Source organism: Aeromonas sp. FDAARGOS 1410, from assembly GCF_019048745.1.
GTDB classification, from domain to species: Bacteria; Pseudomonadota; Gammaproteobacteria; order Enterobacterales; family Aeromonadaceae; genus Aeromonas; species Aeromonas jandaei.
The window spans coordinates 3,203,442-3,313,826 of sequence record NZ_CP077401.1 but is presented as its reverse complement, the minus strand read 5'-3'; the positions used below and the strand labels follow the sequence as shown (position 1 = coordinate 3,313,826).

The window sequence follows — 110,385 nt, the reverse complement described above, 5'->3', positions numbered from 1 at the left end:
GCTGGCACTGGTGGCCATCGGCTTCCTCATCTATGGCCCTGTCATGCTGATTGGCCTCTATGCCCTTGAGCTGGCACCGAAGAAGGCGGCCGGTACTGCGGCTGGTTTCACCGGTCTGTTTGGTTATCTGGGTGGCGCCGTGGCGGCCAACGCCATGCTGGGCTACACCGTTGACCACTTCGGTTGGGACGGCGGCTTTATGGTGCTGACCGTATCCTGCGTGCTCTCCATTATCCTGCTGGCGATGACCCTCAAGCACGAGAACCTCGCCGTGGCAGCCAGAGCCGAGGTTCATAAGGCATAAAACGTGATCCTCAGCTTATTGATCCCCAAGGGGATCGGGTAAACTGCCAAAAGGCCCCGCACCTGCCGGGGCCTTTTTTCGTCTCATCATCGGAGTGCAAGCGTGAAGCAAACCCAACGACATCTGGAGATCCTGGACGTCCTGACGCGGCAGGGATTTGTCTCGACCGACGATCTGGTGACCCATTTTGATGTCAGTCCCCAGACCATTCGCCGGGATCTGAACGATCTCGCCGAGCAGAACAAGATCCGGCGCCATCATGGCGGTGCCTCCCTGCATTCGAGTACCGTCAATACCGCCTACAGCGCCCGTAAAGTGATGCAGCTCAAGGAGAAAGAGCGTATCGCTCGCGAGGTAGCTGCCAATATTCCCGATGGTTCGTCCCTCTTTATCGATATTGGCACCACTACCGAAGCCATTGCCCGCGCCCTGCTTGATCACCGCGAGCTGCGCATTGTCACCAACAACCTCAACGTGGCCAGCATTCTGACTGCCAAGGATGACTTCACTGTCATCATCGCCGGTGGCGAGATCCGCAACCGGGATGGCGGCATCGTGGGGGAGGCAACCCGCGACTTTATCGGCCAGTTCCGCATGGACTATGGCGTCATCGGCATTTCGGGCATCGACAACGACGGCTCCCTGCTCGATTTCGACTATCACGAGGTGAAGATTGCCCAGGCCATCATCGCCCACTCCCGCCAGGTCTTTCTGGCCGCTGACCACACCAAGTTTGGTCGCAACGCCATGGTCAACCTCGGCAACATCAATCAGGTTCACGCGCTCTTTACCGATCAGGAGCCGCCCGAGAAGTTGACAAGGTTGATGGCCCAGCATCAGGTTGCCTGCCATATCTGCTGATATAGCGCCTGTGTTGTGGAGTTCAGGTCGCCCTGTCGGGCGGCCTCCCTTTCGTTATTCCCCCCCTTTGGGGTATTGCCTTCCTGCTCTTCTCCCCTTTGTTTTTTGAATGTCATTGCCATGGTATTGGCAACCCCTCCTTTCATTGCCCAACGCGAAGCGCCAAGCCTGTTTGGCTGCACATTGTGATCACACTTTTACAACTAAATGTTCGTTTGATGTTTTTTTATGTTCTAAAATGAGCGAAATCAAACATTGCTGTTATAGCAATCATAAAAATGAAAGTAGGTGAACATGAGCGAACATTATGATCTGGTCGTCGTTGGTGGCGGCATCAACGGGGTAGGCATTGCAGCTGATGCGGCAGGACGGGGTTTGAAAGTAGCCCTGTTCGAGGCGCAGGATCTCGCCTCAGCCACCTCTTCCAACTCCAGCAAGCTGATCCACGGTGGTCTGCGCTATCTCGAACATTACGAATTCCGGTTGGTGAAAGAGGCGCTGGCGGAGCGGGAGGTGCTGCTCGGCATGGCGCCCCATATCGCCCGCCCGATGCGTTTTCGTCTGCCGCACCGCCCGCATCTGCGTCCGGCCTGGATGATCCGCGCTGGCCTCTTCCTTTATGACAATCTGGCCAAGCGCGACAAGCTCAAGGGCAGCTGTGGCGTGCGCTTCCTGCCGCAAGATGGCCTCACCGCCGGTATCAACAAGGGGTTCGAGTATTCGGACGCCTGGGTCGACGATGCCCGGCTGGTGGTGCTCAATGCCATGATGGCGCGCGACAAGGGTGCCGACGTGCAAACCCGCACCAGCTGCGTCAAGGCGGAGCGCGGCTCAAAGCACTGGACCTTGACTCTGGAGCGGGAAGGGGGCGAGCAGTTCAATGTCACCTGCCGCGGTCTGGTCAATGCGGCCGGCCCCTGGGTCAAGACCTTCTATGACGAGAGCCTGCACGAGAAATCCCCGCGCGGCATTCGCCTTATTAAAGGCAGCCACATGATAGTGCCGCGCATCCATGAGCGCGAAGAGGCCTACATCCTGCAAAACGAGGACAACCGCATCGTCTTCGTTATCCCTTATCAGCAGGACTACTCCCTCATCGGCACTACGGATGTGGAGCACAAGGGCAGTCCGCGCGAGGCGAAGATCAGCGACGCCGAGATCAACTACCTGTGCAAGGTGGTCAACGCCCACTTCACCCGCCAGATCGCCCCCAAAGACGTGATCTGGACCTATGCCGGGGTGCGCCCGCTGTGCGACGACGAATCCGACTCGCCACAGGCGGTGACCCGCGACTATACCCTCGAACTTTCCGGTGAATCCGATGGTGCGCCGCTGCTCTCGGTATTTGGTGGCAAGCTCACTACTTACCGCAAGCTGGCGCAGGCTGCCTGCAACAAGCTCAAACCCTGGTTCAGCCAGATGGGGGATGACTGGACCGCCAGCAGCCGGCTGCCCGGTGGCGAGTTCGACTGCTCGGTTCGCGAGCTGGCACGCGCCTTTGCGCTGGAGTTTGACTGGCTCGATGATCGCAGCGCCCTGCGTATCGCCGAAGCCTATGGCGCCCATGCCCGGCTCTGGCTCAAGGAGCCCCGTGGCCAGCACTTTGGTGCCGGACTATACGAATCTGAGGTGCGCTACCTTATCGAGCGGGAGTGGGCCTGCACTCTGGAAGATATCCTCTGGCGTCGCAGCAAGCTGGGGCTGCGCCTGTCCGATTCCGAGCAACAGCAACTGGGTGAGTGGCTGGCACACCATCACCACTGCCTGCGCAAAGCAAGCTGAGTCCTCTGAAGGGCGGCCCTGCGTCGCCCTTCCCATAACTGCAATAAACCTCTGATATAACAACTACCTACACACAATAATAAAGAGTGTCACATATGAAAAAACTCACCGTCTCCCTCATTGCGCTAAGCCTTGGGGCATCCCTCTCATTACCTGTTCTGGCCGTCGATGAAGGCAAGATAGTGATTGCTCACCGGGGCGCTTCCGGCTACCTGCCCGAGCACACCCTGGAGTCCAAGGCATTGGCCTACGGCATGGGTGCCGATTATCTGGAGCAGGATCTGGTGATGACCAAGGATGACCAGCTGGTAGTGATGCACGATCACTTCCTCGATGGCATCACCGATGTGGCCGAGCGCTTCCCCGGCCGGGCTCGCCCGGATGGGCGCTACTATGTGGTGGATTTCACCCTGGACGAGGTGCGCTCCCTGCGCATGACCGAGCCGTTCCAGCTGGTGGATGGCAAGCAGGTGCCTGTCTATCCGGCGCGCTTCCCGCTGTGGAAGTCCAGCTTCAAGATCCACACCTTCCAGGAAGAGATCGAGATGATCCAGGGGCTCAACAAGAGCACCGGCAAGAACATCGGTATCTACCCGGAGATAAAAGCGCCCTGGCTGTTCCGCCACGAGGGCAAGGACATCTCCAAGGCGGTACTCAAGGTATTGAAGCAGTACGGCTACACCAGCAAGAACGACAAGGTCTATCTGCAGTGTTTCGATACCAACGAGCTCAAGCGCATCAACAGCGAGCTGATGCCGGCCATGGGCATGGATCTCAAACTAGTGCAGCTGATGGCCGAGACCGACTGGAACGAGACCATGGTCTATGACGCCAAGGGCAAGGCAACCCCCTACAGCTATGACTGGATGTTCAAGCCGGGCGCCATGAAGGAGATCGCCAGCTACGCCGAGGGGATCGGCCCGTGGAAGCCGATGATAGTGCCGGAGCCGGGCACCCTGGGCAAACCGACCTTCACCGGCATGGTAAAAGAGGCCCACGCGGCCGGCCTCAAGGTGCATCCTTACACCTTCCGTCAGGATGATGGACAGATCCCGGCCTATGCCAAGGACTTTACCGATCTGCTCAACATCTTCCTCTATCAGGCGGATGTGGACGGGGTGTTCAGTGACTTCCCCGACAAGGCGGTTGCCGTTATCCAAGCCCATGAAGGGACACGGAAATAGTTGGCAAAGTGCCATTTGAATTCAGAGCGGGGCCAGATGGCCTCGCTTTTTATTTAGCGGGAGCCGCAAGGGAGTGTGCGCGGTGTCAGAAAATAGCCAAATCACGTCATCGCGTGCCGGATCTGCATCATTTTACGTACTTTTTACGTTGCAGAGCGCTGGCATGAAATCGGCAGAGCGGTTAGTCTAGCGGCGTTGAACCAACCCCAAGAGGTACAGATGAAAACCGTATTGCGTTTTAGCCTGCTGGGCGCCTTGTTGCTGGGTGGCCATGCCTTCGCCGCCGAGCCGAAAAAATTTGATATCAGCATGTTCCCAGCCGCTGACGTGAATCAGGAACGTGTGGTGATCCGCCTGCCTGAAGTCGAGAACGAAGCCGACATGATGGTCGAGCTGCAGGTCGGCAAGAAGATGATGGTTGACTGCAACGTGCCGCGTTTTGCGGGCAACCTGGAACAGCACAGCGTCAAGGGCTGGGGCTACAACTATCTGCAACTGGGTCAGGTCTCCGACCCCATCAGCACTCTGATGGCTTGCCCGGATGGTCAGAAGAAAGAGACCTTCGTCCAGATCTATGGTCAGGGTTTCTTCGTGAACTACAACTCCAAGCTGCCGTTCGTGATCTATGTGCCGCAGGAGTACGAAGTACGCTACCGTTTGTGGCGTGCCGACAACCTGGCACAGCCGGCCATGATCGAGTAACGATCTTTGCACCAAAAGTTCAGCTGGTTCACCTGACGAAACAAATAAAGCGCCGTATGGCGCTTTATTTTTTGCCCGATTTATCTGAAAACAGCCCAGCTATGTTTACGAAATTTTACATAAGCCTGTTATTTATCAACGATTTTTGTGTGCTTACCCGCAAAATTGGTCCTGTCTGACGGATAATGCAGCTTCGATGAAAGATATTTATTAACATAGTAAGAAAATTGATTTTGCACTCGGCGATGGCCTGATGATACTTGCCCGCAAAGGTCAAACTAACCAGAAAAAAGAGCATTATGAGCTTCGAATCAGACAAGCGTTTCAACGACTTCAAACATTTTCCCCGTGGCCTGCGTCGCAGTGGCGAATTCACTGTGGCCGAAGCGGATAGTCTGGAAAAATACGGCACCGCCATGCTGTCACTCTATCAGGGCACCCTTGCCCCCCGTGACGATGTAGAGGCAGCCTTCATCGAGCAGGTTAAATCCGGTGCTGCCGGTGCCAACCCCCACGCCAAGGTATGGTTCAAGTACCTCAAGGTGATCGGGCCCAAGCGTGTTCACCGTCTCTGCACCGTCGTTGGCGGCGCCAGCGAAGAGAGCAGCGGTGGCGGCAGCTTTGATGTCGGCGGTGGCAGCGGCGGTGGCAGTGACGAGTCCATCGATTAATGGATACCGAGCTGCTTCGGACCTTTATCGAGGTGAGCAAGACCCGGCACTTTGGCCGGGCTGCTGAAAATCTCTATCTGACCCAGTCGGCGGTGAGTTTCAGGATCCGCCAGCTTGAACAGCAACTCGGGGTCAGTCTGTTTGCCCGTCATCGCAACAACATCCGTTTGACAGCCTCCGGTGAGCGTCTGCTGCCCTATGCAGACGCCATCCTCCATACCCTTGGTCGTGCCAAACAGGATGTGGCGCTCTCGCCAGGTTTCAGCCAGCAGCTGGCCATCGGTGCTCCCGCCGTCTTCTGGGAGCTCGATTTCAATGACTGGCTCAACCACATTTATGCGCTGGCGCCCGGCTTGGCTGTGCGGCTGGAAACGGCTTCCCGCGAGCACCTCTGCCGTCAGTTGCTGGAGCGCTCCCTCGATCTGGCCCTGCTCTCCGAGCCGACCAAGATCGACGAGATCGCCCTGCACCCCATCGGGGAGCTGGTGTTCGAGCTGGTGAGCCGGGATCCGGCGGCCAATGCCGACAACCTGATGCAGATGCCCCACATCCATCTCGACTGGGGCACCAGCTTCGAGCCGCAGCCGAGCAGGCTGCAGAGCCTGCAAAAGACCCCGGTGCTGCACTCCAGCTCTGCCAGCATGGCGCTGCAATTCGTGCTGGCCAACGGCGGTGCCGCCTATCTGCCGCGGCGCATGGTCAGCCCCTTCCTCGAGAAAGGGGCGTTGCATCTGGTAGAAGGGGGGCAGCCGCTGAGCCGTCCGCTCTATCTCGCCTATCTTGAGAAATCAGATCGCCGCGAACTGATCGATCAGCTGCTGATGCTGCCGCTCGGTTGGCACGACGCCGAACTGCGGCTCGCCGCCGAATAGCTTCTGCTTTATCTTCCGTTACAGCCCACCTCCCGGTGGGCTGTCTATTTCTGGCGCAAAGGCGGGGGAGAGGTCACGTAATTGACGCAGAAGGGTTGGCGTCATCTGCCGGTAATTGTACCTTTTCAGGCTCTTTGTCTGTCAGCCAGTTACAGGGATGCGATTTACAGGGATGAAGTGCACATGATCGACTTTAGTCACCCCGAATGGCGGGCGTTGGCGCAACAGCTGCTCGAGTGTTCGCCAGCGGTGATCCGGGGCCGGCAATGGCAACCGCTGATTGGTCTGCTCAAGGATAACCAGCTGCTGCTTGCCCACGGCAACCACAGCTATGAATTGACCCCGGCCGGGCGCCGCTATCTGACTCGCGAGCTGATGCTGGCGGAGATCGCCACGGCGCCGCCTGCGCCGGAGGAGTGGCTGCACGGACAGGGGTGGCAGCTGGGGGAGCTGGTCAATGAACGGGTGCTCGCCGCGCTCTATCGCAAGAGCGAGGTGAACTTCACCCCCAACGAACAGATCGACTTCGAAGACAAGGGGATCCGGCTCTGCGCCGATCAGTTGTTGCGCCTGCGCGCAGCCCAGCCGTTCAGCCTCTTTTTCAGCGGTGGCACCCTGCTCGATGCCGCTCCCTGGCTGCAGGTCCTCGGTGAGATAGCGCTCCCCGAGCGTACCCTGGCCAGCCTTGGCAAGATCCTGTGGGGGGAGGGGGAGCTGTTGCAGGTGATCACCACCGACAGCGTCGGTGCCTTTGCCGAGCTACAACTGCCTGCCGGTACTCTGCTGGTGTGCGCGCCCGCGACTGCCCAGCTGGCGCTGCAGCAGGTGATCGCTGCCCTGCCGCCCAATGTGCAGTGGAGCCACCTGACCTCGCTCGATCCCGCTGGGGTCGACAGGGTGGTGGCGCTGGCCCAGCGCTTGAGCCGTCCGCCGAGCTGGTGGCTGCCCAGAACACTGGTTCCCATTATTACCACCTACGCAACCCCGCTCGGGGAAGCTCGCCACTGGGAACCGAGCCGGATCCCCAAATCATTGTTGGCAATTTGTAACGGTTTGGTTGAGTCCAATGGTGCCTTATCGGCCGAGGTGTGCGCCCTTGCACCCGAGTGGCATGCCGTTGGTTGAAATCCCCGCCAGAGCAGGCCAAAAAGCGGTTTTCCCCCACGGAACGCGATGATATAAAGAGTTGACGAAGCGCTCGCGGATGAGCGCTTTTGTTTACCACGCCGCTTTGCCACCCAATGAACTCAACGGAATACAGGGAATACCATGTTTGAAAAGGTTGTTGCCGCCCCAGCGGATCCGATCCTGGGCCTGACCGAAGCCTTCCGCGCCGACTCTCGCAGCCACAAAATCAATCTGGGGGTCGGGATCTACAAGGATGAGACCGGTGCCACCCCCATTCTTCACTGCGTCAAGCAAGCCGAGCAGAAGCTCCTGACCGACGAGAAGACCAAGAATTACCTCGGTATTGAAGGCAATATCGAATATGGCCGCATCGTGCAGCAGCTGCTGTTCGGGCAGAACTCCGCGCTGGTCGCCAGCGGCCGCGCCAAGACCGCCCAAGCGCCGGGCGGTACCGGTGCCCTGCGTATCGCTGCCGAATTTGTGGTACGCAATGGTCTGGCCAATACCATCTGGATCTCCGATCCCACCTGGGCCAACCACGTCAGCGTGTTCCAGGCTGCCGGTCTGACCGTCAAGTGGTACAAGTACTACGACGCCGCTACCAAGGGGCTCGACTTTGCTGCCATGCAGGCCTCGCTGGCTGAAGTGCAGGCTGGGGATCTGGTACTGCTGCATGGCTGCTGCCACAACCCGACCGGTATCGACCCGACCGCCGAGCAGTGGCGTGCACTGGCCGAGCAGAGTGCTGCTGCCAGCTGGTTGCCGCTGTTTGACTTCGCCTATCAGGGCTTTGCCCGCGGTATCGAAGAGGATGCCGAAGGTCTGCGCATCTTCGCCGAGTGCCACGACGAGCTGCTGGTGGCGAGCTCCTTCTCCAAGAACTTCGGTCTCTACAACGAGCGGGTCGGCGCCTTCACTCTGGTCAGTGCGACCAAAGAGATCGCCGACGTGGCCTTCACCCAGGTCAAGACCGTCATTCGTGCCAACTACTCCAACCCGCCGTCACACGGCGCCGCCGTCGTCACCGCCGTGGTGAGCGATCCGGCCCTCTATGCCGAGTGGGTGGAAGAGGTTGCGGCCATGCGCGTGCGCATTCGCGAGATGCGCGAGCTGCTGGTGGAGAAACTGGCTGCGCGCGGCGTGAACCAGGATTTCAGCTTTATCCGCGAGCAGAACGGCATGTTCTCTTTCTCCGGTCTCTCCAAGGATCAGGTTGAGCGTCTCAAGAGCGAGTTTGCCATCTATATCGTCGGCTCCGGCCGGATCAGTGTGGCCGGTATCACCCGTGCCAACATAGATCCGCTTTGCGATGCCATCGCCAAGGTGCTGTAACGCCAGCCGTTAACCGCACTACTGAAAAAGCCCGTCACGCCAGTGACGGGCTTTTTTGATCCAGCCGGGTGAGCTGTTCAGCGAACGCCTTGCAACCAGCGGCGCAGCTGAAGCACCAGCAAGGTGAGGGCGCCACCCAGCAGTGCGGTGAGCACCGCCAGCAACATGCTGCCGAGCAGGAAGGGGGGAACAAGAGTTGCCGCTTCCTGCTCCAGCCAGTGGAGCGTCCAGGTGAGGTGGAAGGGCTCCGGCGTCTTGTGCAGCACCAGACAGCCGGTGCGATAGGCATAGAGGTACATGAAGGGGAGGGTGAGCGGGTTGTTGAACCAGACCGCCAGCAGCGCCAGCGGCAGGTTGAGGCTGAACGCCAGCGCCAGCCCGACCGCGATGAGCGAATGCATCGGGATGGGGAACCAGCAGGCGAAGATGCCGGCCGCCACGGCGCCGCTCAGGGCGCGGCTGCCCCCTTGCCAGAGGGCGGGCGCGAGCAGTCGCTCACCAAACAGGGCAAACCACTTCTGCTTGCGCAGGGTATCGGGATCGATCTTGAAACGGGAGAACCAGCGACTCAGCATGGGCGTGCCACCTTGCGTTTTTGCCACTGACGCACCGTACTGATGCGCCAGAAGGTGCGGATCACGGCGTAACCTATGAGCGAGCTCAGCAGGGCCAGCACCAGCGAGCCCAGCAGGAGCGGCGGCGCGACGGTTTCAAATACCGATACCAGCCAGGCCCAGGTGAACTGGATGTCGACATGTTGCGAGGTTTGCCCCAGCAACTGGCAACCGACCAGATAGGCGCCATAGAACATGGGGGGAATGGTCAGTGGATTGGAGAGCCAGACCAGCGCCACAGCGAGGGGCAAATTGACCCGGCAGGCGATGGCGAGCCCGGCGGCCAGCAACATCTGGCAGGGGAGCGGCACCCAGGCCATGAACAGCCCCACGGCGAAGGCTCCCGCAGCCGAGCGCCGGTTGAGATGCCAGAGATTGGCATCGAGCAGTAGGCGACCAAAGAGTCGCAAGTGCTTGTGTTCTTTCAGGGTTTGCGGGTCGGGCATCCAGCGTTTGATGAGTCGTTTGGGCATATTGAAACCTTGCTAAATACTTGCACCATGGATCTGCGTCTGTTGTCGTTTGCCCTCGGGGCAAGCTCCTCACTGCTCTGGCCATGGTTACCTTCACTTGCATGGGGGGGCCTGTTGCTGTCCCTGCTGGTTCCCCTTGCCTGTTGCCGTGCGTGGCGGCTGCTGTTTCTGCTGCTTGGCATCCTCTGGATGCAGGCCACTCTCTCGTATCACCTGGCCTGGCTGGAGCTGCTTGACAAAAAAACGAGCCATATCATAACCGCACAGCTGCAAAGTGCAGAGTCCGAAGGGGAGAAATTTGTCCGGCTGATCCTCAGTGTCCATGAACTGGATGGTCGGCAGCTCCGTCCGTCCCCCCTGATCCGGGTCAATGCCTATCAGCAGCTGCCCCCCCTGACGGCGGGGAGTGAACTCACACTGGTGACTACTCTCAAGCCGGCCCACGGCCTTGCCAACGAGGCGGGGATGGATGGTCGTCGCCTGCTGCTCGGCAAGGGCATTACGGCTACCGGCAACCTGCGGCGGGTGATCCATATCGCGCCGGTGGCGCCCGGACTACGCGAGCGCTGGCTGGCGGCGGCCAACGAGAGCTGGCGAACTCTTTCGCAGGCCCCCTTGCTGGCGGCGCTCACCTTCGGTGAACAGAGTGGTATCACCGATGAGCAGTGGAGCCTGTTTCGCGGCAGCGGGCTGACCCACATCATCGCCATCTCTGGCCAGCACATCGCGCTGGTGGCGGTACTCGGCTGGTGGCTTGGCCGTTTGTTCGGGCTGCGCGGAGCGATCTGCGTGTCGCTGCTGTTTGCCGCCACTTACAGCTGGCTGGCGGGGTTTGCTGTGGCGACCGAGCGAGCCCTCATCATGGTTCTGGTCTGGAGTGTGCTGCGCTGGCGACGGCGGGAGTGGCCGGCCTACCGCATCTGGCTCTGGGCTTTTGTGGTGCTGACCCTCTGGGATCCCTTTGCCCTCTACTCGGCCGGTTTCTGGCTCTCGTTTCTGGCGGTCGCTATCTTGCTGCTGGTCGGTTACTTCCATGAAAAACCAACCCTCTGGCAGATCCAGCTCTGGATGCTGCTCGGTTTGCTGCCGCTGCAGTTGGCGCTGTTCGAGGGGATTGCGCCGCTCGCCATGGTGATCAACCTGCTGGCGGTGCCGCTCTTTTGTATCGTCATTATCCCGCTGGCGCTGATCGGCGTGCTGCTGGCACCGCTCTCTGGCGCGCTCGCCTACGGCCTGTTCTGGCTGGCAAATCTCGGTCTGGAGTGGGTGCTCATCCTGCTCGATATGCTCGCCTCCCGAGTCCAGCTCTGGTGGCCACTGCCGGGCTGGTGGCTGCCGGTGAGCACGCTCTTGCTGTTGCTCTGGTTCTGCTGGCAGTGGCGGGTGGCCCGCTGGCTCTTGCTGCCGGGGCTGCTGGCCCTGACGCTTTTTCTCTGGCCGGCGCCGCCGCGCTGGCAGGTGCGGGTGCTCGATGTGGGGCAGGGGTTGGCCGTGCTCATCAGCAAGGGGGAGCGCGCCATCCTCTATGACACCGGCGATCGCTATCCCGGTGGCTACAACATGGCGGATACGGTGATCCTGCCCACCTTGAGCCACCTTGGCATCAGGGTCATCGATCGCCTCATCATCAGCCACAAGGATCGGGATCATGCGGGCAACCGCAAGCGGCTGCTCAGCGCCCTGACGGTGCGCAGCGAGCTCTCCTCCTACCCTTTCACCCCGTCAACCACCCTCTGTCAGCGCGGTCAGGCGTGGTCATGGCAAGAGCTGCAGTTTCGCGTGCTCTGGCCAGAACAACCCGGGGCAGGGCACAACAACGATGGTTGCGTGGTACGCATCAGTGATGGCGAGCGCAGCGTGCTGCTGAGCGCCGATATCGAGCGGCAGGCGGAGCAGCATCTGGTGGCACTCGAGGGGGGCAGGCTTGCCAGCACCCTGCTGGTGAGCCCGCACCACGGCAGTCGCACCTCCTCCACCCCGCCTTTTGTCGCCGCCGTGGCGCCTCGTTACGTGGTGCACAGCGCCGGCTTCATGAACCAGTGGGGCTTTCCTCGTCCCGAGGTAGTCGCACGTTATCAGGGATCGATCCAGTGGGTGACCGGTCTGGGCGGGGAGGTAGTAATTGCGCCGGTCGCAGATGGTATGCAGGTCAAAGCCGAGCGGGATCATGGCCCCTGGTACCGGCAAGCTGGCAACTGGTGGCAGCCGAAAGTATGGGGAGATCGGCCAGACCCATCACTTTGAGCGGAAGTGTTTCTGCCACTCGTTTTTCCCGCTGGCGCCCTCTTGCACCGCCCATATTGTTGCAAATTTATACGGTTTAAATGGAATTCAGTTTTACTGGTGAAACAATCAAGGGTCGGCAAGTTGAGCCTTGTGGGCCAGAGTGACCAATACTGGGTGGCCGAATAGCCCCGCAGTGATATTGCTGGTCGGCCGCGGCCTGTATGGCGCCGGGATGCAGAGGCCGTGAGGATGCCGGGTTGGTGCAAGGGTAGCCCGCGTGCGCCGTGGCACGGCCGGCCGTCATATGAAAGGGCGAATATGCGGGATAATCGGGGCGTGATGAAGGCATCTCATCCCTGATTTGGGGGCCGAATCCCTGCTATCTGTATGGTGGCGCTTGGTGGATGTCTACTGTTTGGCTAGAATACCCCGTCATTTCCATTACCAACGGCTATTCATGCAACAAGAAACTTCACAAGGTAGCTGGCCAGTATTCAAGCGCCTGCTCGGTTATGTCCGTGACCGCAAGCTTGGCCTGATCGGCGGCATCATCGGCATGCTGGGTTATGCCGCTGTCGACACCACCTTCGTCTACTCCATCAAGCCGCTGATCGACCAGGGGATCAACGGCAACGATCCGACCGTGCTCAAGTGGATGCCCTTCTTCGTTCTGGGCATCGTGGCCCTGCGCGGTGTCGCCAACTTCCTCTCCAACTACTGCATGGCCTGGGTCGGCAACCACGTGGTGATGCGTCTGCAACAGCAGGTGTTCAATCACATGGTGGCGATGCCGATGAGCTTCTTCGACCGCCAGAATACCGGCCACCTGCTCTCCAAGGTGACCTATGACGCGAGTCAGGTCTCCTCGGCGGCGAGCACCACCCTGGTGACCCTGGTGCGGGAAGGGGCGACCGTGGTCGGCCTGCTCGGCCTGATGTTCTGGCACTCCTGGCAGTTGTCGGTGATCTTCCTGGTGGTGGGCCCGCTGGTGGGCATTATCATCGGCCTTATCAGCCGTCGCTTCCGCCAGATCAGCCGCCATATCCAGCAGGCGGTAGGTGATATCACCACCTCCACCGAGCAGATGCTCAAGGGGCACAAAGAGGTGCTGATGTTTGGTGGCCAGAAGGTAGAAGAGAAACGCTTCTTCCAGGTCAGCAACAACATGCGCCAGCAGACCATGAAGATGGTCGCGGCTGATGCCATCGGCAGCCCGGTAGTGCAGATGGTTGCCTCCATCGCGCTGGCCGCTTTCCTCTATGTGGCCACTGTCGACAGCGTGCGCAGCACCCTGACTGCCGGTACCTTCACCGTCATGATCACCTCCATGATGATGCTGCTCAAGCCGCTGAAAAGCCTGACCGACGTCAACAACCAGTTCCAGCGTGCCATCACCGCCTGCCACAGCCTGTTTGGCCTGCTCGACACCGAGCCGGAGCAGGATACCGGTACCCGCACTCTGGAGCGTGCCCGTGGCGAGATTGAGTTTCGCAATGTCACTTTCACCTACCCGACCAAGGACACCCCGGCGCTGCACAACGTCAGCTTCAAGGTGGAGGCGGGTAAATCGGTGGCGCTGGTGGGCCGTTCCGGCTCAGGCAAGAGTACCATTGCCAGCCTGTTGACCCGCTTCTACGACATCGATCAGGGGGAGATCCTGCTCGACGGCGTCAACATCCGCGAATACAAGTTGAGCGAGCTGCGCAAGCAGTACGCGCTGGTCTCCCAGCATGTTCACCTGTTCAACGACTCGGTGGCCAACAACATCGCTTACGCCGCGGAAGAGAAATACAGCCTCGACGAGATCAAGCAGGCCGCCCGTATCGCCCATGCCGACGAGTTCGTCAGCAAGATGAGCCACGGTTACGACACTGTGGTTGGCGAGAACGGTGCATCCCTCTCCGGCGGTCAGCGCCAGCGTGTTGCCATCGCCCGCGCCCTGCTGCGCGATGCGCCGGTTCTGCTGCTGGATGAGGCCACTTCGGCCCTCGATACCGAGTCCGAGCGCCACATTCAGGCGGCTATCGATGAGCTTTGCAAGGCGCGTACCTCGCTGGTGATCGCCCACCGCCTCTCCACCATCGAGAAGGCGGACGAGATCCTGGTGATCGACGAAGGCCATATCGTCGAGCGTGGCAACCACGCAGCACTGATGGAGCAGCGCGGCACTTATGCCCAGCTGCGCGCCATTCAGTTTGGCAATGCAGGAAACAAGGCCTGATGCTGGAACGGCTCTGGTATCGCAAAAGTGGCTGGCGCTGGTTGCTGGCCCCTTTTGCCCTGCTGTTTGCCATCATCAGCGGCACCCGCCGCTACGCCTATCGCCACCGCTGGCTAAAGGGGTATCGCTCCTCCTTGCCAGTGATCGTGGTGGGCAATATCTCGGTGGGCGGCAACGGCAAGACCCCGGTAGTGGTCTGGCTGGTGGAGCAGTTGCAGGCACGCGGCTATCGCCCCGGGGTGGTGAGCCGTGGTTATGGCGGCAAGGCGCCCGATTATCCCTATCGGCTCGATGCCGCCAGCACCACGGCGCAGGCCGGTGATGAGCCGGTACTGATTGCCCGGCGCTGCGGCTGTCCGGTGGTGGTTGCCCCGAAACGGGCCGATGCGGTACGACTGCTGGAGCAGAGCGGCGAGGTGGACATCATCATCACCGACGACGGCCTGCAGCACTATGCGCTGGCCCGCGACATCGAGCTGGTGGTGGTGGACGGAGCGCGCCGTTTTGGCAACGCCTGCCTGTTGCCGATGGGGCCGCTGCGCGAGCCGGTCACCCGCCTCAAACGGGTGGACGCCATCATCTGCAACGGCGGCGAACCGGGCAAGGGGGAGTACACCATGCAACTGGTCGCCGACACCCCGCGCCGGGTGCGCGACGATGCACCGCTTGCCGTCCCCTTGTCGGGGCCGGTCGATGCGCTGGCGGGGATTGGTCATCCGCCCCGCTTCTTTGCCACCCTCGAAGGGCTCGGCTATCAGCTGGAGCAGCAGGCCGCCTACGGCGATCATCACCCCTTCGATCGGGATGAGCTGGTGGGGCGCTTTGCCAGCAAGCCGCTGCTGATGACCGAGAAGGATGCGGTCAAGTGCCGCCCGTTTGCCCTCGATAACTGGTGGTATCTACCGGTCAGCGCCGAGTTGCCAGCCTCCCTGCTCGACACCCTGCTGCACAAGCTGGGGACGAAGGGGAAGGGCGCTGCCAGGGCGCAAGATTAATCTCTCTCGCCTCGGCGGGGGAGCAGGGGGTTGATATGCCCCGCATGGAATAGCTGGTTGCTCGACATCCATCGCTGGCGTGATGAATCCGCCAGCGCGACATCGTTGAAGGAGTATCGTTTTGGCTTTGGACATCAAGTTGCTCGACATCATCGCCTGCCCGGTCTGCAAGGGTAAGCTGCACTACAACAAGGCCGTGCATGAGCTGGTCTGCCGCTTTGACAAGCTGGCCTATCCGCTGGAGGAGGGGATCCCGGTGCTGCTGGAGAACCGCGCCCGTCCGCTTAATAGCGACGAGCTGCCGTCATGAGTTTCGTCGTCGTCATTCCGGCCCGCTACGCCTCCACCCGGCTGCCGGGCAAACCGCTGGCTGACATCCATGGTAAGCCCATGGTGCAGCACGTGGTGGAAAAAGCGCTGCAATCCGGTGCCGATCGGGTGATCGTCGCCACCGATGACGAGCGGGTGCAGCAGGCACTGCTGACCACCGGCGTCGAGGTGTGCATGACCTCTCCGGATCACCAGTCCGGCACCGAGCGTCTGGCCGAGGTGTGCCGTCACTACGGTTTTGCTGCCGATACCATCATCGTCAATGTGCAGGGGGATGAGCCGCTCATTCCGCCCGCCATCATCCGTCAGGTGGCGGACAATCTGGCCGCCGCCACGGCGCCGATGGCGACCCTGTCGGTGCCGATCAGGGATGCCGAAGAGGCGTTCAATCCCAATGCGGTCAAGGTGGTGACTGACAAGGATGGCTACGCCCTCTACTTCAGTCGCGCCACCATCCCGTGGGATCGGGATCGCTTTGCCAACAGCCACGAGCAGATTGGCGACCACTACCAGCGCCATATCGGCATCTATGCCTATCGCGCCGGCTTTATCCAGCGTTATGTGGACTGGGCGCCGAGCGTGCTGGAGCAGGTCGAGGCGCTGGAACAGCTGCGGGTGCTCTGGTACGGGGAGAAGATCCACGTGGCGCAGGCGCTCGAAGCGCCACCGGTTGGTGTCGATACCCAGGCCGATCTGGAGAAGGTGCGAGCCTTCCTGGCGGGCTGATCCGGCAGGCTGAAGATAAGAAAAACGGTGTCGCAAGACGCCGTTTTTTGTTTTGAGTATCTCGATAATTATCTGATTACGAACACTATAAATGCGCTTTATCAAACTTTTGGCGTGCATGGTTTGCCAAAGCGGCGAGTTTGGTTATGATGCAAGACGCCCTGTTAACCCTAACCGGGCGGCCAAAACGAGATAAAAAACGGGGTGTTTGGGTGATAAATGTATTCCTGGTCGATGACCATGAGCTGGTGCGTACAGGGATAAGACGCATTCTGGAAGATGTTCGCGGGATCAAGGTGGTAGGCGAAGCACAGAGTGGCGAAAATGCAGTTGCTTTCTGTCGTCAGCACCATCCGGATGTGATCCTGATGGACATGAACATGCCGGGTATTGGTGGTCTGGAAGCGACCCGCAAAATTCTGCGGATCCGCCCCGATGTGCGCATCATAGTGCTGACCATCCACTCAGAAAATCCTTTCCCGACCAAGGTAATGCAGGCTGGCGCCGCCGGTTACCTGACCAAGGGGGCCGGGCCGGACGAGATGATTCAGGCGATCCGGTTGGTGCACTCCGGTCAACGCTACATCTCCCCGGAGATCGCCCAGCAGATGGCCCTGAGCCAGTTTGCCTCGGCGGACGAGAACCCCTTCAAGTCCCTCTCCGAGCGGGAGCTGCAGATCATGATGATGATCACCAAGGGGCAGAAGGTGACCGATATCTCCGAGCAGCTTAACCTGAGCCCGAAAACGGTCAACAGCTACCGTTACCGCCTGTTCAGCAAGCTGGGGATCAACGGTGACGTGGAGCTGACCCATCTGGCTATTCGCTACGGCATGCTGGATGCCGACACCCTGTAAGCGGGGGAGTGTGGTCACCAAGGCGGCATTTGCCGCCTTTTGCTTTTTAGCCCCCTTTTGCATTTTCATGAGTGGGCGCAGTATGCTCTCCCCCGTCTTTTTGCCTTCATCCGTTGAGTCGAGTTGCCGATGACCCTCTCTCCCGAGCCCCTTTTTGACAGCAAAGCTTTTCTCGCCGCCGTGACGCACCAGAGCGGCGTCTACCGCATGTATGACAGCGGCGGCACCGTCATCTACGTGGGCAAGGCCAAGGATCTGAAAAAACGGCTCGCCTCCTACTTTCGGGCCAATGTCGACAGCATCAAGACCCGTACTCTGGTGCGCCAGATCGCCGATATCCAGGTCACCGTCACCCACACCGAGACCGAGGCGCTGATCCTCGAGCACAACCTGATCAAGCAGTACCAGCCCCGCTACAACGTGTTGCTGCGGGACGACAAATCCTACCCCTGGATCATCATCACCGCGCATCAGCATCCGCGCATCGGCGTCCATCGCGGTGCCCGCAAGATCAAGGGGGAGTACTTCGGCCCGTACCCTTCCGGTGGCGCAGTGCGCGAGAGCCTGCACCTGATGCAGAAGATCTTTCCGGTGCGCCAGTGCGAGGATGCAGTCTACGCCAACCGCACCCGTCCCTGCCTGCTCTATCAGCTCAAGCGCTGCGCTGGCCCTTGCGTGCCTGGACTGGTGAGCGAGGCCGAATATGCCCAGCAGGTTGAGCTGGCCAAGCTGTTTCTGGCGGGCAAGAACCAGCAGGTGATCGGCGAATTGGTGGGCAAGATGGAGTCCGCCAGCGGCGATCTGCGTTTTGAAGAGGCGGCCCGCTATCGGGATCAGATCCTGGCGTTGCGCCGGGTCACCGAACAGCAGTCGGTGAGTGGCAACGTGCTGGACGAGCTGGATGTGGTGGGGGTCGCCTTCGAACAGGGGGCGGCTTGCATTCACGTGCTCTTTATCCGTCAGGGCAAGGTGCTCGGCTCGCGCAGCTACTTCCCGAAAGTGCCGGCCGATACCCAGCTCGACGAGGTGGTGCAATCCTTCCTGCTGCAGTTCTATCTGTCGGGGCAGGGGGGACGGCAGATCCCGAGCGAGGTGCTGCTCGACGTGGCGTTGGAAGATGAGAACGTCATCGCCGAGACCCTGAGCCAGACCGCCGGCTACAAGGTGCGGGTGGTGAGCCGTACCCGTGCCGAGCGGGCCCGCTTCATCAAGCTCGCCTCCATCAATGCCGAGACGGCGCTGCGCTCGCGGCTTGCACACAAGAGCACCATCACCGCCCGTTACGACCAGCTGGAAGAGCTGCTGGAGCTGGAGCGCCCCATCGCCCGCATGGAGTGTTTCGATATCTCTCACACCATGGGGGAGCGCACGGTGGCCTCTTGCGTGGTGTTCAACCGGGAGGGACCGCTTAGCTCCGAATATCGCCGCTTCAATATCGACGGCATCACCGGCGGCGATGACTACGCGGCGATGGAGCAGGCGCTGGAGCGGCGCTTTGGCAAGCAGCAGGAGCCGGACAAGGTGCCGGACGTGCTCTTTATCGACGGCGGCCTCGGCCAGCTGCGCCGCGCCGAAGAGATCCTGGCGCGCCAGCTGGAGTTCCTCGGTGGCAAATATCCGCTGCTGGTGGGCATTGCCAAGGGGGTCACCCGTAAGGCGGGGTTGGAAACGCTCATCATGGGGGAGAGCCACGAAGAGTTGCATTTGCCGGCAGATATGCCCGCTTTGCACCTTATTCAACATATTCGCGATGAATCCCACCGTTTTGCCATTACCGGCCACCGGGCACGGCGAGCCAAAGCCCGCACCAGCAGCACGCTGGAGGATATTCCGGGAGTGGGGCCGAAGCGGCGTCAGGCACTGCTCAAATATCTGGGCGGCCTGCAGGAGGTGAAAAAGGCGAGTGTGGATGAACTGGCCAAGGTGCCCGGCATCAGTCAGGAGCTGGCCCAAGCCATCCACGATGGTCTGCATTCGGCCTGAGTGTTGAATGACACTGTTTTTTTCATGAGATGATTAACCGGGAACATTCGCTAACTCCTTGATGCACAAGAGCCGTGACGCAGGGGGGCCGTAAATGCCATAATGGCGCGGTATTGCGAAAGGGTTGATGGATTAAAAAAGACCAAGACGGGCGTCAGTGCGGTTGCATCGCAAATCGGCTTTGGCGCACTATGTAGCGACGTACAAGAAGTGGCTGAAAATAATGACAAACATACCTAACATGCTGACGTTTTTCCGGATTTTGCTCATTCCCGTCTTCGTCATCCTGTTCTATCTGCCTTACCAGTGGTCCTATCTGGCCGCTGCCATCGTCTTTATTCTGGCCGCTGCCACCGACTGGTTTGATGGCTATCTTGCCCGCAAGCTCAATCAATCCACCGCCTTCGGTGCCTTCCTCGACCCGGTCGCCGACAAGATCATGGTGGCCACAGCACTGGTCATCATCGTCGAACACTACAACACCATCTGGGTCACCATTCCCGCCATGACCATGATTGGTCGCGAGATCATCATCTCCGCACTGCGCGAGTGGATGGCTGAGCTCGGCAAGCGCTCTTCGGTGGCCGTGAGCTGGATTGGCAAGTGGAAGACCATGATCCAGATGGTGTCGCTGACCGGTCTTATCTGGCAATACAACGTCTGGATGGTGTGGCTGGCCTACGTGCTGCTCTATGTCGCTACCGTGCTCACCTTCTGGTCGATGTTCCAGTACATGAAGGCAGCCTGGAGCGATCTGACCCATCACTCCAGCTTCTGAGTTATCAGGCAGTAACAGGCCGTTTCTCGCAATTTCAGACAAGAAACGGCCAAAGGCGCTAAAAGTGTGCAAAAAGGGCAAAAAACGCCCGAACGATCAGTTAATTAAATATTTCTGGTTGACTGGGCGGGGAACATCGCTAGAATGCGTCCTCGTAGTCAGGCAGTCAGCCAGACCAATGCGGGAATAGCTCAGTTGGTAGAGCACGACCTTGCCAAGGTCGGGGTCGCGAGTTCGAGTCTCGTTTCCCGCTCCAAATTCAGACAATAGAGAGCCAACTCTCTTTTGCATGGCGCGTTAGCAAAGCGGTTATGCAGCGGATTGCAAATCCGTTTAGTCCGGTTCGACTCCGGAACGTGCCTCCATATTGACAAGCCCGCGGCGCGAGCTTGATACCGATTACGGTGCCCGAGTGGTGAAATCGGTAGACACAAGGGATTTAAAATCCCTCGACGTTCGCGTCGTGCCGGTTCGATTCCGGCCTCGGGCACCATTAAAATCAAAGAGTTACAGAAGGCCACTAGAAATAGTGGCCTTTTTCTTTTGCCTAAGTGGCGACAAAGTGGCGACAGCGTTTTTTTGAGTGGCTCACCTCTTCTTGTAATGGGTAGTGACACGGTCTTCTTGTATGATGCCGCTCTGCCTGATGGCGCACTTCATGCGGCGCCTTTCCCTGGCCATGTCTCGGTGCGTTGTCAGTCAGAATGAGGAAGGCCCCACATTGTGGGGCCTTTTTCGCATCCGGTTGTCACTCCGGTAGCTCTTCCAGCTTCACTTCGAGTTGCAGGCGGTTGGTGTAGCCCTGATCTGTAAGGTCGTGCACCACCTTGGTGAGTAGCCAGTCGGCCTCGTCGATTTGTGGTTTGAAGCCCCTGACGGTGGTGGGTTGTTCCGGGTAGAGTTCGGGGCGGCCTTTGGCCAGGGTGATCTGGAACTCGGCCACGCCACGCTGCAGCTTTTCCCACTCAGCCCTGGCTGCCCGCATAGCGTTGCTCTGGCTGGCGTAAACGTGGCGCAGCTCTTTGACGTTCTCACTGTCGCCAACCAGTAGCTCGTTCTCCTTCTTGTTGACCACCACGCCCGGCGGCAGGGGTCGTTCCTCCTTCGGTTTGGTCTTTCGCTTGCGCTTCACCTCTATTTTCTTTTTCTCGGCGGCTTTGTTGTCTTGCCAGTAGGCGATGACACCGGTGTAGGCATCGCGGTCAGCCACCGAGAACTGGTGCTGATCGCCGTCTTGGCGGGTGATGGTGATAGCAGGGAGTGGCTTGCCACTGGCGGTGGTGCCATTGCCTGCCTTGATGAACATCAGACGGCCAGATTTGACGGTGGCGATGGCATCCTGCTCGGTCGCCAGGCGGGTGAGAAAGGCCAGATCGCTCTCGTTGGTCTGGTCGATGTGGTCGATCACCATCCCCTTGAAGGCGTCGCCGACGCTTGGGGTCAGGCCATAGCGGGCGGCCAGTTGCTCCACGATGGCGCCGATGGTTTCGAAATGCCAGCTGCGCTCGCGCAGTTTGTTCATGCCCCCGCGCAGGTCTGCCGATTTGCCTCTGATGGTAAGCACATCCGGTGCGCCGCCATGCTCCACCTCGTCAATTTTGAAGGTGCCTTTATCGACCAGGGGGCCGCCTTGCCACCCGATGCTGGCTTGCAGGGTGGCCCCACGGCGCGGCATGGCCAGCTTGCCGTCGCTGTCATCGAGGGCGATCTCGATGGTGTCGGCAGAAAAGCCCCGGTTATCGGTGATGGTCATGTGCATCAGGCGCGGGCGCAGGGTGCCCGAGATATCGCTGCCATCGACCCGCACCTGATAGGCGGGCGCCGGATGCTGCTGGCTCAGGGCATCCAGCTGGCTGGTGATACCAAGGTTTTCAGCCAATCGGGTACCGAACTGGTCGAATGCCTCCATCAGAGCATCCCCCCGAGTTTGCCGCCTACGGTGTTCAGCAGCTTGCCGACGCCCAATCTACCGAGCAGGTTGCCCGCGGTGCGGCCGAGCAGGGTATTGCCGAGGGAGCTGTCGTTGTCATCGACCCGCTTGAGCTTGATGCTGAACTCGATTTTTCGGGCACTGCCATCCTGGAAGAACTCGCTGCGGGTGGTGCTGATCCCCTCTATCACGAACGAGCCGCGCATCACGCCATCCCCCTGGATCAGGGGGAAGGCTTGGCCGCTGTCACCCATGCTATTGAGCATGTCGAGGGAGACTGGCCCGCCGGTGAGCTCTGGATAGAGCACACCGCTCAGGGTGCTGAGCTCGTCATCAGGCCCGAGGTACTGATATGAGGGGCGGGCGCCGACCCTGTTATTGCCTGGGTGGCGCCATGATTTTTCGTCTTGTTGGGATTGGGGGGCCACGGTCGAGCGCATAAACACGAACCAGCCCAGGGTCATCATCATGGTGGTTGCTCCTTAGTTGCGGTCGGTCAGGGAGGCACGGCCACTGGCAGCCGCCTGCCGTTCGCGTCGGTCCAGTTCGCGGCGCACCTCTTGCGCCACATCGGTGGCTGATTGTCCCGGCTGCTGGGTGATACTGATCGGGGCGTGGATCTGGGTGGTGCTGTTGCCTCGGGCCACTGGTCGCACCGAGGTGACGATGCGTGGGCCGTATCCCGAACCGCCCGCCATGGCCGGGGTGTTGTAGTTGCCGGTGAGGTAGCCGGACGGATTGACGTTGGCGGTGACCGAGCCGCCCCCCTTCATCCAGTCCGGCAGCAGGTCGGTGAGGGCTTTGATCTTGTTCTTCAAACTCTCCCACTTGGCGCTGATGCCGCCAATCAGGCCGTCGATGATGGCCTTACCCTTGTTCGCGGCCCCTGCTGGCAGGGTATCGAAGAAGGCCCAGATCTCGTTCCAGTGCATGATCAGCATGCCGATGGGGGTCCATGAGAAGAGCTCTTTCAGGAGTTCCCAGAAGGCGAGAGCAGGGGCCTTGCACTGGGTCCATAGGTCGCTGAACCACTTGGTGACCCCATCCCAATGTTTATAGAGCAGGTAGGCCCCGGCCGCGATTGCCACAATCCCCATGATGACCCAGCCGATCGGGGTGGTGAGCATGGCGATCCCGAGCCTGACCATGCCCATGGTCAGTGCCTTGATGAAGGTCAGCAGTGGTCCGCCATAAACCAGCAGGGTAGAAAGCCCCATTTTGATGGCGGCCAGTGGCCCCAGCAGACCCGCCACAATCAGCAGCAGTGACCCGCCAGCGGCAGCCGCTACGGCGGTGACTGCCGCGATACGGGTCAGAGTAGAGGTCAACTCTGGGTTGGTCCGCATCCAGTCGCCCGTGACCTGGATGATCTCGGTGATACGCTGGATAATGCCGCGCAGTGGGCCGTTCTCGGTCTCCATCATCTGGATCCCCACGTCATCCCAGGCGGAGGTGAGGTTGTCCAGATCGCCGATGGCGTTATCGGCCATCACCTTGGCGACCTTGCCCGCTTCCCCTTGGGTTTGCTTCAACGTGGCGATCAGCTCCTGCAGCTTGCCGGAACCGGCCTGCTCGGTTAGCACGGTCAGGGCGGCAAATGCCTCTTCGCCCGCGATGGCCTTGAAGTAGCCCGAGCGGGTGGCGTCCCCCATCTTGCTGGTTTTCTTGTAGAGCTCGTCCAGGATATCTGGCAACGAGCGCAGGTTGCCCGCCGCATCGGAGGTCTTGACGTTGAGGGCGGCCAGCGCATCGTGCGCCGCCTTGGGCGGAGAGGCCAAGCGGCCGAGAATGGCACGGATGGCTGTCCCGCCCATGCTGCCCTGAATCCCTGCATTCCCCAGCTTGCCCGCCATGGCGGAGGCAGTTTCAAGGTCGACTCCGAGCCCTGCGGCTACCGGCCCCACGTATTTCATGGTTTCACCCAGCATCTGCAAGTCCACGTTGGCGCGGGTGAAGGTGCCGACCATCACATCCCCCAAGCGGTTCATCTGGTTGGCCGGCAGCTTGAAGCCGGTCAGAACGTTGGATCCGATGTCAGCGGCGGCAGCAATCTCGATGCCGCCCGCCTTGGCGATATCGAGCACCCCTGGCATGGCGTCACGGATTGCCTTGGGGGTGAAACCGGCCATGGCCAGAAAGCCCTGACCCTGCGCGGCTTCGCCTGCCGTGAAGGCGGTATTGGCGCCGAGCTCCCGAGCCTGGGCCCGCAGGGCGGCCAGTTCGCTGCTCTCTTTGCTCAGCCGGGTGATCGCCTGCACCTTGGACATATCGACATCAAAGCCCATCGCCTTGCCCGCTAGATTGGTGCCCTTGTAGATGGCCGCGACCCCGGTGGCCATCCCTGCAGCGCCATAGCCCGCCAGAGTGCCGCGCATCGACATGGTTTTGTCGTAGTTGGTTTTGATCTGGTTGAGGCGCTTTTGCTGGTCGGCCAGTTGCCCCAGCTTGGCCCGTTGCTGGTCGAGTTGGCTGTTGGCGGAGGCCAGATCGCTCTTGAGCTGGCGCTGGTGCTGGCCCAGCTGTTTGGTGTTGATGCCTGCCTCGCCCATGGCCCGTTTCAGGCTGCCATGACGGGCGACCATTTCCCGCTCTTGTTGGGAGAGGTCGCGCACCTTTTGCTTGGCCTGTTCCATGGCGCGGGTCATGGCCTTGGTCGGTTGCTCGACCTTGGCGAATTGCTGGGCCATCTGCTGGGCGTCGCGCTGGGCTTGGGTCAGCTGGGCGCGGGTTGCGCCAATCTGCTGGCCGAGGGTGCGATAGCCATCAATCTGGCCGCTCTGGGCTTCCAGCTCCTTGATGCGCTTTTTCGTGTCGACCAGGTCTTTGGCGGTGATGCGGCTCTGGCCGCTGGCTGCCTTGAGGGGGGCGGTGAGCTTGTCGATCCCGTTAAGCAGGATTTGAAGTTTGAGAGGGTTCATTGTTGTTCTGCCCCGTTGATGCGGTTGTGAGTCTCAACGAGGCGTTGGTGCCAGCCCATCAGCTCGCTGATCTCCATGACCGCCATCTCGGACGGCGGCCAGTGGGCGATGATGGCCAGATCGGCCATCACCTCGTCTACGCAATGAGGTAGGCCATTCTCTTCGGTACCAAAAAAGCGCTTACCTCGCTGCCCAGTTGCATCAGGTCAGCCGGATCCATGTTGCCAATCTCGGCTTCGGTCAACATGGGGGTGGTGATGCGGGGCAGCAGTTTGGTGAGGGCGTTGACGTCCATCTGCACCACATCGGTCATATTGAGGCCGCGCATTTCGCCCGCCTTGGGCTTGCGCAGCTGGATCTCGGTGAGGGTAGTGTCGCCGCGCTGGATGGCTTGGTCGAGGGTAACGGTTTTGTTTTCCATGGTGTCGGTTCCTGGTGATGTGGTGAGGGCGGCACTTATTGGTTGGATAAGGACCGCCCATTGGATGAGGGAAGGGGTTATAGGCCGAGGGCTTTACGGTGTTCGGCCATGCGGTCGACGCCATCGGGGCCGATCTCAATCATGTTGATGAGGTCGATTTCATGGATCACCTGACCGTTGATGGTCTCCTTGTAGTAGGTGTTGACCATGCCGACCTTGGCTTGGGAGTTGTCACCGGCCTTGAGGGTGCCGCGGTCGAGCTCTTTGAAGCGGCCACGGCAGATGATCTCGACGGGTACCACCTCGGCGGTGTCGTCGCCCTGTACCGAGCCGGCAAAGCGCACCATGGTTCCGTCGGCCTTGGGTTCCCCCATGCAGCGCAGCAGGGGTTCCCCATAGCCGCCGAAGGTGAACGAGACATCGAGGGCGCTGTCATCGTGGCCCATATCGATGTTGACGGCGCCGCCCATGCCGCCGCCGCGATAGGCTTCAAACTTGCGGGTCAATTTGGCCGGGGTGAAATCTTCCGCTTCACCCACCCAGTTCTCGCCGTTGAGAAAGACGTTCAAGCGTTTGAGTTTGCGTGGCAGTGCCATGGTGGCTCCTTATGCTGCGGCCGCGACGCGGGCGCCGAAGTCGATCAGGTAGTGGTCGGTGATGCGCTGGATGAAACCGAGGTCTTCGAGCGGCGGCACCGGGGTGTAGTTGTAATCAATGCGCAGTTTGCCCGCCTTGAGGGTGTCCTTGTCGTTGAGCTCCTCGTTGTACCAGCAGTCAAACCCGAGCAAGTACCCGCCGTTCACCAGCTTGCGTCCCTTGGCCTTGATCCCTTCGACGATGTCTTTGACCAGGGAAGGGTGCAGCGGCTTGTCGTTGGCCCACATGTGCGCCTCTGCCATGGTGTCAGCTAGGATCTGGGCGGTGCGGGTGTAGTTCTCGAAGGCGAACAGGGGATCATCGGAGCAGGTGCGGTTGCCCCAGTAGCGAAAGCCGTCAGAGCGGATCAGTGCGGTGACTTCGTTGGCGTTGAGCAAGCCGACCTCGGTGTCGGGGTCTTGCAGATCCCAGAACAGGTTTTTGGTCATGCCATCGACCCCGGTCACGCCGACGTTCGACAAGGTCTTGTGCCAGCCAATCTCTTTGTCGATCAGTGCCCGCATGGCGGCGGCCTTGAGGCAGGCATCGAGCTTGATACTGGCATTGGCGGTAACGTCCCACGCCGTCCAGTCGGCATGCACCAGCATCAGCTCACGGCTGGAGAAATTTTCACGGTAGGCCAGCGCAGCCTCGACTGTCTCGGCAATGGTCGGTACATAAGCAAAGGCGCGCAGCTTCTTGGCCATGCCCGCCAGCGCAGTGGACACCGGCAGTGTGCAGTTGTCCGGCACGCAGAGGATGCGCGGCTTGACGCCGGTAGCCGGGCTGGCCCGCTCCAGCGCCATGAGGCCGGTATAGCTACCATCGGGCTTGATGGTGCCGATGATGTTGCTGGTCAGCGCAGCTGCATCTGCGCCTTTAGCCACACGCACGGCGATAACGATAGTGTTGACGGTGTCATAGATGGTTTGCAGCGAGCGCTTGAGATTCCCCTCGCTGCCCGCCTTGGCGATGGCCGCTGGCAGGTTGGCGATAAGCACAGGCTTGTCGAGGGGGAAGTAGGTGGCGTCGGCGTCTTCGCTGGTGCAGACCATGCCGATCACCGCTGTGGCGACGGTGCGGATGGTGCGGGTACCGTCGGTCGCTTCGACGACGCGCACGCCGTGGTGGAATTGGTCCAGTGCCATAGGTTCTCCTGTTGTCCGGACGGAGCATTCTTTGCGTAGGTAATGCAGGTGATGTGAGCAGGGTCAGGATGCAGGGGCAGGGGATCGCAGGCGAGCGGCGGCCAGTGTATCTGGCGTGGATACACTGGATGGGCGGTGACAATGGAGTAACGGACGGCAGTAACGAAACACCCCGCACAGGGCGGGGTGGTGGTTGGTCAGATGACTTTTTCCGGTTCGGTTGGCCATTGCGGCGACTCAGGCCAGCCATCGAGCTCCGGCACCAGCGTCAGCTCGTATCGGTAACGCTGCCAGTCGGCCAGCAACTGGGTGTGCTCTGGCTTGGCATAGCCGCCATCGACGGCGGGGGTGATAACGGCGATTTGTTGGTTGGCCAGTGCCATGTATGAGCTCAATTCAGCGGATGCTATTTCGTGATCCGATTGTGGTTCCCTCTCCTTTAAGGTCGGATATCCGTCTACATCGACAATATCCATTATGTTAGTCAAGCCATCTAGCAGTCGGTCATAATCCTCCTTGCGCAGCTCAACCGCATCATCAGGAACCTCATTGATGCTGTCGTTATAAAACCCCTTTTGGGTGAACGAGTAGTAATAATTCATGGTTATCGCCCCAAAGATATCCAGTAAAAGCTGCGAGAGTGGAATGCGTAGTTTTCCACAAATGCCTGAGCCGATACGCCGGTTTGTGTCGGGATGCCCACACTAAAATCCTGACGACACAAACGGTATTCTGCGTTGGTATCTAGACTTCCGATGGTAACCCCTGATGTTGTTGCGATACCTAAGGCGGCATTTGGATAGGCGATGGGGAATGTGATATCTGCTTTTATTCCTCCTATCATCCCCGTCGGAACTGTCAAATAACCCCATTGAAAAATAAACGAACCCAGCCAGACAGGCAGAGATAGATACCCTGTGGTACCCAGTTTTAACGAGAATCCAATTCGTAATTTCTTGGGGGTGACTGCAAGGTCATCAGCGGTGCCAGCTATCAACTGGTCTTGTGTTGCCACCTTCATCATACCCAGCACAGTTTCACTGGCCTGCTTAACCCATCCCCACAGGGTTTTCACCGTGATAACTGTATCGGCTTTTTGATTGGCGGTGCCCGTTTCATTCACTTCTGTCTGGGTGGCGTATCTGGTGAAGCCTTTGGCTGCTTCGGTTGCATCTGGATGATCGCGGCTCTCCCGGTGCACTTTTATTACATCATCGACGTATTTGCGGGTGGCCAGTACCACAGCAGGGTCAATCTTGAGCTCTACCGCGCTTGTGTCACTGACGATCAGCACCATACGGATGGTCTGGGTACGGCCAGAGCCTTCTGATAGTTGGGGTTTGTAGGTGTCAGGGCTGTTGGCAATAGCGATCAGCGTGCCCGTTTCGTCATAGAGTCCCACCTCGCGGATCCACCATCCGCCGACGTTCTCGGGAATTATCTGCTCTGCTACCAGCTGCGCCGGATTGAGCGGGTCTTGAAACAGGGTGTTCAGGGGGGCGCGGCGTTGCTCCCGCACCAGGGCGGTCTGTGCCGGGTTGGGGGTGACTGGCTGGCCGTTGCCGTCGCCCACCGCCATCTGGGTGATTTTGAGCGGTACGCCCAGCGCGATGGCGTTGGCGATTTTGGCCTGTCCCGCATGGGTGGGGATGGCGAAATAGATGGCACTCATTAATGGGCACCTCCTGTCTGTTGCGAGTGAATGGTCAGGGTGTCGAGGGTGTGCAGGGCGCCGCCGTGCCACTGCTGGCCACGGATCTCGATGACCTCGGGGCTGTAGGGGTAGATGGTCAGCTCGTCGCCCAGGTAGCAGGCTGCCCCCAGATAGAGCGGGCCACGGGTTTCCATGCTGATGGCCAGCCCCGTCAGATGGCGGGTCATGGGTTTGGCGTCGGCGATAAGCCGTTCTAGCTCCTGATACATGGTTTCGGTGATGCCCGTGTCGAGCACTCCGATATCGAGCTTGAAGGTGCCTGGGGTGGCTTGTGGGGTCTCTTGCCACCACTCCAGCACCCGGATCAGATAGCCGAGCGGTTCAACCACTCGGCGGATGGCGCCGATGGTGCCCTTGCGACTGTGGACGAAGTAGCTGTTGGCGATCACTTGGCGCTTGGTAGCCTCTGGCCACTTGTCATCCCAGCGGTCGACGCTCCAGCTGGCGGCTAGATAGGGCAGCAGGTGGGCGGGGCATGTCCAGGGTGACCAGAGTGAGCGAAACGGGATCGGTAACTGCATCGCCTGGTCACCTGTGGCGGCCAAATTGCGCTCAGTGCGGGTAGTGCTGGGTGGTAACAGGCTATTCATGTGGCTAGCTCCACAGTGAAGGCGGTGCAGTAGGCTGCTTGGGTCTGGCTCGGGGTGATATCGGCCCAACCCGGCAGATCGACCTTGGTCACCCCCTGCACATGCAGGGCGGCATCGATAGCTGAACGGGGTACTTCGACCCCGATACGGCGGCGCGGATTGATAAAGGCGGCAAGCCGATCGCGGGCGGCCTGGAGGACCACATTCGCCTCAGCTCCCTGGCTGCTGACGTGTAATTGAGCGGTGATGGTGTAGTGGATGATGCTCGCGCTTTGTACGGTGAGTCGGTCGGCCACCGGTCGCTTGTCTTCGTGGCTCAGTGCCTGGTCCACCTTGGCGATCAGCGCCGTGTCAGCGGTGCCGTCCCCTTCTGTGCTGAGGATGGTGACGATGGCCACTGCTCCCGATGGGCTTGAACCTTTGGCGTCTGCCACCTTGCCATCGGCCGAGAGGGCGAAATACTCATAGGCCCCGGTCGGACCGGCGACACTCAGCCCATCCCACGCCATCAGGGCGCGCAGGATCAGCGCTTCGTCATCTTCCTTGATTTCGGGTACCGGCGGAGTGGCACTTGGGTCACTTTGCCGGATGGTAAGGCGTTGCACATTCCAGTTGGCCACCAGATTATCGAGGTCGCTCCCCTTGGCCCACGCCAGCATATTGGCCACGGCGGCATCGTTGATGCGCTGGCGCAAGATCAGTTCCCGATAGGCATTCTCCTGCAGCAGCTTGGTGATGGGTTCGGATTCGAGCGCCAGAGTGGCGGCGATGGCCTGCTGTTGGTCTGCCGGATAGAGGCTGACGAGATACCCCTTGCGCTCGGCGAGCAGGGTCTCGTAATCGAGCTGTTCGATCACATCGGGTTGTGGCAGTTGCGAGAGGGTAATGGTGCTCAACTGGCGGCTCCTGTGGGGATAGTGATGGAGGCACTTTCTGTTTTTGAATCGGGCGCGCCGCCATCTTTACGCTGCCAGGTGAGCTCGATGGTGAGGGCACCATCCATGCCGCCGCCCAGCACATCGACGCGGGTGACGGTGATGCGGGGTTCCCAGTTGATAAGGGCCTGCACGGTGGCAGCCATCAGGCGCAGGCGGGTGGCTTGATGCTGGGGCATGTCGATGAGGTAAAAGAGCTCGCTGCCGTAGTCACGGCGCATCACCCGCGAACCCACCGGGGTGATGAGGATGTCGCGCACCGATTGGATGATGTGGTCGGTGACGCTGATGGCGCGGCCATTGGCGGCATTCATGCCGAGCCAGTTCATACCGGGCCCCCTGATGTGCCGCTGCCCGGCATGGTGTCTTTGTGTTTGTGGGTCGTGACTTCTATACCGCCGATGGTTGCGTTGGGGGCGGTAATCTTGCCGCCCGCGCTGATTGTGGTACCGACCTTGAGCGCCTTGGTGCATTCGACCAGCGGGGTGATCAGCTTGACGGTGACGGAGGCTTCGATGTTGGCTGACTTGATGCCGGTGGCGTTGAGTGCTCCGGTTTCAGGGTTATATTCGATGACGGCGCCATCGGCGTATTCGGTGCGGTCGAGATCTGGGTTGTCATCCTCGGCCAGCGGCTCGGGGAACTGGTCAGCATTGAGGCGGCCGACGATATAGGCATTGCGCAGATCGCCGCTGACCGATAGCAAAATCACCTGCTCGCCCAGGCTCAGGCGGTGGCGGGTACGGTTAGCCCCGGCCCGTTCTGTGGTATAGGGCCGCCAGTTGGTGGTGATGTCGCCTGTTTTGACGCGACATTCCCCAGATCGCACGGTTGTTACGGTGCCAATGCGGATCAGGTTGTCGATCAGGCGTTTGAGTTCGGTTGGGGTCGAGTGCATGGGGCCATTGTTTTGGACAATGGCCCCTGAATGCGAGGGGCTGCCATTGTGTTGCGGCGCTACACAATGACTTGGTGTAGTCAGTGGGCGACAGTCGTTATCAGGAAAGCCTTCTGTGCAGTAATGTTCGTCTTAACTTAGAAGGTGAAGGCGGTGGGGGTTAACTGGGTATTTTTAAAGTCCTGAGATAATGCAAACAAAAAGACTGGTGACGGTTCAACCATTCCGTTCGGGTTATATGTTGGTCCATTAAGCACTGAGGTAAACGCAAAATTCAGTCTGGCGCGAAAACCAGGTGAACCGTAATACTCTTGGGCTTCCGCAAGTAGATGATCTTCATTTTCCAATTCTTTTGAAACAACAGCCCATCCATTTTGGCCTAGCAGAGCCGCGTATCTTTCCATCGCAGATAGGACCGTTGATGGTAGTACTTGCATCCCATTGCAGACGCGGAAGAAGATCTCCATTGAGAGTGGGCTTCGACCCGTTTCGATTTTTGTCCATGCACTGGGTGTTTTGCCGCAGAAGTCGGCAATTTGGGCTTGGTGAATGTTGCGCTCTAAACGAAGCTCCTTCAATAGGAGAAGTGTGATACTCGAGAACGTAGTGGCCTTACTCTCGCTATTCATAATGCTTGCCTTAAAGTTGTTTCTAGGATTAAAAAAACAGTAACATACAAGTTCTTGGTGGTCAATCTATAGTTCCCGCTAATCACTTGCAGGTTCCTGATGGGAATGTGATAGCTCTTTTGGCATCTTTTTTGTAAGGAGACACAGACGATAAGATGGCTCGTGAGGCAGTGGATATTTACAACGTGGAGAGACTGCATCATACGTTGAAATACAGAGCCCCTAGGCTCTGAGTGGAGAGACAATGTGTAAATTTATTTCAGGACTAGACTGCCTCACCTTTCCCATACTTGATAGATAATGAGCTCAATATTGCGCTCATTGAAACCTTCGGAATAGTCGAGGGTGACGATCTTGTGCAGTACGTCTTTGTGCTGCTTGCCAAAGAGCTCGGCCACTTTCAAGGACGTGGTGACAGGTTGGCCTTGTTGAAGGCTGATGATCTCAGCAGGGGTAAAACTGGTGATGTTGTTCATGATGAGATACAGGTAAATCGCCACCAAAGAGGTCTCAATCTCGACTGGTGACGAGCTGAACAGGGTTTAGACTATCGGGCATCAGCCGTGAGGCTGCCCAGCCCAGCCCGCCATAACAGAAATTGCGGGTACTACTGAGCCGCACAAAAAACACACGTGCGCGCATTGTCCGCTCTAATGCCTGCGGGGTCTCAATCCCGGCAACGGATGTTGCCGTTGCTCGCGCCCTATCACGCAACCAACCCAACCACCAATCAACACAAACCCGCCCGACTGCACACAACACCAGCAGCAGGGTAGCGATTTCCGTCAGGGCAGGGGATGTCTGTTTCGGCTGGGGGCAAACACAGAGTGGTGATTTACAGTTGATTAGCGGTTGAAGAACTGTTCGGCAATCTCGGCAAGTCGTCTTAGAAATAGAGCGTTCCGTGCCATAGCATGCCCAGGTTTCAGTAAGGCAATGACGCAAGCATGGCCTTTTAGCTCATCGATACAGTACACCAGATGCACATCAGAGGTTTGACGGTACTTGAAGCCTCTGTAGCTCACGGATAGCGTACTCAGTGGCAGTACATGAACATGGCGTAACTTGGCTGCTTTGACACTGGAGGGCGTGTCTGGGTGATCATAGAGCTCATCTCTGCCAAAGATCCCCGTTGGCTTGGTGTAGAGATGTTGCCCACGTTGCAAGTATGCTTTGAAGTCTTTGAGTAGTTGTGTCTTGCTCGCCTCTAACTCTGGATCATCTGTCAAGTCGGCCCTGAACATCGCGTCATAGCTGACGACTCTTGTGATCTTCATGAGGGCCGACAGGGTCAGATTTCAGAAAACGTGGCGTTTTTGGGGTCACTTGTCAGGATGGACGCCATAGACAATATGGCGAGGCGATCGAGCTGCTCGGCCGTTACGGCAGTCTTCATGGTCTCATGGGGGTGGGCATGAGGACGCTTTAAGGCCACAGCAACCCCTTTATGCACCATATCTTGGCGCACTTTGGTGTGGGGTTTGAATTTGTTTGCTGTGTGCATGATGACTCTCTGTCTGAGGTTGGTTAAGGCTGTACGCCTTGCTCTTAGCGTAGTCCCGATTCGGAATTTCAGGCGCATTATTACGCAATACTGCGCAACGGACAACCGCCAAAAGCGACTAAGAGCCACCATTAACCACAAATCAGGGCCAATTAGTGAGCATGATCAATCTGCTTGCCAACATAGACGAGCATCAGGCCAAAAGTGAAAAGTACAGCGTAGAGAGAGAAGGCGCCAGCAGTCTCGGGAATGAGAGCATTAATCAACGGCCATTGCGCAAAAGGGCTTATTGGCTGGGGTAAGACGACTTGACCGTTAGTTATGGCTTCTATTCTGTTGTGAACTCGGTCGACGCGGTGATGGAATCTAGAGAGCAAGAATCCAGCAGAAATAGCTGCCGAAGCGATAGTGATACAGCATTTACCGACACCCTTCAAAAATCCAGGCTCGAGGATCAGGCTCATCAGAAAATCTTGTATGCGTTCCTTCATGTGAATAATCCATTTAGGCCTCAATCGATGCAGCTTATCCCGAGCTGCAGGTAAGCACCAGATGGAGTTATGAGGTCAACCGTGCCAGCAAAAAGTCTTCCAGCAGCTCCACCTCCTCAGAGGTTATCCCCAACAACTCCCGCGCCGGATAACTGATTTCGCGGCCCTTGATGCGGTCTTTGAGGCCGTATTGGTGAATGGTGGCGAGGCGGTTGGCCGAGCCGACAAACTCGATCACTGCCTGATGCTCGGTGCTGGTTACCTTGAGCCAGCGGGGGCTGACCAGATGCTGAAACATCTTGCGGCGGGTTGTGCCGCGTTTTTTCGCCAGTTTTTTTAGTGGCTTACGCGGGGTCATGGGGCTGCCATCGGGCTGAATGTTGGCCCTGATCCGTTTGCTCTGACTGGCACGCAGGTTGCGGGCCATTTCCCCCATCAGTTGCCGGCGGGCGGCCGGTGTAATGCTGGCCAGCAGAGCATCGGCCCAGCTGACCAGCCGGTTCAGGTCGTCGGTGGCCATGGCTGCGGTTCCCCGTTGATAAAGAGCTCCCAGGTGATGCCGTCATAAGGGTCTTCCGGTGGCTCTGGCAGATGTTCCCAGCCTATCCCCTGTTCGTTCTGCCATACCTTGACCCGCTCGGTCAGCTTGACGGTGATGATGAGATCCATCAGGTCGTTGGCGAGGTATTCGGCCTCGAAAGTGATGCCATCTTTGCGCTGCTCGTCGTTGGTCATCAGCTCGGGTTGGTGTTGGCGCAGCCAGGCCAGCAGCGGCACCATGATCTGATCCGGGTGGCCGGCAAAGTCTTCAATGCCGATGGTGAGCGGGTATTGCCACTCGAACGAGAGGGAGCGGGCGCCGGTGCTTTCAATATTGCCCGGGGCAATAAAGATGTGCAGCTTGTCCGGGTTGGTCTTGAGGTGCGGTACGCAGCGGGTCAGCACCTCACGGATCTGTTTTGGCTTTTCCATCTTCACTCCGTTGTTGTCGTGTCTGGCAGGTGATGAGGCTATCGACCTTGGCGGCGCAACTGGCCCAGGCGGCCTCGGTCTGGCTCAGCTGGTCGAGCAAGTCGCCGTTATTGAGTGGCGCCGCCGGCGGCAGCTGGCAGGGGCTCGGGGCCAGACAGGTGAGCCTGATAATCTGCGGCGCCGGTGAGGGCGGGGCGCTGGAGCAGCCTGATAACAGGATCAGGTAGAGGGCGATCAGCCCAAGCCTTGAGTTCGGCATTTTCACGTTTGAGCCTCTTGATGGTGTCGGCGCGGGTGGCAGCGGCCTGCGCCAGCAGGTCGAGCTGGCCCTGCAGCTGCTGCGCCGCTTGTGCCTGGGTGGTCAGTTCCCGGGTAAGAGTGGCGATGGCTGTCTCTTTAAGCTGCTCGCGCCGCTCGGCCTCTCTGGTTTTCTCGTCGGCTGCCTTGAGACTGGTTTGCAGGGTGGTGACGTCCCCTTTGGCCTTGGCCGCCGAGCGGGCTGACCAGCCCCAGCCACCAAGGGCGACAACCAACGCCAGCAGCAACCAGCTGACGGGCGAGCCCAGCAGCTCACGCCACATTGGCTACCTCCTGCACCTGATAGACCTTGGTAAAGTGCGCAAACCACTTGGCCAGCTTGATGTCGTAGTCGTTCTCCTTAAACGCCGGGCCGTTATAGCGGCGGGCGAAATCCGCCCACTTTCGCCCCTGCAGCGCCTTATGCATGGCGGGGTCTTGCTGGATAAAACGGCACAGGGCGGTGAGGTGTTCGACCTCGCTGCGCTGCATGGCGTTCTGCCAGTCGCTGGCAGAGGCAAAACCCAGCGACTGCCAGTGGTAGCCCATGATCTGGAACATGCCCCAGCTGGCCGACTCGATGGCCGCATCCCGATGCAGGCTGATGGCCAGTTGCAGCCGTTCCCACTCGGCAGCGCCGCCCGCATAGCCGCCGCGCTTGGGGTTGACCAGGTTGGGGTAATGGGCGGCCAACTGGTCGGCGGCCGCCTTGCCTTGGTGTTTGGTGAGCTGCTTGTAGAACACATGCCGCTCGAACAGCACCACCGAGCGCATGGCTTGGGTGAAGCCTTCACCGATGCTCTCGACCTGGGCAACGGTGGCCATGGTGGCCAGCGGTACCGCCAGCAGATCGGCGCCGGCCTGCATGTGGTTGATGGTCAGCTGGTTGCCGCGCTCACTGCCGAGCAATGCGGCCAGGGTACGCGGGCCCGCCTGACCGATGGCGGCGATCATGTAATCCCGCTGGAAGGCTATCAGCGCCTGCTCGGTTGCCTCACCAAACCAACCATCGACTGCCACCGGATAACCGGCGGCGGTGAGGCGGCGTTGCAGGTCGGCCACAGCGGAGCCGGTATCCCCTTTTATCAGGCTCATGGTTGGTACCTCCGGTAAATATCCCGGGCATGGTCGGTGCTGGACGGTTTGCCCCGGGGCAGCAGGTGGTGCACCGAGCCGCGGGTGTTGAGCACGGCGCACAGCAGGAAGAGGGCGAGCCCGAAGGCGGCCGGATCCGGCACCGGAATGCCGCCGAACAGAAAGCGCAGCGGAATGGAGCCTGACAGCACGCAGAGCAGCCACGCCATCCAGGCGGGCAGGGCGCGATACTCGCCACCTTTGCGGTCAAACAGCATGACTCGCAGGAAGATGGCGGCGCAGATCAGGGCGTAAAGGGCGGTGTAGATAAACACACCGGTTGGAGTGGTCGGGATCATGGTTGCCCCCTTTTGTTAAACAAGGCTTCAAGTAGCCGATCCTGATTGCGCATGATGAGCTGCAGCAGGCGCACCATCATGGCGGAGGCGATCAGCGAGCCGATCGCATTGCTGACCTGGACGCTGGCGGGCAGCAGTACCTCCAGCAGTTGGAAGGTAAAGCCGGCCAGCAGCAGGCCGCTGATAAACGAGGCGACAAACAGGGCAATCCGGCGCAGGCGCCCCTGCTCTTCGGCGGCCGAGATAAACAGCACCGCGCCGGTGAGTGCGCCGAGCACCACGGAGGGATCCACCCCGGGCAGGGTGAACAGCAAGGCCAGACCGGTGAGGGTGCTGGTTGCGGCGCTGGAGGAAATCGGTTCTGGCATCGTGCTCTCCTATCGTTTGCTGCCGCAGTGGCGGGCGAGTTGGAATTCGTGGATGGTCTGGCAGTCGGCGCAGCGCTCGCAGCCCCGGATCGCCTCGCGGCGCTCTTGCGGGATCGGGTCGTCGCAGTCGATGCAATAGTGGGGGCCAGTGCCCGCAATGCGGGCGGCATGGATGCGGGCAGCCAGTTGCTGCTCGCTGATGTTGGCCAGTCGTTCGAGTTCGTCGTCGAGGCGGCTCATGTCGGTGTTCTCTTTTGTCGCATGACAGTCAGTCCCATAGCTGGATCAGCGGCTGTTCGGCCTGAGTGGGGGCCGCTGGCATGTTGATGAGGGTGCCGGTTGGCAGGATGGGGCCGAGCGCGGCCAGACCGGGGTTAAGGTTGAGCACCTGCTCGGTGATGCCTGCGGTGTAGCCGTAGTGACGAAACAGGATGAGATCGAGGGTGTCGCCCTGCAGGCTGCGCAGTTGCATCAGATGAGCTCCACCGTGGTGTGGGTGGTGCCGATGATGTCGCGAATGGCAAAGCGGGCGTCGCGGTAGAGGTCATCCGAACTTATCTCTTTGGCATCGGCCCCTTTGATGCCGTCACCGGTGGCGCTGTAGTCGGTGTAGCGCTCGAGCAGGTTGGCGCGGGTCATGGCGTAGACGGCGCGCCGGTAGCTGTGCAGGTATGTCGATTCACCATTGATGGGCTCGGCGGGTACGGCGGCCAGGGTGGCGTGACCTTCACTTTCTCTGGCGCTGCGCCACTGGGCCAGATCCCGGTTGACGCTGGTAATGGCGTCGATCACCGCATGAGTGAGGCGGGCGGTGGTGACGGTGCCATCGAGCCGGACGGTGTCGCGCAGCGCGCAGAGCGAGATGGCCGGCCAGAAGGGGGCGCTGGTGATCTCGCCCTCTTCTGTGGCGGCCGGGGTCGGGTTGGTGGCTAAAAATCCGGTGCTCATGGTGCTCCTGATTTGAGGTGGCGCCGCATGTTGGGCGGTGGTCGGGCCGTCTGGTATGCCGCTGGCATTCGTCAGGCCCGAGCCGCCCAGGGTGCGGGGTTCGCTCGGTTAGCTGGCCTCGCCGGGGGCGGGGTCAGGCTGTTCGGATGGCTGTGATTCGGATTGAGGCTCAGCGCCCGGCTGCGGTGCCGGTTCGTTGGCGGGTTGTCCGGAGGCGGCTTTCTCTTTTTTGATCTCGCGAACCAGATCTTCCAGCTCTCGCTTGATGCCCACCTTGTCGTGCAGCTCGATGGCGCGGCGGTAGTGGTCCGCCGCTTGCTCCTTGAGCCCTTCGGCATAACAGGCGCGGCCCACCGCCTTGTGCAGCTTGGCGCGCACCTGGTCGAAGATGTCGCAGTCAGCCAGCATGCTCATGTAGCTGCTGAGCAATGGCAGGGATGGGCCATTACCCGCCTCTTGCAGCTTGATGGCGGTATCGGCCACCTCTTCGGCGATAAGGGTGGGGGCGGTGCGTTCGTACTGGTCCGGGGTATTGAGGCCGTGGCGGATCACGTAATCAGCCATCGGCAGGGCACTTGCCAGATCGCCGGTGTCGAGGTGCCATAGCATCACGGTCACCATGACGTCATCCTGACCACCGCGATCGGCGGCCAGCAGGCCATCAATCCACGGTGTGTAGGTGGCCAGCATGGTGCGTTTGGCGTCAATCTTGCGCTCGAGGCTCTGGATGCCCTTGAGGGTGCGGCGGTGCTCGGCCAGCTGCATCAGCTGGAGTTCGTACTGGTTGGCGGCGGCGCGATCCTGCTCGGGATTGGCCGCCCCTTGCAGGGCGGCCATGATACGAGCGGTGTGTCGTTGTGCAGGTGTCATCGTGGCTCCTTAACCGCCTGCAGGCGCAGGTTTGGCGCCTAGCGTGATGTTTTCTGCGACGGCGATGCAGTCGTAATCCTCGACCACGTAGGCATCGTTGGAGGATTCCCAGTTGACGATGCGGTCGAGGCTCGGCTGCTCTTCCAGATGGCGACGGCGGCCGCCGATCTGCCAGTAGATGGAGAGGTTGTCGAGGCGGGTGACGATCAGGGTGTCTTCCGGGACGAAGGGGACGCGGATCGCCAGCAGGCCGCCAATCTGCTTCTGGCTCACCAGTACCTGACCGGCCAGCTTGTTCTGGTTGTCCCGGGTCTCGTTGAGGATGGGGAAGTATTTGTCGGCCAGCAGCTTGCGACCGCAGATCACCACCAGATCGGTGTCGTCCTGGTACCAGGGTTTGATCTTGCTGTTGACCAGATCGAACACCAGGGCGTCGAGGTTGCCGTAATCCCCCTCTTTGGTGTCGGCTTCACTGTTGGGTTGGTAGATGTAGATATGGCCGGTGCCCGCATCCCCTTCGCTCATCACCTGGGCGGGAGCATCATGGCGGGTGTGTTCAATCCAGCCGATGTTGACATCCTGCAGCATGGGGAACTGGACGCGATCGGTGTCTTTCGCGGCAAGTTTGCCGTTCCAGCCGATCATGATGCGGTCCAGGCCCTGGCGCTTGACGATGGCATCGCGAATGCGGATCTGGAAGTCTTTGAACTTGGCCCATGCATCAAGCTTGGCGTAACCGATGCTGGTGTCGTAGTTGGTCTTTTCGCACTCGTATTTGGTGTTTTGCAGTCCGGTCGGGTCGAACGGGACACGGGCCTTGCCGCCACTGGTATCGGTGCGAGAGGCGATGGTGCCATTGATGCCGATGCCGACCTTTTCCCCTTTGAGTTCATCCACTGGCACGATGTTGATCATGCCGAGGAAGTCGACGGACTCCTGCATTTTGGTTTCCAGCTTTTGCTGGATACTGGGCTCGACACTGAATTGCACCATGGCCGAGCTGACGGCATTCAGGCTCGCCAGTTGGCTGGTGTACTGCTCGAATTGCTGACGGGTATCGTTGCGCATTATCGGGGTCCCTTAAAAATCGGTGGAAGTTGGCTTGGTGCCATCGTCACCGGTGGCAGGCTGGCGCTTGTGGCTGAAATCTTCCTGGCGCTCGAGCTGGGTGGTCAGGTCGGCCAGGGCGTTGGCGGTCGCCGTTTGCCGGGCTGTCAGTTCGTTGAACCTGGTTTGCAGGTCGGTATCGAGGCTGGTCACCTCTTTGGCCACGGCTTCGACGGCCTGATGCACCTCGCTGAAATCGGCGGTCGATTGCTGCTTGTGGCTGGTGAAAATGGCGCTGATCCGTTCCAGCAGGCCCGGGCCTTTCTCCTGCTCATCTTCAAACTCGATGACGGTTTCGAGGGCTTCGGTAAACAGGCATTCCGGATGGTATTTGCGGTCGGCCAGCGGGTTGACCGCGGCTTTGCTGCAGAACTGCAGCATTTCGGTGCCAAGGCTTGCCGGGCTGTCGGTGACGGCCAGCCCCATCATGTAGGCCCCTTTTTCGTTCAGGTTGGGGTGGATCTCGATGGAGGTGTAGACCTTCTGGCGCTTCTTGTTCAGCGCGATCAGCTCCGGCGTCGGGTCAATCTGGACGAACAGGGCCAGCCGCTGTTCCCCCTCGATGGTGACCTCCTCGGTCTTGGCGGCGGTGATGTCGCCGTACATCTTGAACAAGCCGTTGGGGTCAAGGCCCCGGATATGCTCCATATTGACCCGTGCGCCATAGGTGGCCTGGTTGTAGCGCTGGGCCATCTGCTCAATCCATTCGCGGGTGATGGCGCGACCGTCGGTGGTGCCCCCCTCAACCGCAACACGGAAGAATTTGGACTTAGGCATGTGCTGGGATCCCTTTGGTAATTGGGTAATGATGTCGCGGTTATGGTCTGGGTGAGCGGCGGGATCGTGCAATTCGGGGCCAGTGTGTGGTTGCGCTACACACTGGCAGTGGGGCGTTTGGGGTAGTAGCGGCTGGGTAGACTGGCGCCATGACAACAGCACCCATCATCTTTCCTCATCTCGACCCCAGACGGCAGGCCATGTACCTGTTCTTTCAGGGGTACCCGCTGCGCGCCATTGCCGAGTTGCTGCAAACGCCGGAGGGTACCGTCTCGACCTGGAAGAAACGCGACGGCTGGGAGGACATCAAACCGATAGACCGGGTGGATAGCGCCATCGAGGCGCGCATGATCCAGCTGGTGATGAAGGAGACCAAGAGCGGCGGTGACTTCAAGGAGATTGATCTGCTGGGCCGCCAGCTCGAGCGTATCGCCCGGGTCAACAAGTACAGCAACGGCGGCAACGAGGCCGACCTCAACCCCAAGGTGGCCAACCGCAACAAGGGGCCGAAGAAGGCCCCCGAGTGCAACGTGGTGGAGCCCGAGCAGCAAGAGCGGCTCATCGAGCGGTTTGAGTCGACTATGTTCGATTACCAGCGGGTCTGGTATCAGGCTGGGCAGGAGTACCGGATCCGCGACCTGCTCAAGTCGCGCCAGATCGGGGCGACTTACTTCTTTGCCTTCGAGGCGTTCATTGATGCCCTGGTGACCGGGCGCAATCAGATTTTCCTGTCAGCCAGCAAGGCGCAGGCCCACATGTTCAAGCAGTACATCATCCAGTTCGCCAAGGAGGAGGGGGTTGAGCTCAAAGGTGACCCCATGGTGCTGCCGAACGGGGCGCACCTTTACTTCCTCGGTACCAACGCCCGCACCGCCCAGAGCTATCACGGCAATATCTACATGGACGAGTATTTCTGGATCCACGGCTTTCTGGAGTTCCGCAAGGTGGCCTCCGGTATGGCGATGCACAAGAAGTGGCGCCAGACCTACATCTCCACCCCCTCCAGCCTTTCCCATCCCGCTTATGGATTCTGGTCTGGCGCCAACTTTAACCGCGGCAAGGCCAAGGCCGACCGGGTCGAGATTGACCTGAGCCACGCCAACCTGTCTGCCGGCAAGCTGTGCGCCGATGGTCAGTGGCGGCAGATCGTCACCGTGGAAGATGCGGTGCGCGGCGGTTGCAACCTGTTCGACCTGGATCAGCTGCGCAGTGAGTATTCCGAGGATGAATACCGCAACCTGCTGATGTGCGAGTTCATGGATGACACCGAGAGCCTGTTTCCGTTGGCGACGCTGCAGCGCTGCATGGTTGACAGCTGGCTGGTGTGGGAGGACTACAAGCCCCACACCTTGCGGCCGCTGGCCAACCGGGCCGTGTGGATCGGCTATGACCCGGCCAAAGGGGGCAAAGGTGACAGCGCCGGCTGCGCTGTGTTGGCCCCGCCACTGGTGCCGGGCGGCAAGTTTCGGGTGTTGGAGCGTCACCGCTGGCAGGGGATGGACTTTGATGCCCAGGCCAAATCCATTCGCGCCATCTGCGATCGCTACAACGTCGCCTATATCGGCATCGATACCACCGGTATCGGGGAGGGGGTTTATCAGCTGGTGAAGCAATTTTATCCGGCAGTGACCGCCATTCAGTACAACCCCAACGTGAAGATGCGGATGGTGATGAAGGCACAGGATGTGATGAACAAGGGGCGGCTGGAGTTCGACAGCGGCTGGACCGACTTGGCCCAGGCGTTCATGAGCATTCGCCGCGCCGTGACCCAAAGCGGCAAGCTGCCCACCTTCGAGGCCAGCCGATCCGATGAGACCAGCCACGCCGATATTGCCTGGGCAACCATGCAAGCCCTGTTACACGAGCCCCTTGAGGGGCAGACCGGCACCAATTCCGGCTTTATGGAGATTTACTGATGAGTGAGCAGATCAACTCGCCTGCCGGTGTGCAGGCGTTTACGTTTGGGGAGGCTATCCCGGTGTTGTCCCAGCGGGAGGTGTTCGATTACCTGGAGTCGATGCACAACGGCCGCTGGTATGAGCATCCCCTGAGCCTGCACGGGCTGGCGCGGGTCTATCGGGCTGCGGTGCATCACGCCTCGGCCATCCAGGTGAAGCGCAATATCTTGCGCGGCTGTTTTATTCCTCATCCCAAACTGAGCTTGGCCGCCTTCACCGGGCTGGTGATGGACTACGAGATCTTCGGCAATGCTCACCTGCAGCGGGTGCGCAACCGGCTGGGTGGCACGCTTCGCTATGACCAGATGCCGGCCAAGTACACTCGCCGCTCCCTCGAGCTGGATCGCTATTGGTGGGTGCCAAAGCTTGGGCATGAGGTGGAGTTGCCCGCCGGTGATGTGGGGCATGTGATGGAGGCGGACGTTAACCAGGAGATTTATGGCATCCCCGACTATGTGGCCAGCCTGAACTCGGCACTGCTCAACGAGTCGGCCACGCTGTTCCGCCGCCGCTACTACGAGAACGGCAGCCATGCGGGGTTTATTCTGCATATCAGCGATGCCTTGCAGAACGAGGGCGACATCACCGCGCTCAAGACGGCGCTGCAAAACAGCAAGGGGCCGGGCAACTTCCGTAACCTGCTGCTCTATACCCCGGGTGGCAAGGCGGATTCGGTGAAGCTGATCCCGGTGGCCGAGATTGCGGCCAAGGATGATTTCCTGTCCATCAAGGGGGTGAGCCGGGATGACCAGCTGGCGGCCCATCGGGTACCGCCGCAACTGATGGGGGTCGTACCGAACAACACGGGCGGATTTGGGGATGTGACCAAGGCGGCCCAGGTGTTTGACGTCAACGAGATCGATAGCATGAAGGCGAACTTTGCGCAGTTCAACGAGTGGGCAGGGGAGGAGATAATCCGATTCACTTCTTATCGACTGTCAGATCTGACAGTGCAAAGCTGAAAACCTTAGCTATCTTCAAATTGGAATTCCTCCAAATTCCTCCATGATTTAATTCAAAGCCCCCTACCCAGGGGGCTTTGTTTTGGTTGGGATCCCATCCAGCCAGAGCTCACCAGTCGTGTTACAGGCCATCGCCGGCTATCCCTTCGCAACCACACTCCCGAGATCCTTCACGCGCCCCTGCGAGCATGAGCGAAGCCTCGAAAGGCCCCTCAACACCCAGCGCGCGCAATCGGGACCCCGCCTCGCCTGCGCGCTTTATGTATCTATTTCCATGCATGTGAACGATTGATGGCGGCTATCTGCTCCCCGCGCCAGCGCTGGCCGCGCGGGGGATAACGGCTCCTTTTTGCGATCCTTCACTTTCCATCAGATCCTTTCACACTCGAAGAGGTTACCCAGTTCAGTGCGGCCAACTAGGCTTTTGCCATACCCTGAGTCCATCGGCTTGAACATCTAACCAGCTAATGCTGAGCTTGATAGGCATTACGGATGCCAGCAGGGCAACAAGTGGTATTGAGAAAACCGGGGGTGCTATTACGCCCCCAGTTTTTCCCTGTTTATTCGCTACTGCTATATATTGTGTGTGAGTTTGTTGCGACCTAACGCTTTTTTCAGGGGCTGGACGCACAGCCAAAGGCTCTACAACCCACCCTAAACACTAAAACCAACGCAATAGTAAAAACACCATGTATTGTTAATCCCTCTTGAGAAAATTGTTAAGCTTAAACTTACCGCGAGCGTTATTTTTCAATATAAACAATCAAATAGAATGATCTCTATTGACACATATTGGTTTTATGATAGATTCCTGCCGTGTTTAAGATGATAGAGGAGGGTCTTATGTTAACCCAACTTTTGATTTGCCCCTTGTATTCAGTAATTGGGAGTGGGGCCTAGTTAACACCGGCCGAGTAACCCTTTGGAATACTTACAGCAAAAATGCTCGGCCAACCTTCAGCGTCACCATACCCCTCCTTGTGTGTCAACGTAAGCCTGAGCTAACTGATTTTGAGATAACGTATAAATCAGGGCACTCAGGAGAACGAAAACGCATAAATCATACACATCTGCCGGTTCTAAGGTTGTGCCAAAACCCGAGCTGGAGAAGTGGGTATTACTTGCCTTTAGTGCCGAATACAAGCAATCCATCCTTCAGCAGGTCGATGCCTGTCAGCATCGGGAAATCGGTGCGTTTCTACGGTGCGAAAAACTGAATTCCAACCAGCTACAGCAGTGGCGTCGTGAACAGACTGAACATGGCTTAGACGGCTTGTAGAAGTCTGATGGCGGCCCAGCTGCCAAGAAAAACCGCCGGCAGGGTACCGGTTCTACACAGGGAAGGGTACGTTAGTTTTGGCAGGAAACATACACAGGGCACCCAGAATGGCGGAGCCAAACGTCGCACGGTGATCCAATTTTGGCGCCTTGCTATACTGGTTATCCATACAGCAATTTCGAGATTGCCAGCATGTTTGCTCAACCCACTCCTGATGCTCCCTTGTTGGATCTGCCCCTGTTCCTCTCCCCTGTGGCCTGTGGCTTCCCGTCGCCGGCGCAGGACTACACCGAACAGACCATCGACCTTAACCAGTTGTGCGTGACTCACCCGGCGGCTACTTACTTTGTGCGGGCGGCCGGTGACAGCATGGTCGACCACGGGATCCGCGATGGTGACCTGCTGGTCGTGGACCGCAGCCGCAAGGTACGGCACGGCTGTGTGGTGGTTGCGGCGGTTGATGGCGAGTTCACGGTGAAGAAGCTGCAGCTTGTACCGACAGTGGCTTTGCTCCCTGGTAACTCCGCCTATCAGCCTATCCATTTCAACGATGGGCAGGAGCTGGAGATTTTCGGAGTGGTGGCCTTTGTCGTACACAAGATGGATACCCCATGAACAAGCGCTGCGCCGTCGCCCTGGTCGACGTGAACAACTTCTACGCCAGTTGCGAGCGGCTGTTCCGCCCCGACTTGAAGGGACGGCCTATCGTGGTGCTCTCCAACAACGATGGCTGTGTGGTGGCCCGCTCGGCAGAGGCCAAGGCGCTGGGCATCAAGATGGGAATTCCATATTTCCAGATCCGCCAATTCTTCGAGGCCATGGGCGGGGTCTGGTTCTCCAGCAACTACGCACTCTATGGCGACATGTCGAACCGGGTGATGACCATTCTGGAGGGAATGGCCCCGGCAGTGGAGGTCTACAGCATCGACGAGGCTTTCATCGAACTGAGCGAGTCCTGGGCAGGCGACTTGGTGGCCTATGGCCGCCAGATTCGCGAGCGGGTGCAGCTGTGGACGGGGTTGACCGTGGGAGTTGGCATTGGCCCCACCAAGACGCTCGCCAAGCTCGCTAACTACGCTGCCAAGAAGTGGCCCGCCACCGGCGGTGTGGTCGAGCTGCGGGATGAAGCGCGGCGGGCCCGGCTGATGGCGATCACCCCGGTGGACGAGATATGGGGCATTGGTCGGCGGCTCACCGCCAAGCTGGAGGCCCAGGGCATCAAGACGGTGGCCGACCTAGTCGCTGCCGACCCCAAGGCGCTGCGCCGTCGATATGGCGTGGTGGTCGAGCGCACGGTGCAGGAGCTGCGTGGGATCCCCTGCGCCGAGCTGGAGCAAGAGGCACAGTCCAAACAGCAGATCATCTGCTCGCGCTCGTTTGGGGAGCGCATCACCCAGATAGGCCCCATGCGCCAGGCGCTGGCCGGCTACATGGAGCGGGCCGCCGAGAAGCTGCGGGGGGAGGGGATGTGCTGCCGGCACGTGACCCTGTTCATTCGCACCAGCCCGTTTAGCGATCGGGAGCCCTATTATGGCAACCAGGTGAGCACCAAGCTGGCCACGCCCACCCATGACACCCGTGCCTTGCTGGCCCTGATCCCGGAACTGCTCCCGCGGATCTGGCGCGATGAGCAGCGATACCAGAAAGGGGGCGTCATGCTGGCCGACTTCACCCCCACCAACATGCAGCAGGGCGACCTGTTCGCCGCCCAGCAGCAATCCCCACGCAGCGAGGCGCTGATGCAGGTCATCGACAAGATCAACCAAGGGCGGCTGGGGAAGGTCTACTTCGCGGCCCGCGGCTGGGATACTCGAGAGTGGATGATGAAGCGGGAGCAGCTAAGCCCCCGCTATACCACCGCGATCGGCGAGTTGCCTGTGGTTAAGTGAGTGATGCAATACCTATCTTTGCCCATGCTCCGACGCAGAGAGCGGCCACAGCTGGGTGGCTACTCTGTCATTCGCCCACACCCTAAGCAAGACCACCGAACAGCAGGTGTTGAGCTTGATGGGCGGCAGTTGGTTCTGAAAGGACTGGAGGCGCAATAGCGCCCCTTATTTATTGTGATTCAAGTACCGTCATACATTACTCTGTGACCTTTTGTATATTAAGGTCAAAAATAAGTAACATATTTTCAGTTGCCTAACCTTAAAATTTAAATAAATGATAACTTACATTGATAGTACAACTTGTGATCTCGCACCCATTTTCAGAACTAAATGCTCACCATGAAGATTTGCATTTAAATCATGTGTTACAAACCTCTGGATATATTTGTTTAATATGCGGTGGTTATAACGCTTCAAATTCATGTTAAACAAATTCTTGATAATTTCAGGATAGTTTTCATCAAATACAGGGTAGGCAACCAAATGATAACTATTATCACTTGTTTTATTCAGTGTTGTCCTGTCGAAAGATAGAAACCCACATTTTGCATACTCAATGAAGTCATGTAAGTATGATTCTCTGTTGAAAGTATAGCTTTCGTCATTCAATATCTTTTTTTGGTCTAGAATTTTATCTAAATTTGGATTTACTAGAAAATCCATCTTTATATCATTGTGAAGAAGCTTTATCTTTTTCCTTATCTGGGCATGCGTTTGTCTCTTATATATATTCTCGTGAACTAACCCTCCAGCTGTAGCTATGTGAATAAATGGTATGTGTAGTAGTGATGATAAATATATTTCTTTATCCAAACAGTAAATTGGCTCATCGCTTGTTGAAAAGAATAAGTCGAAATCAAAACCAGTGGAATTCATTTCTCTTCCCCAAAAACATAAACGCAATTAGGACAGCGGCTAATTTTTTCAAGGGTTCTTGGACGAATTGCAGCAGTAAACGTGATGTCGAGGATTTCTAGTTTTTTGTTGGCGTTAATTATATGGTTTGCTGTTTTTACTTCTGCGCACTTCCCTATTATATTGTCTGATTCAGGATGATTTGATGGGGTTCCTATTTTACCGAGTTTTATTAATTTATTATGTAGCTTTTTATTGTATGAAGACAGCACTTTCAATGATGTTCCAAAAGCGAAAAATTTCCCATGCTTTCCTGCAATTGAACAGGCAACCAAATCATACTTGGTATATCTTTGCCTAACGCCAGTGGACAGAGTTAATTCTTTTTGTGCAGCCTCGATAGATTTTTTATATTCGATGCTCTTATAACGCAACATCTTATAGAGGGATGCTATTGAACGATTTCTTTTCTCAAGATAATGATGTTTGTCAAATTCATCATTTAGTCTGTCTATTATCTCTCTTTTCTTTGAGAGGCGATTTTTCATTTCAACCCTCCAAGTTTTCTGGTTTTTGGAATTAATAATAATGACATTATAAGTGATAGTAGGGGGAATAGTGCACAGAGTAAATAAAGCAGTCCCACATACTGTAATAAGTGGTCAGTATACTACTGATAAGGTGTGAGTGGAGAGCTGGCAATGTGGTTGTTGTTTGTCCTGTAGAATCCCCACCTACTGGTAGATCCCGTTGACTGGTCAACATTGCGGTAGGATGTAGACTATTCGGTTATCCAAGCAGCTGTACTCGTCCCAGTTGATGGTATGGGCGCTGGCGCTCTAGCTACTCGGAAGCATGTTATGCCTCCCACTCTTCTTGTTCTTCACTGTATTCGTTCTGTCTTTGCAGCAACTCCGGCGCATCCAGCCATTCCAGCACCCGCCACATCTCTGACTGATAGGGCTGCGGCAGCATCTCGATCCAGCGGTGCGCCCCGGCGTGGCCTTGTGCCTGGTAAACCTTACCGCACAGCTCAACCAGCATCGGCCAGTCCGGATCCCCTTCTGGTACCGCGTACTCATCCGCCAGGTCCTGTTCTGCTGGCCGAATGCCTTCTGACTGCCAATCTGGTTCGCTTGGGAGCGATCGGCTCGACTGCACCTGCCCGTTCTCCAACCAAAGGGTGTAACCGTCAATCGTGACGTTGGCACCAGCCCGCAATCGGTCGCTGGAGAAGGGCGATAACTCCCATTGTTCCCTTATGATCTGGTCTGCGAAGGCATCAGGATCCGGCCGCGTACAGTTATTGTCAGAGCTCCAAGGTGCCGGGCTGTCGCCCGACTGAACTGCAACACCTAAACCCACACCCACACCGGCAGCCCCTGCGGCCTTGGCGGCCTCATAGGTGCCTGCTGGTACCACTTCCCACCCTTGCAGGCGGGTCTTGATGCCAAGGCGAGCGGAGGTAATACCCATCAGTCGCTTGATGTCTTCTCCGTAGCTGTTGGCCTGCTCCTCGATAAGGTGGGCCAGTTTGATGGGGTGTTCGGCACGGGTGGCCATCGCGCCGCCCATGGCTTGCAGGTAGCAGCGAAAGATGCCGTTATCTGCGGCAAAGCGGGCGGCCTCAAAGCGCGGGTCTTGCAGCACTGGCTTGGGTGGGCCAACCAGATCGGCATTCTTCTTGGCGTTGCTGATACGGCGCAGCTCGCGCCATACCCCGACCGGGGCACCGCCGATCTGCTGGAAGGTACGGATCCCCCACCAACTGGCCCACGCGCAAGCATGTTGGGCACCCACGTCTGCTGGGGTACCCGATTCGTCATCCCCATCAACGTGCTCGCCATCTATGTTCTTGGCGATATAGGCGGCGAGATAACCGGTAGCATCGCCCTTGTCAGGGTCAACGATTTTCCAGTCAAAGCGGGGGGTTATGTCGGTAAAGGAGGCCGCCTCTGGCGTGGAGCGAACCAGTTCGCTCTTGTCGTCGGTCAGCGCGTAGTGCTGCAAGGTGCTGATCACTTTGTTGCGATCGCTCGGGCGCATAAAGAGCAACATGTGCCAGTGCGGGGTTCCGTCATGGTGCGGTTCGCAGACCCGAAAGCCGTAAACAGGTAAATCATTTCGCTTGAGTGAGGCGCGGGTCAGGCTCCACAGCTTGGCCAGATAGGAACAGGTTTCGCGCGGGGTGGCGCCCTGGTACTTGTCGTTCTCGATGGTCTTGCCGTTGCGGCCGGTCTTCCAGGCGTGGAAGCGGCTCGGGGCTGTCCAGGTAAAGAACACCCCCACATGACCCTGCTCCTCGGCGTAGTCCTCAAAGCCGCGCATCCTGGTCATCATCTCTTTGCGGCGGTTGACCGGGTTGGAGACGCTGGCCTCCCAGCAATCCTTCATCGACACGACCAGGTCATAACGCTCGTTGACCACTTCCGACTCGGCCAGCCAGCGCATCATGGCCCGCTTGCGTTCGCGCGCCACCTTCATGGTGGCGTTCGATACATAAGCCGATACCCCCTTGCGCACCTTGCCGAGCAGGATATTGATGTGCTCCTGCAGCCTGTCCCAGCAGCGGTTGACGCGCTTCTCCCACCACTTGGCAGAGAGCAGGCGCACCATCACGCTCAGGATCCAGTTATCCCGCACCTCGTCGGATTTGAACTTCGGCAACTCGCCGATAAACCCCCACTGGTCGGCCGGTTGGCGCATCAGCTCCCAGGTCAGCAGCAGATCCGGCTCGGCACCCTCTTTGATGCCCTGTTCGATGTGCTTGTAAATGGCTGCGGTCTGGTTGGCGAACTGGTGGGCAATCTGTTTGCGGCCGGTGTCATCGCGCATCTGTTTCGGATCGACCGGGATGGCCTGGAGTTGCATCCGCACCCACTTGGTTCGCTCCCTCAACCAGATGTTGGCAGAGCGGCAATGGCTAAAGCTGCCTTCTTTGCGGCGGCGGATGTATTGCTTGAACAGGTTCTTGGTCAACTCGGGGGAGAGCCCATCGAGCAACTGCATGGCCCAGATCAGATCGTACTGGCCGCGGTCACCAGCAAAAGCGGCGTCAAAGTTGACGCCGGGCAGAGAGTTGCAAAGGGTATCGATGCGCTGCCGCAGCGTTCTTTTCGACAGCGGCAGGCGTTTGGTCTTGCTGGTCATGCAGAGAGATAACCGGATAGCTGTTTGATGTGGGATTGGCAGCCGCGAACGCTCATTTGGGCGTGCTCTTTCAATCGGCGAGCGGCCGCACACTGGCGCAGCAACTGCCTGATACTGGCGTGGGGGCGGGCAGGTAGTCGGCGCGCATGGGCCAGCTCCCGCTGATAAAGGCGCAGCCGAGCCGCGTCTTCCCGGTAGGTGGCTTGCCAGCGATCTTGCAGGAGCGTGAGCTCCCATTGCAGTCCATGGCTCATTTGATGATCTCCCCCTGTCCATGCAGTGGTGCGCACTCGGCCCACCACTCGGCAATTTCCCGGGCCAGCGCCAACTCCACATTGGCAACGGCCAACCAGTAGACGGTGCGCATTGCGCCGAGCGCCAGCAGCTCGGCCACCGGATCCCGGATCGCTGCCCGCAGCGATAAACTCGGCGCGGGCGGCAAACCAGTGGGTGGTCAGCTGGCTGACCGGTGTGGTGGGCTGCATATGTGCAGGGCCGGTTTCGCTCTGCTCTTGTTGGGCGTCCAGCTCAAACAGTTCGAAGTTGCTCATCGCATGCCTCATCTATTGCCTGAAAGTCCGGCTCATCGATGGCGATATGGCCCGCCTCGATGCGGATCGAGATACCGAGTTCACCACCACAGCAGAGCGGGGCTGTCGGCAGCAGTTTCGATTCGTTCTGGGCCAGCCACTCTTTCAGGCTGGCCAGGGTGAACAGCGTGGTGCTCATGCCTCGTCCCCCATCACCAAATCGTCATCGAGCAGATCCGCAGGCTTGCTGGTCACCACCAGTTGCACCTGGATGTATTCATCCCCCGAGTAGAGTGCGCCCAAGGCGATGCGGTTATCCTCGGCGCGTGCGGCAAACATCTCGGCCAGTAGACCCTCGATCACCTTGGGCGCCTGGCTGGCAATCTTGATGGCGTCACTCATGAGCGGGCCCTCCGGTTGAGGTGGTGAAACAACTGGTGCCAGCGCAAGGACTGCTGTGCCTGGACTAACAGGGATTTGCCCTCTGACCTTCGATAAGCAAAAGAGGCAGGGCGAGCTTTGGCGGTCAGCCGTTGTTGAAGGCGCGGCAGCTCGGCTAACGCCTCTTGTTCGGATACGGGGTGGAACAGCTGTCTCATTCCTGCACCTCCGGCGTGGCGATGCCGGTCAGCAGCCAGTTGATGTGCCGTTTCAGCTCCGGGTGGTTGGCAATCAGCAGGAACAAACCGCCGCCAATCTCGCGGTATCCCAGCTCGTAGTTCTTGAGTGTGGTGGGCGGAATGCCCAGCAGGTCGGCAAACTTGGGTCGGCTCAGCTTCAACTGTTCCCGCAACTGGCGCAGGCGCTTGGCTGCATGGTGGTTGAGCAGATTGATTTGGGTCGGTTGTGCGGTCATGGTCAGGCTCCTTGTTGAGGTGTGCAGGGGTTGATGCGGCTGAACAGAGAAGCCCAAGCCAGTGCGGTGGAACGCTCGAGCAGCGCAACCCCGTCCGGGTGTTGGCTAAGACGGGCGCCATAGCGGCCCGTCAGCTTGCGTTGCTGGATGCGAAGGTTGCGCAGTGCGCAGGGGATCGCTAAAGTTGCCATGTCGACTTCCTCATACGTTGTTGATAAAGGCCCGCTTGGAGTTGCAGCTCCGTTAAGCGGGCTTTTTAGTGCCCGATTGCTCTCGGGCCTTCTTGGCTAATCTGGCCAGCGACATTCACCGCATGATCCAGTTGCTGGCGTTTGGCCTGTTCTCTCTTCTTCCGCTCGGCCAGTTCTGCCGGCATCACCTTCACCGATGGGTGCCACACCTTCGGATCACACCCGCTGTGAAACAGCGACTGATAATCCAGCGCAATCACCGCAAGGCGGATCGCCTCACGCTGCTGATAGGGCAGGGCAGAGAGGGTCGCCATCATCAACGAATCCCACGGCTGGCGGGCGATGGCACAAATGGCGACTCGCTTGGTCTTGGGCGCATTGAGCCAATCACCGTCAAGGTTTGAACCCGCCCGATTGAGGTGCTCCCGCAACAGCGCAATGCCTGCGGTATTCATCAGCACCTGCTCTTCGGCGGTCAGACCGGCGATGTTGCGGGGCTCTGGTTGGGTGTGTTGCATGCTGGTTTCTCCTTTACCTGGGCGCAGAATCTGGCGGCCAGTGAGGGGATCACTGGGCCACCTCTTTCACCCTGCGCGGGACAATGGGCAGCACAATGGCCGGATTGGGCATGGCACTGGGGCTGATGGTTGCGATGATTTCGAACCCCGCCTTGAAGGTGTGGCCGCAATCCACATTGCTGCATTGGTAAGTGGCGATGCCGCAAAGCGGGCTCATCCGGATGGATGTGCGAGTGCTGGCGCGGGCACCACAGTGGGGGCAAATCAGTCTCATGGGTTCTCCTAAGCTCCGGCCGCCATGCGCGCCATATCCAGCGCACAAGACAGAGAGGGAATGGCTTGGTATTTGTGCTCGATCTCGGTGATTAGCAGGGCGAGGTTGCCCATTGCTGCCGTTGCGGCACCGACTAGTGCATTGCGCTGCCCCTTGGTGACGCGGCCGCTCTCCACCACTGTCAGCGCCTGCGCGCCGAGTCCGGCCACCTTGGCCGTGGTGTCGATCACCTGATGGGCCAGGCTCGGGCCCTTCTCCCGTTCGGGGATGGCCACGGCTGTCAAGCCACAGCAGAACAGGGCACCGTCGAACAGGGTTTCATCCCCCTCACTCGCCTGGGTTATGGCAATCAGCTCGGCCACGGTCAGTTCGTGGGGCTGGTCGGGGTTTAACTTGTTGCGCAGGGTCTGCGGGTTAATGCCTGCCTTGTCGGCGAGTTCGGCCACGTTGTGGTTCGCCGCAAAGCGCTGGCAGGCGCTGATCCAGTGCGGATGTTTGCTGCAAGTTTGTTCAAACATGGTCTTCATCCCGCTGCTTGCGCGACACTCTTGGTGTGCGCACAGGTTTCGAGATGGGTTCCAGACCCGGCTGATTCATGGCTTGCTGGGTGTAGAGCACCAGGTTGATCAGCACTTTTTCAGCACGGCCCTGCTTGGGCATGATGGGAATGCGCCCGGCCCGCACGTAGTTCTCCACCGTGCGTTGGGTCAAGCCGGTACGCTCGGAGAAGCTCTCGACCGTGCACACCGGGGTATCGATATGGATGGGGGCTATGATCATGGGGGCCTCCTGTTGCTTAAGTTACGCGATTCCTTGCGCAGTTTGAGTCTGTTCGGCTTTCAATTTGCCGCCAGTCAGTACTTCGATTTGGTAGGCTCGGCCCTTCGGGATTTTTTCAGCCCACTTGCTGACAGCCACATGTGAAATTCCCAGTGCTTTCGCGGTTGCTGTTACCGTGCCGAAGTGCTCTATCACTTCAGATTTTTGCATTACTCACCTCTCATTTTCGTTCTATAAGTGTCGGTGCGAAGTGAATGTAACTTAAGGGTCGATTTGAGATCAAGCGGTTTCGTTGCTTTAGTTACGGTGCGGGGTGGTAACTTAGGTTTATGGAAACTATCAATGACCGGATATCTGCACGCAGACGCGCGCAGAAAATGAGCCAAGACGAACTTGCTAAGCGAATAGGGATTACCCGCGTTTCAATCAGCAAGTGGGAATCTGGCCTGAACCAGCCTAAAGGCCGTTATCTGAACGATTTGGCCGAGGCGCTGGGGGTAACTGTTGACTGGCTTTTGACAGGGAGTGGGGATACACCTGAGCTAGCTGAAGAACAGCCTATTCCTGGTTATCACAACGTCGAACCGGCAGTGATGCTGCCGGGCAAGCGGATCCCGATTCTTAGTTATGTCCAAGCGGGCAACTGGCGCGAAATGTGCGAGCAGGCCACCACCTTCGATGGCAACGTTGAGTTCGTATCTGCAAGCGGCGAGATCGGCCCGTTTGGCTTTGGCCTTTGGTTGCGTGGAGATTCCATGTTGCCGCAGTTCAAAGAGGGGGATCTGATCATTGTTGACCCCGACGAAGCGCCGCAGCCCGGGGACTACGTGGTGGCCAAGAACGGCTGCAATGAGGCAACTTTCAAAAAGTACCGGCCCCGTGGCATCGACGAGAATGGGCAAGAGGTGTTTGAACTTGTCCCCCTCAATGACGATTACCCCACCATGCACTCCGATCGGCAGCACATCCAGATCATCGGCGTGATGGTAGAGCACAGAATATTCAGAAAAAGACAAACAGGGCGCTGATGCGCCCTGTTTCAATAAAAGGTTAATTTTATGTATCTATACGGAAAGGCAAGATACACATTATCTTTGATGTCATTAGCGATAAAAACTCTAAATAAAATTAAAGATGATAGAGACAGCCCTACGAGTTTAATTGCAAATATATCACCTGATATGGCATTTGTTATTGTTTCAGATGTCGAAAATCTTTTTAATAGAATAGATAGGTTGTTAGAGCTTAAACATTTCTCTATTTCTTATGAAGGAAATAATGAAGCGTTTTATCATGTATGGATAGAGTATATAGAACTGGTAAGTAAGGTGATGAAAGTAATCGTGTACTCACCTGACTATCTCAATAGATTTTTTAGTGGTGAACATAGCTTTGTGGATTATTGTTCGTCTCTATTCGATTCATTATATGCTCAGATGCATCTTAATGGTGTTCCAATAGATTTTAATGATAAAAAAAACACTCATAGATTCAATGGTGTTATTTCTGAATTGGTATTAACAGAAGAACACCTTGAGGATTTATTGGATGCGTCGAGAAAATCGTCATATTTTACTGCATTTGAAAAATCTAATGGTACCACAGCGAGCAAACTGAATAATTCCATTGAAAATAAAATAAATGATGTTGATCATACTATAAAGAAAATTAGTGAAGCCTTCGAACATGAGAAAGATTCTATAAGTGTTGTATTGTCACAATTTGATGGCAATGCATCTGAAATGTTGAATGATTATTTCAAACGGCTCGAATCGATAGAGAAAACAGAAGTTGATATAAACAATACATTTAATGATGCCGTTAAAAAAGCAGACGGAATTCTTAAGCTTGCTAGTCAAGAGGGTATGGCGTCAGCTTTTCAGAAAAGACATGACGACTTAAAATGGCCCGAAATCAGATGGATATCACTGTTTTCATTTTCATTAATTTCGCTTACCGTTTTTGGCGCTTGGTTCGTAGAAACGGTATTTTCTACAAAGGGAATTAATCTTGCAGAAGTAATATCAAGAATTTCCATATCAATACCGCTTGTTTGGTTGGCATGGTTTTCAGCTAAACAATTTAACCATGTTACTCGACTAAGAGAGGATTATGCATATAAGGTCGCCGTAGCAATGGCTTACCATGGCTATAAAGATGAGGCAGGTCAGATTGATAGCGAGATGAGTGGTAAATTATTAGAGAATATAATATTGCATTTTGCTGATAATCCTGTACGTCTCTATAAGAATGATAATAGTGCCTCCATGATAGAGGCCGTCATAAAAAACAACAAAGTTGCAGAGGTCGTCACAGCAATCAGAGGTGGAAAGTAAGTATCATATCAGAATGATTTCGGTGTGCTGTATGTCATTTTTACGGTGCAGTATGGTAGTCATCTGAATGGATTTTTTGGGGGTTGTGTGGACAATTTAATATATCAGCGCTTCGATAATTTTAACCATGCGGATAGCTTTTTCGATACCTTAAAGAAAGACTATGAGGAGTTTTCTGGTTGGCTCAGGAAAAAAGCCATCGCAGGAGAGTCCGCATATGTTCTTTATAGCGATGCAAGGGAAATCGATGGGTTTATGTATCTGAAAATGGAAGATGCGGTAGATGATGTTGAACCTCCACTTCCACATGGTAGACATCTGAAAATAGGGACTTTTAAATTTAACTCTAAAGGGTCTCTAAGAGGACAGCGTTTCATTAAAAAGGCATTGGATTATGCAATTCGAGAAAATGCAGACGATATTTATGTAACTGTATTTGAAAAGCATGACTACCTTATAAAAATATTCGAGCGCTATGGTTTTATCTTGCATGGAAAAAAAGAAACATTAAATGGTGTTGAACTAGTTTATGTTCGGACCTTGAAGGTTTGCCGTCAAGATTTATTGTTGGATTATCCCTGCGTGTCCACGGTTGGGAATAAAAAATTCTTACTGGCAATTTATCCTGACTTTCATACGAGACTGTTCCCTGATTCTATATTGAATAATGAGTCTGCTGATATAGTTGAAGACGTATCATATACTAATAGTATCCATAAGATTTATATATGTGCCATGCAAGGAGTGATGCAGGCCAAAAAAGGCGATTTATTGGTTATATATCGTACCAGTGATAAATTAGGCCCGGCACGTTTTCGAGCTGTCGCAACATCTGTATGTGTAGTGGAAGATGTTAGGAATATTCGAGAGTTTTCATCATTAGAGGAATTCTTGGGCTACTGTGAAAGATTTAGTGTCTTCTCAAAAAATGATTTAATTAATATGTATGCTCATAAAAGATATCCTTATATTATAAGATTTACTTATAATATTGCTCTACCCAAAAGGCCAACTCGTGGTACACTATTAGACAATGTTGGACTCAATGAAAGTGATTACTGGGGTTTCATGGAGTTAACCAATAACCAATTTGAAACCATATTACGTCTGGGTGAAGTAGATGAAAGTCTTGTTATCAATTAAGCCTGAGTATGTAGAGAAGATTTTTGATGGAACCAAGAAATTTGAGTTCCGTAAGAATCTATTTAAGCGCGATGGAATAAAATCAGTCGTGATTTACTCTACTATGCCTGTAGGTCGTGTTGTCGGTGAGTTTGACGTGTCTGAACTCATAGCAGATCTCCCTGAGGTTGTATGGGAAAAGACCCGCTCCTACGCAGGAATTGATAAAAAATTTTTTGATAGTTACTACGATAACCGTCAAAGAGCCGTTGCCATCGGCATTGGTGATGTACGTCGCTACGAGCAACCTCTGCCTCTTGTTGAGCTTGGTATTGGCTCCACCCCGCCACAATCATATCGTTATCTGTGATGTTTTAAGGAGGCCGCAAAATTGTGGCCTCCTTTTTATGTGTGATCTCCGCTCATCTAAACACTCCCTATCATCACCAATGCCTGTATATAATTACAGTCTTTGGTGGAGGGACTATGGCTGTAAGAAAGCAAACATCTGGTAAATGGCTTGCTGAGGTCTACCCTGAGGGGCGACCGAGCAAGGAAAACCCCAATGCGCCGAGGATCCGCAAACAGTTTGTCACCAAGGGTGAGGCTCTGGCGTTCGAGCGTTTTGTGCTGGACCCGGACAAGGGCAAACCTTGGCTGGAAGGGCAGGGGGAGCCGACAGACGACCGGCGCCTCTCTGATCTGGTCGAACTCTGGTTTGGTCGCCATGGCCAGAGCCTGCGTGATGGCGAGGCCCGCAAATCCAAGCTGTTGACGGTGTGCCACTCTCTCGGTGATCCGCTGGCGGTCAACTTCACCGCTCGTGACTTTGCCGCTTATCGTGAAGCAAGGCTATCGGGCGATATCACCGACCGGCGTGCCATCAATCAGGAGAAGCAGGGCGTCACTCCCAACACAGTTAACCGCGAACATGCCTACCTGCGTGCGGTCTTCAACGAACTGAAAAGGCTAGGGGAGTGGCAGGGAGAAAACCCCCTCGATGGTTTGCGAGCCTACAAGGTGGCCGAGGCCGAGCTGGCCTTCCTTTACCCTGACGAACTCAAGCGCCTGCTGGCCGCTTGCGCTGAGAGCCCAAACCCCGATCTGCTGCTGGTTGTGAAACTCTGCTTGGCCACTGGTGCCCGTTGGTCGGAGGTGGAGGAGTTAACCCAGTCTCAGGTATCCCCCAACCGCATCACTTTCACCCGTACTAAGAGCAAGAAAAGCCGCAGCGTGCCTATCAGTCCCGAGCTCTATGCCCAGTTGCCCAGAAAGCGCGGCCGCCTGTTCGGTGATTGTTATCGCGCCTTCGAGATGGTGGTCGAACGGGCAGGGCTGGAACTGCCACCGGGGCAGAATACCCACGTTCTGCGACACACCTTCGCCAGTCACTTTATGATGAACGGCGGGAACATTCTGGTGCTGCAGAAGATTCTGGGTCACTCCACCATCGCCATGACCATGCGCTATGCCCACTTCGCCCCTGATCATCTGGAAGATGCGGTACGATTGAACCCGCTCGCCGCATGCGGCTTGACCTGATTGAAAAATAAATACATATATTTCAATGCATTACTCAACCCTGTATTACAGGGTGTTGACCATCCCTGTAATACAGGGTTACAGTCTTCCCTGTAATACAGGGAGGTGATTCTGTATTGAGACTGGCTTGGGTTTGAATTTCTTTTGGCGTTAAGGAGACGGCGTTATGGCGATGATGAGTGGTAAACAACTTCAGCTTTTGGGCGCCACGTGTGGGGCTTACTCAGTTGTAACTGAGCGAGAAGCAACAGGTGACAGAAGTGTGACATTGGACATGGACGAAAAGAGTGTCCTCGCTCAAAAAATGGATTTGGGTTCAATAGCACGTAGAGGCGGGGTTACTGACGATCGGTCTGTTCGGCAATGGTTTTCGATTTTCAACCCTTACAATATTTTTGATTCATCAATGATTCATATCCCTATCGTTTATCCAAAGAGTACAGGGAATGAACTCCGTCTTTATATGCAGGGGAGTATCGATTTCTTAGGGAATGCAGGTGATGTTTTTGTTATTTTTTGTCGAGAGAGCGAACAGTTTCCTAGAGTGGGTTTTATTCGTGCGGCTGATTGGGATACATTTTGGGGTAATTTGAACTATGTATCGGAAGTAAATTCAACTATTTACATCCAAGATATAGATGACAACCAATATCAGCAAAGCCTGCTAGCCACTCAAGCAGGAATCCCTGTACAGCAGAGTTATACCGCCTATCCGAGAAATTCTGGACTTGCGAAGCAAGCTATCGAAATGAGCGGTTTCACTTGTGAAGTTGATCCGAGGCATCACACTTTTCGTTCGCCTGTGACTGGGCAAAATTTCATGGAGGCTCATCACCTGATTCCGATGTCACACCAAGCATCGTTTCCATATGATTCCCTGGATCGGCTGGGCAACATTGTTTCGCTGTGCCCGTGTTGCCACAAAGCTATTCACCTAGGGGACTCAAGTGTAAGAAAGGAGTTGTTGTGGACTCTCTTCAACAAGAAAGCACATGCTCTTCAGCAACTGGGTGTGAACTTTGAAACGCTATGTTCATTATATGGGGTAAGTAGCTGATCACTTTGTTGTGTGTTTGGAAGCGGAGGTACCTGCAGTTATTTTCAGACTAGAGCCTTCGGAAGTTGGTTCTCGGATGGTATTTAGAGTGATGGGAAGTGGCGACAGAGTGGCGACAAACTTTTAAATGGGTGGTCATTTTTGGCTGTCATTGGTTCACTAACCATTTGATTTTTATGTAAGTTCTTGTTTTGCCATAGTGCTGAATCAGATTTAAAATCCCTCGACGTTCGCGTCGTGCCGGTTCGATTCCGGCCTCGGGCACCATTAAAATCAATGACTTACAAAGGCCGCTAAAAATAGCGGCCTTTTTGTTTTGTCCGAATGTCGCCAATGTGTCCACTGCACTTTTCGGTTCGGCTGCTCTATTTTTGCGATCAGCAATCTGCACATCCTTTTGCGTGGCATCGTCCAGCCTGTTGACGGGCTTTATCTGACAGCTTTCTTTGGTCATGACCTCTGGCACAACTTTGTGCTGTTAGATGAAATGAGAAGGGCCCCACATGGTGGGGCCCTTCTTGCATTTTTGTGCAGAACACCCCGGTTATCAGGAGCTTTGCTCTGCGCTGGTATCTGTGGCGGCCACGACTGGGTTGCGGCGGCGCAGCAGGCGAACCAGCGGGGGCAGGGCGATCACCACGATCGCCAGCACCAGCAGGGTCTGGCTGATGCCGCTGCTCCACAGGATGGCGGTGTCGCCATTGCTGATGGAGAGGGCGCGGCGCAGGTTCTGCTCCAGCATTTCACCCAGCACGAAGCCCAGAATGAGCGGTGACATGGGGAAGTGCATTTTGCGCAGCAGGTAGCCAAAGACCCCGAGGCCCACCATCAGCAGCAGATCGAAGGTGGTGCTGTGCACCGCATAGACCCCCACCGCCGAGACACTGGCGATGGCGGGCACCAGAAACCAGAGCGGGATGGAGAGCATACGGGTGAAAATACCCACCATGGGGATGTTCATCACCAGCAGCATGACGTTGGCCAGCAAGAGGGCGGCGATCAGTCCCCACACCACATCGGGCTGTTCGGTGAACATGGTGGGGCCCGGGGTGATGTTGTAGAGGGTCAGCGCCCCCATCATCACCGCCGTAGTGCCCGACCCCGGCACCCCCAGGGTCAGCATGGGGATAAAGGAGCCACAGGCGGAGGCATTGTTGGCCGCCTCTGGCGCCGCCACGCCGCGAATGTCACCTTCGCCGAATTTGGCATTCGGGCCGGCCAGCCGCTTCTCGCTCATGTAGGTGATGGCGCTGGCGATGGTGGCGCCGGCGCCCGGCAGAATGCCGACGAAAAAGCCGATGGTGGAGGAGCGCAGCATGGTGCCGGTGCAATAGACCAGCTCCTTGAAGTTGAACAGCATCCGCCCGGTGGTGCGCACCAGCTTGCCGCCGCCGCTGGTGTGCTCCAGCATCAGCAGGATCTCGCTCACCGAGAAGAGGCCGATCACCACCACGATAAACTGCACCCCGTCCGAGAGGTGCACACTGTCGAAGGTGAAGCGATAGATGCCGGTATTGGCATCTACCCCGACGGTGGCGAGCCCGAGCCCAATCAGTGCTGCCATAAAGGACTTGAGCGGGTTCTGGCTCATCATGCTGCCAAGGCAGGCGATGGCGAACACCATCAGGGCGAAATACTCCGCCGGCCCGAAGGCGAGCGACCAGCGTGCCAGTGCCGGGGCGAACAGAATGATCCCCCCGATGGCGAGCATGGAGCCGACAAAGGAGCTGACCGCCGAGATGGAGAGGGCCACTCCCGCCTTGCCCTGCTGGGCCATGGGGTAGCCATCCAGCGCGGTCATGATGGCGGCGGCATCCCCCGGTACGTTGAGCAGGATTGAGGAGATCCGCCCGCCATATTCGCAACCGATATAGACGGTGGCGAGCAGAATGAGCGCCGATTCGGGGGGCAGTTTCAGGGCAAAGGCCAGCGGCAACAGGATGGCGACGCCGTTGATGGGGCCAAGGCCCGGCAGCAGGCCGACCACGGTGCCGACAAAGCAGCCGATGAGGGCAATTACCAGATTCTCCGGGGTGAGTGCCACCGCAAAGCCCTGGGAGAGGTACATCCAGGTATCCATATTGACTCCTTAAGAGAACCAGACGCCGAGGGGCAGGGTGACATCCAGCAGCCTGTCAAAGGCGAAATAGAGCACCAGCCCGCCGATGATGCCGGAGAGCAGGGCGGCTTTGGCCGAGGCGCCAAACAGGCGCCCCAGCACAAAGGTGAGCAGGGCGGTAGCCAGCGGAAAGCCCAGCCACTCGAAGCTGGCGCCGTAACCGGCCAGCGCAGCCACCATGATGGCGAGATGACGCAGGGTACGCAGCGGCGGCCAGCTGACGGTGTCCGGCTGGCGGCGCAGCAGGAGCAGGGCACAGAGAGCCATCAGGCCGAGGATCCCGAGCGGAAAAGGGCGTGGCCCCAGCGGCTCATAGCTGTATTCGCTCTGGTACTGCCAGGCGAGGGAGGCCCCCGCCAGACAGAGCAGCAGCCAGATGGCGGCGAAGATGCGATCGCTCATGGCTGCGACTCATATTTGGCCAGACCGAAGGCCTTGGCCTGCTCGCGATATTGCGCCACCTGGGTCTTGACGTAGCTGTCGAGCGCATCTCCGGTCAGGTCAAACTCGAACAGGCCGCGCAGATCCCGCTGGGCTTTGAAGGTGTCGGTTTTCACCAGCTGATCGAAGGTCTCTTTCCACCACTGGTATTCGCTGTCGCTCACCTTGGGGCCGACATAGAAGCCGCGGATCACCGGCCATTCCAGGTCATAACCCTGCTCCCTGGCGGTAGGAATGGTGGCCAGCTTGCCGGGCAGCCGCTCTTTGGCGAACACCGCCAGCACCCGCAGCTTGTCGCCACCGATATAGGGCACCATCTCGCTCAGATCGCCGGAGACCGCCTGCACATGGTTGCCCAGCAGTGCAGTGACCGGCTCGCCGCCCCCTTCAAAGGCGACGTAGCGCATCTTGTGGGGGTCAACTCCGGCCTGTTTGGCCAGCAGCGCCGTCTTCATCCAGTCCTGACTGCCGATGGAGGCCCCCGCCCCGATGACCACGCTGTTGGGGTCGTTTGCCATGGCATTCACCAGATCCTTGAGGTTCTGATAGGGGGCATCGTGGCGCACCGCGATCATGCCGTAATCGGTCCCTACCGCCGCCAACCAGCGCACATCATCCACCCCGTAACGGCCAAATTTCCCCTGTGAGAGGTTGAGCAGGGAGCCACCGGAGAAGGCGACCACAGTCCCCGCTTCGGCAGGGCGCTGCGCCACGATGGCGTTGTAGGCGACGGCACCGACCCCGCCCGGCATATAGGTGACCCGCATCGGTTTGTCGATGGTGCCGGTCTCCTGCAGGCTCACCTGCAACAGCTTGCAGGTAAGATCGAAACCACCGCCCGGTTTGGCCGGTGCGATACATTCGGTACGGCTCGGGGCGGTGACACTCTCGGTCGCCTGCAGCGGCAGGGCGCCGAGCAGGGTCAGCAGGGCGAGGGCATGACGTGTGCGTTGCTTCATGGTTGTGTGCTCCATCTTGTCGTTGTTTTTTCTCGGTGTGACTCCGTCGATGGACGAAGTGATGCGAAATTGTTAAAACAACAACCTTTCATTCACCTTTCAATCGCTGACCAATTGGCGGGAGTGTGACCGTGATCGCACCTTGTTCCGCTCAGGCAGAGTGAATGGATGCAGTTGCAGCACTGTGGTTGCACGCCGTAGTCAAGAACAAGGGGATAGGGATGCGCTTGCTGTTGGCAGAAGACAATCACGAACTGGCCCACTGGCTGTCGAGGGCACTCACCAGCGCCGGTTTCGCGGTGGATTGGGTGGCTGACGGCGCCCGGGCCGATCATCTGCTGCGCCACGAAAAATACGCGCTGGCGGTGCTCGATATCGAGATGCCCAAGCTCGACGGGCTTGCGGTACTCGGCCGGTTGCGCAGCCGGGGGCAGGGGTTGCCGGTGCTGCTTCTCACCGCCCGCGGCGCGGTGGAGGAGCGGATCTGCGGCCTCAATGCCGGTGCCGATGACTATCTGGCCAAGCCATTCGATCTGGGGGAGCTGGATGCCCGGCTGCGGGCCCTGCTGCGGCGCAGCGAAAGTGGCGGCGCCGAGCTGCGACTGGGACGCCTGACCCTGCACCCCGACGGCTATTTTCTGCTGGCCGATGCCCGGCTGGCTCTGACTCCGCGCGAGCAGGCGCTGCTGACCGCGCTGATGTACCGCCACGGGCGCCCCGTCGCCAAGGGGCAGCTGTTCGAGCAGGTGTTCAATCTCGATGACGAGGTAGGGCTCGACAGCATCGATCTCTATATCCACCGGCTGCGCAAAAAGCTGGTGGGTAGCGGGGTGGTGATCACCACCCTGCGCGGGCTGGGCTATCTGCTGGAAGCGGCGCCGGAGGCCTCCCATTAGTCGCTCCCTGCTCAATCAGCTGCTGCTGTTTCTGGGGGGCCCCCTGCTGATCCTCTGGGCCGCCTCAGCCTGGTACAGCTACTACGGTGCGCTGGCGGCGGCCACCTCGGCCTATGATCGCACCCTGCTCGCTTCGGCCCGCACCGTCGCCGAGCGGCTGACGGCAAGCGATGGCATCCTCAAGGTGGATGTGCCCTACGTGGTGCTCGACAGCTTCGAGCGCAACATGCGCGATCGCCTCTTCTATCAGGTGCGCGGCATCGACGATGGGGTCATCTCCGGCTTTGATGACCTGCCCCCGATGCCTGTTGGTACGCCGCTGACCGACCGCTATCCGGCGCTCGCCTACTTCTATGACGAAATTTATCAGGAGGCGCCAATCCGCGCCGTGATGCTGCTGCAACCGGTAGGCGAGGGGGGCGTCACCGGCATGGCCCGCATCACGGTGGCGGAGACCCTGCTCGGCCGCCAGCAACTGGCACAGCAGCTGCTCTGGTCGGCCGTGCTGACCCAGGGGGCGCTGGTGGTGCTCACCCTGCTGCTCGCCTATTTGTTGCTCAAGCGGCTGCTCACCCCGATGCGCCGCCTGTCGCGGGAGATCCTGCGACGCGATGCCGCCACGCTCGCTCCCTTGCCGGATTTGCTCCCCTGGCAGGAGACCCGGCCGCTGGTGCAGGCGTTCAACCGCCAGCTGGCCCGCTTGCGTCAGCTGGTGGCCCGGCAGGAACGTTTCAGCGCCGATGCCGCCCATCAGCTGCGCACCCCGCTTACCATCCTGAAAACCCAGGTTGAGGTAGCGCGCGGCAGTGGCGATCCCGCCCTGATGAGCGAAAGTCTCGATGCCATGGCCGTGCGGCTCGATCACACCATCGCCCTGACCGAGCGGCTCCTGCTGCTGGCCCGGCTCAAATCGGACGAGTGCTCCGGGCTGCGCCAGCGGGAGCCCATCGAGTTGACGGCGCTGGTGCAGCAGGCTTGTCTGTCACGGCTAGCGCAGGCGCGCAGCAAGGGGATCGATCTCGGTTACGAGGGGGAGGAGTCCGCCATCATGGTGGCGGGGGAGGCGCTGCTGCTCGGGGAGCTCTGTGCCAACCTGCTCGACAACGCCATCAAATACACCCCGCCCCATGGCACGGTGACGGCGCGGGTGGTGCGAAGCAACGGGCAGATCTGGCTGGAGGTAGAGGATAGCGGCCCCGGCATTGCCCCCGAGCTGGCAGAGCGGGTCTGGCAGCCGTTTCAGCGCCTCGAGCAGGGCAGCGAACAGCCGGGAGCAGGGCTGGGTCTGGCGCTGGTACGCGATATCGCCCACTACCATCACGGCGAGGTGGTGCTGCTGCCTGCCCCGCAGTTGGGGGGCTTGTTGGTCAGGCTGATCTTGCCGCTGGCAAAATCGTGAGGAGGATAAAAAAGAGAGGGCACCTCGCGGTGCCCTGTTTATCTACACATAAGATGGCGTTGGGTTGTCAGCTGCGGATCTTGTTGAAGACAAACAGGACGATAAGGGCACCCACGGTGGCGATGGCAATGCTCGAAATATTGAAGCCGGTCACCGAGCCCAGACCCAGCAGGGTGCCCACATAGCCGCCGACCATGGCGCCGACAATCCCCAGCAGGGCGGTCATGAAGAAGCCACCACCGTCGCGGCCCGGCATGATCCACTTGGCCAGCATGCCAACCAGCAATCCCAAAATAATCCAGGTGATGAAACCCATGAGTTACTCCTCTCTGTTTATGTGAGGGGCACATTATAGGGATGCGGCTGGCGATGCGAAGGGCTCCAACCCCTTGGCTGGTCACAAGCTGTCGGACTTGTTATGACGCAGGAGGTATGTCACTGAGCTTGCCCTCAGTTGGCAACGCACTGACGCAGCTTTTGCAAATTGCATTGCATTATGGTGAACCCGGGAGTGACCGCCGAGGCTTATTTAGCGTTTTGACAATAAATAACCGAAACAAGCCCGACAAATGGCTGGCATGGTGTTTGCTCGTTGGAAAACAGGAGCTTGGCACTCTGCTACGGGTGTCCTGCTGACAGGACTTCTTCCATTTGCCACCACATGAGGTGACGCCATGGCTATCGCACAAGGACTCTTGCACAACAACACCTTCGAGCTGAAAGAGGCTGCTATCTCCTCGCAAAAACCGGTGAGAAGGAGCTCCGTCAAGTGGATGATGATCAAGGGCGGCATACTGGTGGCGGTGCCGCTGCTGGTGGCCTCTGTGGTCTCCATCTGGAGTGGTCAAACCCAGCTGCGAGCCCAGGAGAAGGTTGACCTCCTGGAGCGTGCTCAATCGACCTTCCAGGCAACCCGATTTGATCTGGTGCAGATCCAGCAGTTTCTGACCGATGCCTCGGTGACCGGCGATACCGAAGAGGGGATCGCAGAGGCGGCTACCTATCGTGATGATGCGTTGAAAAACCTCGATACACTGGCTCGCACCCTGCCGGATCTCACCGACGAGATCCTGCCAATGCAGGACGTGGTCAGGCAGCTGCAGGAGAGAGGGATCGTCATGGTCAACGCCTATGTCCAGAAGGGGCGGGAGGCAGGCAACGCCATCATGACCAGTCCGGACGGGTTTGATGCCATGGTCGAGAATGGCGCCGGGAAGCTCGATCGCATCTCCCACGAGCTTGACGGTCGTATAGCCAGCGCCATCGCCAGTCGGGACGAGGCCAAGGCCCTGTCACTCTGGATAAGCCTCGGGGCCGGGCTGGTCTCCCTGCTCTTTGTAGCAATGGCCTATCTGATCCAGTACCGCCATCTGATGCGCACTCTGGGGGGCGAGCCGGACTATGCCGCCCGGGTCGCTGCCGAGATCGCTGCCGGCAACCTGACCGTCAGGATCGAGACCCGCTTTGGTGGCAACAGCGTACTGGGCACCATGCGCATGATGGCCGAGCAGCTTAGCGGTCATATGCGCCAGATTGACCTGCGTACCCGCCAACTGGCTCAATCTTCCTATCAGATCTCCGATATCTCCAGAACCATCACGGATGCGGCCCAGACCGAGCAGCACCACTCCGGTGAGGTGAGCCGGGCCAGCAACGATCTCTCCTGTGCGGCCGAGGCAGTATCGGGTCTGGCCGCTCAGGTCGGGCAGCAGGCCGAGCTTGCCTACCAGAGTGCCAACAACAGCACCCGGGTGATGAGCGAGAACATCGAGGAGATGCGCCGCGCTGTGACCGAAGCGCAGCAGGCCGAGCAGAAGACTCGCCAGCTGAGCGAGGCAAGCCAGAAGATCCAGGTGATTACCCAGTCCATCACTGCCATCACCGAGCAGACCAACCTGCTGGCCCTCAACGCCGCCATCGAAGCGGCCCGTGCCGGTGAACATGGTCGCGGTTTTGCGGTGGTGGCTGACGAGGTGCGCAAGCTGGCCAACCATGCCGGACAGGCGACCAAAGAGATTAACGGGATTGTCACCACCCTGAGCCAGCTGATCGGCGAGAACGAAACCACGGTGAAGAGCGTGATTGCCCGCACCCACCTCACCATGGAGAAGGCCCACGAGGCGAGCCAGTCCATCAACGGCTTGATGGGCGAGATTGAGCGCAGTGTCGGGGCCGCCGACCAGATCCGCACCACCAGTGACGAGCAGATGCACAAGCTCGCCTCTCTCAATACCCATCTGCACGATCTGCTGCACGCCCTCTCCGAGAATACCGAGAAGGTGCAGACCACCGGGATCATCAGCCGCACCCTGTACGAAGAGTCGAGCCAGCTGCGCGATATCATGGAGCAGTTCCGCTTCGAGGCGGCCAGCAGTGTCGATCGCGCCGAACACGAGCTGCGCGGCGCCCCCCGTATGTATCAGCACATGATGGTGAAGGTCGAGGCCGCTGGCAGTTTCCATGAATCGATCACCGAGGACTTCAGCGTGACCGGTTTGCGCCTGCGTACCGTACAGTCCCTCGAATTGCCCAAAAAGGCGCAAGTCGAGCTCAAGATATACACCCCCAAACCCTCCATCGATCTCTATCGCAACCAGACGCCGCTGGCCGTGACCGCCAGAGTGATGTGGTCGAAACAGGAGGCAGAGGGCGAGGTCTACGGGCTGGAGTTCATCAACGTGACACCGGCCATTCGCAGCAATCTGGAGGCCTGCTTCAAGCACTATGCGCTGGAGCCCAACTTCAGCCGCTAACACCGCCTCGGCGTGCAGCGCTTCGGGGGGCACCGGTAGAGCTGCCGCAACAAAACAACAAGGGGCGCGTCACTGCTGACGCGCCCCTCTCTTTACGGATGCCTTGTGAACCTGCGGTCAGCGTGCAGCTGCCAGCGGCCTTGTCTCCAGCTGCTGCTCGCCGGGGCGGCAGACCAGCACCGAGCCCTGCTCGAACCAGTCTCCCAGCACGATGCGCCGGGCAGGCGCGCCATCGAGCTGGAAGTGGTGGATGGCGGGTCTGTGGGTGTGGCCGTGGATCATAACCTTGCAGCCGTGCTGGCGCAGCATCTCGTCAACTGCAGCAGGCGTCACATCCATGATGCGCTGGCTCTTGTGGGCGTTCTCCATCTGGCTTTGGCCGCGCATCTTGCGGGCGATGGCCTGCCGGCGGGCGAGCGGCAGGCGCAGGAACAGCCAGCGCAGCCACTTGAGCTGGGTGATGCGACGAAACTTCTGATACCCCTCATCCAGGGTGCAGAGCAGATCGCCGTGGCTCAGCACCACCCGCTCGCCATAGAGTTCGATAACGCACGGATCTCCCAGCAGGGTGATGCCGGCGCGTTTGGCAAACTGTTGCCCCAGCAGAAAGTCGCGGTTGCCGTGGATAAAGTAGATGGGCACATTCTGCTGGCTCAGGGCCAGAAAAGCGTCAGCCATCTCCTGGTGGAGCGGGTTGGGGTCATCGTCGCCAATCCAGAACTCGAAGAGATCGCCGAGCACATAGAGGGCATCGGCGCCCACCGCCTCCTTGGCCAGAAAGTGCACCAGTGCGGCGGTCATGTCGGGCCGATCGCTGCACAGGTGAATGTCGCTGATAAAGAGGGTACGCATGGCCGAGCCGTTGCTGCAGGTCGCATCCGCTTCGGGAGTCGCGATAGCGGCGGGCCACACCAGATGGGCCAAATCCTGCCCCTCCAGCGTCAGCAGGGCGGCGTAAGGTTCGCCCGCCAGCCCGAGCAACCGGCACATGGCTGCTTCCCCTTTCAGTCCCTCTTCAAGGCGCAGGCGCAGCACTTCGTGATAGAAGTCATCGCCAAAGCGTTGTAGCAAAGCCGCCATCAGGGTGAGGTGGCGCCAGCCATTAAGCGTCTCGATGGGGGCGGAGGTGACATAGAGCTCCAGCGGCCAGCCGGCCTCGCTTTGATCGCAATCGACACAGTTCTGGTCGAGGCGGGGAAAGGTGCGCTCCAGCAGCCAGACATTGTCGCCCTTGGCGCTCGCCAGCCAACCTTGAGCCTCGAGCCTTGCGGCAAACTCGGCGGGATCTGGATGCTGGCAGAGAATATCGAGATCGCTGCCCGGTCGATCCAGCCCGATGGCGAGCGTGCTCACCAGCGCCAGATCGGTGCACTGCGCTGCCAGCTCATCCCACAACCCGGCGGTGAGCAGGGCATGGGCCGAGCGCTGGCGCGGGTTGCCGTGGGCCAGATAGTCGAGGCGGCGCCAGTTCGGAGTGGCAGTGGAGGAGGCAGATGGAAAAACTGCGGCCGGGGCCGCAGTTTTGTCAGTGCCGAGTCGGCAGAGATCAGTCAGCAAGGGTCACCTTGGTGATCACCACGTCTTCGGTCGGAACGTCCTGGTGGATACGGCCGTAGTTGCCGGTCTTGACGCCCTTGATCTTGTTGACCACGTCCATGCCGGCGGTTACTTCACCGAATACGCAGTAGCCGAAGCCCTGAGTGGTGGCGGATTTGAAGTCGAGGAAGTCGTTGTTGTTCACGTTGATGAAGAACTGGGCGCTGGCAGAGTGCGGCTCCATGGTGCGAGCCATGGCGATGGTGCCGATCTTGTTGGAGAGACCATTGGCCGCTTCATTCTTGATGGGGGCGCGGGTGTCTTTCTCTTCAAAGCCCGGGGCATAGCCGCCGCCCTGGATCATGAAGCCGTCGATGACGCGGTGGAAAATGGTGTTGTCGTAGTGACCGTCACGGCAGTATTGCAGGAAGTTGGCCACGGTTTCCGGGGCTTTTTCAGCATTCAGGGTGAGGGTGATGTCGCCGTGATTGGTGTGCAGAGTGACCATGATATGTCCTTTCATTTGATGCGGACGACGAAGTGCCCGCAGGTGTATGGCATAAAGTGGTGGCAATTCTAGCCCATCAGGGGCTGGCGGCATAGTCTCTCTGGCGCCGTAACCGTGCTGGCAGGCGGGATTGGCCACGTTTTCTGCCTCGTTTTCTGCCCCTGAACGGGGTATCATGACCAACCATTTTACTCACAGGCAGTGGTTAGAAGATGCTGAAGATATACAACACACTCACTCGTCAAAAAGAAGAATTCAAACCTATCCACCCGGGCAAGGTGGGCATGTATGTGTGTGGTGTCACCATCTACGATCACTGTCATATCGGCCACGGCCGCACCTTCGTCGCCTTTGATGTGGTCGCTCGCTACCTGCGTTACGCCGGTTACGACCTCACCTACGTGCGCAATATCACCGACGTGGATGACAAGATCATCAAACGTGCCGCCGAGACCCAAGTGACCTGCGACGAGCTGACCGAGCGTCTGATCGGCGACATGCACGCCGACTTCGACGCCCTCGGCATGGTGCGCCCGGATATCGAACCGCGCGCCACCCAGCACATCGAAGAGATCATCGAGCTGGTGCAATCCCTGCTGGATAAAGAGCACGCCTACGTGGCGGACAACGGCGATGTGATGTTTATCGTCGAATCCTACGCCGACTACGGCAAGCTCTCCGGTCAGGATCTGGAACAGCTGCAAGCCGGTGCCCGCGTCGACGTGGTCGATGCCAAGCGCAACCCCTTGGACTTCGTGCTGTGGAAGATGTCCAAGCCGGGCGAGCCGACCTGGGAAAGCCCCTGGGGCCCGGGTCGTCCTGGCTGGCACATCGAGTGCTCCGCCATGAACTCCAAGCACCTTGGCAATCACTTCGACATCCATGGCGGCGGCTCCGATCTGCAGTTCCCGCACCACGAGAACGAGATCGCCCAGTCCTGCTGCGCCCACGGTGGCGACTACGTCAATACCTGGATGCACAGCGGCATGGTGATGGTGGATAAAGAGAAGATGTCCAAATCCCTTGGCAACTTCTTCACCATCCGCGACGTGCTGGCCCACTACGACGCCGAAACCGTCCGTTACTTCCTGATGTCTGGCCACTACCGCAGCCAGCTCAACTACTCGGAAGATAACTTGAAGCAAGCCCGCGCCGCGCTGGAGCGGATGTACACCGCCCTGCGCGATCTGCCGGTAGCCGCGGCTGCCGGTGGTGACGAGCAGGTGGCTCGCTTCAAGGAGGCGATGGATGACGACTTCAACACCCCGGAAGCCTACTCCGCCCTGTTCGATCTGGTGCGCGAGATCAACCGCCAGAAGGGTGAAGACATGGCGGTTGCCGCCGCGCTGGGCGCCCGTCTGCGCGAGCTGGGCGCCGTGCTCGGCATCCTGCAGCAAGACCCCGAGGCTTTCCTCAAGGGTGACGAAGCGGATGAAGAGGTTGCCGAAATCGAGCGCCTGATCGCCGAGCGCAATCAGGCCCGTGCCGACAAGAACTGGGCTGCGGCCGATGCCGCCCGCAACCGTCTCACCGAGATGGGCATCGTGCTGGAAGACAGCGCCGGCAAGACCAGCTGGCGCCGTGCCTAAGGGCCGCCGGTTGACGATCTGACGCAGAGCGCAGCCCTTGGGCTGCGCTCTTTTTTTCAGGGCCCGGCGCGTTGTTCAAGGCGCGGCCCATGCAAGCGAACATAAGGAAGATGGCACCATGAAGATATCCAGCTGGCCCGTGCTGGCACTGGCCCTCTCTGCGGCGGCCCTGATCGCCCCGGCCCATGCGGGCACCACCACCAGCGGCAAACTCGATCCGGCCGCCAGTGCCCGCGCCAAGGCCAAGGTAGCCCAGTTTCTCGACTGGGAGCGCCAAGTCAAACCGAGTGGCCTCTATCAGAGCGATCTTGGCGGCGCGCTGCCCACTATCGTCTCCCCCGAGCTGTTCTGCCTGCTCAATGCCGCCTCAAAGGCGCGCGAAATAGCCACCCGCCAGGCCCCCGACGAGAAGCCCCCCTTTGTCGAGGGCAACCCCTTCCTGCCCAACGCCTGGGATAACCTGCTGGGCTCGGAGATCCTCTCGTCACGCGCCATCGCCGGCAGCCGGGATCGCAGCGAGGTCAAGGTGCGCTTCACCTTTGGCGAGCCGGGCACCCCGCTCGACGCCCCCAGCGGCACCTACCGTTTTGTCAGCACCTATCTGGTACAAGACGGGCCGCAAGGCGCCCGCATCACCGATATCGACGCCGGCGGCAGCTGCGATTTCTGCCAATCCGGCAGCCTGCGCGCCGCCCTCTATGAGACGCTCGCCGCCTATCCCGCCGCAGGGGGAGAGCAGTGCAAGGGGTTGGGGAAATAGAAATCAGGAATAAAAAACCGCAGCCGAGGCTGCGGTTTTTAAATATATTTTATTAGGGATATGAAAACTTATCTAATTACCAATTCATATTTAACTTAAGTTGTTCTCTCTCATTTTCAACTTGTTGAACTAAGTCTGTAATTGAGTCTAATAGTTCTTTGTGATTATCTTTAGGTGAATACTGAATTATGTTTAAATTCATCGTGTCTTGAATGACTGAAATAACGGATGTGTGTAAGGCACTATTTGGTAATAGCATTAAATGAGAGCGGCTACAGTTATGCTTGAAAAGAGTATCCTCTAGAAGAAGCTTAATATCTGGATCGTTAACTCCACATCCTAGAAAAACAAAGGTATGTGTTAGCGCTAATGCTTCAAGGACATCATAAAAGGAAGCGTATTTAGTCCTTGCTTGCGCGTACTCTGCTCTTGTAAATATCAGATTGTCAGGGGTATCTATAGTCCCATGTACTTTCAATATAAGCCGCCCAGAGCCTCGTATACTGGAAATTACATCTGTATCATAATGTTGTTTTACAACAATGGAACCATGTGCCTTGCTGTTCGCGTATGTTTCGTAAATTTTATCAAAATTAGGTGTTGCCACAATTCGCGAGTCTAACGAAAATATTCTTTCGTGAATTTCAGCAGGCTTATATCCTGGAGTAAGAAACTCCTCTTTTACTACGCGAGTGAATTCTTCTTTCCCTAGTTCTCGTTTAATAACCTCACATGCAGTGAGATAGTCGCTTTCTTTTAGTAGTTTTTTTATATGAGCTTTCGGTTGAATGTTTTCAAGTGCACTTTCTAAAAATTTTAACCATGTTTTTGGTCTTCGCCCATCAGCACTAACACTATTCATGGATATGCCTGAACCAAGAAAGATAACGCAACGTCGCCTGCTTATATCACTAACAACATCTTTTGGCCAACGAATCATCTTAGCCCCCAATATTTTCTACAAAGTTTTCAGCTATAGATGAGAAGACTCGTTCAGCTTCTTGTACTTTTTGGAAATGAGCACCAACAACACCATCTCTAGCCTTTAAGGCAAAAATGGGGGCTTTCGTGTTTTGTGACATTGGCACTAAACTATGCAGGTTTTCTATTTCACCTAATAATGGGGTAATGATTTCATCGTTGTTATCTACGATTGAACAAATTTCATCTTTGATTTTATCTGGGATCTTTTTAGATATTATTTCATAGGCTTTTACATGAACTTTCTCACCTCTAACAGTCTTGGCTTTATATTGTTGCATTACGTAGCCTGCGAATTTTAAACTCCATTCAAAATCACGGCCATTTATTTCATATGTTTCGCTTTCCTCCTCTTGATATTTATCTAGCCCTTCAGTTATCCCTTTCTTCCATTTCTTGAGAGATAGGTTTATATTTTCTAAAGCCATTAAACTGAATACGTCAACAGCCATGGGAATCAAAAAATAATCGGATGCCATTAAGACTGATCTATTTATGGCACCTAATGATGGGCCTACATCAAAGAATATATAATCATATTCATGATACTGTCGCTTCAAATGTTCAAAAACAAGAGTGGTTTGTAAACCTCTAGGATCACCAGAGGTTGCACCTTTCCAATCAGAAGCAAGCAAGTCTTCACTTAATGCTAATCGCGGGTCACCAGGTATTATATCAACATTAAAACGTGATGAGTTTTCAGGTGATATTCTTTTATCTAAGTATCCTTTTGCTCTCCGAATTGGAGATAGAAAGGACTCTATGCTGTTTCTTCTTGTCTTTCCATATATTTTCTCTAATTGCTCATCGGATAGAACATAGGTTGTACTATTACATTGAGGGTCAGCATCAACAATTAGAACTTTTTTTGACATTCTCATAGATAAAAATGCTGCGAGATTACACAGGAGCGTTGTTTTACCAACACCTCCTTTGTTATTGAAGAAAACAATCGCTTTCATTGGCTATCCTTTGGTTTAGCTATATTAGATGCACATGTGATTTTTAATTGGTCGTAGGTTCGATTAGCGAAGCGTAATCGGACGTTCGAGAAATAAGGTGTTATCACGTTGAAATACTCACTATCGGGCCTTCAATATAAAACCGTTTCCCGATAGGGATATCTGTCGCTTGCCGTTATACCCGCCATGATTTTTTCACCTATGCAACTATGTCGATGGCGCTTGTTGCATAGGTGCGACAATCTGCTCTCGCCATGGGATGGGCGAGGGGTTGGCTGTGAGACAACAACCCGCCCGATCTTTGCCCCGAATAGGCTGGGGAGTGTTACCGCGGTGCAATGCGCTGCGCTTGGTGCACCCTACGCCTGTTAACCGGCCTCGGTGTCGCGGGTTGGCTGTTGCCCCCTGTTGTTCGCCGAGGTGAGCCTGTTTGTCCAGGCCGCGAGGCAGGACGCCGAGCGAGCGCCGCTGGGCCAAGGATGGCCCATCGGCGCGTGCCGTCGGACAAACGGGTGAACCGAGGAAACCCGACGCAGGAGGGCGAACAAGTGGGGGATTAGACCTTTGGTGACTTTGGGTCTTTCCAAAGTCACTCGCCAAGCCGCGCAGCGGCGGCGAAACCCCGTCGAGGACGGAGTCCTCGTGTCCTGCATGGCGAAGCCATGCCCATCAGGCTAGTGACCCCTCACCCTAGCCCTCTCCCACAAGGGGAGAGGGGATGGTGACCGCGGACGATTACGCTTCGCTAATCGACCCTACAAATTGTCCCAATGTCTCATCCGCATGGTGGCATGGGCACAGCCCCGGGGGCTGACGGGAACGCCAGTCGAGGGTGCAACCCTCGCACCTTGGCGCAGGGGCGGAAAACCGGCTGGTCTCCGCGAAAGACGCTACCGCCCCTGACTGTCGCTGCCACATTGCGCCGTTGACCTTGGTTTGGGAAAAGGGGCCAACAGGCGCCGCCAAATATCTTACGGATTCATTGAGCGCTTAACTATGGCGGCCATCACGCAACTATCAGAAACCAGAGGTTTTTTTGCGCTGGCACAAGCTTTTGTTAATTACTGATTGATTAATTGCTGGGTAAACCTTGTGCGGCTGGTCGTCTTGGGCAATCCGTTGCTATCACCTTGATTCAAAACGGCGATCACAGACTTTTTGCGCCGTATGCCTAGACTGGGTTGGCTGCGGTCGCTGACCGCCGCCTCTGGATCAGCAGACAGGGTATAACTGAGCTGGCTCACCCCTATGTGTCACTGATGGAGGAGTCGGCCATGTCCGCTACCCGTATCTGGATTAAAAACCCCCTTGCCACCTTTACACCCGAAACGGTCGATGGCCGCGGCGGGCTGGTGATTGAAAACGGCCTGATAAGCGAGGTGCTGGCGGCAGGCCAGCAGCCAGCTCGACCTTGCGATCAGCTGTTCGATGCCCGCGACCATGTGGTGCTGCCGGGCCTTATCAATACCCACCATCACTTTTACCAGACCCTGACCCGCGCCTGGGGGCCGGTGGTCAATCAGCCGCTCTTTCCCTGGCTCAAGACCCTCTATCCGGTCTGGGCCAGATTGACGCCGGATGCGCTGGCGCTGGCGAGCAAGGTGGCGATGGCGGAGCTGTTGCTCTCGGGTTGCACCACGGCTGCGGATCACCACTACCTCTTCCCGCGCGGGATGGAGGAGTCCATCGATATTCAGGTGGCGGCGGTGCGTGAGCTGGGGATGCGCGCCATGCTGACCCGTGGCTCCATGAGCCTTGGCGAAGATGAGGGGGGCTTGCCGCCGCGCCACACGGTGCAGGGGCAGCAGCAGATCCTCGATGACTGCCTGCGGCTGGTGCGCCAATACCACGAGCGCGGCGCCGGGGCGCAGATCCAGATTGCGCTGGCCCCATGCTCCCCCTTTTCGGTGACCGAGGAGATCATGGTGGAGAGCGCCAGACTCGCGGCCGAGCTCGATGTGCGGCTGCACACCCATCTGGCGGAGACGCTGGATGAGGAGGCGTTCTGCCTTGCGCGCTTTGGCCTGCGTACCGTCGATTATCTGGAGAAGGTGGGCTGGCTGGGCGATCGCACCTGGCTGGCGCACGGCATCCACTTCAATCCGGACGAGATTGCGCGGCTGGGGGCGGCGGGCACCGGTGTGTGCCACTGTCCGGTCTCCAATATGCGGCTCGCCTCCGGCATCTGCCCGACCCTGGATCTGGAGGCGGCCGGTGCGCCGGTGGGGCTCGGGGTGGATGGTTCGGCCTCCAACGATGCCTCGAACCTGATGCAGGAGGCCCGTCAGGCCCTCTATCTGCAGCGGCTGCGCTACGGCGCCGAGCGCATCACCCCGCGCAAGGTGCTGGAGTGGGCGACCGTTGGCTCGGCAAGGCTGCTCGGGCGCGGCGATCTCGGTGAGCTGCTGCCCGGCAAGCAGGCAGATCTGGCGCTGTTCAAGCTCGACGACCTGCGCTTTAGCGGCAGTCACGATCCCGTCGCGGCACTCATTTTGTGCGGCGCCGAGCGGGCCGATCGGGTGATGGTGGGCGGCAAGTGGCGGGTGGTCGATGGTGCCATCGCGGGGCTGGATATCGAGGGGCTTATTGCCCGTCACAAGGTGGCCGCCGCAGCGCTGGTGCGCGGCTAGGGGAGTGTACGGCAAAAAGAGAAGGGGCCCGCAGTGGGCCCCTTGTTGTTGGTGTTTGGCGTGGCGCCGCTATTTGGCGGCGGGGGCGGGGAAGTATTTGTTGTGCAGCAGCGGGTATTCGCTGCCCGCCAGCACCTGGGTCAAGCCGTTCTGGAACTCCTTGACCAGATCGTCGCTCACCGGATGGCTGAAGGCGTAGCAGAACTGTTCCGAGCTCAGCTGCCACTGCTCCTTGAACTTGGCGGGGTCGAGTTTTTGCTCCTGAATTTGCTGCTCCATTGTGGTCTTGTTGGTGGAGACCATGTCCACCCGGCCGGAGGTGAGCATCTTGAGCGCCTGGGAGAGGCGGTTGGCGGCGATGATTTTGGTCTCGTCAAAGCCGTTGTTGAGCAGCAGCTGCTCGCCCACATCGGCTCGCACCGCCCCGATATTGAACGCCTTGGCATCGTCGAGCTTGGTGATGTTGATCTTGTGCTCGGCCAACCCCACCAGTACGATTTCGGCGTAACCGATGGGGCAGGCCCACTTGAACAGGGGGTCGCGCGCCTGGGTGCGGGCGGTGGAGAAGAGCACCGCGTTGGGTTTTTGGGTCAGCAGGTAGTAGCCACGGGCCCAGGGCATGATGGTAACGGGCTGCTCCGGGGTGTTGGTCTTCTGCCATACCAGCTTGAGCAGCTCGACCGCAAAGCCGGTCGGATTGCCCGCTTCGTCGGCGTAGTTATAGGGTTTGTAATCTTCGGTCAGGTAGTGAAGCTTGGCCAGCTCGGGGCTGGCGTGGGCGAAGGAACTCACAAGCAGTGCGGCCAATCCAATCCATGGTTTCATTTTTTCCATCCTGCTCAAGGGAATATATATGCTCAATTGTGACCAAGCCGACCGGTTTCGCCAAGGTTGAGCGGTCAGGTTCTTCAATAATAGCGAGGGATGCCGTTGGCATCCCTCGTCTGTTTCTGGTCTTCGCTGCTCGTCAGCGAATGGGCAGGTATTTGGCCTGCAGCTTCAAAAACTCCTGTGAGGCGAGGGCGCGGGTCAGGCCGCTCTGGAACAGCTTGATCTCCTTGTCATCCACCTGACGGCTGAAGGCGTAGCAGAGCTGCTCGGCGCTCAGCACCATGGCGACGTTGAAGTCGTCGCTGTTGAGCTTCATTTCGCGCAGGGCGTCATAACCGGCCAGTTTGCTGGTGGCGAGCAGGTCGGCGCGGCCGGAGGTGAGCATCTTGACCGCCTGATTGAGGCGGTTGGCGGGGATGATGTTGTTGTCATCCATGCCGTTGTTGAGCAGCAGCTGCTCGGCGGCATCGGAGCGCACCGCGCTTATCCGGTACTTGCTCATCTCATCGACGGAGGTGAGGGTGATGTTTTGCGCCTTGCGCCCGAGCAGGATGTACTCCGAGTAGCCGATGGGGCAGACCCACTTGAAGAGATCTTCCCGCGCCTGGGTGCGGGCAGTGGAGAAGAGCACCACGTTGGGTTTCTGGGTCAGCAGGTAGTAGCCACGTGCCCACGGCAGGATGCGGATCGGCTGGGGGGCAACGCCGCTGTTTTTCCACACCATCTGCAGCAGTTCAACCGCAAGGCCGGTGGGCTGGCCCTGCTCATCGCTGAAGTTGTAGGGGGGGTACTCTTCGGTGAAGTATTCGAGTTTGCCCAGATCGGCCCGGGCCATCGAGGCCCAGGGGAGCAATAGCAGCAAGCAGGTGAGCCAAATCCTCATGGGGAACATCCTCAGCAGTCAACCGTGCTTTGAGTGTGACCATGAACCGCTCAAATAGCCACTTTGCCCCGTTACCAACGTGACCGGCTTCTCCCAATCGGCTGATAAGCCTCATCGCGTAGCCCCACCAGCAACGTCTTGCCATCAGGCTGCAGGCGAAACTCGCCGTAACGGGCACGGCTCAAGGCCTCGCCATCACCCTCTTCGAAGAAGAAGGCATCGGGGCCGATCAGCCACTGGCGATCGCTGCGGTGCACCTGCAATAGCCGCTCATCGCTGGCCAGCTGATCCGGCTTGCCATCGGCAACCCGGCTCGCCACCTGATGGGCATCGAGGCGGATCACCAGGGTGTCGCTCTGCTTGTCGCAGCCATCGCTGCTGGCCAGCTCGCGGGCGATCTCGTAGTTGAGGCGCATGTAATCCCCCTGCATCAGGGAGCGGGGATCGACCGGTGCGAGCCGCAGCAGCACCACTTCGCCACTGCTCATGGCGCGCTCAAACCGCCAGACGGTGAGGTTGATGCCCGCCAGAATGGCAAGGCCAGTGAGCAACAGGCCGAGTTGTCGGGTCGCGGGTCTCATGAGTCGCTCCTTGCCGAGCAGGTTTTAAGCAGCAGGCGGGCGGCCAGCAACAGGGCACCCGAGCCCAGCAGCAGCCAGGATTTGGTCATCAGGGTGAGCCCCAGATCGTAGTAGTAGAGAGCGCCATAGCCCACCAGCAGCAGGGCGGCGAGGGTCATCAGGCCAAGACTGCCGGCATAGAAGCCGAGGATCAGCACCAGTGCGCCAGCCCCCACCCCCGGAATGACGGCGCTGAGCAGCACCAGCGGCAGACCGTACCAGAGCGGCAGCTTCAGTTTCACCATCACCGCCAGCAGCAGGGCGGCGCAGAGCAGTGGATTGAGCCAGAGCGGCAGGCGTGACAGCCCCAGCTCATCGAGCACGCTGCTGCCACCTTCCCATAGCGGTTGGTGCAGGCGACCCAGTACCAGCAGGGAGAGGGCGAGCCCCAGGGTGATGGCGTGGTAGAGCTGGTGACGGGCGGGGTCGTGATCGGCGCGCAGCCAGCAGAAGGTGATGGCGGCCATCACCAGCGGCAGGGCCAGCAGTTGCAACCCGAGGCAGGCAAGGGCGAGGGTCAGCAGCAGGGCCGCCGCCACGCTGTGAAACAGCCGCACCAGCCAGTGATCGAACAGCACCGCGATGGCAAGCGACAGCAGGCAGAGGCCGAACCAGAGCAGGCTCTGGTGGCTGTCGGCCTGATCGAGCAGACCGTAGAGCAGCCAAGCATCGGCCGCCAGCGCGAGCGCCAGCACGAACTGATCCCAGAGATCGCCGCTCTGGCTGCGGTTGATGGCGTAAGCCGCCCCCAGCAGCACAACGCCAAGCAGCAGGGCGCTGTTGGCCTCGCGGGTCAGCTGCTCGAAGGTCATAAAGAGAAAGAAGAGCAGGAACAGGGCGGCGATCCACCCCACCAGCCCGAGCAGAAAACGGCTCGACCAGTGCGGCTGGTTGTTGCGGGGCATCTCCCCTTCCACCAGATTGGCCTGTTGCAGGGTTTGCCAGAGCGTCAGATCACTCATGGAACCTCCGTTGTTGTTGCAGCCAGCGGCTGGCGGCGACCGAGAGGCCGATGGCGATGAGGCTGAGCAGCAGGAAACCGTCCACATCCGGCTTCATCCACTTGCCAAGGGCGGCGAGGATAACGGCAATCAGGCTGAGGCAGCCCATGGCGAGTCCGGCGATAAATCTGTGATGCCAGAGTGTGTAGGCGGCAGCGAGCCAGCCCAGCCAGAGCGACCACACCAGCGTGGAGGCGGCATCGAAGAGCGCCAGCAGGGCGAGCAGGGTGGCGCCAAGCCCGGCGGCAAGACCCGCCAGCCAGCTCGGCATCAGGCGCCAGCGAGCGGGGGCGAGCAGCAACAAGCCCCAGAGGGCGGCGTTGAGCAGGGTCAGACACCAGCCCAGCCCCTCCTCGTCAAAGGCGAAGAAGAAGCTGAAGAGACCGAGCCGCCAGTAGAGCACCAGCGCCAGCTGGCCTAGCAGCCAGCCCAGAGTCCAGAGCAGGGGACTCTGGCCAAGGGCGGCCAGCGGTACCAGCATCAGCGCCCAGGTGGCGAACAGCTGCCAGGGATCGGCGCCGGTCTGGTAGGTCTGGCCGACCAGCGCCAGCAGGGCGCCGATATTGAGGGCCACGGCAAAGAGCAGCGCCTGACGCGGCGTATCGCCAAGGGGCTTGCGCCATAGCAGAAGCAGCATGGCGAGCAGCGGCGCCTCCAGCAGGGCGAGGCGGGGTAGCCGCCCCAGCGCCTGCCAGTTGAAGGCGACGAAGAAGATAAGGCCGGCCCCGATGCAGAGGGCACCGAGCCAGAGCAGCAGGCGATCGAACAGCCACTGCCAGCGGGAGTGGACAGGGGGCAGATCGGCAAGGGTGAGGGCGGCGGCCAGCTTCTCTGGCGCCAGTCGTCCCTGTTTCACCCATTCGAGTAGCGTCTCTCTTGATACGTTGTGCATGGGGTGCTCCACGAGGTTTGCCCCATTATGACATGGCCGCCCCACTCCCGTGCAGTGGCAGCTTGCGGCTGCGACAACGGCGGTTGCCGGAGTGACGGAGGCGGGAGCCAGAATGCAAAAAGCCCTCCGAAGAGGGCTTGTGTAGAACCGGTGACCAGAGTGCCGCTAGACGAAGATAAGGGTGCTGACCCCGAGCCCGACAAACAGCAGGGCACAGGCGATGCGGATCGCCTTGAGCGGCAGCTTGTCCGCCCCCAGCTTGCCGATCAGCACCACAGGGACGTTGGCCAGCATCATGCCGAGGGTGGTACCGGTCACCACCTGAATGAGGGAGTCATATTTGGCGGCCAGCAGCACGGTGGCAATCTGGGTCTTGTCGCCAATCTCGGCAATAAAGAAGAGCACGAAGGTGGCCATGAAGGGGCCGTACTTGTCGAGGGAGCTCTCCTCGTCATCCATCTTGTCCGGCACCAGGATCCAGATCGCCATGGCGATAAAGGCGGCCGCGACCAGATAGGTCATCACCTTGGGGTCGAGCCAGCGACTGATAAACTCGCCAATCCAGGCGGCTCCCGCATGGTTGAGCAGGGTCGCGGCCAGCATGCCGGCGATGATGGGCCAGGGTTTGCGAAAACGACAGATGAGCAACAATGCCAGCAGCTGGGTTTTATCGCCGATCTCGGCAATCGCAACGCTGAGGGTTGAAGTTAACAAGGCTTCCATAGATATGACCGGGGGACGGAATTGTTATAAACCAAAGACAAGCCGACGCCATCCGTCCCCGGTATTGGCGCTGGCCCGTCAAAGGTCTTGTCAAATCCATGGATAAACTGGATCACCCTGACCATGGTGAGTTGGCACCAAGTATGTTGATCAGGGTCGCAGGCCGGTGTGGATCCGGTATGCGAGACTACTCCCCCTCGATGGGAGCGGGCATTCTAGGGAAAAACCGCATGGGTGACAAGGGGATCAGCCACCCACCAGCTTGACGCTGAAGCCGGCCTTCTCCAGCTCGGCCTTGATCAGCTCCCGTTTGTCCCCCTGGATCTCGATAACACCCTCCTTGAGCCCGCCACCGGTGCCGCACTTTTTCTTTAGCAAAGTGGCGATTGCCTTTTGCTGTTCGGCGGGGACGCCGTGAATGGTGATGACCCCGGCGCCCTTGCGCCCCTTGGTCTCGCGGCGCATGCGCACCACGCCGTCGGTGGGGAAGGGGGAGGAGGATTGCGGAGCGTTCTGCTCCTTGATTTGACCGCCATCTGTGCTGTAAACAAGGCGGCTGTTGCTGTCGTGACTCATGAGGTTACTTTACGGGTTAGCTAAGCGGAGTTTGATTTTACTCAAATAAAAGTTGAAGACACAGATTATAATGCCCCAAGTAAAAGCGAATTATTATTGTTTAACTTCAGGAGTCAGTCATGGTACTCACGCAGTTGTCACCGGGACAGAGTGCTCGCATCAAGAATATGAATCAGTTGTCCCGGCCGTTGCGTCGCAAGCTGATGGTGATGGGCTTGTTGCCACAGACTGAAGTCATCTATCTGCGGTCCGCCCCGCTGGGGGATCCGCTCCAGATCCAGTGTCAGGGGATCTGTCTCTCCATGCAAAAGAGTCTGGCCCAGCAAATTGAGGTCGAACCGGTATGAGTTGCTTGTCCACCCGCAAGAGCCCGGTTCAGAAGAAAATAGAGGTAGCGCTGGTATGAATTATTCACTGGTTACGGTCGGCAACCCCAATAGCGGCAAGACCTCCCTGTTCAATGCCCTGACCGGCGCCCGCCAGCAGGTCGGCAACTGGAGCGGGGTCACCGTCGACAAGAAAATGGGCGAATTTTCCGCCGATGGTCACGATTACAAGCTGATGGATTTGCCGGGCATCTATAGCCTTGCCAATCAGGAGGCGAGCCTTGATGAGCAGATCGCCAGCCGCTATGTGCAGGGCCATCAGCCCGACCTGCTGCTCAACGTCATCGACGCCGCCAATCTGGAGCGCTCCCTCTACCTCACGCTGCAACTGCGCGAGCTGGGGCTGCCGATGGTCGTCGTGCTCAACAAGATGGATATCCTGAAAAAACGCCGCGTCACCATCAATGAAGGGTTGCTTAGTCAGGCGCTTGGTTGCCCCGTGGTGGCCCTCTCGGCCCACAATCGCCAGCAGGTTGCCGCCTTCAAGAGCCAGATCCACGGCTTTATCGGCAAGTCCCAGCAGGCACTGATGCTCGATTACGGCACTGATCTTGAAAAAGATCTGGCGGAGCTGGAGACCCTGCTCGCCCCGCACCACCTCACTACCCGTGGCCGCGCCCTGCGTCTGCTGGAGGAGGATGCCGCGATGCAGGAGACCCTGCTGCCCGGTCAGCAGGCTGCCGTGACCAATGTGGTGACCCGTGCCCATCAGGGGCAGGATATCGATCTGCAGCTGGCGGACATCCGCTATGGCCACATCCATCTGTGGGCCAGTCAGGCGTGCCAGCAGCAGGGCAAACTCACCGTGGCTCAGAGCGAGAAGCTCGACCGGGTGCTGCTCAACCGCTGGATCGGCATCCCCTTCTTCCTGTTCGTCATGTACCTGATGTTCATGTTCGCCATCAAGGTGGGCAGCGCCTTTATCGACTTCTTCGACATCATGGGCAACGCCCTGTTTGTTGAAGGTGTGCACCACCTGCTTGGGCTGATCAACGCGCCCGACTGGCTTGGCGCCATTCTGGCCGATGGCTTCGGGGTCGGTTTGCAGACCGTCGCCACCTTTATCCCGGTGATTGGCTGCCTCTATCTGTTCCTCGCGGTGCTGGAGAGCTCCGGCTATCTGGCGCGCGCCGCCTTCGTGGTGGATGCCCTGATGCGCCGTCTCGGCCTGCCCGGCAAGGCATTCGTCCCCATGCTGATGGGCTTTGGCTGTACCGTGCCCTCGGTGATGGCGACCCGCACCCTCAACTCCGAGCGCGAGCGGCTGATGACCTCGGCCATGGCCCCCTTCATGTCCTGCGGTGCCCGCCTGCCGGTCTACGCCCTGTTTGCGGTGGCCTTCTTCCCGGAGTCTGGCCAGAACCTGGTGTTCGGTCTCTATCTCATCGGCATTCTGGTGGCGGTGCTCACCGGTCTGCTGCTGCGCAGCACCCTGCTGCCGGGCAAGAGCGACTCCATGGTGATGGAGATGCCGGATTACGAGTGGCCGCGCCCGGTCAACGTTGGCATCAAGACCTGGCAGAAGCTCAAATCCTTTGTCTTTGGCGCCGGTAAAACCATCGTGCTGGTGGTCGCCGTGTTGAGCGTGCTCAATTCGCTGGGTACCGATGGCAGCTTCGGCCATCAGGAGCAGGAGAGCTCGGTGCTGAGCAAAATCAGTCAGGCTGTTACCCCTGTGCTGCACCCCATCGGCGTGCGTGATGACAACTGGCAGGCCACGGTCGGCATCGTCACTGGCATCTTCGCCAAAGAGGCGGTAGTCGGTACCCTCAACAGCCTCTACGCTGGTGGTGGCGCAGAGGAAGAGAAGGGCGAATTCTCCCTCGTCGCCAGCTTCCACGAAGCGGTGGATGCCGTAGCGACCAATCTGGCCGAGATCAACCCGACCGACCCCATGGGCCTTGCGGTTGGCAACCTCGACGACCAGAAGGCGGCAGCCGAGGAGCAGGAGGTGGATGTCTCTACCTACGGCAACATGCAGACCCACTTCGACGGTGCAGCCGGTGCGTTTGCCTACCTCCTGTTCGTGCTGCTCTACATGCCCTGCGCCGCCGCCATGGGTGCCCTGGTGCGCGAGACCGGCCGCCAGTGGGCGCTCTTTACCGCCGCCTGGTGCAACTACATGGCCTTTATGTGCGCCACCGTCTTCTATCAGCTGGCCACCTTCGCCGCTCACCCCGAGCAGAGCCTGTTCTGGGTAGCGAGCTATGGCCTCTCCCTGCTGCTGCTCTGGTGGGCCGGTCGCCGTCACGGTGACATCGTCGCCCGCAAGGTGGTGACATTATGATCCTGCGCGAGCTGGGGGATTACCTCGCCGCGCAGCAGAAGGTGAGCCGGCGCGAGCTGGCTCGCCACTTCCACACCTCGGAGGATGCGGTGGAGGCCATGCTCGGCGTCTGGATGCGCAAGGGGCGGGTCATCAAGCGCGAGAGCCGGGTCTGTGGCGGCAGTTGCTGCGGCAAGAGTGAGGAGGTGATGTTCGAATGGTGTGCCCCGGGCCAGATTGGCATCAAGGTAAGTTAAACAGCAATCGAATATCATCAGGTTAAACTGAACAATAAAAAACGGCAGACCTTGCATCCAAGCAGGGTCTGCCGTTTTTTATTGGCACAAACAGGCGGGATCAGGCGCTCTGGCGAGCCTCGCTCAGCAGCGCAAGGGCTGGATGTTCGTTGCCCGGCATCAGCCGGTAGGCCTTGTGGTGCTTGATGAGGGTGGTTTTCTTGTTGCCCTGACTCAGCAGCAGCCCCTGTTTGCAGGCCGCACTGGCCAGCAGCTGCTCATCACCACGCACATAGAGGGTGAGAGGTTTGATAAGCTCGCCGCCCTCGATATGCCCTGCATATTCGCTGTGGCTTACCACCAGACTGGCCTGACCGGCCGATTGCAGGCGCAGCCTGGCGTTCACTTCGCTCTCGGTCAGTACCAGCCAGCCCGCCTGTTCCAGCTCAGTCAGCATGTTGGCCAGCTTGCTCCCCAGTTGCAGCGGATTTGCCATGGCGCTCTGGTACTGGCTGACGATGCGCTCCAGCAGCCCCTTGAGATCGGCGCCAGCCCCGAGGGTGCGACCAAGCTGCACCCAAGCTTTCAAATCTTCCATCACCAGACGAGAGAAGCGCTTCTCCTTGAGGGAGTCTGCCATCCAGGTGCAGAGGAAGTGGCTCTCCTGCGCCGGGGTGCGCTTGCCAGCCTTTTGTTCGCCAGTGCGAGCCAGCTCGGCCAGGCTCTGGGTGGCCATCTCGAACAGGGCCTGATTGTAGGTTGATGGGGTCATGGTGCCTCCTCCGGTGGGGCGAGTCGTCATCACAGGGCAAGAGAAAGGCGCCGGTGGCGCCTTCATCTTATCGGTACAGCGAGTGGCTGCTTACTTGGGCTGGCGCGGCTTCTTGGCGGCGGCCAGACGCTTGAGGCGTTGCCCCTGCAGCTTGGCTTCGGCCATCGACTGGGCGGCAGCGTTGTCGTCGCGACGGGCACGACCGCCAAAGCGGCGACGCTCTTCGAGCTGCTTGATCAGCATTTCGCGGCTGCTCACCTCGTAGCCCGGCACCATGATGCGGCGCAGTTTCTGGCCGATCAGCTTCTCGATCTCGAGCAGGGTGCGCTCCTCCTCACGGCTGACGAAGGAGATGGCCTGACCGCGCTTGCCGGCACGACCGGTACGGCCGATGCGGTGGACATAATCCTCGGCAAGGAAGGGGAGGTCATAGTTGACCACGTACTCCAGATCGGGGATATCCAGACCGCGGGCGGCCACTTCGGTGGCGACCAGCACCCGAACCTTGCCCTCCATAAAGTCGCGCAGGGCGCGGCGGCGGCTGCCCTGAGCCTTGTCACCATGGACCACGGCCGATTTGATGCCGTCGAGGTTGAGCTCCTCGACCAGCTCGTCGCAGCTCTCGCGGGTACTGGCAAAGACCAGCACCTGTTGCCAGTTCTGTTTGCCGATGAGCTCGGAGAGCAGCTCGCGCTTGCGCTTCTGCTCGACCGGATAGACCACCTGGCTCACTGTGTCGGCGGTGGTGTTCTGCTTGTTGACGCTCACCACTTGCGGCTTGTCGAGCATCACATTGGCGAGCTTCTTCACCCCTTCGGAGAAGGTGGCGGAGAAGAGCAGGTTCTGGCGGCCCTTGTTGGCGGCTTGCAGGATCTGCTGCACATCGGCGCTAAAGCCCATGTCGAGCATGCGATCCGCTTCATCCAGCACCAGACACTCCACGGTGGAGAGGCTGAGGTTGCATGCGGTGAGGTGCTCCACCAGACGGCCCGGAGTGGCCACGATGATGTGAGCGCCCGCTTTGAGCTTCTTGGCCTGCACATCCTGCTTGCCGCCCCCCACCAGAGTGATGACGCCAAGATCCAGATAGCGGGCAAACGCCTTGATGTTGTCGGCAATCTGGGCTGCCAGCTCGCGGGTCGGGGTGAGGATCAGCACCCGGGTGCTGGAGGGCGCGGCTGCGGCAGGGGTATCGACCAGACGCTGCAGGATGGGCAGGGCGAATGCGGCGGTTTTGCCGGTGCCGGTCTGGGCGCTGGCCAGCACGTCGCGGCCACGGCGAATGGCCGGGATCGCCTGCTGCTGCACAGGGGTCATCTCCTGATAACCGCACTCCGAGACGGCGCGCAAAATCTCGGGGGCAAAATCGAATGCTTCAAATCTCATATCGGTTTCCTGTGATCCAGCTGGATTGTGTTCGGCTTGACAAGCCGGCATGGGCGAACGGTCGCGGATTGCCACTGGTGGCCGCCCCTGATACAGCATCAGCGCAGCCTGAAAATGGCGGGCGCGAAGTGTAACAGATAGGCGCAGCAAATTCTGCCTCAATTGGCCAGAGTTTTTTATCGGTTTTTTTAACCGGCGCAAGGTTTTGGTCGCCGCCATTTGACTCCAAAAATGCCAGCCGTAAGGATAGTGGCTATTGATAGTCATGAAAGGAGAGGGTGATGACCGGATGCGAGAGCGGTTTGCCACAGCAGGCGGCGAGGGCCAATACCCCCCTTGAGCGTCTGAAGCAGGCGCTGGAGCAGTTTGGCGAGCAGCACGACCTGGCGCAGACGGATCGCGCCGACAAGATGCTCAACATTACCCGCGATACCGGCGAGTTGCTGGCGGTATTGGTGCAGACCCGCGGGGCGCAGGCGGTGCTGGAGATAGGCACCTCCAACGGCTACTCCACCCTCTGGTTGGCCGAGGCGGTGGCCCGGCTCGAAGGTCATGTCACGACCATCGAACGGGATGAAGCCAAGCGGGCGCTGGCACAAGCCAATTTCGAACAAGCCGGTCTTGCCGGGCGGATCACCCAGCTGGCAGGTGATGCGGGGATGCTGTTGCCCACCCTGCCATCGGCGGGCTTCCCGCTCATCTTTCTTGATTCCGATCGCCGGCAATATCGGGCGTGGTGGCCGCAGTTGCAGCGTCTCTTGCCTCCGCGCGGCTTGCTGGTGGTCGATAATGCCATCTCTCATCGGGAGGAGCTGGCGGAATGGATGGCTGAAGTGGCGCAGGATCCCCGTTTTGTCACCTCGCTGGTGCCGGTGGGCAAGGGGGAGTGGCTGGTGGTGAGAGTGTGAGCAACCTGAACATGAAGAGGGAGGTGGCAGTGATGAAACCGGTGGCAGTGGTGGAAGCTTACTGGCAGGCGATGCAGAGCAATGATTTTGCCAGGGCGGCGCGATGGCTGGGGGATGAGTTTGTCTGTGACTGGCCGCAATCGGGAGAGCGGATCCTCGGGCGCTGCAACTTTGTCGAGATCAATCGCCGTTATCCGGCCGCCGGGCCGTGGAGTTTCACCATAGTCCGCCTGCTGGCACAAGGAGACGAGGTGGTGAGCGAAGTGCAGATCACCGATGGGGTCGTGCATGCCCGGGCCATCACCTTTCATCGGGTCGAGGGCGATCGCATTGTGCAGCAGACCGAATATTGGCCGGAACAGTATGAGGCCCCCGCCTGGCGCCGTCCCTGGGTGAGCAAGCTAACCCGCACGCCAGAACTCGTCTAAAAAGAGCGCCGCCGGTCACCCTGATGGCTGGCGGTGTTTGCCATGTTCAAGCTATCCCACCCTCGTTATCCATTATTTCGCTAAATATCATCATATTTCATGGTTTGGCCATGGGATATGGCGCGATATGTTTTGCCCAAGCCAGCTCGATATTTGCAAGGCATACATCTGAGTTTTTAGATATTTGCATCATCCATGCAAGAGACGGTTTCATTAATACGGTTGTCGTTGGCGACTCATGGGAAATAAAAATATAACGAGGTAAATAATATGAACAAGTGGCACACTCTCTTTTTACTGGCATCCCTTCCGTTGACCCTGGTGACTTCTGCCGAGGCACAATCCTCCCTTGCGGCGATTCAGCATAGTGGCGTGATCAAGATTGGTACCGAAGGGGCTTATCCTCCGTTCACCTATCACGACAAGAGCGGCAAGCTGGTCGGCTTTGATGTGGAGATTGGCGAGCTGATTGCAAGCGGCCTCGGCGTGAAGCCGGAGTTTGTCGAGGGCAAGTGGGATGGCCTCATCGCCGGGGTGGATGCCAAGCGCTACGATCTGGTGCTCAACGAGGTGGCCATCACCCCGGAGCGGCAGAAAAAGTATGATTTTTCAGATCCCTATATCACCTCCAAGGCCGTGGTGGTGGTGTACAGCGACAACCACAGCATCAACAGCTTTGCCGATCTGAAGGGCAAGAAATCCTCCCAGTCCCTGACCAGCAACTTTGCCCAGCTGGCCAAAAAGTCGGGGGCCGAGGTGGTCGCCACCGAGGGCTTCAACCAGTCGCTGGCGCTGGTACTGACCGAGCGAGTGGATGCCACCATCAACGACAGTCTCTCGTTCCTCGACTTCAAGAAACAGAAACCGGATGCCAAATTGAGGGTGGCGGCGACCGAGGCGAAGGGGGATCAATCGGCTGTGCTGCTCGCCAAGGGGCAGCCGGAATTGCTGGCCGCCATCAATCAGGCGCTGCGCACTGCCAAACAGGATGGCAACTATCAGAAAATATCTCATAAATATTTTGGTACTGATGTCTCGCAATAATATTGCCGGAAAATAATAACTAGCGAGGAAATTAACGTGCCAGCCTGGTTGCAGTTAATGATCGACTCTTTTTGGCCCCTGCTTAGCGCGGGGCTTATTTTTACCGTGCCACTGACCCTGATCACTTTTGTCTTGGGAATATTGCTCGGTTTGCTGGTGGCGCTGGCCAGATTATATGGCCCGACACCATTGGTGGCACTGGTTCGTTTTTATGTCTGGCTTATTCGTGGTACGCCGCTGCTGGTACAGCTCTTTCTGATTTTTTATGGCTTGCCGAGTGCTGGCATTGTGCTGGACGCCTTCACCGCCGCTGTGATCGGTTTCACCCTCAACATCGGCGCCTACAGCTCTGAGATCATCCGCGCCACTCTGGCGGCAATCCCGAAAGGGCAGTGGGAGGCGGCCTATTCGATTGGCATGAACTGGCCCCAGGTGATGTGGCGGGTGATCCTGCCTCAGGCGGCGCGCATTGCGGTGCCACCGCTCTCCAACACCTTTATTTCACTGGTCAAGGACACCTCGCTGGCGGCGGCAGTGACCGTGCCCGAGCTGTTTCAGGCGGCCCAGCGGCTCGCCTCTGTCACCTATGAGCCGCTCATTCTCTACAGCGAGACAGCCCTCATCTATTTGATGTTCAGCTCGGTGCTCTCCACCTTGCAAGACCGGCTGGAGCGCAAGTTGACCCACAAAGAGACCCGGGAGGTCGCCCTATGATCCGGTTGCGTGGTATCGAGAAGCAGTTTGGCGGACAGCAGGTGCTCAAGGGAATTGATCTGGCCATGGTGGCGGGCAGTGTGACCGCCCTGATTGGCCCCTCCGGCAGTGGCAAGAGCACCCTGTTGCGCTGTGTCAATGTGCTGGAGCGGCCGGATGCGGGGCACCTGGTGCTGGGGGGGAGCGAACTCGATTTTTCTCACCATCTGCCTCGCCAGAGCGTGCAGGCATTGCGCCAGCAGACCGGCATGGTGTTCCAGAATTTCCAGCTGTTCCCGCACATGACGGTGCTGGAAAACGTTATTGAGGGGTTGGTGACCGTGTTGAAGTGGCCAAGAGCGAAAGCGGAGGTGCGCGGCTTGCAACTGCTCGACAAGGTGGGGCTCAGGCACAAGGCCGAGGCGGTGCCTGCCACCCTCTCCGGTGGCCAGCAGCAGCGGGTTGCCATTGCGAGGGCGCTGGCGCCATCGCCCAAGGTACTGCTCTGTGATGAACCCACCTCGGCGCTGGATCCCGAGCTTGCCCAGGAGGTGGTGACCGTGCTGCGCCAGCTGGCCCGCGAGGGAACCACCATGCTGATTGCCACCCACGATCTGCGGCTGGCCGCCCAGATAGCGCAGCAGGTGATCTTTCTGGAGGCGGGTGAGGTGGTGGAAGCAGGCAGCGCACGCCAGATGTTCACCACCCCCAAGCGGGCACGTACCTTCGAGTACATCTCCTCCCTCACCGAGCGGTTGCCGGAGAGCTGGAGCATCTAACCGCACCCCGGACGATGTGGGTGGAGCGATAAGTGGCAAGCTGCCAGCGAGAACTCCTAGCCTTAAATTCCGAGCCTCAAAAGAAGAGCCCCGCACTGGCGGGGCTCTGTTTTGGGCTGACTGCGGAAGTGCAGGTTAGACCGCCAGATAGTCCATGATCCCTTCGGCTGCCTTGCGCCCTTCGTAGATGGCGGTCACCACCAGATCGGATCCGCGTACCGCGTCGCCACCGGCGAACACCTTGGGGTTGCTGGTCTGGAAGGCATATTCCGCCTGCTCGCGGGCCTTGATGCGATCCCGGTTATCGAGCTCGATGCCGAACTCCGCCATCCAGGGTTGGGGGTTGGGCTGGAAGCCAAACGCCATCACCACCGCATCGGCAGCCAGCACCTGCTCGGAGCCTTCGATAACCATCGGGTTGCGGCGGCCATTGGCATCGGGTTCACCCAGCTCGGTGCTCACCACCTTGATGCCGACGGTGCGACCGCTGGCATCAAGCTCGACCGCCACCGGTTGCAGGTTGAACATGAACTCAACCCCCTCCTCGCGGGCGTTTTTCACCTCCCGCTTGGAGCCCGGCATGTTCTCCTCGTCGCGGCGATAGGCGCAGATCACCTTGGCGGCCCCCTGACGGATAGCGGTACGCACGCAGTCCATGGCGGTATCGCCACCGCCCAGCACTACCACCTGCTTGCCGGCGAAGTCGATATAGTCCGCTTGTGCCTTCTCGAAACCCAGCAAGCGGTTGGCGTTGGCGATGAGGTAGGGCAGGGCATCATAGACGCCCGGCGCCTCTTCGTTGGCAAAGCCACCCTTCATGTACTTGTAGGTACCGACCCCGAGGAAGACCGCATCGAACTCGCCGAGCAGGTCGGCGAAGGTGATGTCCTTGCCCACTTCGGTCTCGAGACGAAACTCCACGCCCATCCCCTGGAAGATCTCGCGGCGACGCTGCATCACCTCTTTTTCCAGCTTGAAGGAGGGGATGCCGAAGGTGAGCAGGCCGCCGATCTCCGGATACTTGTCAAACACCACCGGGGTGACGCCGTTGCGTGCCAGCACGTCGGCACAGGCAAGGCCTGCAGGGCCGGCGCCGATGACGGCGACCCGCTTGCCGGTCTTGACCACGTTCGAGAGATCGGGCTTCCAGCCCATCTCGAACGCCTTGTCGGTGATGTACTTTTCGATGTTGCCGATGGTCACCGCGCCGAAGCGATCGTTGAGGGTGCAGGAGCCCTCGCAGAGGCGATCCTGCGGGCAGACCCGACCGCACACTTCCGGCAGGCTGTTGGTCTGGTGGGAGAGCTCCACCGCCTCCAGAATGCGCCCCTCTTTGGCCAGTTTCAGCCAGTTGGGGATGTAGTTGTGGACCGGACACTTCCACTCGCAATAGGGGTTGCCGCACTCGAGGCAGCGATCCGCCTGCATCTGTACCTGCGGCTGATTGAAGGACTCGTAGATCTCCACAAACTGTATTTTGCGGATCTTGAGTGGCTTCTTGGGCGGGTCGACCCGCTGGACATCGATAAACTGAAATACGTTCTGGCTCATAGGGTTCCCTCCTTATTGCGCCTGGATTCTGAGTTCTGCACTGGAACGGCTGGTGTGACCCAGCAGCGATTTCACGTCGCTGGACTTGGGTTTGATCAGCCTGAACTTGGGCACATAGGAGTCGAAGTTGGCCAGGATCTCCTCGGCGCGCGAGCTGCCGGTCTCATTGAGGTGCGCCGTGATGATGCCGCGCAGGTGCTCCTGATGGATGGCGAGATCCGCCACATCCAGCAGTTCTACCAGCTCGGGGTTGGTGCGCTTGGCGAAGTTGCCGCACTCGTCGAGCACGTAGGCAAAGCCGCCGGTCATGCCCGCCGCGAAGTTGACGCCGGTCTGACCCAGTACGGTGACGATGCCGCCGGTCATATATTCACAGCCGTTGTCGCCAATCCCCTCGACTACCGCCAAGGCGCCTGAGTTGCGCACCGCGAAACGCTCGCCGGCAGTGCCTGCGGCGTAGAGTTTGCCGCCGGTGGCGCCGTAGAGGCAGGTGTTGCCGATGATGGCCGCTTCATGGGATTTGAACGCCACGCCGACATGGGGCTTGATCACCAGCTTGCCGCCGGTCATCCCCTTGCCCACGTAGTCGTTGGCATCGCCGGTGAGGATCATCTCAAGGCCACCTGCGTTCCAGACGCCGAAGCTCTGGCCTGCGGTGCCGTTGAAGTGCACCTTGACCGGATCCGCTGCCATCCCCTGATTGCCGTGCCGTTTGACGATCTCGCCCGAGAGGCGCGCACCCACCGAGCGGTCGGTGTTGCGAATGTCGTAGCGGAACTCGCCGCCGCTTGAGGTTTCCACCGCCTCCAGCAGATCTTCCACCATTTTCAGGTTGAGTGGCCCCTTGTCGAAGGTGGGGTTGTGTTGCTGGCTGAACAGGCTGGAGCCTGCCGGTGCCACCGGACGGGCCAGAATGCCGGAGAGATCCAGCTTGGCCTGACGGGCGGTGAGGCCGGGCAGGGCTTCCAGCAGATCGGTGCGGCCAATCAGGTCGGTCAGCTGGGTGACGCCGAGCTGAGCCATCAGCTCGCGGGTCTCCTCGGCGATGAACTTGAAGTAGTTCATCACCATCTCCGGCAGGCCGGTGAAGTGCTCGCGACGCAGCTTCTCATCCTGAGTGGCAACGCCGGTGGCGCAGTTGTTCAGGTGGCAAATACGCAGGTATTTGCAACCGAGCGCCACCATGGGGCCGGTGCCAAAACCGAAGCTCTCGGCGCCGAGGATGGCCGCCTTGATGATGTCGAGACCGGTCTTGAGACCACCATCCACCTGCAGCCGCACCTTGTGGCGCAGGCCGTTGGCGACCAGCGCCTGCTGGGTCTCGGCCAGACCCAGCTCCCACGGGGAGCCGGCATATTTGACCGAGGTGAGGGGGCTGGCACCGGTACCGCCGTCATAACCGGAGATGGTGATGAAGTCGGCATAGGCCTTGGCCACGCCGCAGGCAATGGTGCCAACGCCGGGCTCGGAGACCAGTTTCACCGACACCAGACAGCTCGGGTTGATCTGCTTGATGTCGAAGATGAGCTGGGCCAGATCCTCGATGGAGTAGATGTCGTGGTGCGGCGGCGGCGAGATCAGGGTCACGCCGGGCACGGAATAGCGCAGCTGGGCGATCTGGGCAGTCACCTTGTCACCGGGCAGCTGGCCCCCTTCGCCGGGCTTGGCCCCCTGAGCCACCTTGATCTGCACTACATCGGCGTTCATCAGGTAGTGGGGGGTGACGCCAAAGCGGCCGGAAGCCACCTGCTTGATGCGGGAGTTCTTCTCGGTACCGAAGCGCTTGGGATCTTCGCCACCTTCGCCGGAGTTGCTCTGACCGCCGAGGCGGTTCATGGCAACAGCCAGTGCCTCGTGGGCCTCAGGGCCGAGGGCACCGATGGACATGGCGGCGGAGTCGAAGCGGGGGAACAGCTTGTCGGCCGGCTCAACCTGATCCAGTGCGACCGGATTGTCGACCTTCTTCAGGGCCAACAGGTCACGCAAGGTAGAGACCGGGCGCTCGTTGACCAGACGGGCGTACTCCTTGTAATCGGCATAGTTGCCGGAACGCACCGCGGTTTGCAGGGTCTGCACCACATCCGGGTTGTAGGTGTGGTACTCGCCGCCGTGAACGAACTTGAGCAGGCCGCCGTGGGCGAGGGGCTTGCGGGCCAGCCAGGCCTGACGTGCCAGCTTGAGCTGATCCTGCTGGATGTCGGCAAAGTCGGCGCCCTGAATACGGCTCGATACGCCACGGAAACAGGTCTCGACCACGGTTTTGGCCAGACCGACCGCTTCAAACAGCTGGGAGCAGCGGTAGCTGGCGACCGTGCTGATGCCCATCTTGGACATCACCTTGTAGAGCCCCTTGTTGATGCCGTTGCGGTAGTTGACCATCGCCTGGCGCAGAGGCATGGCGAGCACACCCTCTTCAACCTGTTTGGCCAGGGTTTCGTAGGCCAGATAGGGGTAGATGGCGGTCGCGCCAAAGCCCAGCAGCACCGAGAAGTGGTGCGGATCGCGCACGCTCGCGGTCTCCACCAGAATGTTGGCGTCACAGCGCAGGTTGTTGTCCACCAGAGTACGCTGCACCGCACCCACCGCCATGGCGGCCGGGATGGGCAGGGTATCGATGCTGATGTCGCGATCCGACAGCACCAGCAGCACGGTACCGCTCCTGGCGGCAGCCTTGGCCTCCTCGCAGATGCGCAGGATGGCTGCCTCCAGCCCCTCTTCGGGCTTGAAGTTGAGGCTGATCACCTTGTGGCGGTAGTACTCTCCTTCCAGAGCCAGCAGCTGGTGGAAGTCGGAGTAGAGCAGGATCGGTGACTGGAACAGCACCCGGTGGGCGTGGCCGAAGGTCTCGTTGAAGACGTTCTGCTCGCGACCGATACAAGTGGCGAGCGACATCACGTGATTCTCCCGCAGCGGATCGATGGGCGGGTTGGTCACCTGCGCAAACATCTGGCGGAAGTAGTCATAAAGGGTGCGAGCGCTGGAAGAGAGCACTGCCATCGGGGTGTCATCCCCCATGGAGCCCACCGCTTCCTGACCATTTTCACCGAGAACCCGGATGATCTGGTCCAGCTCCTCGAAGGAGTAGCCAAACAGCTTCTGATAGGTTTTCAGCTGCTCATCGGAGAATTCGCGGCTACCGGTCTGGCTGTCGTCCATCTGCTCGAAGGGGACCAAGCGGCGGCAATGTTTGTCCATCCACTGTTTGTAGGTGTGGCGGCTCTTGAGATCGTCATCGATCTCGAAGCTGGTCCACACCTTGCCGTTGCTGGTATCCACCACGAACAGCTCGCCCGGGCCGACCCGGCCCTTCTCCAGCACTTCGTCCGGGGTGTAGTCCCAGGTGCCAACTTCGGAGGCCAGCGTGATGAACTTGTCCTTGGTGATGACGTAGCGGGCCGGACGCAGGCCGTTTCTGTCAAGGGCGCAGGTGGCGTAGCGGCCATCGGTCATGACGATACCTGCCGGGCCATCCCACGGCTCCATGTGCATGGAGTTGAAGTCGTAGAAGGCGCGCAGGTCGTCATCCATGTTCGGGTGCTTTTGCCATGCAGGCGGGATCAACAGGCGCATGGCGCGGAACAGGTCCATACCACCGGCGAGGAAGAGATCCAGCATGTTGTCGAGGCTGGAGGAGTCAGAGCCGGTGGTGTTGACGAAGGGGGCCGCTTCCTGCAAATCGGGGATCAGCGGCGTGGCAAACTTGTAGCTGCGAGCCTTGGCCCACTGGCGGTTGCCGGCGATGGTGTTGATCTCGCCGTTGTGGGCCAGATAGCGGAACGGCTGGGCCAGCGGCCAGCGCGGGCTGGTGTTGGTGGAGAAGCGCTGGTGGAAGACGCAGATGGCTGCCTGCATACGGATGTCGGCGAGATCCAGATAGAAGCGCGGCAAGTCCACCGGCATGCACAGCCCTTTATAGACGGTGACCAGATTGGAGAGGCTGACCACATAGAAGTAGTCGTCGTTGACACGCTTTTCGATGCGGCGACGCACGATATAGAGGCGGCGTTCGAGGTCCTTGTCTACCCAGCCGGGCGGGGCGTTGACAAAGACCTGTTCAATGCTGGGTAGGGAGGCTTTGGCGATAGTACCGAGTACGTTGGTATCGACAGGCACCTTGCGCCAGCCGACCAGACTCAGGGTCTCTTTTTCCAGCTCCTCGTCGATGATGTCGCGAGTTGCCTGGGCCAATACGGGGTCAGGGTTGAGAAACAGCATGCCGACCGCATAGTTGCGACCAAGGTGCCATCCCTTCTCCTCGGCGACAGCTCTGAAGAAGCTGTCCGGTTTTTGCAGCAACAGGCCACAACCGTCGCCGGTCTTGCCATCGGCGGAGATCCCGCCGCGGTGCTGCATGCGAGCCAATGCTGACATCGCGAGACGGACAAGCTTGTGGCTGGCTTCCCCTTCCATGTGGGCCAACAGGCCGAAGCCACAGTTATCCCTCTCCAGCTTTGGATCATATAGTGACATTGCATATCTCCCTTGCTCGGCCTTGCATCGCACAGTCATCGTCTGACTGCATAAATTGCGACTGGCTCTTGTGGTTCCGTCTGCCTGACGTGGCGAATCTCCAAACTAATGGGATTTTTCAGCAAGGTCAATTGGACTTCCGGGCTCTTTGCAATGTTACATTCACATAACAAAATATGGATTTGCGGCGATGAATTACGTCTTGTTTTATTTTTATTCTGATTAAAATGTTTTTTTTGGATTAATAGTCTGCATATACTCGTTTTGGTGGTTTACTCCATGGGTATCGAGAACTGTAGTAATTTTACCAAATCATGGATGCCAAGGACGAAGGTGATCACATTTCACAATCCTGTCTCTTGCATTTGCCCGCAAGCCGTACTCTTAAATTTTTTCATTGTTCAACAATAGTTTATATCCCATTGCGGATATGGTTGCTGGCGCAGCCCCGTGGCAGGCAAGGTCTCAAAAGCATCAATAATCGGCCGATATCATATATTTATCTGCAAAATGGTGAATATTTATATGAATTCTGACCCTTTCTTCCCTTGATCCAGCTCAGCGCCGTATTTGCGCAAGCTCGTACAATGGCGCTCCTTTAGCGGAGGTGTCATGCAGTTACACGAACTCGTCAATACATTCGGTCAGGATCTCAAGCAGCGTCATGGCCAGAAGATCCACAAGCTCTCCATTCACGGCGCCTTCACCTGCCCAAACCGGGACGGTACCCTGGGCCGTGGCGGATGCACCTTCTGCAATGTCTCTTCCTTCGCCGATGAATCGGCCCAGCAGCTATCTGTGGTGCAGCAACTGCTGGCCCGTCGGGATGAGGTGACCCGTGCCAAGCGTTATCTTGCCTACTTTCAGGCCTATACCAGCACCTATGCCGAGGTCGAGTATCTGCAGCGGATGTATGAAGAGGCGCTGTCGGTGAGCGATATGGTGGGACTTTGTGTCGGCACTCGTCCTGATTGTGTACCGGATGCCGTATTGGATCTGCTGGCGGGCTATCAGGCCCGGGGCTACGAGGTTTGGCTGGAGCTCGGGCTGCAAAGCGCCAACGACAAGACTTTGCAACGGATCAACCGGGGTCACGGTTATGCTGCCTATGTGGATGCAGTGACGCGGGCTCATCAGCGCGGTATCAAGGTGTGTGCCCATCTGATCGTCGGTCTGCCGGGCGAGGTGCCGATGGATAGCCTCGATACCCTGCATCGCATCGTGGAAACCGGAGTTGAGGGGATCAAGCTCCATCCGCTTCATGTGGTCGAGGGCAGTACCCTTGGCAAGGCATGGCAGGCGGGTCGGCTTGAGGTATTGACGCTGGAGCAGTATGTGGAAACCGCTGTCGCCATGATCCAGCACACACCACCCGAGGTGGTATATCACCGCATTTCGGCCTCAGCTCGTCGCCCGACTCTGCTGGCTCCGGTCTGGTGTGAAAATCGCTGGACGGCCATGAGTGAGATTGCCAAGGCCCTCGCAAGCCAGGGGCCACAAGGGTACGCACTGGGAAGACCCTTTATGCTTTCTGAGCTGTAGTTGAGCGGAGAGTTACTATTTTCCCATAAAACATAGGCTTATATAAAAAGCTTCATAGATTTAGCTATAGTCTTGGTGCGTACGGATTGATATAGTGATGCACCATAATAGATATCGCTATCAATTACGTTCAGCCACATTTAATGATGAGCTAAACGTCAGCAGAGTATTTCACTCGCTCTTTTATCGATAATGAGCCATGCCGCTGTTTAGAACGAACCGGGTTAACGACCCCGGATGCGCCGTTCCCCTCCGCGGTATTGCCAGTGGCGGCAGTTGTTCTTGATCTGGATTGGCAAGAACAGGTTCTGGTGGCAGCGGGGTTATCTCGACCTCATTCATGCAGTGACAGGATGCTATGCAAGCAGAAACAAGTCGTATTGATGAGTTATTGGAGTGTCTGGTCTTTCTGACCCGCTTTTACGGCGTGCCAAACAGTCAGGATGCCCTGACGACCGGTTTACCCTTGGTATCGGGGCGTCTGACCACGTCGCTTTTTGGTCGTGCTGCCGAGCGGGGAGGTCTGTCTGCCCGTGAAGTCATTCAGCCGCTTGATGAGATCTCTCCGCTGCTGCTGCCCTGCGTGCTACAGATGCGCAATGGCGGCGCCTGTATTTTGCTGGAATGGAATGAAGATCGAAGCCAGGGAAAAGTGATTTTTCCGCAGGCCGGGGATGCGACCCAGTGGGTTGCGGTCGCCCAGCTGGGGGACGAATATATCGGGCGCCTCTTCTATGTGAAGAAACAGTTCAAGTTTGATGAACGTTCGCCCAAGGTGCTGGAAACCCGTGACGGTCACTGGTTCTGGAGTACCTTGTTTGAATCCCGCGGAATTTATCGTGATGTATTGATCGCATCCATTCTGATAAACCTGTTCGCAATAGCCAGCCCGCTCTTCACCATGAACGTCTACGACAAGATTGTACCCAATCTGGCGTTTGACTCGCTCTGGGTGCTGGCTGTGGGTGCCATGGTTGTTTTTACCTTCGACTATGTGATGCGGCAGCTGCGCAGTTACTTCATTGATATCGCCGGCAAAAAGTCGGATGTACTGCTCTCTGCGAAGATTTTTGCCAAGGTGATGGGCATGCGGATGGAGTCTCGTCCTGCCTCAACCGGTGCTTTTGCCAAACATTTGCAGGAGTTTGAGTCGGTACGGGAGTTTTTTACTTCGGCAACTGTTTCAACGCTGATTGATCTTCCCTTCGCCATCTTCTTCCTCTTTATTATCTGGATCTTTGCCGGTGCCATGGTGGTGGTGCCGATTGTTGCCATGCTGATTTTGATCGCTTACAGCTTCTATATTCAGGAGCCGCTCAAGAAGTCGATTGAAGAGGGATCGCGGCTGGCTTCCCAGAAAAATGCCAACCTGATCGAAAGTATTTCGGGCCTTGAGACTGTGAAGATTTTTGGTGCCGAAAGCATGTTCCAGCATCGCTGGGAGCAGGCGGTATCCCATATCTCTACCTGGGGCGTTCAGACCCGCCGCATCACCAACTCCATGTCGTCACTGGCGAGCTACATCCAGCAGGTGGTGACTGTCGGGTTGGTGATTGTCGGGGTTTACCAGATCTCCGAGGGCAATGTGACCATGGGGGGGATGATCGCGGCCGTGATGCTATCCAGCCGGGCTATCGCGCCCATGGTGCAGCTCTCTGTACTCTCGACCCGCTATAACCAGGCCAAGTCTGCGCTGGATATTCTGGAAAAGATCATGGTAACGCCGGGTGAGCAGGAGGAGGGAAAACAATATATCCATCATCCGGTTATCTCTGGCCGGATTGAGTTCGAGAATGTCTCCTTCAAATATCCGGGAATGGAGACCAGTACCCTGCACAATATCAATCTGCGCATCCAGCCGGGTGAGAAGGTGGCAATTATCGGCCGGATAGGTGCGGGTAAAACTACCCTCGAGAAGCTCTTGATGGGCCTCTATCGTCCGACTGATGGCTCGGTCAGAATCGATGGTTTTGAACTCGATCAGCTGCCACCCTCGGTGATTCGCCGCAATATTGGCTGTGTACCGCAGGATGTCGTGCTCTTTTTTGGTTCGGTGCGCGATAACATCATGCTGGGTAATCCGCTGGTGGACGATGTGCGGGTATTGCGCGCCGCCAAACGGGCTGGTGTGACCAACTTTACCAACCGGGATCCCAATGGTCTGGATCGGCAGATAGGTGAAGGTGGGCGCCAGCTTTCGGGTGGCCAGCGTCAGGCCATCCTGTTGGCACGAGCTCTGCTTAATGACCCGCCCATTCTGGTGATGGATGAACCGACCTCCAATATGGACAACCAGTCTGAAATGCTGGTTAAACAGGAGTTGGCCAGACTGGGTCCGGAAACGACCTTGATTCTCATCACCCACAAAACCTCCATGCTTGATGTCGCCTCCCGAGTGATAGTGATCGAGCAGGGGCAAATAGTGGCTGATGGCCCGAAAGAGGCGGTGTTGCAACAGCTCAAAGAGGGCAAGGTACGGCTGCAGGAGGTATCCCATGGCTAAGCGGTTGTTAGGCTGGTTCAAGGGATTAAAAAAGCACTCTTCCGATGAAGTGTTGCCAGCCCCCGAGCATCTTGCCTTTGTCGATGATGGTACCGCAGCCGTTTTGCTGACGACACCGACCCGGGCGCGCATTCTGCTTTGGTGCTGCTTCTTCTTCTTTATGAGCGCGATTGTGTGGGCTGCCTGGGCAAAACTGGATGAGGTTACTGTAGGACAAGGCAAAGTCATCCCTTCTCGCCAGTTGCAGGTGATCCAGAACCTGGAAGGGGGGATCGTCAAAGAGATCTTCGTCAAAGAAGGCGACATCGTCGAAAAAGGCCAACCACTGCTACGTATTGATGACACTCGTTTTCGTTCCGATTTTCGCGAGCGTGAGCAGGAGCTGGTGACTCTTAAAGGGGACATTGCTCGGTTACATGCAGAAATGGCTAGCGTCGAGGTGAAAAACGAGCCGAATCTGGGATGGCGTGAACAGGTTGTAGTGGGCGAAGCACCCATTGAGTTTCCGGATGGTTATGAAACTGTCTTTGCCGAATATGCCAACCGTGAACGGTCGGTCCAGAAGGATCGTCTTAATAACCTGAAGAACCAGCTCTATATCCTAGGCCAGCAGATTGAGCAGAATGAGCAGGAACTGATTGAGCTCAACGCCAAAATCCGCACTGTCAATCGCAGCGTTGAGCTTGCAAGACAAGAGCTCAATATCAGCCGTCCGTTGGCGAAAGAGGGGATTGTGCCACAGGTTGAGCTGATCAAATTGGAGCGGCAGGTCAACGAAATGCAGGGGGAGCTTGAGAGTAACCATCTGCTGATCCCCAAGTTGAATGCGGTATTGCGTGAGACCATCTCCAAGCGCAACGACATTGCACTTAAGTTCAGGGCTGATTCGCAGACCGAGTTGAATGAAAAACAAGGCAGACTGGGGCAGTTGTCGGAAGGGCAGGTCGGATTGCGAGATCGGGTTGATCGCACCAGCGTGATTGCTCCGCTCAAAGGCACCATCAAGAAGCTCAAGGTCAACACTCTAGGCGGTGTTGTTCAACCCGGTATGGATTTGATGGAGATAGTTCCGCTGGAAGATACCCTGCTGGTGGAAGCCAAAGTATCTCCGAAAGATATAGCGTTCTTGCGGCCAGGACTTGATGCTGTAGTCAAGATCACCGCCTACGACTTCACCATCTATGGAGGCTTGCATGGTAAGGTTGAACAGATAAGTGCGGACTCGATCCAGGATGAAGAGGGGAACTCCTTCTATCTGGTTCGGGTGCGCACCGAGAAAAGTTACTTGGGCGATGAGCTTAATGCACTTCCCATCATCCCCGGTATGTTAGCCAGTGCAGATATAATTACTGGTAAAAAAAGTGTCCTAGACTATTTGCTTAAGCCGATATTACGGGCAAAACAGTCGGCACTGAGAGAACGATAAGCCAACAATCTAAAAACAAGACATGACTGGAGATAACATGAAAAAAACGATTGTTGCCATGCTGGTCAGTGGCGTAACTATGTTGCCAGCATTGGTGCAGGCCCAGACTCTGGAAGAGTCGGTAGGGCAGGCACTTGCGACTCATCCCAAGATCAAAGAGGCGTTTGATCTTTATCAGGCTCGTCTTTATCAGCATGATGGCGCCAAAGGGGGTTACTATCCCACCATCGATTTGCGCGGTGGCGTTGGCTACGAAAAAGTTGATAGCCCGACAACTCGAGCTGCTGGCTCCAACTCGACAACGATTGATGACTCCATGACTCGTAAAGAGGCGGGGATCAGTCTGCGTCAGATGCTTTTTGACGGTTTCAATGTCAGTAGCAATGTCTCCAGAACCGAGGCAGAGGCCAATGCCCAGCGTCTGGCGATGATCTCCGAAGCTGAAAATACGGCTCTGCGGGTGGCTGAGGTTTATCTCAATATGCTACGTCAGCAGGAAATTTTGGAGCTATCCAAGCAAAACCTCGAGACCCACGAGCAGATCCGCAGCGATATCCGCAAGCGTACTGACTCCGGCCTTGGTTCAACTGCTGACCAGACCCAGATCGATGGACGTGTGGCTCGGGCCTATTCCAACCAAGCTGCGGCAGAAAACAATTATCGTGATGCGGAAAGTGAATTTATTCGTGTCGTCAATGAGGTGCCAAAAGACCTGGTTCAACCGACACCGAATACAGAGCTGCTTCCGCCGTCACTCGAGAGTGCTTTGAAGACTGCTACCGAGGTTCACCCCACTCTGCTCTCCTCTTTGCAAGATATTGAAGCCGCCAAGTACCAGCATGAAGGTGCCAAGTCCGGTTTCTATCCTGATGTGACTTTTGAGGTCGATCAGAACTGGAACGAGGATATCAATGCTGTTAAAGGCCGTAACGACGATCTGACTGCCATGGTGCGGATGCGCTACAACCTGTTCCGTGGTGGTTCCGATGTGGCGCAAAGCAATGCGACATCCGCGCTTTACTCTCAGGCAAAAGACATTCATATGAATGCTTTCCGTCAAGTTGAAGAGGGAACTCGTCTTGCGTGGAACGCCAAAGAGTCACTGGCCAAACAGAAAACCTTCTTGAAAGAGCACGTAGATGCCAGCTATGACACTGTTCAGGCATACAAGAAGCAATTTGGTTTGGGACAGCGAACCTTGCTGGACGTATTGAACACCGAGAACGAACTGTTTGAAGCGCGCCGCAGCTATATCACAGCAGAGTACGACTCATTGCTGGCCGACTATCGCATTTTGAATGCGACGGGTAGCCTGCTTAATGCGTTCAACTTCAAACAGCCTACCGAGTGGCAGGCCAAGAAGTAAGTTGGTATTCAGTTGCCCTTTCTTGGTTAGGGTAACTGCAGGCAGGATGGCGGTACCGATAATGCCATCCTGTCTGGCTCAAACCGGTTGATTTGTGCAGGAGAGTTTCACCAACGATGCGGCAGGAAAATGATGTGGCTTTCTGGTTGTCATTTGTTGGTATTTCTCATGCCCGGTTTGGCGCTAGTCGCAGCTTGATGCGAATGGTGCGTGCTTCTCTGTGGTTATTCCTACTCCCTCTCTCTTTATTGCTCTCCGCCAGCCAACCGTTGACTCAGGAAGATATGCAGTTGATCAAACGCGCTGAGCAGACCTACGGCATTCGGGCCGGGAAGAGAGTCACTACCTGGCGCACACTGGTGCAGCAAAACAAGGATGCTGGATTAAGTGAACGCCAGAAGCTGGAAAAGGTGAATCAGTTCTTTAATCAGATGCGTTTTATTGACGATATAAAGTTGTGGCGTAAAAAAGATTATTGGGCGACACCATTGGAGTTTCTGGGGGCTTCCGGTGGTGATTGCGAAGATTTCAGTATTGCCAAGTATTCTACCTTGCTTGAACTCGGTATTCCGGATGAGAAAATGCGCATGGTATACGTCAAGGCACTCGACTATAACCAGTTTCATATGGTCGTAGCCTATTACGAAACACCATCGTCAGTTCCGGTTATATTGGACAATTTGATAGGCTCAATTCGTCCCGCTACCCAGCGGCATGACCTTGTGCCAGTTTTCAGTTTTAACGGTAGTCACTTGTGGTTGATGAAAGCGCGAGGCCAAGGGGAACTGGCTGGCGATTCATCCCGCTTGGGGCTATGGAATGATTTACGCAATCGCATGACATCAGGGCGATTGGCTCGGCCTGTGGTGAATTTGGATGATTAACCTATGACGCTCTACAGACAGTTATTGGCCACCATGTTGCTGTTGTTTGGATTGTTGTTTGCAGCCACCTATTGGGTGCAATTCAATTCGACACGCTCCTATCTTGCACAGCAGCAGGAAACAACGGTGATTAACACCGCGACGTCATTGGGGCTGGCTCTGACTCCCTATCTGGAAAACGGAGACAAAGTTGGTGCCGAGTCGGTGATCAAGGCGATATTTGACGGTGGTTATTATCGTATTGTGCGGCTTGATCTGCTTGCCTCGAAAGATGTGATTGAAGAGGAGAACAGCAGCCGTATTCAGGGCGTACCGGACTGGTTTATTAAGTTGGGATTATTTCCAGAAGTCTCCAACGAGTCGATTCTGACATCTGGTTGGCTACAGCTTGGCAAATTGAAGGTGGTCGGTCATCCGGGCCAGGCTTATCACGAGCTGTGGGTGGGCATGAGCGAATTGGCAACCTGGTTCGTGATTGGCTTTCTCATTACTACTATTTTGTTGATGCGAGCGCTGAATTTCCTGTTAAAGCCGCTCAAACAGATTTGTGACCAGGCCGTCGAGATTGAGTTGCACCATTTTGGTCATACCATCCCCGAACCTCGGACTCATGAGCTGAAGCAAGTTGTTCAGGCCATCAATATTCTCTCCGGCAAGCTGGCTGTGCAGTTCAAAGAACAGGCTGAAGAGGCAGAAAAACTGCGTGAGCGCGTCTATGTCGATGCGGTGTCCGGTTTGGGTAATCGAGCCTATTTTGTTGGCCAAGTAAATGCCTGGATTGCTGAAGCTGGTCAAGGCGGGGTTATGCTGGTTGCGGTGGATATGCTGGAAGATATCTACCGTGATGAAGGTTTCGCGGCTCGTGACAATATGGTCAAGTCCATCGCCCAAGTGTTGCGGGAACAGCTTAAGGGATGGGATGGCGCCGCTGTTGCACGAATTTCGGCAACTGAGTATGCATTGTTATGCCCGACTGATGATTTTGAGCAGCTCAAAGAACTGGCCGAGATTATTAACTCCCGTATTGCTGACTTGGTGGTTAATCCGATGGAGGAGGGTAACCCGCTCTCTGTTATCGGTATTGCGGGTCGTGATGGTAAAGATGATCTCTCAGCGCTGTTGACCAAGGCAGATAATGCACTGGGTAAAGCCCGTAATGAGCGTCGTGGAGCAGTTGTTATTGAAGGTGGGGATAGCCAGGGCATGATGGGGCGTCTGGCATGGCGAGATCTGGTGCAAGATGCGATTAACCGTCATCTATGGCGCTTCAAGGCACAACCCGCCTGCCGCTTTGATAATGGCTCGCGCATGCATGCCGAGCTGTTTGCCTCTATTTCGCGCGATGGAACGGATTACTTTGCAGGACAATTCTTGCCTGCTATTGAACAGTTCAAACTGGGGAGTGAATTTGACCAGGCTATCTTGGAGTCCAGTACCGGCTTGTTGCAACAAGATGCCGAGTTGACGCTGGCTATCAATATTACCGCTGGTTCACTTTGCTCTGATGATTTCCTGGCGTGGTTGCCAGAATTTCTCTCGGAGCATGTAAATCTGCAGGGGCGTCTGCTGTTTGAAATTCCGGAGGCGGCGATTGTGAAACATCGGGAGCAAGTGACGGCACTGGTTCAGGTATTACGTCAGCTTGGTTTCGAATGGGGTGTTGATCATTATGGTCGCCACTTCCAGTCTCTCGGTTATCTGGAAGAGTTGGCCCCTGCTTATGTGAAGGTGGATCATGGCTATACCAGCCAGGTGATGGAGCCGGGGGCCGATACCTCCTTCCTTGCCGCTGTTTGTCGTGCAGCCCACAATGCCGGTGTTCTGACCATTGCCACGCGGGTGGAAGACCAGCAGCAAGTGGAGCTACTCTCCAAACTTCATATCGATGGATATCAGGGATTTGTCCACCCGGCATTCCCCCTATCCTGAAACGATGTTTTCTGAATCAAAGCGGCCTTCAGGGCCGCTTTTTATATTGTTCATAAAATCAATTTGTCATTAGTGAATGAAAAAGTGAATAAGGCCTCAATAAGGTCTTTTGCTAGTGTTTTGATATTAAAGGAAAAAACAGCTTCGTTCGATTTGGTTCATTCTTGAACATCCCTGTCCCGCCGATATATATATTTTTTGCAACGGTTAGAGTTGGCAAGTGCTTCTAAGGTGTATCCAGCGAGATCCGCCACCTTGGAGCAATTGATATGCGTACTCAAGTCATCGATAAAACCGTCGTTGTATCGGGTGTTGAAGGCAATGTAGAGATAGTGCTGGCTGATGGAACACAGCGCCCTCTGCAAAAAGGCGAGATTTTACAACCCGGTGCCAAATTGGTCATCGCCGATGATGCCAAGTTGGCCCTTTCGCCCTACGATGATTCCCCTGCAAAGAACCAGCCAACCGGTGCCGATGAGGCTCAACCCGATCAGCCGCAGGGTGGTACAAATGCCAATGGTGATGGAGCGCCTTCCGATATAGCGGCTTTGCAAAAATCAATCTTGCAAGGTGTTGACCCGACTCAAAACTTTGAAGCGTCAGCCGCAGGTGGTGCTCCTGCAGCCGGTGGTGGCGGTGGTGGGATTGGTGGGGTCGCTGGAACGAGTGGTAATGGTGGCTTTGTCACTATCGACCGTGTCGGAGATGCCACAATAGCTGCTGCCGGTTTTGATACAACCTACGATACGACACCTGTGCTTGATCAAGCTCAGGCTGCAGACCCGCTGTTGGTAAATGTACTGGCAGATCTGGATGAAACAGTGACTACCCAGGAGGATTCGCCTATCAGTGGCAATCTTCTGGATAACAGTACCAATCCTGACGGACCGGCTACCGCCACGATCGTCTCTTATGACTGGGGGGGCAATATCGGAGTTCCAGCTGGTGTTGCTGCAACAATTACCGGTGTTGGAACCCTGATCATCAATGCAGATGGCAGTTACACATTTACACCGGCAACCAACTATGACGGGGCGGTACCTGCTGTCACTTATCAAGTAACCGATGGGCAGGACACCGTATCGTCAACTCTTGTTATTACTATTACTCCGGTTGATGAAGGGGTAAATCTGCAAGGGTTGGCTGTTGAAGGTGGGGAAGTGCAGGTGAGTGATGCCAATCTGGCAGATGGCTCTGCACCAGATGCCGCTAAATTGACTCAAAGCGGCACATTTACCTTCAATGCTCCTGATGGGGTTCAGCTACTGAGTGTGGGGGGACTTCAGCTGATCAGTAATGGCGCAGTCGTGACCTTGCCGCAGTCGGTTGACACCCCTTTGGGTAACACATTGCAAATTACGGCCATCACCTACGATCCGGTTACGGGTAATGGCACAGTAACTTACAGCTATACCCTTCTTGATAACGAAGCTCATCAACAACCGGCCAACGACATTCAGTTGGGTGAAAACCTCGTAGTGACTCTGACGGACGATGATGGAGATACGACCAGCGCCACTCTGGATATTACAGTGCTGGATGATGTTCCAAGCCAGAGTGTGGGCGTGGCGGAAGAGGCTGATTTTGGCAGCCTGTCGGTGAACCTGGACGAGACTGTTGGCAAGGGAGACACCTACAACAGTAGCGATGTGGATGATGGTTACGTCAGTGACGATGTGAGCGGGGCTCTGGCACAGGCTACCACAGCGATCGCAGGCGGTCTGTTGTCGCTCTTTACCAGCAGTGGCAGCTATGGTGCCGATGGCGCAGGCAGTACGACAGGTAGCTTCAGTTTTGTGGGCGTGGGCAGCGAGGGTGTCGAGACCAACCTGTCGGCGACCGATGGCGGTGCGATTACTCTCAATGCCGTGAGCGCGACCGAGTTGCAAGGGGTGGACGGTGACGGTGATGTGGTGTTCAGCATCAAGATAGTGACCGTGGATGGCGTTGCGCAGCTGCAGACCACCCAGTTTGAGGCACTGTCTCACGCTAACACCGGCCTGTTTGATGAGTCGCTCTCACTGTTGTTGAGCGGCCAGAACTCTCTGGGTTTGCAATACAGCGTAACTCGGGTGGATGGCGATGGAGATAGCGTCACAGACAGCGCCACCGTCAGCTTAGTAGATAGCGAACGCTCGGTATTCAGCTTTGATGATGACGGCCCGCGAGCCGGGCTGGCAGAAGAAGCCCCGCGTCTGGGGGCGACCGTGGATGAAAGCCTGGTCAGTCTGGGCGGCGTTGGCAGTGACGGGGTGGCCAGTGCCAGCCTGAGTGCGGCCGACGTACAGGCCCAGTTCGCGCCGGCCTTCGGGGCGGATGGGCAAGGTAGCATCGGCTACAGCCTGGCGCTGAGCGGCACCAACGTGGCAAGTGGCCTGTATGCGGTCGACCCGCTGGCTGCCAACGGCCAGGGGGCGGCCATCGTGCTCAATCAGGTGGGCAACGTCATCACCGGCAGCGCCGGCGGGGTGGATTACTTCACCCTGACCATCAACCCGACCACCGGGGAAGTGACGCTGGCCCTGTTGGACAACGTCTGGCATGGCGACACTACCAGTGCGGATGACAGCGTGGCGCTGAGTGTGGGCAAGGGCGTGCTGACGTTGGTGCAGACCGTGACCGACGCCGATGGCGATAGTGCCAGCGCGTCAGTGGACCTTGGCGCCAACGGTGTGTTCCGCTTCGAGGATGACGGCCCGCGGGCCGGCCTGGCAGAAGAAGCCCCGCGTCTGGGGGCGACCGTGGATGAAAGCCTGGTCAGTCTGGGCGGCGTTGGCAGTGACGGGGTGGCCAGTGCCAGCCTGAGTGCGGCCGACGTACAGGCCCAGTTCGC

General features: G+C 57.9%; 114 protein-coding genes, 3 tRNA genes and 3 pseudogenes (2 of these 120 running past the window's edge). 52 read left to right on the top strand and 68 right to left on the bottom strand.

Going from position 1 to position 110,385, the window contains the following annotated elements:
- The 9 genes from glpT to I6L40_RS15350 all read left to right on the top strand — a co-directional run.
- On the top strand, positions 1 to 304 hold the end of the coding sequence (glpT, locus tag I6L40_RS15390; RefSeq protein ID WP_071911189.1) for a glycerol-3-phosphate transporter. It extends 1,052 nt beyond the left edge of the window; 304 of the gene's 1,356 nt are visible here — the last part of the coding sequence; its start codon lies off the left edge, out of view; the stop codon is at positions 302 to 304.
- A 102-nt stretch (positions 305 to 406) separates the two neighbouring features.
- Positions 407 to 1,165: a DeoR/GlpR family transcriptional regulator gene (locus I6L40_RS15385; RefSeq protein ID WP_033112910.1), complete on the top strand. Its 759-nt coding sequence runs from the start codon at positions 407 to 409 to the stop codon at positions 1,163 to 1,165.
- Between the two features lie 294 nt (positions 1,166 to 1,459).
- Positions 1,460 to 2,947, top strand: coding sequence for a glycerol-3-phosphate dehydrogenase (gene glpD, locus I6L40_RS15380; RefSeq protein ID WP_071911190.1), 1,488 nt, complete (start codon positions 1,460 to 1,462; stop codon positions 2,945 to 2,947).
- A gap of 95 nt (positions 2,948 to 3,042) precedes the next feature.
- Positions 3,043 to 4,131, top strand: coding sequence for a glycerophosphodiester phosphodiesterase (gene glpQ, locus I6L40_RS15375; protein ID WP_071911191.1), 1,089 nt, complete (start codon positions 3,043 to 3,045; stop codon positions 4,129 to 4,131).
- Positions 4,132 to 4,350: 219 nt separating this feature from the next.
- Complete coding sequence (gene eco, locus I6L40_RS15370) at positions 4,351 to 4,833, top strand: serine protease inhibitor ecotin (RefSeq protein ID WP_033112907.1); 483 nt, start codon at positions 4,351 to 4,353, stop codon at positions 4,831 to 4,833.
- Positions 4,834 to 5,132: 299 nt separating this feature from the next.
- Entirely contained in the window at positions 5,133 to 5,504 is a 372-nt protein-coding gene (maoP, locus tag I6L40_RS15365) for a DUF413 domain-containing protein (RefSeq protein ID WP_033112906.1), read from the top strand.
- Positions 5,504 to 6,376 (top strand): HTH-type transcriptional regulator HdfR, encoded by an 873-nt coding sequence (hdfR, locus tag I6L40_RS15360; protein WP_071911193.1) that lies wholly within the window; start codon positions 5,504 to 5,506, stop codon positions 6,374 to 6,376. The genes maoP and hdfR overlap by 1 nt, the downstream gene beginning before the upstream one ends.
- A 183-nt stretch (positions 6,377 to 6,559) precedes the next feature.
- Positions 6,560 to 7,501, top strand: coding sequence for a hypothetical protein (locus tag I6L40_RS15355; protein WP_071911194.1), 942 nt, complete (start codon positions 6,560 to 6,562; stop codon positions 7,499 to 7,501).
- A gap of 144 nt (positions 7,502 to 7,645) precedes the next feature.
- Positions 7,646 to 8,836 carry an amino acid aminotransferase gene (locus I6L40_RS15350; protein WP_216994522.1) on the top strand — a complete coding sequence of 397 codons (1,191 nt, stop codon included), beginning with the start codon at positions 7,646 to 7,648 and terminating at the stop codon, positions 8,834 to 8,836.
- Between the two features lie 77 nt (positions 8,837 to 8,913).
- Here the strand turns inward: I6L40_RS15350 and I6L40_RS15345 are convergent, their stop codons facing one another.
- Both I6L40_RS15345 and I6L40_RS15340 read right to left on the bottom strand, forming a co-directional pair.
- On the bottom strand, positions 8,914 to 9,411 hold the full coding sequence (locus I6L40_RS15345; protein WP_071911200.1) for a DUF2062 domain-containing protein: 498 nt from the start codon (positions 9,409 to 9,411) through the stop codon (positions 8,914 to 8,916).
- On the bottom strand, positions 9,405 to 9,923 hold the full coding sequence (locus I6L40_RS15340; RefSeq protein WP_042031164.1) for a DUF2062 domain-containing protein: 519 nt from the start codon (positions 9,921 to 9,923) through the stop codon (positions 9,405 to 9,407). Before I6L40_RS15340 ends, I6L40_RS15345 begins: the two co-directional genes overlap by 7 nt.
- A gap of 27 nt (positions 9,924 to 9,950) precedes the next feature.
- Here I6L40_RS15340 and I6L40_RS15335 point away from each other — a divergent pair, with 27 nt between their 5' ends.
- The 11 genes from I6L40_RS15335 to I6L40_RS15285 all read left to right on the top strand — a co-directional run bounded on the left by I6L40_RS15335 (position 9,951) and on the right by I6L40_RS15285 (position 20,532).
- Positions 9,951 to 12,167, top strand: a complete 2,217-nt coding sequence (locus I6L40_RS15335; RefSeq protein ID WP_071911202.1) for a DNA internalization-related competence protein ComEC/Rec2 — start codon at positions 9,951 to 9,953, stop codon at positions 12,165 to 12,167.
- A gap of 439 nt (positions 12,168 to 12,606) precedes the next feature.
- A complete protein-coding gene (gene msbA / locus I6L40_RS15330; protein ID WP_043849448.1) occupies positions 12,607 to 14,370 on the top strand; it encodes a lipid A ABC transporter ATP-binding protein/permease MsbA in 1,764 nt (587 codons plus the stop codon).
- Entirely contained in the window at positions 14,370 to 15,365 is a 996-nt protein-coding gene (gene lpxK / locus I6L40_RS15325; protein ID WP_071911204.1) for a tetraacyldisaccharide 4'-kinase, read from the top strand. Before msbA ends, lpxK begins: the two co-directional genes overlap by 1 nt.
- A 121-nt stretch (positions 15,366 to 15,486) precedes the next feature.
- On the top strand, positions 15,487 to 15,675 hold the full coding sequence (locus tag I6L40_RS15320) for a Trm112 family protein (protein WP_005347033.1): 189 nt from the start codon (positions 15,487 to 15,489) through the stop codon (positions 15,673 to 15,675).
- Positions 15,672 to 16,421, top strand: coding sequence for a 3-deoxy-manno-octulosonate cytidylyltransferase (kdsB, locus tag I6L40_RS15315; RefSeq protein ID WP_071911206.1), 750 nt, complete (start codon positions 15,672 to 15,674; stop codon positions 16,419 to 16,421). The genes I6L40_RS15320 and kdsB overlap by 4 nt, the downstream gene beginning before the upstream one ends.
- A 212-nt stretch (positions 16,422 to 16,633) precedes the next feature.
- On the top strand, positions 16,634 to 17,278 hold the full coding sequence (gene uvrY, locus I6L40_RS15310) for a UvrY/SirA/GacA family response regulator transcription factor (protein WP_033112896.1): 645 nt from the start codon (positions 16,634 to 16,636) through the stop codon (positions 17,276 to 17,278).
- A 129-nt stretch (positions 17,279 to 17,407) separates the two neighbouring features.
- Positions 17,408 to 19,261: an excinuclease ABC subunit UvrC gene (gene uvrC / locus I6L40_RS15305; RefSeq protein ID WP_041208502.1), complete on the top strand. Its 1,854-nt coding sequence runs from the start codon at positions 17,408 to 17,410 to the stop codon at positions 19,259 to 19,261.
- Positions 19,262 to 19,484: 223 nt separating this feature from the next.
- Positions 19,485 to 20,039: a CDP-diacylglycerol--glycerol-3-phosphate 3-phosphatidyltransferase gene (gene pgsA / locus I6L40_RS15300; RefSeq protein WP_041208501.1), complete on the top strand. Its 555-nt coding sequence runs from the start codon at positions 19,485 to 19,487 to the stop codon at positions 20,037 to 20,039.
- 180 nt (positions 20,040 to 20,219) lie between these two features.
- Positions 20,220 to 20,295 (top strand) — tRNA-Gly (locus tag I6L40_RS15295).
- 35 nt (positions 20,296 to 20,330) lie between these two features.
- Positions 20,331 to 20,404: transfer RNA gene (locus I6L40_RS15290), tRNA-Cys, on the top strand.
- 41 nt (positions 20,405 to 20,445) lie between these two features.
- A tRNA-Leu gene (locus I6L40_RS15285) sits at positions 20,446 to 20,532 on the top strand.
- A 255-nt stretch (positions 20,533 to 20,787) separates the two neighbouring features.
- On the opposite strand, the gene I6L40_RS15280 is transcribed toward I6L40_RS15285, so the two are convergent.
- From I6L40_RS15280 to I6L40_RS15135, 31 genes are all read right to left on the bottom strand, one after another.
- Complete coding sequence (locus I6L40_RS15280) at positions 20,788 to 21,948, bottom strand: phage late control D family protein (RefSeq protein WP_216994521.1); 1,161 nt, start codon at positions 21,946 to 21,948, stop codon at positions 20,788 to 20,790.
- Complete coding sequence (locus I6L40_RS15275) at positions 21,948 to 22,439, bottom strand: phage tail protein (RefSeq protein WP_216994520.1); 492 nt, start codon at positions 22,437 to 22,439, stop codon at positions 21,948 to 21,950. Before I6L40_RS15275 ends, I6L40_RS15280 begins: the two co-directional genes overlap by 1 nt.
- A 12-nt stretch (positions 22,440 to 22,451) precedes the next feature.
- Positions 22,452 to 24,887, bottom strand: coding sequence for a phage tail tape measure protein (locus tag I6L40_RS15270; RefSeq protein ID WP_216994519.1), 2,436 nt, complete (start codon positions 24,885 to 24,887; stop codon positions 22,452 to 22,454).
- Positions 24,884 to 25,015 carry a GpE family phage tail protein gene (locus tag I6L40_RS15265; RefSeq protein ID WP_041202707.1) on the bottom strand — a complete coding sequence of 44 codons (132 nt, stop codon included), beginning with the start codon at positions 25,013 to 25,015 and terminating at the stop codon, positions 24,884 to 24,886. Before I6L40_RS15265 ends, I6L40_RS15270 begins: the two co-directional genes overlap by 4 nt.
- An 8-nt stretch (positions 25,016 to 25,023) precedes the next feature.
- Positions 25,024 to 25,308: a phage tail assembly protein gene (locus tag I6L40_RS15260; protein WP_019445430.1), complete on the bottom strand. Its 285-nt coding sequence runs from the start codon at positions 25,306 to 25,308 to the stop codon at positions 25,024 to 25,026.
- A gap of 77 nt (positions 25,309 to 25,385) precedes the next feature.
- Positions 25,386 to 25,904: a phage major tail tube protein gene (locus I6L40_RS15255; RefSeq protein ID WP_216994518.1), complete on the bottom strand. Its 519-nt coding sequence runs from the start codon at positions 25,902 to 25,904 to the stop codon at positions 25,386 to 25,388.
- Positions 25,905 to 25,913: 9 nt separating this feature from the next.
- Positions 25,914 to 27,086 carry a phage tail sheath protein gene (locus I6L40_RS15250; RefSeq protein ID WP_367948934.1) on the bottom strand — a complete coding sequence of 391 codons (1,173 nt, stop codon included), beginning with the start codon at positions 27,084 to 27,086 and terminating at the stop codon, positions 25,914 to 25,916.
- Positions 27,087 to 27,289: 203 nt separating this feature from the next.
- The gene (locus I6L40_RS15245; protein WP_216994516.1) at positions 27,290 to 27,694 is read right to left on the bottom strand and encodes a tail fiber assembly protein; all 405 of its coding nucleotides are present in this window, start codon (positions 27,692 to 27,694) and stop codon (positions 27,290 to 27,292) included.
- Positions 27,695 to 27,696: 2 nt separating this feature from the next.
- Positions 27,697 to 28,764: a phage tail protein gene (locus I6L40_RS15240; RefSeq protein ID WP_216994515.1), complete on the bottom strand. Its 1,068-nt coding sequence runs from the start codon at positions 28,762 to 28,764 to the stop codon at positions 27,697 to 27,699.
- Positions 28,764 to 29,396 carry a phage tail protein I gene (locus I6L40_RS15235; RefSeq protein WP_216994514.1) on the bottom strand — a complete coding sequence of 211 codons (633 nt, stop codon included), beginning with the start codon at positions 29,394 to 29,396 and terminating at the stop codon, positions 28,764 to 28,766. Before I6L40_RS15235 ends, I6L40_RS15240 begins: the two co-directional genes overlap by 1 nt.
- On the bottom strand, positions 29,393 to 30,292 hold the full coding sequence (locus I6L40_RS15230) for a baseplate J/gp47 family protein (RefSeq protein WP_216994513.1): 900 nt from the start codon (positions 30,290 to 30,292) through the stop codon (positions 29,393 to 29,395). Before I6L40_RS15230 ends, I6L40_RS15235 begins: the two co-directional genes overlap by 4 nt.
- The gene (locus I6L40_RS15225; RefSeq protein ID WP_216994512.1) at positions 30,289 to 30,660 is read right to left on the bottom strand and encodes a GPW/gp25 family protein; all 372 of its coding nucleotides are present in this window, start codon (positions 30,658 to 30,660) and stop codon (positions 30,289 to 30,291) included. The genes I6L40_RS15230 and I6L40_RS15225 overlap by 4 nt, the downstream gene beginning before the upstream one ends.
- The gene (locus I6L40_RS15220; protein WP_216994511.1) at positions 30,657 to 31,229 is read right to left on the bottom strand and encodes a phage baseplate assembly protein V; all 573 of its coding nucleotides are present in this window, start codon (positions 31,227 to 31,229) and stop codon (positions 30,657 to 30,659) included. The genes I6L40_RS15225 and I6L40_RS15220 overlap by 4 nt, the downstream gene beginning before the upstream one ends.
- Before the next feature lie 137 nt (positions 31,230 to 31,366).
- Positions 31,367 to 31,858 (bottom strand): helix-turn-helix transcriptional regulator, encoded by a 492-nt coding sequence (locus I6L40_RS15215; RefSeq protein ID WP_216994510.1) that lies wholly within the window; start codon positions 31,856 to 31,858, stop codon positions 31,367 to 31,369.
- 275 nt (positions 31,859 to 32,133) lie between these two features.
- Positions 32,134 to 32,334 (bottom strand): Rha family transcriptional regulator, encoded by a 201-nt coding sequence (locus I6L40_RS15210; RefSeq protein WP_216994509.1) that lies wholly within the window; start codon positions 32,332 to 32,334, stop codon positions 32,134 to 32,136.
- 369 nt (positions 32,335 to 32,703) lie between these two features.
- The gene (locus tag I6L40_RS15205) at positions 32,704 to 33,135 is read right to left on the bottom strand and encodes a type II toxin-antitoxin system YafO family toxin (protein WP_216994508.1); all 432 of its coding nucleotides are present in this window, start codon (positions 33,133 to 33,135) and stop codon (positions 32,704 to 32,706) included.
- A 14-nt stretch (positions 33,136 to 33,149) separates the two neighbouring features.
- Complete coding sequence (locus tag I6L40_RS15200; protein ID WP_216994507.1) at positions 33,150 to 33,362, bottom strand: hypothetical protein; 213 nt, start codon at positions 33,360 to 33,362, stop codon at positions 33,150 to 33,152.
- Between the two features lie 152 nt (positions 33,363 to 33,514).
- Positions 33,515 to 33,853, bottom strand: coding sequence for a hypothetical protein (locus tag I6L40_RS15195; protein WP_216994506.1), 339 nt, complete (start codon positions 33,851 to 33,853; stop codon positions 33,515 to 33,517).
- 67 nt (positions 33,854 to 33,920) lie between these two features.
- Positions 33,921 to 34,373: a phage virion morphogenesis protein gene (locus I6L40_RS15190; RefSeq protein WP_216994505.1), complete on the bottom strand. Its 453-nt coding sequence runs from the start codon at positions 34,371 to 34,373 to the stop codon at positions 33,921 to 33,923.
- Positions 34,355 to 34,825 carry a phage tail protein gene (locus tag I6L40_RS15185; RefSeq protein ID WP_139746577.1) on the bottom strand — a complete coding sequence of 157 codons (471 nt, stop codon included), beginning with the start codon at positions 34,823 to 34,825 and terminating at the stop codon, positions 34,355 to 34,357. Before I6L40_RS15185 ends, I6L40_RS15190 begins: the two co-directional genes overlap by 19 nt.
- Positions 34,800 to 35,042 (bottom strand): Rz1-like lysis system protein LysC, encoded by a 243-nt coding sequence (gene lysC / locus I6L40_RS15180; RefSeq protein ID WP_254204107.1) that lies wholly within the window; start codon positions 35,040 to 35,042, stop codon positions 34,800 to 34,802. The genes I6L40_RS15185 and lysC overlap by 26 nt, the downstream gene beginning before the upstream one ends.
- The gene (lysB, locus tag I6L40_RS21075; RefSeq protein WP_254204040.1) at positions 34,933 to 35,406 is read right to left on the bottom strand and encodes an Rz-like lysis system protein LysB; all 474 of its coding nucleotides are present in this window, start codon (positions 35,404 to 35,406) and stop codon (positions 34,933 to 34,935) included. Before lysB ends, lysC begins: the two co-directional genes overlap by 110 nt.
- Positions 35,396 to 36,217, bottom strand: a complete 822-nt coding sequence (locus I6L40_RS15175) for an N-acetylmuramidase family protein (protein WP_216994503.1) — start codon at positions 36,215 to 36,217, stop codon at positions 35,396 to 35,398. Before I6L40_RS15175 ends, lysB begins: the two co-directional genes overlap by 11 nt.
- Positions 36,214 to 36,555, bottom strand: a complete 342-nt coding sequence (locus tag I6L40_RS15170; RefSeq protein ID WP_013723873.1) for a phage holin family protein — start codon at positions 36,553 to 36,555, stop codon at positions 36,214 to 36,216. Before I6L40_RS15170 ends, I6L40_RS15175 begins: the two co-directional genes overlap by 4 nt.
- The gene (locus tag I6L40_RS15165) at positions 36,552 to 36,923 is read right to left on the bottom strand and encodes a putative holin (protein WP_216994502.1); all 372 of its coding nucleotides are present in this window, start codon (positions 36,921 to 36,923) and stop codon (positions 36,552 to 36,554) included. Before I6L40_RS15165 ends, I6L40_RS15170 begins: the two co-directional genes overlap by 4 nt.
- A gap of 9 nt (positions 36,924 to 36,932) precedes the next feature.
- Positions 36,933 to 37,163, bottom strand: a complete 231-nt coding sequence (locus tag I6L40_RS15160) for a TraR/DksA C4-type zinc finger protein (RefSeq protein ID WP_019445413.1) — start codon at positions 37,161 to 37,163, stop codon at positions 36,933 to 36,935.
- Between the two features lie 28 nt (positions 37,164 to 37,191).
- On the bottom strand, positions 37,192 to 37,395 hold the full coding sequence (locus tag I6L40_RS15155) for a tail protein X (RefSeq protein WP_005352059.1): 204 nt from the start codon (positions 37,393 to 37,395) through the stop codon (positions 37,192 to 37,194).
- Positions 37,395 to 37,871, bottom strand: coding sequence for a head completion/stabilization protein (locus tag I6L40_RS15150; protein ID WP_216994501.1), 477 nt, complete (start codon positions 37,869 to 37,871; stop codon positions 37,395 to 37,397). The genes I6L40_RS15155 and I6L40_RS15150 overlap by 1 nt, the downstream gene beginning before the upstream one ends.
- Before the next feature lie 108 nt (positions 37,872 to 37,979).
- Positions 37,980 to 38,741 carry a phage terminase small subunit gene (gene gpM, locus I6L40_RS15145; protein WP_216994500.1) on the bottom strand — a complete coding sequence of 254 codons (762 nt, stop codon included), beginning with the start codon at positions 38,739 to 38,741 and terminating at the stop codon, positions 37,980 to 37,982.
- Between the two features lie 9 nt (positions 38,742 to 38,750).
- Positions 38,751 to 39,809 carry a phage major capsid protein, P2 family gene (locus I6L40_RS15140; protein ID WP_216994499.1) on the bottom strand — a complete coding sequence of 353 codons (1,059 nt, stop codon included), beginning with the start codon at positions 39,807 to 39,809 and terminating at the stop codon, positions 38,751 to 38,753.
- 12 nt (positions 39,810 to 39,821) lie between these two features.
- Complete coding sequence (locus I6L40_RS15135; protein WP_216951064.1) at positions 39,822 to 40,625, bottom strand: GPO family capsid scaffolding protein; 804 nt, start codon at positions 40,623 to 40,625, stop codon at positions 39,822 to 39,824.
- A gap of 149 nt (positions 40,626 to 40,774) precedes the next feature.
- On the opposite strand from I6L40_RS15135, the gene I6L40_RS15130 reads away from it, so the two are divergent.
- From I6L40_RS15130 to I6L40_RS21160, 5 genes and pseudogenes are all read left to right on the top strand, one after another.
- Positions 40,775 to 42,541, top strand: coding sequence for a terminase ATPase subunit family protein (locus tag I6L40_RS15130; protein ID WP_216994498.1), 1,767 nt, complete (start codon positions 40,775 to 40,777; stop codon positions 42,539 to 42,541).
- Positions 42,541 to 43,545 carry a phage portal protein gene (locus I6L40_RS15125; protein ID WP_216994497.1) on the top strand — a complete coding sequence of 335 codons (1,005 nt, stop codon included), beginning with the start codon at positions 42,541 to 42,543 and terminating at the stop codon, positions 43,543 to 43,545. The genes I6L40_RS15130 and I6L40_RS15125 overlap by 1 nt, the downstream gene beginning before the upstream one ends.
- 1,471 nt (positions 43,546 to 45,016) lie before the next feature.
- A complete protein-coding gene (gene umuD, locus I6L40_RS15120) occupies positions 45,017 to 45,439 on the top strand; it encodes a translesion error-prone DNA polymerase V autoproteolytic subunit (RefSeq protein WP_216994496.1) in 423 nt (140 codons plus the stop codon).
- Complete coding sequence (gene umuC / locus I6L40_RS15115; protein WP_216994495.1) at positions 45,436 to 46,713, top strand: translesion error-prone DNA polymerase V subunit UmuC; 1,278 nt, start codon at positions 45,436 to 45,438, stop codon at positions 46,711 to 46,713. Before umuD ends, umuC begins: the two co-directional genes overlap by 4 nt.
- Positions 46,714 to 46,732: 19 nt before the next feature.
- Positions 46,733 to 46,872: pseudogene (locus I6L40_RS21160) on the top strand (transcriptional regulator); the annotation flags it as partial.
- Between the two features lie 123 nt (positions 46,873 to 46,995).
- Here the strand turns inward: I6L40_RS21160 and I6L40_RS15110 are convergent.
- The 14 genes and pseudogenes from I6L40_RS15110 to I6L40_RS15045 form a co-directional block, all read right to left on the bottom strand.
- Positions 46,996 to 47,589 carry a hypothetical protein gene (locus I6L40_RS15110; RefSeq protein WP_216994494.1) on the bottom strand — a complete coding sequence of 198 codons (594 nt, stop codon included), beginning with the start codon at positions 47,587 to 47,589 and terminating at the stop codon, positions 46,996 to 46,998.
- Positions 47,586 to 48,116 carry a hypothetical protein gene (locus tag I6L40_RS15105; protein WP_216994493.1) on the bottom strand — a complete coding sequence of 177 codons (531 nt, stop codon included), beginning with the start codon at positions 48,114 to 48,116 and terminating at the stop codon, positions 47,586 to 47,588. Before I6L40_RS15105 ends, I6L40_RS15110 begins: the two co-directional genes overlap by 4 nt.
- 310 nt (positions 48,117 to 48,426) lie before the next feature.
- Positions 48,427 to 50,718 carry a replication endonuclease gene (locus I6L40_RS15100; RefSeq protein ID WP_216994492.1) on the bottom strand — a complete coding sequence of 764 codons (2,292 nt, stop codon included), beginning with the start codon at positions 50,716 to 50,718 and terminating at the stop codon, positions 48,427 to 48,429.
- A complete protein-coding gene (locus I6L40_RS15095; protein WP_071911259.1) occupies positions 50,715 to 50,972 on the bottom strand; it encodes a hypothetical protein in 258 nt (85 codons plus the stop codon). Before I6L40_RS15095 ends, I6L40_RS15100 begins: the two co-directional genes overlap by 4 nt.
- Positions 50,969 to 51,269, bottom strand: a pseudogene (locus I6L40_RS21155) (hypothetical protein). Before I6L40_RS21155 ends, I6L40_RS15095 begins: the two are co-directional and overlap by 4 nt.
- Positions 51,247 to 51,447 (bottom strand): hypothetical protein, encoded by a 201-nt coding sequence (locus I6L40_RS15085; protein ID WP_005352019.1) that lies wholly within the window; start codon positions 51,445 to 51,447, stop codon positions 51,247 to 51,249. The pseudogene I6L40_RS21155 and the gene I6L40_RS15085 overlap by 23 nt, the downstream one beginning before the upstream one ends.
- The gene (locus tag I6L40_RS15080; protein WP_019445397.1) at positions 51,444 to 51,650 is read right to left on the bottom strand and encodes a hypothetical protein; all 207 of its coding nucleotides are present in this window, start codon (positions 51,648 to 51,650) and stop codon (positions 51,444 to 51,446) included. The genes I6L40_RS15085 and I6L40_RS15080 overlap by 4 nt, the downstream gene beginning before the upstream one ends.
- Positions 51,651 to 51,843: 193 nt before the next feature.
- On the bottom strand, positions 51,844 to 52,104 hold the full coding sequence (locus I6L40_RS15075; RefSeq protein WP_216994491.1) for a DNA-binding transcriptional regulator: 261 nt from the start codon (positions 52,102 to 52,104) through the stop codon (positions 51,844 to 51,846).
- A gap of 2 nt (positions 52,105 to 52,106) precedes the next feature.
- Positions 52,107 to 52,295, bottom strand: a complete 189-nt coding sequence (locus tag I6L40_RS15070) for a hypothetical protein (protein WP_058056131.1) — start codon at positions 52,293 to 52,295, stop codon at positions 52,107 to 52,109.
- A gap of 65 nt (positions 52,296 to 52,360) precedes the next feature.
- Complete coding sequence (locus I6L40_RS15065) at positions 52,361 to 52,813, bottom strand: hypothetical protein (RefSeq protein ID WP_216994490.1); 453 nt, start codon at positions 52,811 to 52,813, stop codon at positions 52,361 to 52,363.
- A 49-nt stretch (positions 52,814 to 52,862) separates the two neighbouring features.
- Positions 52,863 to 53,087: an ogr/Delta-like zinc finger family protein gene (locus I6L40_RS15060; RefSeq protein WP_005351998.1), complete on the bottom strand. Its 225-nt coding sequence runs from the start codon at positions 53,085 to 53,087 to the stop codon at positions 52,863 to 52,865.
- 8 nt (positions 53,088 to 53,095) lie between these two features.
- The gene (locus tag I6L40_RS15055) at positions 53,096 to 53,605 is read right to left on the bottom strand and encodes a phage regulatory CII family protein (RefSeq protein ID WP_216994489.1); all 510 of its coding nucleotides are present in this window, start codon (positions 53,603 to 53,605) and stop codon (positions 53,096 to 53,098) included.
- On the bottom strand, positions 53,598 to 53,867 hold the full coding sequence (locus tag I6L40_RS15050; protein ID WP_071911273.1) for a regulator: 270 nt from the start codon (positions 53,865 to 53,867) through the stop codon (positions 53,598 to 53,600). Before I6L40_RS15050 ends, I6L40_RS15055 begins: the two co-directional genes overlap by 8 nt.
- A gap of 21 nt (positions 53,868 to 53,888) precedes the next feature.
- A complete protein-coding gene (locus I6L40_RS15045; RefSeq protein WP_206901630.1) occupies positions 53,889 to 54,077 on the bottom strand; it encodes a Cro/CI family transcriptional regulator in 189 nt (62 codons plus the stop codon).
- A gap of 119 nt (positions 54,078 to 54,196) precedes the next feature.
- Between I6L40_RS15045 and I6L40_RS15040 the strand changes: the two genes are divergently transcribed.
- The 6 genes from I6L40_RS15040 to I6L40_RS15015 all read left to right on the top strand — a co-directional run bounded on the left by I6L40_RS15040 (position 54,197) and on the right by I6L40_RS15015 (position 59,924).
- The gene (locus tag I6L40_RS15040; protein WP_139401286.1) at positions 54,197 to 54,895 is read left to right on the top strand and encodes a LexA family transcriptional regulator; all 699 of its coding nucleotides are present in this window, start codon (positions 54,197 to 54,199) and stop codon (positions 54,893 to 54,895) included.
- Between the two features lie 30 nt (positions 54,896 to 54,925).
- Positions 54,926 to 56,203 carry a hypothetical protein gene (locus I6L40_RS15035; RefSeq protein ID WP_216994488.1) on the top strand — a complete coding sequence of 426 codons (1,278 nt, stop codon included), beginning with the start codon at positions 54,926 to 54,928 and terminating at the stop codon, positions 56,201 to 56,203.
- Positions 56,204 to 56,227: 24 nt separating this feature from the next.
- Positions 56,228 to 57,346, top strand: coding sequence for a hypothetical protein (locus I6L40_RS15030; protein ID WP_216994487.1), 1,119 nt, complete (start codon positions 56,228 to 56,230; stop codon positions 57,344 to 57,346).
- The gene (locus I6L40_RS15025) at positions 57,324 to 57,695 is read left to right on the top strand and encodes an ASCH domain-containing protein (protein ID WP_216994486.1); all 372 of its coding nucleotides are present in this window, start codon (positions 57,324 to 57,326) and stop codon (positions 57,693 to 57,695) included. Before I6L40_RS15030 ends, I6L40_RS15025 begins: the two co-directional genes overlap by 23 nt.
- 116 nt (positions 57,696 to 57,811) lie before the next feature.
- Positions 57,812 to 58,867 (top strand): site-specific integrase, encoded by a 1,056-nt coding sequence (locus I6L40_RS15020; protein ID WP_216994485.1) that lies wholly within the window; start codon positions 57,812 to 57,814, stop codon positions 58,865 to 58,867.
- Between the two features lie 166 nt (positions 58,868 to 59,033).
- Positions 59,034 to 59,924, top strand: a complete 891-nt coding sequence (locus tag I6L40_RS15015) for an HNH endonuclease (protein WP_216994484.1) — start codon at positions 59,034 to 59,036, stop codon at positions 59,922 to 59,924.
- A gap of 148 nt (positions 59,925 to 60,072) precedes the next feature.
- Here the strand turns inward: I6L40_RS15015 and I6L40_RS15010 are convergent, their stop codons facing one another.
- From I6L40_RS15010 to I6L40_RS14995, 4 genes are all read right to left on the bottom strand, one after another.
- The gene (locus tag I6L40_RS15010) at positions 60,073 to 60,378 is read right to left on the bottom strand and encodes a hypothetical protein (protein ID WP_216994483.1); all 306 of its coding nucleotides are present in this window, start codon (positions 60,376 to 60,378) and stop codon (positions 60,073 to 60,075) included.
- Between the two features lie 93 nt (positions 60,379 to 60,471).
- A complete protein-coding gene (locus I6L40_RS15005) occupies positions 60,472 to 62,004 on the bottom strand; it encodes a tripartite tricarboxylate transporter permease (RefSeq protein ID WP_216994482.1) in 1,533 nt (510 codons plus the stop codon).
- 9 nt (positions 62,005 to 62,013) lie between these two features.
- The gene (locus I6L40_RS15000; protein WP_104014490.1) at positions 62,014 to 62,445 is read right to left on the bottom strand and encodes a tripartite tricarboxylate transporter TctB family protein; all 432 of its coding nucleotides are present in this window, start codon (positions 62,443 to 62,445) and stop codon (positions 62,014 to 62,016) included.
- Positions 62,442 to 63,443 carry a tripartite tricarboxylate transporter substrate binding protein gene (locus I6L40_RS14995; RefSeq protein ID WP_216994481.1) on the bottom strand — a complete coding sequence of 334 codons (1,002 nt, stop codon included), beginning with the start codon at positions 63,441 to 63,443 and terminating at the stop codon, positions 62,442 to 62,444. The genes I6L40_RS15000 and I6L40_RS14995 overlap by 4 nt, the downstream gene beginning before the upstream one ends.
- Positions 63,444 to 63,664: 221 nt before the next feature.
- On the opposite strand from I6L40_RS14995, the gene tctD reads away from it, so the two are divergent.
- On the top strand, positions 63,665 to 64,339 hold the full coding sequence (gene tctD / locus I6L40_RS14990) for a transcriptional regulator TctD (protein ID WP_216995443.1): 675 nt from the start codon (positions 63,665 to 63,667) through the stop codon (positions 64,337 to 64,339).
- Positions 64,335 to 65,738: a sensor histidine kinase gene (locus I6L40_RS14985; protein WP_367948933.1), complete on the top strand. Its 1,404-nt coding sequence runs from the start codon at positions 64,335 to 64,337 to the stop codon at positions 65,736 to 65,738. The genes tctD and I6L40_RS14985 overlap by 5 nt, the downstream gene beginning before the upstream one ends.
- 67 nt (positions 65,739 to 65,805) lie before the next feature.
- Here the strand turns inward: I6L40_RS14985 and I6L40_RS14980 are convergent, their stop codons facing one another.
- Positions 65,806 to 66,054 (bottom strand): GlsB/YeaQ/YmgE family stress response membrane protein, encoded by a 249-nt coding sequence (locus I6L40_RS14980; protein WP_042031142.1) that lies wholly within the window; start codon positions 66,052 to 66,054, stop codon positions 65,806 to 65,808.
- Positions 66,055 to 66,412: 358 nt separating this feature from the next.
- Here I6L40_RS14980 and I6L40_RS14975 point away from each other — a divergent pair, with 358 nt between their 5' ends.
- On the top strand, positions 66,413 to 68,491 hold the full coding sequence (locus I6L40_RS14975; RefSeq protein ID WP_254204036.1) for a methyl-accepting chemotaxis protein: 2,079 nt from the start codon (positions 66,413 to 66,415) through the stop codon (positions 68,489 to 68,491).
- A 117-nt stretch (positions 68,492 to 68,608) separates the two neighbouring features.
- Here I6L40_RS14975 and lpxH read toward each other — a convergent pair whose 3' ends face one another.
- The 3 genes and pseudogenes from lpxH to I6L40_RS14960 all read right to left on the bottom strand — a co-directional run bounded on the left by lpxH (position 68,609) and on the right by I6L40_RS14960 (position 70,535).
- A complete protein-coding gene (lpxH, locus tag I6L40_RS14970) occupies positions 68,609 to 69,343 on the bottom strand; it encodes a UDP-2,3-diacylglucosamine diphosphatase (protein ID WP_216995440.1) in 735 nt (244 codons plus the stop codon).
- Positions 69,335 to 70,048 (bottom strand): annotated as a pseudogene (locus tag I6L40_RS14965) (DUF4269 domain-containing protein); the annotation flags it as partial. The gene lpxH and the pseudogene I6L40_RS14965, both read right to left, overlap by 9 nt.
- A complete protein-coding gene (locus tag I6L40_RS14960; RefSeq protein ID WP_033115878.1) occupies positions 70,038 to 70,535 on the bottom strand; it encodes a peptidylprolyl isomerase in 498 nt (165 codons plus the stop codon). The pseudogene I6L40_RS14965 and the gene I6L40_RS14960, both read right to left, overlap by 11 nt.
- Before the next feature lie 212 nt (positions 70,536 to 70,747).
- On the opposite strand from I6L40_RS14960, the gene cysS reads away from it, so the two are divergent.
- Complete coding sequence (cysS, locus tag I6L40_RS14955) at positions 70,748 to 72,124, top strand: cysteine--tRNA ligase (protein WP_042082390.1); 1,377 nt, start codon at positions 70,748 to 70,750, stop codon at positions 72,122 to 72,124.
- 118 nt (positions 72,125 to 72,242) lie between these two features.
- Positions 72,243 to 72,884, top strand: a complete 642-nt coding sequence (locus I6L40_RS14950; protein WP_216994480.1) for a hypothetical protein — start codon at positions 72,243 to 72,245, stop codon at positions 72,882 to 72,884.
- A 76-nt stretch (positions 72,885 to 72,960) separates the two neighbouring features.
- On the opposite strand, the gene I6L40_RS14945 is transcribed toward I6L40_RS14950, so the two are convergent.
- Complete coding sequence (locus I6L40_RS14945) at positions 72,961 to 73,746, bottom strand: SIR2 family protein (protein WP_182925680.1); 786 nt, start codon at positions 73,744 to 73,746, stop codon at positions 72,961 to 72,963.
- A 79-nt stretch (positions 73,747 to 73,825) separates the two neighbouring features.
- Positions 73,826 to 74,827: a ParA family protein gene (locus I6L40_RS14940; RefSeq protein WP_216994479.1), complete on the bottom strand. Its 1,002-nt coding sequence runs from the start codon at positions 74,825 to 74,827 to the stop codon at positions 73,826 to 73,828.
- A 1,274-nt stretch (positions 74,828 to 76,101) separates the two neighbouring features.
- Between I6L40_RS14940 and I6L40_RS14935 the strand changes: the two genes are divergently transcribed.
- Positions 76,102 to 77,457, top strand: a complete 1,356-nt coding sequence (locus I6L40_RS14935; protein WP_216994478.1) for an 8-oxoguanine deaminase — start codon at positions 76,102 to 76,104, stop codon at positions 77,455 to 77,457.
- Positions 77,458 to 77,526: 69 nt separating this feature from the next.
- Here I6L40_RS14935 and I6L40_RS14930 read toward each other — a convergent pair whose 3' ends face one another.
- From I6L40_RS14930 to I6L40_RS14900, 7 genes are all read right to left on the bottom strand, one after another.
- Complete coding sequence (locus I6L40_RS14930; protein WP_185226938.1) at positions 77,527 to 78,282, bottom strand: ABC transporter substrate-binding protein; 756 nt, start codon at positions 78,280 to 78,282, stop codon at positions 77,527 to 77,529.
- Between the two features lie 142 nt (positions 78,283 to 78,424).
- On the bottom strand, positions 78,425 to 79,171 hold the full coding sequence (locus I6L40_RS14925; protein ID WP_033113705.1) for an ABC transporter substrate-binding protein: 747 nt from the start codon (positions 79,169 to 79,171) through the stop codon (positions 78,425 to 78,427).
- A gap of 71 nt (positions 79,172 to 79,242) precedes the next feature.
- Entirely contained in the window at positions 79,243 to 79,752 is a 510-nt protein-coding gene (locus I6L40_RS14920; protein WP_216994477.1) for a GDYXXLXY domain-containing protein, read from the bottom strand.
- Positions 79,749 to 80,753, bottom strand: coding sequence for a DUF4401 domain-containing protein (locus I6L40_RS14915; RefSeq protein WP_216994476.1), 1,005 nt, complete (start codon positions 80,751 to 80,753; stop codon positions 79,749 to 79,751). Before I6L40_RS14915 ends, I6L40_RS14920 begins: the two co-directional genes overlap by 4 nt.
- Positions 80,746 to 81,684, bottom strand: coding sequence for a DUF2157 domain-containing protein (locus tag I6L40_RS14910; RefSeq protein ID WP_216994475.1), 939 nt, complete (start codon positions 81,682 to 81,684; stop codon positions 80,746 to 80,748). Before I6L40_RS14910 ends, I6L40_RS14915 begins: the two co-directional genes overlap by 8 nt.
- Before the next feature lie 165 nt (positions 81,685 to 81,849).
- Positions 81,850 to 82,407 carry a TMEM165/GDT1 family protein gene (locus tag I6L40_RS14905; protein ID WP_033113701.1) on the bottom strand — a complete coding sequence of 186 codons (558 nt, stop codon included), beginning with the start codon at positions 82,405 to 82,407 and terminating at the stop codon, positions 81,850 to 81,852.
- Between the two features lie 246 nt (positions 82,408 to 82,653).
- Positions 82,654 to 82,983, bottom strand: a complete 330-nt coding sequence (locus I6L40_RS14900; RefSeq protein WP_041208481.1) for a translation initiation factor — start codon at positions 82,981 to 82,983, stop codon at positions 82,654 to 82,656.
- Positions 82,984 to 83,102: 119 nt separating this feature from the next.
- Here I6L40_RS14900 and I6L40_RS14895 point away from each other — a divergent pair, with 119 nt between their 5' ends.
- The 3 genes from I6L40_RS14895 to I6L40_RS14885 are packed head-to-tail and all read left to right on the top strand — an operon-like array spanning position 83,103 to position 85,892.
- Positions 83,103 to 83,330 carry a FeoA family protein gene (locus tag I6L40_RS14895; protein WP_033113699.1) on the top strand — a complete coding sequence of 76 codons (228 nt, stop codon included), beginning with the start codon at positions 83,103 to 83,105 and terminating at the stop codon, positions 83,328 to 83,330.
- A gap of 55 nt (positions 83,331 to 83,385) precedes the next feature.
- Positions 83,386 to 85,656, top strand: coding sequence for a Fe(2+) transporter permease subunit FeoB (gene feoB / locus I6L40_RS14890; RefSeq protein WP_216994474.1), 2,271 nt, complete (start codon positions 83,386 to 83,388; stop codon positions 85,654 to 85,656).
- Entirely contained in the window at positions 85,653 to 85,892 is a 240-nt protein-coding gene (locus I6L40_RS14885; RefSeq protein WP_041208478.1) for a FeoC-like transcriptional regulator, read from the top strand. Before feoB ends, I6L40_RS14885 begins: the two co-directional genes overlap by 4 nt.
- 100 nt (positions 85,893 to 85,992) lie before the next feature.
- On the opposite strand, the gene I6L40_RS14880 is transcribed toward I6L40_RS14885, so the two are convergent.
- Positions 85,993 to 86,643: a DUF2913 family protein gene (locus tag I6L40_RS14880; RefSeq protein WP_216994473.1), complete on the bottom strand. Its 651-nt coding sequence runs from the start codon at positions 86,641 to 86,643 to the stop codon at positions 85,993 to 85,995.
- A gap of 90 nt (positions 86,644 to 86,733) precedes the next feature.
- On the bottom strand, positions 86,734 to 88,029 hold the full coding sequence (locus I6L40_RS14875; protein WP_041208476.1) for a DEAD/DEAH box helicase: 1,296 nt from the start codon (positions 88,027 to 88,029) through the stop codon (positions 86,734 to 86,736).
- Between the two features lie 281 nt (positions 88,030 to 88,310).
- Here I6L40_RS14875 and I6L40_RS14870 point away from each other — a divergent pair, with 281 nt between their 5' ends.
- From I6L40_RS14870 to I6L40_RS14850, 5 genes are all read left to right on the top strand, one after another.
- Positions 88,311 to 88,937 (top strand): O-methyltransferase, encoded by a 627-nt coding sequence (locus I6L40_RS14870; RefSeq protein WP_071911317.1) that lies wholly within the window; start codon positions 88,311 to 88,313, stop codon positions 88,935 to 88,937.
- Between the two features lie 32 nt (positions 88,938 to 88,969).
- The gene (locus I6L40_RS14865; RefSeq protein ID WP_041208475.1) at positions 88,970 to 89,365 is read left to right on the top strand and encodes a nuclear transport factor 2 family protein; all 396 of its coding nucleotides are present in this window, start codon (positions 88,970 to 88,972) and stop codon (positions 89,363 to 89,365) included.
- A 270-nt stretch (positions 89,366 to 89,635) separates the two neighbouring features.
- Entirely contained in the window at positions 89,636 to 90,409 is a 774-nt protein-coding gene (locus I6L40_RS14860) for an amino acid ABC transporter substrate-binding protein (protein WP_216994472.1), read from the top strand.
- A gap of 57 nt (positions 90,410 to 90,466) precedes the next feature.
- Positions 90,467 to 91,123, top strand: a complete 657-nt coding sequence (locus I6L40_RS14855) for an amino acid ABC transporter permease (protein ID WP_156853465.1) — start codon at positions 90,467 to 90,469, stop codon at positions 91,121 to 91,123.
- Positions 91,120 to 91,881, top strand: coding sequence for an amino acid ABC transporter ATP-binding protein (locus tag I6L40_RS14850; protein WP_071911321.1), 762 nt, complete (start codon positions 91,120 to 91,122; stop codon positions 91,879 to 91,881). Before I6L40_RS14855 ends, I6L40_RS14850 begins: the two co-directional genes overlap by 4 nt.
- A 135-nt stretch (positions 91,882 to 92,016) precedes the next feature.
- Here I6L40_RS14850 and I6L40_RS14845 read toward each other — a convergent pair whose 3' ends face one another.
- Both I6L40_RS14845 and gltB read right to left on the bottom strand, forming a co-directional pair.
- A complete protein-coding gene (locus I6L40_RS14845) occupies positions 92,017 to 93,432 on the bottom strand; it encodes an FAD-dependent oxidoreductase (RefSeq protein ID WP_216994471.1) in 1,416 nt (471 codons plus the stop codon).
- Between the two features lie 12 nt (positions 93,433 to 93,444).
- A complete protein-coding gene (gltB, locus tag I6L40_RS14840; RefSeq protein WP_041208470.1) occupies positions 93,445 to 97,902 on the bottom strand; it encodes a glutamate synthase large subunit in 4,458 nt (1,485 codons plus the stop codon).
- A gap of 612 nt (positions 97,903 to 98,514) precedes the next feature.
- On the opposite strand from gltB, the gene I6L40_RS14835 reads away from it, so the two are divergent.
- The 7 genes from I6L40_RS14835 to I6L40_RS21065 all read left to right on the top strand — a co-directional run.
- On the top strand, positions 98,515 to 99,444 hold the full coding sequence (locus I6L40_RS14835; protein ID WP_071911325.1) for a TIGR01212 family radical SAM protein: 930 nt from the start codon (positions 98,515 to 98,517) through the stop codon (positions 99,442 to 99,444).
- A 358-nt stretch (positions 99,445 to 99,802) separates the two neighbouring features.
- A complete protein-coding gene (locus I6L40_RS14830; RefSeq protein WP_042033157.1) occupies positions 99,803 to 101,947 on the top strand; it encodes a type I secretion system permease/ATPase in 2,145 nt (714 codons plus the stop codon).
- Entirely contained in the window at positions 101,940 to 103,373 is a 1,434-nt protein-coding gene (locus I6L40_RS14825) for an HlyD family type I secretion periplasmic adaptor subunit (RefSeq protein WP_216994470.1), read from the top strand. Before I6L40_RS14830 ends, I6L40_RS14825 begins: the two co-directional genes overlap by 8 nt.
- 37 nt (positions 103,374 to 103,410) lie before the next feature.
- Positions 103,411 to 104,739, top strand: coding sequence for a TolC family outer membrane protein (locus I6L40_RS14820; protein WP_071911329.1), 1,329 nt, complete (start codon positions 103,411 to 103,413; stop codon positions 104,737 to 104,739).
- A 197-nt stretch (positions 104,740 to 104,936) separates the two neighbouring features.
- Positions 104,937 to 105,623 (top strand): transglutaminase-like cysteine peptidase, encoded by a 687-nt coding sequence (locus tag I6L40_RS14815; protein ID WP_165791334.1) that lies wholly within the window; start codon positions 104,937 to 104,939, stop codon positions 105,621 to 105,623.
- A gap of 3 nt (positions 105,624 to 105,626) precedes the next feature.
- Positions 105,627 to 107,552 (top strand): EAL domain-containing protein, encoded by a 1,926-nt coding sequence (locus I6L40_RS14810; protein ID WP_071911331.1) that lies wholly within the window; start codon positions 105,627 to 105,629, stop codon positions 107,550 to 107,552.
- A 269-nt stretch (positions 107,553 to 107,821) separates the two neighbouring features.
- Positions 107,822 to 110,385: the start of a retention module-containing protein gene (locus tag I6L40_RS21065; protein ID WP_254204035.1), read on the top strand. 8,143 nt of this gene lie beyond the right edge of the window; the window shows 2,564 of its 10,707 coding nt (coding positions 1–2,564); its start codon is at positions 107,822 to 107,824; its stop codon lies beyond the right edge, outside the window.

What these genes read in the sequence shown, in the direction of transcription:
- glpD (WP_071911190.1), top strand. Translation starts at nt 1,460, where the DNA reads ATGAGCGAACATTATGATCTGGTCGTCGTTGGTGGCGGCATCAACGGG.
- glpQ (WP_071911191.1), top strand. Translation starts at nt 3,043, where the DNA reads ATGAAAAAACTCACCGTCTCCCTCATTGCGCTAAGCCTTGGGGCATCC.
- eco (WP_033112907.1), top strand. Translation starts at nt 4,351, where the DNA reads ATGAAAACCGTATTGCGTTTTAGCCTGCTGGGCGCCTTGTTGCTGGGT.
- maoP (WP_033112906.1), top strand. Translation starts at nt 5,133, where the DNA reads ATGAGCTTCGAATCAGACAAGCGTTTCAACGACTTCAAACATTTTCCC.
- hdfR (WP_071911193.1), top strand. Translation starts at nt 5,504, where the DNA reads ATGGATACCGAGCTGCTTCGGACCTTTATCGAGGTGAGCAAGACCCGG.
- I6L40_RS15355 (WP_071911194.1), top strand. Translation starts at nt 6,560, where the DNA reads ATGATCGACTTTAGTCACCCCGAATGGCGGGCGTTGGCGCAACAGCTG.
- I6L40_RS15350 (WP_216994522.1), top strand. Translation starts at nt 7,646, where the DNA reads ATGTTTGAAAAGGTTGTTGCCGCCCCAGCGGATCCGATCCTGGGCCTG.
- I6L40_RS15345 (WP_071911200.1), bottom strand. Translation starts at nt 9,411, where the DNA reads ATGCTGAGTCGCTGGTTCTCCCGTTTCAAGATCGATCCCGATACCCTG.
- I6L40_RS15340 (WP_042031164.1), bottom strand. Translation starts at nt 9,923, where the DNA reads ATGCCCAAACGACTCATCAAACGCTGGATGCCCGACCCGCAAACCCTG.
- I6L40_RS15335 (WP_071911202.1), top strand. Translation starts at nt 9,951, where the DNA reads ATGGATCTGCGTCTGTTGTCGTTTGCCCTCGGGGCAAGCTCCTCACTG.
- msbA (WP_043849448.1), top strand. Translation starts at nt 12,607, where the DNA reads ATGCAACAAGAAACTTCACAAGGTAGCTGGCCAGTATTCAAGCGCCTG.
- lpxK (WP_071911204.1), top strand. Translation starts at nt 14,370, where the DNA reads ATGCTGGAACGGCTCTGGTATCGCAAAAGTGGCTGGCGCTGGTTGCTG.
- kdsB (WP_071911206.1), top strand. Translation starts at nt 15,672, where the DNA reads ATGAGTTTCGTCGTCGTCATTCCGGCCCGCTACGCCTCCACCCGGCTG.
- uvrC (WP_041208502.1), top strand. Translation starts at nt 17,408, where the DNA reads ATGACCCTCTCTCCCGAGCCCCTTTTTGACAGCAAAGCTTTTCTCGCC.
- pgsA (WP_041208501.1), top strand. Translation starts at nt 19,485, where the DNA reads ATGACAAACATACCTAACATGCTGACGTTTTTCCGGATTTTGCTCATT.
- I6L40_RS15280 (WP_216994521.1), bottom strand. Translation starts at nt 21,948, where the DNA reads ATGGAGGCATTCGACCAGTTCGGTACCCGATTGGCTGAAAACCTTGGT.
- I6L40_RS15275 (WP_216994520.1), bottom strand. Translation starts at nt 22,439, where the DNA reads ATGATGATGACCCTGGGCTGGTTCGTGTTTATGCGCTCGACCGTGGCC.
- I6L40_RS15270 (WP_216994519.1), bottom strand. Translation starts at nt 24,887, where the DNA reads ATGAACCCTCTCAAACTTCAAATCCTGCTTAACGGGATCGACAAGCTC.
- I6L40_RS15265 (WP_041202707.1), bottom strand. Translation starts at nt 25,015, where the DNA reads ATGGCCGATCTGGCCATCATCGCCCACTGGCCGCCGTCCGAGATGGCG.
- I6L40_RS15260 (WP_019445430.1), bottom strand. Translation starts at nt 25,308, where the DNA reads ATGGAAAACAAAACCGTTACCCTCGACCAAGCCATCCAGCGCGGCGAC.
- I6L40_RS15255 (WP_216994518.1), bottom strand. Translation starts at nt 25,904, where the DNA reads ATGGCACTGCCACGCAAACTCAAACGCTTGAACGTCTTTCTCAACGGC.
- I6L40_RS15245 (WP_216994516.1), bottom strand. Translation starts at nt 27,694, where the DNA reads ATGAATTATTACTACTCGTTCACCCAAAAGGGGTTTTATAACGACAGC.
- I6L40_RS15240 (WP_216994515.1), bottom strand. Translation starts at nt 28,764, where the DNA reads ATGAGTGCCATCTATTTCGCCATCCCCACCCATGCGGGACAGGCCAAA.
- I6L40_RS15235 (WP_216994514.1), bottom strand. Translation starts at nt 29,396, where the DNA reads ATGAATAGCCTGTTACCACCCAGCACTACCCGCACTGAGCGCAATTTG.
- I6L40_RS15225 (WP_216994512.1), bottom strand. Translation starts at nt 30,660, where the DNA reads ATGAACTGGCTCGGCATGAATGCCGCCAATGGCCGCGCCATCAGCGTC.
- I6L40_RS15220 (WP_216994511.1), bottom strand. Translation starts at nt 31,229, where the DNA reads ATGCACTCGACCCCAACCGAACTCAAACGCCTGATCGACAACCTGATC.
- I6L40_RS15215 (WP_216994510.1), bottom strand. Translation starts at nt 31,858, where the DNA reads ATGAATAGCGAGAGTAAGGCCACTACGTTCTCGAGTATCACACTTCTC.
- I6L40_RS15210 (WP_216994509.1), bottom strand. Translation starts at nt 32,334, where the DNA reads ATGAACAACATCACCAGTTTTACCCCTGCTGAGATCATCAGCCTTCAA.
- I6L40_RS15205 (WP_216994508.1), bottom strand. Translation starts at nt 33,135, where the DNA reads ATGAAGATCACAAGAGTCGTCAGCTATGACGCGATGTTCAGGGCCGAC.
- I6L40_RS15200 (WP_216994507.1), bottom strand. Translation starts at nt 33,362, where the DNA reads ATGCACACAGCAAACAAATTCAAACCCCACACCAAAGTGCGCCAAGAT.
- I6L40_RS15195 (WP_216994506.1), bottom strand. Translation starts at nt 33,853, where the DNA reads ATGAAGGAACGCATACAAGATTTTCTGATGAGCCTGATCCTCGAGCCT.
- I6L40_RS15190 (WP_216994505.1), bottom strand. Translation starts at nt 34,373, where the DNA reads ATGGCCACCGACGACCTGAACCGGCTGGTCAGCTGGGCCGATGCTCTG.
- I6L40_RS15185 (WP_139746577.1), bottom strand. Translation starts at nt 34,825, where the DNA reads ATGGAAAAGCCAAAACAGATCCGTGAGGTGCTGACCCGCTGCGTACCG.
- lysB (WP_254204040.1), bottom strand. Translation starts at nt 35,406, where the DNA reads ATGTGGCGTGAGCTGCTGGGCTCGCCCGTCAGCTGGTTGCTGCTGGCG.
- I6L40_RS15175 (WP_216994503.1), bottom strand. Translation starts at nt 36,217, where the DNA reads ATGAGCCTGATAAAAGGGGATACCGGCTCCGCTGTGGCCGACCTGCAA.
- I6L40_RS15170 (WP_013723873.1), bottom strand. Translation starts at nt 36,555, where the DNA reads ATGATCCCGACCACTCCAACCGGTGTGTTTATCTACACCGCCCTTTAC.
- I6L40_RS15165 (WP_216994502.1), bottom strand. Translation starts at nt 36,923, where the DNA reads ATGCCAGAACCGATTTCCTCCAGCGCCGCAACCAGCACCCTCACCGGT.
- I6L40_RS15160 (WP_019445413.1), bottom strand. Translation starts at nt 37,163, where the DNA reads ATGAGCCGCCTCGACGACGAACTCGAACGACTGGCCAACATCAGCGAG.
- I6L40_RS15155 (WP_005352059.1), bottom strand. Translation starts at nt 37,395, where the DNA reads ATGCAACTGCGCAGCCTGCAGGGCGACACCCTCGATCTCATCCTGTTT.
- I6L40_RS15150 (WP_216994501.1), bottom strand. Translation starts at nt 37,871, where the DNA reads ATGAGCACCGGATTTTTAGCCACCAACCCGACCCCGGCCGCCACAGAA.
- gpM (WP_216994500.1), bottom strand. Translation starts at nt 38,741, where the DNA reads ATGACACCTGCACAACGACACACCGCTCGTATCATGGCCGCCCTGCAA.
- I6L40_RS15140 (WP_216994499.1), bottom strand. Translation starts at nt 39,809, where the DNA reads ATGCGCAACGATACCCGTCAGCAATTCGAGCAGTACACCAGCCAACTG.
- I6L40_RS15135 (WP_216951064.1), bottom strand. Translation starts at nt 40,625, where the DNA reads ATGCCTAAGTCCAAATTCTTCCGTGTTGCGGTTGAGGGGGGCACCACC.
- I6L40_RS15130 (WP_216994498.1), top strand. Translation starts at nt 40,775, where the DNA reads ATGACAACAGCACCCATCATCTTTCCTCATCTCGACCCCAGACGGCAG.
- I6L40_RS15125 (WP_216994497.1), top strand. Translation starts at nt 42,541, where the DNA reads ATGAGTGAGCAGATCAACTCGCCTGCCGGTGTGCAGGCGTTTACGTTT.
- umuD (WP_216994496.1), top strand. Translation starts at nt 45,017, where the DNA reads ATGTTTGCTCAACCCACTCCTGATGCTCCCTTGTTGGATCTGCCCCTG.
- umuC (WP_216994495.1), top strand. Translation starts at nt 45,436, where the DNA reads ATGAACAAGCGCTGCGCCGTCGCCCTGGTCGACGTGAACAACTTCTAC.
- I6L40_RS15110 (WP_216994494.1), bottom strand. Translation starts at nt 47,589, where the DNA reads ATGAATTCCACTGGTTTTGATTTCGACTTATTCTTTTCAACAAGCGAT.
- I6L40_RS15105 (WP_216994493.1), bottom strand. Translation starts at nt 48,116, where the DNA reads ATGAAAAATCGCCTCTCAAAGAAAAGAGAGATAATAGACAGACTAAAT.
- I6L40_RS15100 (WP_216994492.1), bottom strand. Translation starts at nt 50,718, where the DNA reads ATGACCAGCAAGACCAAACGCCTGCCGCTGTCGAAAAGAACGCTGCGG.
- I6L40_RS15095 (WP_071911259.1), bottom strand. Translation starts at nt 50,972, where the DNA reads ATGAGCCATGGACTGCAATGGGAGCTCACGCTCCTGCAAGATCGCTGG.
- I6L40_RS15085 (WP_005352019.1), bottom strand. Translation starts at nt 51,447, where the DNA reads ATGAGCACCACGCTGTTCACCCTGGCCAGCCTGAAAGAGTGGCTGGCC.
- I6L40_RS15080 (WP_019445397.1), bottom strand. Translation starts at nt 51,650, where the DNA reads ATGAGTGACGCCATCAAGATTGCCAGCCAGGCGCCCAAGGTGATCGAG.
- I6L40_RS15075 (WP_216994491.1), bottom strand. Translation starts at nt 52,104, where the DNA reads ATGACCGCACAACCGACCCAAATCAATCTGCTCAACCACCATGCAGCC.
- I6L40_RS15070 (WP_058056131.1), bottom strand. Translation starts at nt 52,295, where the DNA reads ATGGCAACTTTAGCGATCCCCTGCGCACTGCGCAACCTTCGCATCCAG.
- I6L40_RS15065 (WP_216994490.1), bottom strand. Translation starts at nt 52,813, where the DNA reads ATGCAACACACCCAACCAGAGCCCCGCAACATCGCCGGTCTGACCGCC.
- I6L40_RS15060 (WP_005351998.1), bottom strand. Translation starts at nt 53,087, where the DNA reads ATGAGACTGATTTGCCCCCACTGTGGTGCCCGCGCCAGCACTCGCACA.
- I6L40_RS15055 (WP_216994489.1), bottom strand. Translation starts at nt 53,605, where the DNA reads ATGTTTGAACAAACTTGCAGCAAACATCCGCACTGGATCAGCGCCTGC.
- I6L40_RS15050 (WP_071911273.1), bottom strand. Translation starts at nt 53,867, where the DNA reads ATGATCATAGCCCCCATCCATATCGATACCCCGGTGTGCACGGTCGAG.
- I6L40_RS15045 (WP_206901630.1), bottom strand. Translation starts at nt 54,077, where the DNA reads ATGCAAAAATCTGAAGTGATAGAGCACTTCGGCACGGTAACAGCAACC.
- I6L40_RS15040 (WP_139401286.1), top strand. Translation starts at nt 54,197, where the DNA reads ATGGAAACTATCAATGACCGGATATCTGCACGCAGACGCGCGCAGAAA.
- I6L40_RS15035 (WP_216994488.1), top strand. Translation starts at nt 54,926, where the DNA reads ATGTATCTATACGGAAAGGCAAGATACACATTATCTTTGATGTCATTA.
- I6L40_RS15025 (WP_216994486.1), top strand. Translation starts at nt 57,324, where the DNA reads ATGAAAGTCTTGTTATCAATTAAGCCTGAGTATGTAGAGAAGATTTTT.
- I6L40_RS15020 (WP_216994485.1), top strand. Translation starts at nt 57,812, where the DNA reads ATGGCTGTAAGAAAGCAAACATCTGGTAAATGGCTTGCTGAGGTCTAC.
- I6L40_RS15015 (WP_216994484.1), top strand. Translation starts at nt 59,034, where the DNA reads ATGGCGATGATGAGTGGTAAACAACTTCAGCTTTTGGGCGCCACGTGT.
- I6L40_RS15010 (WP_216994483.1), bottom strand. Translation starts at nt 60,378, where the DNA reads ATGACCAAAGAAAGCTGTCAGATAAAGCCCGTCAACAGGCTGGACGAT.
- I6L40_RS15005 (WP_216994482.1), bottom strand. Translation starts at nt 62,004, where the DNA reads ATGGATACCTGGATGTACCTCTCCCAGGGCTTTGCGGTGGCACTCACC.
- I6L40_RS15000 (WP_104014490.1), bottom strand. Translation starts at nt 62,445, where the DNA reads ATGAGCGATCGCATCTTCGCCGCCATCTGGCTGCTGCTCTGTCTGGCG.
- I6L40_RS14995 (WP_216994481.1), bottom strand. Translation starts at nt 63,443, where the DNA reads ATGAAGCAACGCACACGTCATGCCCTCGCCCTGCTGACCCTGCTCGGC.
- tctD (WP_216995443.1), top strand. Translation starts at nt 63,665, where the DNA reads ATGCGCTTGCTGTTGGCAGAAGACAATCACGAACTGGCCCACTGGCTG.
- I6L40_RS14980 (WP_042031142.1), bottom strand. Translation starts at nt 66,054, where the DNA reads ATGGGTTTCATCACCTGGATTATTTTGGGATTGCTGGTTGGCATGCTG.
- I6L40_RS14975 (WP_254204036.1), top strand. Translation starts at nt 66,413, where the DNA reads ATGGCTATCGCACAAGGACTCTTGCACAACAACACCTTCGAGCTGAAA.
- lpxH (WP_216995440.1), bottom strand. Translation starts at nt 69,343, where the DNA reads ATGCGTACCCTCTTTATCAGCGACATTCACCTGTGCAGCGATCGGCCC.
- I6L40_RS14960 (WP_033115878.1), bottom strand. Translation starts at nt 70,535, where the DNA reads ATGGTCACTCTGCACACCAATCACGGCGACATCACCCTCACCCTGAAT.
- cysS (WP_042082390.1), top strand. Translation starts at nt 70,748, where the DNA reads ATGCTGAAGATATACAACACACTCACTCGTCAAAAAGAAGAATTCAAA.
- I6L40_RS14950 (WP_216994480.1), top strand. Translation starts at nt 72,243, where the DNA reads ATGAAGATATCCAGCTGGCCCGTGCTGGCACTGGCCCTCTCTGCGGCG.
- I6L40_RS14945 (WP_182925680.1), bottom strand. Translation starts at nt 73,746, where the DNA reads ATGAATAGTGTTAGTGCTGATGGGCGAAGACCAAAAACATGGTTAAAA.
- I6L40_RS14940 (WP_216994479.1), bottom strand. Translation starts at nt 74,827, where the DNA reads ATGAAAGCGATTGTTTTCTTCAATAACAAAGGAGGTGTTGGTAAAACA.
- I6L40_RS14935 (WP_216994478.1), top strand. Translation starts at nt 76,102, where the DNA reads ATGTCCGCTACCCGTATCTGGATTAAAAACCCCCTTGCCACCTTTACA.
- I6L40_RS14930 (WP_185226938.1), bottom strand. Translation starts at nt 78,282, where the DNA reads ATGAAACCATGGATTGGATTGGCCGCACTGCTTGTGAGTTCCTTCGCC.
- I6L40_RS14925 (WP_033113705.1), bottom strand. Translation starts at nt 79,171, where the DNA reads ATGAGGATTTGGCTCACCTGCTTGCTGCTATTGCTCCCCTGGGCCTCG.
- I6L40_RS14920 (WP_216994477.1), bottom strand. Translation starts at nt 79,752, where the DNA reads ATGAGACCCGCGACCCGACAACTCGGCCTGTTGCTCACTGGCCTTGCC.
- I6L40_RS14915 (WP_216994476.1), bottom strand. Translation starts at nt 80,753, where the DNA reads ATGAGTGATCTGACGCTCTGGCAAACCCTGCAACAGGCCAATCTGGTG.
- I6L40_RS14910 (WP_216994475.1), bottom strand. Translation starts at nt 81,684, where the DNA reads ATGCACAACGTATCAAGAGAGACGCTACTCGAATGGGTGAAACAGGGA.
- I6L40_RS14905 (WP_033113701.1), bottom strand. Translation starts at nt 82,407, where the DNA reads ATGGAAGCCTTGTTAACTTCAACCCTCAGCGTTGCGATTGCCGAGATC.
- I6L40_RS14900 (WP_041208481.1), bottom strand. Translation starts at nt 82,983, where the DNA reads ATGAGTCACGACAGCAACAGCCGCCTTGTTTACAGCACAGATGGCGGT.
- I6L40_RS14895 (WP_033113699.1), top strand. Translation starts at nt 83,103, where the DNA reads ATGGTACTCACGCAGTTGTCACCGGGACAGAGTGCTCGCATCAAGAAT.
- feoB (WP_216994474.1), top strand. Translation starts at nt 83,386, where the DNA reads ATGAATTATTCACTGGTTACGGTCGGCAACCCCAATAGCGGCAAGACC.
- I6L40_RS14885 (WP_041208478.1), top strand. Translation starts at nt 85,653, where the DNA reads ATGATCCTGCGCGAGCTGGGGGATTACCTCGCCGCGCAGCAGAAGGTG.
- I6L40_RS14880 (WP_216994473.1), bottom strand. Translation starts at nt 86,643, where the DNA reads ATGACCCCATCAACCTACAATCAGGCCCTGTTCGAGATGGCCACCCAG.
- I6L40_RS14875 (WP_041208476.1), bottom strand. Translation starts at nt 88,029, where the DNA reads ATGAGATTTGAAGCATTCGATTTTGCCCCCGAGATTTTGCGCGCCGTC.
- I6L40_RS14870 (WP_071911317.1), top strand. Translation starts at nt 88,311, where the DNA reads ATGACCGGATGCGAGAGCGGTTTGCCACAGCAGGCGGCGAGGGCCAAT.
- I6L40_RS14865 (WP_041208475.1), top strand. Translation starts at nt 88,970, where the DNA reads ATGAAACCGGTGGCAGTGGTGGAAGCTTACTGGCAGGCGATGCAGAGC.
- I6L40_RS14860 (WP_216994472.1), top strand. Translation starts at nt 89,636, where the DNA reads ATGAACAAGTGGCACACTCTCTTTTTACTGGCATCCCTTCCGTTGACC.
- I6L40_RS14855 (WP_156853465.1), top strand. Translation starts at nt 90,467, where the DNA reads ATGATCGACTCTTTTTGGCCCCTGCTTAGCGCGGGGCTTATTTTTACC.
- I6L40_RS14850 (WP_071911321.1), top strand. Translation starts at nt 91,120, where the DNA reads ATGATCCGGTTGCGTGGTATCGAGAAGCAGTTTGGCGGACAGCAGGTG.
- I6L40_RS14845 (WP_216994471.1), bottom strand. Translation starts at nt 93,432, where the DNA reads ATGAGCCAGAACGTATTTCAGTTTATCGATGTCCAGCGGGTCGACCCG.
- gltB (WP_041208470.1), bottom strand. Translation starts at nt 97,902, where the DNA reads ATGTCACTATATGATCCAAAGCTGGAGAGGGATAACTGTGGCTTCGGC.
- I6L40_RS14835 (WP_071911325.1), top strand. Translation starts at nt 98,515, where the DNA reads ATGCAGTTACACGAACTCGTCAATACATTCGGTCAGGATCTCAAGCAG.
- I6L40_RS14830 (WP_042033157.1), top strand. Translation starts at nt 99,803, where the DNA reads ATGCAAGCAGAAACAAGTCGTATTGATGAGTTATTGGAGTGTCTGGTC.
- I6L40_RS14825 (WP_216994470.1), top strand. Translation starts at nt 101,940, where the DNA reads ATGGCTAAGCGGTTGTTAGGCTGGTTCAAGGGATTAAAAAAGCACTCT.
- I6L40_RS14820 (WP_071911329.1), top strand. Translation starts at nt 103,411, where the DNA reads ATGAAAAAAACGATTGTTGCCATGCTGGTCAGTGGCGTAACTATGTTG.
- I6L40_RS14815 (WP_165791334.1), top strand. Translation starts at nt 104,937, where the DNA reads ATGCGAATGGTGCGTGCTTCTCTGTGGTTATTCCTACTCCCTCTCTCT.
- I6L40_RS14810 (WP_071911331.1), top strand. Translation starts at nt 105,627, where the DNA reads ATGACGCTCTACAGACAGTTATTGGCCACCATGTTGCTGTTGTTTGGA.